93 protein-coding genes, 1 tRNA gene and 2 pseudogenes (2 of these 96 only partly in view) are annotated in these 113,081 nt (G+C 72.2%); 40 read left to right on the forward strand and 56 right to left on the reverse strand.

The features are described 5' to 3' along the window. A pseudogene (locus WMF17_RS03405) lies at window positions 1–1,887 on the forward strand (AAA family ATPase) (it extends 3,356 nt beyond the left edge of the window). Window positions 1,888–1,991: 104 nt separating this feature from the next. Further along, window positions 1,992–2,207, forward strand: a pseudogene (locus tag WMF17_RS03410) (hypothetical protein); the annotation flags it as partial. Window positions 2,208–2,238: 31 nt separating this feature from the next. On the opposite strand, the gene WMF17_RS03415 reads toward WMF17_RS03410, so the two are convergent. After that, window positions 2,239–3,333, reverse strand: coding sequence for a hypothetical protein (locus WMF17_RS03415; protein ID WP_437648073.1), 1,095 nt, complete (start codon window positions 3,331–3,333; stop codon window positions 2,239–2,241). Continuing rightward, the gene (locus WMF17_RS03420; protein WP_437648074.1) at window positions 3,330–5,603 is read right to left on the reverse strand and encodes a DEAD/DEAH box helicase; all 2,274 of its coding nucleotides are present in this window, start codon (window positions 5,601–5,603) and stop codon (window positions 3,330–3,332) included. Before WMF17_RS03420 ends, WMF17_RS03415 begins: the two co-directional genes overlap by 4 nt. 180 nt (window positions 5,604–5,783) lie before the next feature. Between WMF17_RS03420 and WMF17_RS03425 the strand changes: the two genes are divergently transcribed. After that, a complete protein-coding gene (locus WMF17_RS03425) occupies window positions 5,784–6,374 on the forward strand; it encodes a Uma2 family endonuclease (protein ID WP_437648076.1) in 591 nt (196 codons plus the stop codon). A 77-nt stretch (window positions 6,375–6,451) separates the two neighbouring features. Here WMF17_RS03425 and WMF17_RS03430 read toward each other — a convergent pair whose 3' ends face one another. From WMF17_RS03430 to WMF17_RS03450, 5 genes are all read right to left on the reverse strand, one after another. Next, window positions 6,452–6,814: a hypothetical protein gene (locus tag WMF17_RS03430; protein ID WP_437648078.1), complete on the reverse strand. Its 363-nt coding sequence runs from the start codon at window positions 6,812–6,814 to the stop codon at window positions 6,452–6,454. Between the two features lie 536 nt (window positions 6,815–7,350). Further along, window positions 7,351–8,880, reverse strand: coding sequence for an IS1380 family transposase (locus tag WMF17_RS03435; protein WP_437651278.1), 1,530 nt, complete (start codon window positions 8,878–8,880; stop codon window positions 7,351–7,353). Window positions 8,881–9,002: 122 nt separating this feature from the next. Further along, the gene (locus WMF17_RS03440; protein WP_437648080.1) at window positions 9,003–10,106 is read right to left on the reverse strand and encodes an ImmA/IrrE family metallo-endopeptidase; all 1,104 of its coding nucleotides are present in this window, start codon (window positions 10,104–10,106) and stop codon (window positions 9,003–9,005) included. Further along, complete coding sequence (locus WMF17_RS03445) at window positions 10,069–10,767, reverse strand: hypothetical protein (RefSeq protein ID WP_437648081.1); 699 nt, start codon at window positions 10,765–10,767, stop codon at window positions 10,069–10,071. The genes WMF17_RS03440 and WMF17_RS03445 overlap by 38 nt, the downstream gene beginning before the upstream one ends. A gap of 109 nt (window positions 10,768–10,876) precedes the next feature. Continuing rightward, complete coding sequence (locus WMF17_RS03450) at window positions 10,877–11,017, reverse strand: hypothetical protein (RefSeq protein WP_437648083.1); 141 nt, start codon at window positions 11,015–11,017, stop codon at window positions 10,877–10,879. An 83-nt stretch (window positions 11,018–11,100) separates the two neighbouring features. Between WMF17_RS03450 and WMF17_RS03455 the strand changes: the two genes are divergently transcribed. Both WMF17_RS03455 and WMF17_RS03460 read left to right on the forward strand, forming a co-directional pair. Beyond that, window positions 11,101–11,637: a hypothetical protein gene (locus WMF17_RS03455; protein WP_437648085.1), complete on the forward strand. Its 537-nt coding sequence runs from the start codon at window positions 11,101–11,103 to the stop codon at window positions 11,635–11,637. 8 nt (window positions 11,638–11,645) lie between these two features. Then, window positions 11,646–11,957 (forward strand): hypothetical protein, encoded by a 312-nt coding sequence (locus WMF17_RS03460; protein WP_437648087.1) that lies wholly within the window; start codon window positions 11,646–11,648, stop codon window positions 11,955–11,957. A gap of 428 nt (window positions 11,958–12,385) precedes the next feature. Here WMF17_RS03460 and WMF17_RS03465 read toward each other — a convergent pair whose 3' ends face one another. Further along, window positions 12,386–12,835: a hypothetical protein gene (locus WMF17_RS03465; RefSeq protein ID WP_437648088.1), complete on the reverse strand. Its 450-nt coding sequence runs from the start codon at window positions 12,833–12,835 to the stop codon at window positions 12,386–12,388. 118 nt (window positions 12,836–12,953) lie between these two features. Next, entirely contained in the window at window positions 12,954–13,355 is a 402-nt protein-coding gene (locus WMF17_RS03470) for a hypothetical protein (RefSeq protein WP_437648089.1), read from the reverse strand. Between the two features lie 21 nt (window positions 13,356–13,376). Between WMF17_RS03470 and WMF17_RS03475 the strand changes: the two genes are divergently transcribed. Then, a complete protein-coding gene (locus WMF17_RS03475) occupies window positions 13,377–13,694 on the forward strand; it encodes a hypothetical protein (protein ID WP_437648091.1) in 318 nt (105 codons plus the stop codon). Between the two features lie 214 nt (window positions 13,695–13,908). On the opposite strand, the gene WMF17_RS03480 is transcribed toward WMF17_RS03475, so the two are convergent. From WMF17_RS03480 to WMF17_RS03500, 5 genes are all read right to left on the reverse strand, one after another. After that, window positions 13,909–14,157 carry a hypothetical protein gene (locus WMF17_RS03480; RefSeq protein ID WP_437648092.1) on the reverse strand — a complete coding sequence of 83 codons (249 nt, stop codon included), beginning with the start codon at window positions 14,155–14,157 and terminating at the stop codon, window positions 13,909–13,911. After that, window positions 14,154–14,720 carry an RNA polymerase sigma factor gene (locus WMF17_RS03485; RefSeq protein ID WP_437648094.1) on the reverse strand — a complete coding sequence of 189 codons (567 nt, stop codon included), beginning with the start codon at window positions 14,718–14,720 and terminating at the stop codon, window positions 14,154–14,156. Before WMF17_RS03485 ends, WMF17_RS03480 begins: the two co-directional genes overlap by 4 nt. Next, entirely contained in the window at window positions 14,717–14,875 is a 159-nt protein-coding gene (locus WMF17_RS03490) for a hypothetical protein (RefSeq protein WP_437648096.1), read from the reverse strand. Before WMF17_RS03490 ends, WMF17_RS03485 begins: the two co-directional genes overlap by 4 nt. 298 nt (window positions 14,876–15,173) lie before the next feature. Beyond that, window positions 15,174–15,404: a hypothetical protein gene (locus WMF17_RS03495; protein WP_437648097.1), complete on the reverse strand. Its 231-nt coding sequence runs from the start codon at window positions 15,402–15,404 to the stop codon at window positions 15,174–15,176. Window positions 15,405–15,588: 184 nt separating this feature from the next. Beyond that, entirely contained in the window at window positions 15,589–16,767 is a 1,179-nt protein-coding gene (locus tag WMF17_RS03500) for a sigma-70 family RNA polymerase sigma factor (protein WP_437648099.1), read from the reverse strand. 320 nt (window positions 16,768–17,087) lie between these two features. Between WMF17_RS03500 and WMF17_RS03505 the strand changes: the two genes are divergently transcribed. The 3 genes from WMF17_RS03505 to WMF17_RS03515 are packed head-to-tail and all read left to right on the forward strand — an operon-like array spanning window position 17,088 to window position 20,355. Further along, window positions 17,088–18,179, forward strand: a complete 1,092-nt coding sequence (locus WMF17_RS03505; RefSeq protein WP_437648101.1) for a hypothetical protein — start codon at window positions 17,088–17,090, stop codon at window positions 18,177–18,179. A gap of 26 nt (window positions 18,180–18,205) precedes the next feature. After that, window positions 18,206–19,297, forward strand: a complete 1,092-nt coding sequence (locus tag WMF17_RS03510) for a hypothetical protein (protein ID WP_437648103.1) — start codon at window positions 18,206–18,208, stop codon at window positions 19,295–19,297. Beyond that, on the forward strand, window positions 19,294–20,355 hold the full coding sequence (locus WMF17_RS03515; protein ID WP_437648105.1) for a hypothetical protein: 1,062 nt from the start codon (window positions 19,294–19,296) through the stop codon (window positions 20,353–20,355). The genes WMF17_RS03510 and WMF17_RS03515 overlap by 4 nt, the downstream gene beginning before the upstream one ends. Window positions 20,356–20,434: 79 nt before the next feature. On the opposite strand, the gene WMF17_RS03520 is transcribed toward WMF17_RS03515, so the two are convergent. From WMF17_RS03520 to WMF17_RS03545, 6 genes are all read right to left on the reverse strand, one after another. Next, window positions 20,435–21,445 (reverse strand): hypothetical protein, encoded by a 1,011-nt coding sequence (locus WMF17_RS03520; protein ID WP_437648106.1) that lies wholly within the window; start codon window positions 21,443–21,445, stop codon window positions 20,435–20,437. Between the two features lie 351 nt (window positions 21,446–21,796). Continuing rightward, on the reverse strand, window positions 21,797–22,336 hold the full coding sequence (locus tag WMF17_RS03525) for a hypothetical protein (protein WP_437648108.1): 540 nt from the start codon (window positions 22,334–22,336) through the stop codon (window positions 21,797–21,799). Further along, on the reverse strand, window positions 22,333–22,662 hold the full coding sequence (locus WMF17_RS03530) for a hypothetical protein (protein ID WP_437648109.1): 330 nt from the start codon (window positions 22,660–22,662) through the stop codon (window positions 22,333–22,335). Before WMF17_RS03530 ends, WMF17_RS03525 begins: the two co-directional genes overlap by 4 nt. Window positions 22,663–22,945: 283 nt before the next feature. Continuing rightward, a complete protein-coding gene (locus tag WMF17_RS03535; RefSeq protein ID WP_437648111.1) occupies window positions 22,946–23,191 on the reverse strand; it encodes a 3'-5' exonuclease in 246 nt (81 codons plus the stop codon). Between the two features lie 442 nt (window positions 23,192–23,633). Further along, complete coding sequence (locus tag WMF17_RS03540) at window positions 23,634–24,338, reverse strand: DUF6968 family protein (RefSeq protein WP_437648113.1); 705 nt, start codon at window positions 24,336–24,338, stop codon at window positions 23,634–23,636. 260 nt (window positions 24,339–24,598) lie between these two features. Continuing rightward, window positions 24,599–24,835, reverse strand: coding sequence for a hypothetical protein (locus tag WMF17_RS03545; protein WP_437648115.1), 237 nt, complete (start codon window positions 24,833–24,835; stop codon window positions 24,599–24,601). A 654-nt stretch (window positions 24,836–25,489) separates the two neighbouring features. Between WMF17_RS03545 and WMF17_RS03550 the strand changes: the two genes are divergently transcribed. The 3 genes from WMF17_RS03550 (at window position 25,490) to WMF17_RS03560 (ending at window position 27,536) form a co-directional block, all read left to right on the forward strand. Next, complete coding sequence (locus WMF17_RS03550) at window positions 25,490–26,083, forward strand: hypothetical protein (RefSeq protein ID WP_437648117.1); 594 nt, start codon at window positions 25,490–25,492, stop codon at window positions 26,081–26,083. 235 nt (window positions 26,084–26,318) lie between these two features. After that, window positions 26,319–26,732, forward strand: a complete 414-nt coding sequence (locus WMF17_RS03555; RefSeq protein ID WP_437648119.1) for a hypothetical protein — start codon at window positions 26,319–26,321, stop codon at window positions 26,730–26,732. Between the two features lie 174 nt (window positions 26,733–26,906). Further along, window positions 26,907–27,536 (forward strand): LysE family translocator, encoded by a 630-nt coding sequence (locus tag WMF17_RS03560; protein ID WP_437648121.1) that lies wholly within the window; start codon window positions 26,907–26,909, stop codon window positions 27,534–27,536. Window positions 27,537–27,600: 64 nt separating this feature from the next. Here WMF17_RS03560 and WMF17_RS03565 read toward each other — a convergent pair whose 3' ends face one another. After that, the gene (locus WMF17_RS03565) at window positions 27,601–28,212 is read right to left on the reverse strand and encodes a hypothetical protein (RefSeq protein WP_437648122.1); all 612 of its coding nucleotides are present in this window, start codon (window positions 28,210–28,212) and stop codon (window positions 27,601–27,603) included. Window positions 28,213–28,746: 534 nt separating this feature from the next. On the opposite strand from WMF17_RS03565, the gene WMF17_RS03570 reads away from it, so the two are divergent. Next, the gene (locus WMF17_RS03570; RefSeq protein ID WP_437648124.1) at window positions 28,747–29,157 is read left to right on the forward strand and encodes a hypothetical protein; all 411 of its coding nucleotides are present in this window, start codon (window positions 28,747–28,749) and stop codon (window positions 29,155–29,157) included. Window positions 29,158–29,184: 27 nt separating this feature from the next. On the opposite strand, the gene WMF17_RS03575 is transcribed toward WMF17_RS03570, so the two are convergent. The 8 genes from WMF17_RS03575 to WMF17_RS03610 all read right to left on the reverse strand — a co-directional run bounded on the left by WMF17_RS03575 (window position 29,185) and on the right by WMF17_RS03610 (window position 40,837). Beyond that, the gene (locus tag WMF17_RS03575; RefSeq protein WP_437600557.1) at window positions 29,185–32,475 is read right to left on the reverse strand and encodes an FAD-binding and (Fe-S)-binding domain-containing protein; all 3,291 of its coding nucleotides are present in this window, start codon (window positions 32,473–32,475) and stop codon (window positions 29,185–29,187) included. Between the two features lie 10 nt (window positions 32,476–32,485). After that, window positions 32,486–33,592 carry an enolase C-terminal domain-like protein gene (locus WMF17_RS03580; RefSeq protein ID WP_437648126.1) on the reverse strand — a complete coding sequence of 369 codons (1,107 nt, stop codon included), beginning with the start codon at window positions 33,590–33,592 and terminating at the stop codon, window positions 32,486–32,488. A 2-nt stretch (window positions 33,593–33,594) separates the two neighbouring features. After that, window positions 33,595–35,382, reverse strand: coding sequence for a thiamine pyrophosphate-requiring protein (locus WMF17_RS03585; RefSeq protein ID WP_437648127.1), 1,788 nt, complete (start codon window positions 35,380–35,382; stop codon window positions 33,595–33,597). Between the two features lie 154 nt (window positions 35,383–35,536). After that, window positions 35,537–36,928: a DUF1552 domain-containing protein gene (locus WMF17_RS03590; protein WP_437600560.1), complete on the reverse strand. Its 1,392-nt coding sequence runs from the start codon at window positions 36,926–36,928 to the stop codon at window positions 35,537–35,539. Further along, entirely contained in the window at window positions 36,925–38,652 is a 1,728-nt protein-coding gene (locus tag WMF17_RS03595) for a DUF1592 domain-containing protein (RefSeq protein WP_437648129.1), read from the reverse strand. The genes WMF17_RS03590 and WMF17_RS03595 overlap by 4 nt, the downstream gene beginning before the upstream one ends. Before the next feature lie 174 nt (window positions 38,653–38,826). Then, window positions 38,827–39,534: a hypothetical protein gene (locus tag WMF17_RS03600; protein WP_437600562.1), complete on the reverse strand. Its 708-nt coding sequence runs from the start codon at window positions 39,532–39,534 to the stop codon at window positions 38,827–38,829. Further along, window positions 39,531–40,295: a tetratricopeptide repeat protein gene (locus WMF17_RS03605; RefSeq protein ID WP_437648130.1), complete on the reverse strand. Its 765-nt coding sequence runs from the start codon at window positions 40,293–40,295 to the stop codon at window positions 39,531–39,533. The genes WMF17_RS03600 and WMF17_RS03605 overlap by 4 nt, the downstream gene beginning before the upstream one ends. Beyond that, the gene (locus tag WMF17_RS03610; protein WP_437578103.1) at window positions 40,292–40,837 is read right to left on the reverse strand and encodes an RNA polymerase sigma factor; all 546 of its coding nucleotides are present in this window, start codon (window positions 40,835–40,837) and stop codon (window positions 40,292–40,294) included. Before WMF17_RS03610 ends, WMF17_RS03605 begins: the two co-directional genes overlap by 4 nt. A 285-nt stretch (window positions 40,838–41,122) precedes the next feature. Between WMF17_RS03610 and WMF17_RS03615 the strand changes: the two genes are divergently transcribed. Then, window positions 41,123–42,058: a hypothetical protein gene (locus WMF17_RS03615; RefSeq protein ID WP_437648132.1), complete on the forward strand. Its 936-nt coding sequence runs from the start codon at window positions 41,123–41,125 to the stop codon at window positions 42,056–42,058. Between the two features lie 418 nt (window positions 42,059–42,476). Here the strand turns inward: WMF17_RS03615 and WMF17_RS03620 are convergent, their stop codons facing one another. Next, window positions 42,477–42,740: a hypothetical protein gene (locus WMF17_RS03620; protein WP_437648134.1), complete on the reverse strand. Its 264-nt coding sequence runs from the start codon at window positions 42,738–42,740 to the stop codon at window positions 42,477–42,479. Between the two features lie 279 nt (window positions 42,741–43,019). On the opposite strand from WMF17_RS03620, the gene WMF17_RS03625 reads away from it, so the two are divergent. After that, window positions 43,020–43,352: a hypothetical protein gene (locus tag WMF17_RS03625; protein ID WP_437600566.1), complete on the forward strand. Its 333-nt coding sequence runs from the start codon at window positions 43,020–43,022 to the stop codon at window positions 43,350–43,352. Window positions 43,353–43,490: 138 nt separating this feature from the next. Then, a complete protein-coding gene (locus WMF17_RS03630; RefSeq protein ID WP_437600567.1) occupies window positions 43,491–44,633 on the forward strand; it encodes a D-alanine--D-alanine ligase family protein in 1,143 nt (380 codons plus the stop codon). Window positions 44,634–44,658: 25 nt separating this feature from the next. On the opposite strand, the gene WMF17_RS03635 is transcribed toward WMF17_RS03630, so the two are convergent. Both WMF17_RS03635 and WMF17_RS03640 read right to left on the reverse strand, forming a co-directional pair. Next, complete coding sequence (locus WMF17_RS03635) at window positions 44,659–45,756, reverse strand: GHMP family kinase ATP-binding protein (protein ID WP_437648135.1); 1,098 nt, start codon at window positions 45,754–45,756, stop codon at window positions 44,659–44,661. Between the two features lie 271 nt (window positions 45,757–46,027). Next, complete coding sequence (locus WMF17_RS03640) at window positions 46,028–46,531, reverse strand: hypothetical protein (protein WP_437600569.1); 504 nt, start codon at window positions 46,529–46,531, stop codon at window positions 46,028–46,030. A 300-nt stretch (window positions 46,532–46,831) separates the two neighbouring features. Between WMF17_RS03640 and WMF17_RS03645 the strand changes: the two genes are divergently transcribed. The 4 genes from WMF17_RS03645 (at window position 46,832) to WMF17_RS03660 (ending at window position 54,309) form a co-directional block, all read left to right on the forward strand. Continuing rightward, complete coding sequence (locus WMF17_RS03645) at window positions 46,832–49,153, forward strand: ATP-binding domain-containing protein (protein ID WP_437600570.1); 2,322 nt, start codon at window positions 46,832–46,834, stop codon at window positions 49,151–49,153. Window positions 49,154–49,513: 360 nt separating this feature from the next. Then, window positions 49,514–49,590, forward strand: a tRNA-Met gene (locus tag WMF17_RS03650). Between the two features lie 752 nt (window positions 49,591–50,342). Beyond that, a complete protein-coding gene (locus WMF17_RS03655; RefSeq protein WP_437600571.1) occupies window positions 50,343–52,340 on the forward strand; it encodes a globin family protein in 1,998 nt (665 codons plus the stop codon). Window positions 52,341–52,425: 85 nt separating this feature from the next. Then, entirely contained in the window at window positions 52,426–54,309 is a 1,884-nt protein-coding gene (locus WMF17_RS03660; RefSeq protein WP_437648137.1) for a protein kinase domain-containing protein, read from the forward strand. Between the two features lie 127 nt (window positions 54,310–54,436). On the opposite strand, the gene WMF17_RS03665 is transcribed toward WMF17_RS03660, so the two are convergent. Next, window positions 54,437–55,108: a hypothetical protein gene (locus WMF17_RS03665; RefSeq protein WP_437648139.1), complete on the reverse strand. Its 672-nt coding sequence runs from the start codon at window positions 55,106–55,108 to the stop codon at window positions 54,437–54,439. Window positions 55,109–55,413: 305 nt separating this feature from the next. Then, complete coding sequence (locus tag WMF17_RS03670) at window positions 55,414–55,878, reverse strand: hypothetical protein (protein ID WP_437648141.1); 465 nt, start codon at window positions 55,876–55,878, stop codon at window positions 55,414–55,416. Between the two features lie 87 nt (window positions 55,879–55,965). Here WMF17_RS03670 and WMF17_RS03675 point away from each other — a divergent pair, with 87 nt between their 5' ends. Next, window positions 55,966–56,184: a hypothetical protein gene (locus WMF17_RS03675; RefSeq protein ID WP_437600575.1), complete on the forward strand. Its 219-nt coding sequence runs from the start codon at window positions 55,966–55,968 to the stop codon at window positions 56,182–56,184. Between the two features lie 12 nt (window positions 56,185–56,196). Here WMF17_RS03675 and WMF17_RS03680 read toward each other — a convergent pair whose 3' ends face one another. The 3 genes from WMF17_RS03680 to WMF17_RS03690 all read right to left on the reverse strand — a co-directional run bounded on the left by WMF17_RS03680 (window position 56,197) and on the right by WMF17_RS03690 (window position 60,811). After that, complete coding sequence (locus tag WMF17_RS03680) at window positions 56,197–57,123, reverse strand: glutamate--tRNA ligase family protein (RefSeq protein ID WP_437600576.1); 927 nt, start codon at window positions 57,121–57,123, stop codon at window positions 56,197–56,199. A 61-nt stretch (window positions 57,124–57,184) separates the two neighbouring features. Continuing rightward, entirely contained in the window at window positions 57,185–59,044 is a 1,860-nt protein-coding gene (locus WMF17_RS03685; protein ID WP_437648143.1) for a glutamate--tRNA ligase, read from the reverse strand. A gap of 117 nt (window positions 59,045–59,161) precedes the next feature. Continuing rightward, window positions 59,162–60,811 carry an adenylate/guanylate cyclase domain-containing protein gene (locus WMF17_RS03690; protein ID WP_437648145.1) on the reverse strand — a complete coding sequence of 550 codons (1,650 nt, stop codon included), beginning with the start codon at window positions 60,809–60,811 and terminating at the stop codon, window positions 59,162–59,164. 916 nt (window positions 60,812–61,727) lie between these two features. Between WMF17_RS03690 and WMF17_RS03695 the strand changes: the two genes are divergently transcribed. Further along, complete coding sequence (locus tag WMF17_RS03695) at window positions 61,728–62,084, forward strand: hypothetical protein (protein ID WP_437600579.1); 357 nt, start codon at window positions 61,728–61,730, stop codon at window positions 62,082–62,084. Between the two features lie 44 nt (window positions 62,085–62,128). On the opposite strand, the gene WMF17_RS03700 is transcribed toward WMF17_RS03695, so the two are convergent. The 3 genes from WMF17_RS03700 to WMF17_RS03710 all read right to left on the reverse strand — a co-directional run bounded on the left by WMF17_RS03700 (window position 62,129) and on the right by WMF17_RS03710 (window position 63,281). Continuing rightward, the gene (locus tag WMF17_RS03700) at window positions 62,129–62,353 is read right to left on the reverse strand and encodes a hypothetical protein (RefSeq protein WP_437648147.1); all 225 of its coding nucleotides are present in this window, start codon (window positions 62,351–62,353) and stop codon (window positions 62,129–62,131) included. Then, window positions 62,353–62,733: an Hsp20/alpha crystallin family protein gene (locus WMF17_RS03705; RefSeq protein WP_437600580.1), complete on the reverse strand. Its 381-nt coding sequence runs from the start codon at window positions 62,731–62,733 to the stop codon at window positions 62,353–62,355. The genes WMF17_RS03700 and WMF17_RS03705 overlap by 1 nt, the downstream gene beginning before the upstream one ends. Window positions 62,734–62,816: 83 nt before the next feature. Next, a complete protein-coding gene (locus WMF17_RS03710; RefSeq protein ID WP_437600581.1) occupies window positions 62,817–63,281 on the reverse strand; it encodes an Hsp20/alpha crystallin family protein in 465 nt (154 codons plus the stop codon). A 345-nt stretch (window positions 63,282–63,626) separates the two neighbouring features. Between WMF17_RS03710 and WMF17_RS03715 the strand changes: the two genes are divergently transcribed. Next, window positions 63,627–64,208 (forward strand): YtfJ family protein, encoded by a 582-nt coding sequence (locus WMF17_RS03715; RefSeq protein WP_437600582.1) that lies wholly within the window; start codon window positions 63,627–63,629, stop codon window positions 64,206–64,208. Window positions 64,209–64,244: 36 nt separating this feature from the next. On the opposite strand, the gene WMF17_RS03720 is transcribed toward WMF17_RS03715, so the two are convergent. Next, on the reverse strand, window positions 64,245–65,294 hold the full coding sequence (locus tag WMF17_RS03720; protein ID WP_437651280.1) for a MerR family transcriptional regulator: 1,050 nt from the start codon (window positions 65,292–65,294) through the stop codon (window positions 64,245–64,247). A 13-nt stretch (window positions 65,295–65,307) separates the two neighbouring features. Here WMF17_RS03720 and crtI point away from each other — a divergent pair, with 13 nt between their 5' ends. The 3 genes from crtI to WMF17_RS03735 are packed head-to-tail and all read left to right on the forward strand — an operon-like array spanning window position 65,308 to window position 69,321. After that, window positions 65,308–66,906 carry a phytoene desaturase family protein gene (crtI, locus tag WMF17_RS03725; RefSeq protein WP_437600583.1) on the forward strand — a complete coding sequence of 533 codons (1,599 nt, stop codon included), beginning with the start codon at window positions 65,308–65,310 and terminating at the stop codon, window positions 66,904–66,906. After that, the gene (locus WMF17_RS03730) at window positions 66,887–67,843 is read left to right on the forward strand and encodes a phytoene/squalene synthase family protein (protein WP_437648148.1); all 957 of its coding nucleotides are present in this window, start codon (window positions 66,887–66,889) and stop codon (window positions 67,841–67,843) included. Before crtI ends, WMF17_RS03730 begins: the two co-directional genes overlap by 20 nt. Then, window positions 67,840–69,321 (forward strand): lycopene cyclase, encoded by a 1,482-nt coding sequence (locus WMF17_RS03735; protein WP_437600585.1) that lies wholly within the window; start codon window positions 67,840–67,842, stop codon window positions 69,319–69,321. The genes WMF17_RS03730 and WMF17_RS03735 overlap by 4 nt, the downstream gene beginning before the upstream one ends. Here the strand turns inward: WMF17_RS03735 and WMF17_RS03740 are convergent. From WMF17_RS03740 to crtD, 3 genes are read right to left on the reverse strand one after another with little or no spacing between them, the layout of a single operon-like run. Next, on the reverse strand, window positions 69,306–69,860 hold the full coding sequence (locus WMF17_RS03740; protein WP_437648150.1) for a beta-carotene hydroxylase: 555 nt from the start codon (window positions 69,858–69,860) through the stop codon (window positions 69,306–69,308). The two genes, WMF17_RS03735 and WMF17_RS03740, sit on opposite strands and share 16 nt — an antisense overlap. Continuing rightward, window positions 69,857–70,750, reverse strand: coding sequence for a carotenoid 1,2-hydratase (locus WMF17_RS03745; protein ID WP_437600587.1), 894 nt, complete (start codon window positions 70,748–70,750; stop codon window positions 69,857–69,859). Before WMF17_RS03745 ends, WMF17_RS03740 begins: the two co-directional genes overlap by 4 nt. Next, window positions 70,747–72,321, reverse strand: coding sequence for a 1-hydroxycarotenoid 3,4-desaturase CrtD (gene crtD / locus WMF17_RS03750; protein WP_437648151.1), 1,575 nt, complete (start codon window positions 72,319–72,321; stop codon window positions 70,747–70,749). The genes WMF17_RS03745 and crtD overlap by 4 nt, the downstream gene beginning before the upstream one ends. Before the next feature lie 100 nt (window positions 72,322–72,421). On the opposite strand from crtD, the gene WMF17_RS03755 reads away from it, so the two are divergent. From WMF17_RS03755 to WMF17_RS03775, 5 genes are all read left to right on the forward strand, one after another. After that, complete coding sequence (locus tag WMF17_RS03755) at window positions 72,422–73,333, forward strand: polyprenyl synthetase family protein (RefSeq protein WP_437600589.1); 912 nt, start codon at window positions 72,422–72,424, stop codon at window positions 73,331–73,333. 410 nt (window positions 73,334–73,743) lie between these two features. Then, the gene (locus tag WMF17_RS03760; RefSeq protein ID WP_437600590.1) at window positions 73,744–75,444 is read left to right on the forward strand and encodes an acyl-CoA dehydrogenase family protein; all 1,701 of its coding nucleotides are present in this window, start codon (window positions 73,744–73,746) and stop codon (window positions 75,442–75,444) included. A gap of 116 nt (window positions 75,445–75,560) precedes the next feature. Next, entirely contained in the window at window positions 75,561–76,649 is a 1,089-nt protein-coding gene (locus WMF17_RS03765) for a MaoC family dehydratase (protein WP_437600591.1), read from the forward strand. Between the two features lie 107 nt (window positions 76,650–76,756). After that, a complete protein-coding gene (locus tag WMF17_RS03770; protein ID WP_437600592.1) occupies window positions 76,757–78,874 on the forward strand; it encodes an ATP-binding protein in 2,118 nt (705 codons plus the stop codon). A 142-nt stretch (window positions 78,875–79,016) separates the two neighbouring features. Beyond that, the gene (locus WMF17_RS03775; protein WP_437600593.1) at window positions 79,017–79,586 is read left to right on the forward strand and encodes a hypothetical protein; all 570 of its coding nucleotides are present in this window, start codon (window positions 79,017–79,019) and stop codon (window positions 79,584–79,586) included. A 21-nt stretch (window positions 79,587–79,607) separates the two neighbouring features. Here WMF17_RS03775 and WMF17_RS03780 read toward each other — a convergent pair whose 3' ends face one another. Continuing rightward, window positions 79,608–81,065: a cyclic nucleotide-binding domain-containing protein gene (locus tag WMF17_RS03780; protein ID WP_437600594.1), complete on the reverse strand. Its 1,458-nt coding sequence runs from the start codon at window positions 81,063–81,065 to the stop codon at window positions 79,608–79,610. A gap of 193 nt (window positions 81,066–81,258) precedes the next feature. Next, window positions 81,259–82,305, reverse strand: coding sequence for a retropepsin-like aspartic protease (locus tag WMF17_RS03785; protein WP_437600595.1), 1,047 nt, complete (start codon window positions 82,303–82,305; stop codon window positions 81,259–81,261). A 218-nt stretch (window positions 82,306–82,523) separates the two neighbouring features. Here WMF17_RS03785 and WMF17_RS03790 point away from each other — a divergent pair, with 218 nt between their 5' ends. Then, window positions 82,524–83,057, forward strand: coding sequence for a DUF2505 family protein (locus tag WMF17_RS03790; RefSeq protein WP_437648153.1), 534 nt, complete (start codon window positions 82,524–82,526; stop codon window positions 83,055–83,057). 40 nt (window positions 83,058–83,097) lie between these two features. Here the strand turns inward: WMF17_RS03790 and WMF17_RS03795 are convergent, their stop codons facing one another. The 3 genes from WMF17_RS03795 to WMF17_RS03805 all read right to left on the reverse strand — a co-directional run bounded on the left by WMF17_RS03795 (window position 83,098) and on the right by WMF17_RS03805 (window position 88,038). Then, window positions 83,098–83,943 (reverse strand): ribokinase, encoded by an 846-nt coding sequence (locus tag WMF17_RS03795; protein WP_437600597.1) that lies wholly within the window; start codon window positions 83,941–83,943, stop codon window positions 83,098–83,100. A gap of 78 nt (window positions 83,944–84,021) precedes the next feature. Next, window positions 84,022–85,683: a hypothetical protein gene (locus WMF17_RS03800; RefSeq protein ID WP_437648155.1), complete on the reverse strand. Its 1,662-nt coding sequence runs from the start codon at window positions 85,681–85,683 to the stop codon at window positions 84,022–84,024. Between the two features lie 486 nt (window positions 85,684–86,169). Then, on the reverse strand, window positions 86,170–88,038 hold the full coding sequence (locus tag WMF17_RS03805; protein WP_437648156.1) for a vWA domain-containing protein: 1,869 nt from the start codon (window positions 88,036–88,038) through the stop codon (window positions 86,170–86,172). Window positions 88,039–88,521: 483 nt separating this feature from the next. On the opposite strand from WMF17_RS03805, the gene WMF17_RS03810 reads away from it, so the two are divergent. The 3 genes from WMF17_RS03810 (at window position 88,522) to WMF17_RS03820 (ending at window position 91,024) form a co-directional block, all read left to right on the forward strand. Beyond that, entirely contained in the window at window positions 88,522–89,340 is an 819-nt protein-coding gene (locus WMF17_RS03810; protein ID WP_437600600.1) for an SIR2 family NAD-dependent protein deacylase, read from the forward strand. A gap of 244 nt (window positions 89,341–89,584) precedes the next feature. Beyond that, window positions 89,585–89,827: a DUF378 domain-containing protein gene (locus tag WMF17_RS03815; RefSeq protein WP_437600601.1), complete on the forward strand. Its 243-nt coding sequence runs from the start codon at window positions 89,585–89,587 to the stop codon at window positions 89,825–89,827. Window positions 89,828–90,154: 327 nt separating this feature from the next. Continuing rightward, window positions 90,155–91,024, forward strand: coding sequence for an isocitrate lyase/PEP mutase family protein (locus WMF17_RS03820; protein ID WP_437600602.1), 870 nt, complete (start codon window positions 90,155–90,157; stop codon window positions 91,022–91,024). A gap of 93 nt (window positions 91,025–91,117) precedes the next feature. On the opposite strand, the gene WMF17_RS03825 is transcribed toward WMF17_RS03820, so the two are convergent. The 5 genes from WMF17_RS03825 to WMF17_RS03845 all read right to left on the reverse strand — a co-directional run bounded on the left by WMF17_RS03825 (window position 91,118) and on the right by WMF17_RS03845 (window position 95,260). Beyond that, window positions 91,118–91,738 (reverse strand): glutathione S-transferase family protein, encoded by a 621-nt coding sequence (locus WMF17_RS03825; protein ID WP_437600603.1) that lies wholly within the window; start codon window positions 91,736–91,738, stop codon window positions 91,118–91,120. 25 nt (window positions 91,739–91,763) lie between these two features. Next, on the reverse strand, window positions 91,764–92,438 hold the full coding sequence (locus tag WMF17_RS03830; RefSeq protein ID WP_437648158.1) for a glutathione S-transferase family protein: 675 nt from the start codon (window positions 92,436–92,438) through the stop codon (window positions 91,764–91,766). Between the two features lie 64 nt (window positions 92,439–92,502). Then, window positions 92,503–93,516, reverse strand: a complete 1,014-nt coding sequence (locus tag WMF17_RS03835; protein ID WP_437600605.1) for an ABC transporter substrate-binding protein — start codon at window positions 93,514–93,516, stop codon at window positions 92,503–92,505. Window positions 93,517–93,528: 12 nt separating this feature from the next. Next, window positions 93,529–94,392 carry an ABC transporter ATP-binding protein gene (locus WMF17_RS03840; RefSeq protein ID WP_437648160.1) on the reverse strand — a complete coding sequence of 288 codons (864 nt, stop codon included), beginning with the start codon at window positions 94,390–94,392 and terminating at the stop codon, window positions 93,529–93,531. A 40-nt stretch (window positions 94,393–94,432) separates the two neighbouring features. Continuing rightward, window positions 94,433–95,260: an ABC transporter permease gene (locus tag WMF17_RS03845; RefSeq protein ID WP_437600607.1), complete on the reverse strand. Its 828-nt coding sequence runs from the start codon at window positions 95,258–95,260 to the stop codon at window positions 94,433–94,435. An 859-nt stretch (window positions 95,261–96,119) separates the two neighbouring features. Between WMF17_RS03845 and WMF17_RS03850 the strand changes: the two genes are divergently transcribed. Then, window positions 96,120–96,698 carry a GNAT family N-acetyltransferase gene (locus WMF17_RS03850; protein ID WP_437600608.1) on the forward strand — a complete coding sequence of 193 codons (579 nt, stop codon included), beginning with the start codon at window positions 96,120–96,122 and terminating at the stop codon, window positions 96,696–96,698. A 26-nt stretch (window positions 96,699–96,724) separates the two neighbouring features. Here the strand turns inward: WMF17_RS03850 and WMF17_RS03855 are convergent, their stop codons facing one another. Together WMF17_RS03855 and WMF17_RS03860 are read right to left on the reverse strand one after the other, a co-directional pair. Then, on the reverse strand, window positions 96,725–97,213 hold the full coding sequence (locus WMF17_RS03855; RefSeq protein WP_437648162.1) for an N-acetyltransferase family protein: 489 nt from the start codon (window positions 97,211–97,213) through the stop codon (window positions 96,725–96,727). Between the two features lie 78 nt (window positions 97,214–97,291). Continuing rightward, window positions 97,292–101,455, reverse strand: coding sequence for a tetratricopeptide repeat protein (locus tag WMF17_RS03860; protein WP_437648164.1), 4,164 nt, complete (start codon window positions 101,453–101,455; stop codon window positions 97,292–97,294). 347 nt (window positions 101,456–101,802) lie between these two features. Here WMF17_RS03860 and WMF17_RS03865 point away from each other — a divergent pair, with 347 nt between their 5' ends. From WMF17_RS03865 to WMF17_RS03880, 4 genes are all read left to right on the forward strand, one after another. Next, window positions 101,803–102,408, forward strand: a complete 606-nt coding sequence (locus tag WMF17_RS03865) for a peptidyl-prolyl cis-trans isomerase (RefSeq protein ID WP_437648166.1) — start codon at window positions 101,803–101,805, stop codon at window positions 102,406–102,408. Between the two features lie 54 nt (window positions 102,409–102,462). Continuing rightward, entirely contained in the window at window positions 102,463–102,759 is a 297-nt protein-coding gene (locus WMF17_RS03870; protein WP_437600612.1) for a polyhydroxyalkanoic acid system family protein, read from the forward strand. A gap of 252 nt (window positions 102,760–103,011) precedes the next feature. Beyond that, the gene (locus WMF17_RS03875; protein ID WP_437648168.1) at window positions 103,012–107,751 is read left to right on the forward strand and encodes a hypothetical protein; all 4,740 of its coding nucleotides are present in this window, start codon (window positions 103,012–103,014) and stop codon (window positions 107,749–107,751) included. Further along, a protein-coding gene (locus WMF17_RS03880; protein ID WP_437600614.1) for a hypothetical protein crosses the window boundary here: on the forward strand, window positions 107,748–113,081 show its 5' portion. The gene runs 435 nt beyond the window's last position; only the first 5,334 of its 5,769 coding nucleotides appear in the window; the start codon lies at window positions 107,748–107,750; its stop codon lies beyond the right edge, outside the window. Before WMF17_RS03875 ends, WMF17_RS03880 begins: the two co-directional genes overlap by 4 nt.

Consider the following 113,081-nt stretch of genomic DNA (forward strand, 5'->3'; position numbering starts at 1 on the left):
ACGAGCGCGTGCTGCTCGACGACGCCGCCGCCCGGCACCCCTTCATGGAGGACGAGTATTTCCGGCGCAAGCGACCGAGATCGGTGCTGTGCCTCCCGATCGTGCGGCAGGCCCGGCAGATCGGCCTGCTCTACCTGGAGAACAACCTCGTCACCGGGGCGTTCACCCCCGGGCGGCTCAGCGTCGTAGAGCTGCTCGCCTCGCAGTCGGCGATCTCGCTGGAGAACGCGATGCTCTATGCCGAGGTGGAGCAGGAGAACGCCGAGCGCCGGCGGGCGGAGCAGGCGCTCGAGGCCAACCAGGAGATGCTCCAGGCCATCGTCGACAACTCGGCGGCGAGCGTCTACGTCAAGGATCACGAGGGCCGGTTCCTGCTGGCCAACCGGCACGTAGCCGCCCTCCTGGGCGTGCCGAGCGAGCAGCTCCTCGGGAGGACCGATGCCGACATCTTCCCTGCTCCCATCGCCGAGATGGTCCGCGAGCACGAGCGGAAGGTGCTCGAGGCGGGGGCGCCGATGGAGTGGGAGGAGACGGTGCCGCTGGGAGACGGGCTGCACACGTTCCTGTCGATCAAATTCCCTCTCGGCGAGGGCGTCATGCCCGGCGTGCTCTGCGGCATCTCCACCGACATCACCGAGCGCAAGCGGGTCGAGCAGGCCGAGCGGTTCCTGGCCGAGGCGAGCCGCAAGCTGATGACGCTGGGGTACAGCGCGACCTTCGAGAGCGTGGCGCAGCTCCCGGTGCCAGAGCTCTCGGATCAGTGCGTCATCGAGGTGCTCTCGGAGGACAGGACACCGGGCCCGACGGCCGTCGCGGGGGTGCCCGGCGAGCAGCTGGAAGCGCTGAAGGACGCGCTGCGCGCGCTGGCAGAGGCGTCGCCGGCCGGAGCCGAGGGGGAAGATGGCCGCGCCACGCCGCTGGTGCAGCAGGTGCGTTCGCTCGACCCGCGGGTCAGGCCACCCTGGGAGCGGCTCGGCGTCCACGCGTTCCTGCGGGTTCCGCTGCTCGCGCGCGACCGGTACTTCGGCGTCATGACCCTGCTGGCGACCGCGCCCGAGCGCCGTTGTGGCCCCGCCGAGCTGCGACTGGCGGAGGAGCTGGGGCGCCGCGCGGCGCTCGTGCTCGACAATGCCCGCCTGTACGTCGAGGCCCAGGAGGCGATCCAGCGGCGGGACGAGTTCCTCGTCGTCGCCTCTCACGAGCTCAAGACCCCGCTGACCTCGCTGCAGATGCAGGGTCCAGACGGTCGAGCGCCTGCTGCGCCGCCGTTCGCTCGCGGACGTCCCCGCGGAGCGGATCGAGGGGATGCTCCAGATCCTCTGCCGCCAGACGTTGCGGCTCGGGCGCTTGGTAGACGAGCTGCTCGACGTCACGAGGATGAACGCCAAGCGGCTGGTGCTCGCGCGCGCGCCGGTCGATCTGGCGGCGCTGGCGTGCGACGTTGTCGAGCGGATGCGGCCGCAGCTCGCGGCGTCCCACTGCCGGACGCAGCTCGATCTGGACGAGCCCGTGGTCGGGTGCTGGGATCCCGCTCGCCTGGAGCAGGTCGTCATCAACCTCCTGTCGAACGCAATGAAGTACGGCGCAGGTAAACCGATCTTCGTCGGCGTGCGGCGGCAGGCCGATCGCGCGCTGCTGGTCGTCCGGGATGAGGGGATCGGGATCGCGGAGGCCGATCAGGGCAGGATCTTCGAGCGCTTCGAGCGCGCGGTGTCGGTGCGCAACTTCGGCGGCCTCGGCCTCGGGCTGTACATCGCATGCTCCATCGTGGCGTCGCACGGCGGCTCCATCCGGGTGGAGAGCAAGCTGGGCGCCGGCGCGACGTTCGTGGTGGAGCTCCCGCTGAGCCCACCGGAGGCGGACGAACGCGGCGTCGCGCCGGCCTAGCCCTACTTTCCGAATGTCAGCGCAATAAGCGCTCAGCGCCCCAGACTCGGGGGGCCCCCGGGGGTCCGAGGCGAAAAGGGCGCCAGACCGGGGGGCCCCCGGGGATCCGAGGCGAAAAGGGCGCCAGACCGGGGGGGCCCCCGGGGGTCCGAGGCGAAAAGGGCAACCGCGAGGCGGTTCGGGGCAGCCGTGATGCGGTTCGGGGCAGCCGTGAGGCGGTTCGGGGCAGCCGCGAAGCGGTTCGGGGCAGCCGTGAGGCGGTTCGGGGCAACCGTGAGGCGGTTCGGGGCAGCCGTGAGGCGGTTCGGGGCAACCGTGAGGCGGTTCCGGGGCCCGGCGGCCGACTGGCCCTCACCGCCGCTTCGCGCACGCCGGGCACGCGATCCTGCCCTGCGCGTTCGGCGCGCACGCCTCGCAGAGCAGGTGCATCCGATCGTCGCAGGCCGCCGGTCTCGACGTCGCCATGCCGCACGCCTCGCACGTGAGCCTGTCCAGGCTCGACGCGCCCGCCGGGAGCCGCGCGACGAGCTCCCGCGACTCCTTGCGACGCCGGAGACGCAGGCTCACGAGCGCCGCCGGGACCTCGGCGATCACCAGCGCCGCGACCGAGCACGTCACCTTCGCCGCGAACCGCGCGGGCAGGGCCTCCAGCTTCGCGTTCCGCTCCGCCACGAGGTGCGCGACCTTGGCCTCGACCGCCTTCGGATCCGCGCGCCGCCGCGGCGCCCGCGCCTCCGCGATCAGGTCCGCGAAATACGACACGATCCGATCGTGATCCCGCGCGTGCCGGCGCTCGACCTCGTCGAGCAGCGGCTGCACCGCCGCCCGCACCGCCCGCTCCGCGCGGAGCGCGATCCAGTCCGCCGCGCGGCCGTCCGCCGCGAGCGGCGCGGCGCTCGGCTGCACGAGCGCGCTCGGCCAGGCGAGGTCCAGGTGCGCGCCCACCGCGGCGTCCGGCTCGCCGCCGTCGTGCGCGTTCACCACCACCCGGACGAGCCCCTCGCGCCGGTCGTCGGCCTCGACGACATGAGCGACGCTGGCCGCGACGTAGACAGCCGTACCCGTGGAGATCTGCCCGGGCTCGCAGAGCCCGTTGCGCAGCGCGAAGCGGTCCGCGGCGGCCCTCACATGAGCAGGCCGCGGTGGATCCGCGGCGAGACGCGCCGACGTGGACACCGGCCGCCCGCGCGCCCTCGCGATCAGCCGCTCGAGCAGCGTCGAGCCGAGGCCGCACGCGACGTCCCCGTCCCGATCGGGGTAGAGCGCGAGGGCGCACTCCTCCGGGACCTCGATCTCGGCCGCGAGCCGCGGCGGCAACAGCGCCACCGCCCGCGCACCCTCCCGCTCGGCGAGCGCTCCGGCCTCCGCGAGCGCCTCGATAACGAAATCGAGCGGAGCGGGCAGCGCGCCCCCCGCAGGCGAGGCCGTCCCCGGCGACGCGGTCATGCCTCGTAGTCCTTCCCGAAGAGCCTGGCGTCGAGGCGCTTCACCTGCTCGTAACGCCCGCGCGCCGCGGCGAGCTCCTCGGCGATGGCGTCGAAGCCGCTCGCGAGCTCCTCCTCCGAGCGCGACGTTGCGTAGAGCGCGACGATCCGCTCCTCCAGGTCGCGCTCGTCGGCCAGGTTGCCGAGGACCATGTCCATCTCCCCCACGACCAGCTCGAACAGGTGCAGGCGGCGATCCAGCAGATCGAGGACGCGCTCCTCGGCGGTGCCGCGCGCGCAGAGGTTGTAGACGCGCACCTCCTCCCGCTGGCCCATCCGGTGCAGCCGCCCGATCCGCTGCTCGATGAGCATGGGATTGTAGGGGAGATCGAAGTTCACGAGGACATGGCAGTGATGGAGGTTGTGCCCCTCGCCGCCGGCGTCGGTGGAGACGAGCACGCGCGCGCGGCCCTCGCGAAACGCCGAGAGGGCAGCGCGCTTGTCCGCGGCGGAGAGGCCGCCGTGGAACGCCGCGGGCTCGACGCCGGCGTCGCGGAGCACGGCCTCGATGTACGACAGCGTGTCGCGGAACCGGGTGAAGACGAGGAGCTGCTCGTCGTGCGCGCGCGCGAGCTCGACCAGCGCGCCGCCCTTCCGGGACGCGCGGACCGAGGCCGCCTGCTGCGCGAGGGCGGCCAGCGCGGCGCGCAGCGCGGGCGCGCGCCTGTCGCTCGCGCTCATGCGCTCGAGGCTCCCGCGCACCGCGGCCGGGCTCGAGCCGGCGCCGAGCAGGAGCGTCGACGTGACGAGCCGGGTGCCGGCGTCGGCCCCGTGCGCGCGCACGAGCCCGAGGACGCGCTCGTAGAGCGCGCGCTCCTCCGGCAGCGGCTCGACCATCGTCGTGCTCACGTAACGGGGCGGCAGCGCGAGGCCGCTGTCGGCGCGGGTGTTGCGGACCATCACCTCGGCGAGCAGGGCGCGCAGCCGCTCCCGGTTCTTGGGCGACAGCGGGTCCTTCGGGTCGACGAACTGGGCGCGGAAGGCGGCCGGGGTCGCGAACTGGCCGGGCTTGAGCAGCGTCACGAGGTTGTAGAGCTCCTCGAGGTCGGTCTCGATCGGCGTCGCCGTGAGCATCAGGAGGAAGCGGCTGTGCAGGCCATCGACCAGCCTGAAGCCGGCGGTCGTGCGGCTCTTGACGTGGTGGGCCTCGTCGACGATCACGAGATCCCACGAGGCGGCCTGGACGAGCGGCGCGTGCCTCGCGCTCCTCGCGAGGGCGAGCGACGCGACGACCACGCCCTCGTCGCGCCAGAAGGCCTCGGGGTCGGCCGTGCGCGCGGCGTCGTCGGTTGTGCGCGCCGCGATCCCGGCCTTCTCCGCGAGCTCGCCCGTCCACTGGCCGACGAGCGCCGGGGGGACGAGGATGAGCGCCCGCCGGACCATCCCGCGGAGCTGGTACTCGCGCAGGATCATGAGCGCCTCGACGGTCTTGCCGAGCCCGACCTCGTCGGCGAGCAGCGCGCGCCCGCGGAACCCGCGGAGGACGCGGCGCGCGGTCTCGATCTGGTAGCGGTGCGGCTCGACGCCGGTGAGGGCGGCGAGCGCGAGCAGCTCCTCGAACTGCTCGGCCGAGGCGAGCAGATGGGCGCGCAGCGCGTGGCTCACCGCCGCGAGCGAGGCCGGCGGCCCCTGGAGCCGCTGGAGCAGCTCGGACCGGTCGAGGCCGGCCATCAGGAGCGGCGCCGGCTTCCTGGGCGGCGGGGCCGGCACAGGCGGAGCGGGCTCGGGCGGGCGCTCCGGGGGCGGGGCGGTGGGGGGTCGTCGAGGCGGCGCAGCGGGCGCCTCGGTCCTCCGAGCCGGCGCGGCAGGCCGGGCCCGACGGGGGGCGGCAGGGCGTGCGGGGGGCGGCTGCCGCTCGGCGCGAAGCGCGTGGATGAGCTGCTGGACGTCGCGCCGATCAACGAGCTGGACGAGCCGGCGCGATAGACCGACGTTGCGGTCGAGGCAGAACGTGCTCGCGTTGTAGGCCAGGAACGCCGGATCCGCGCTCGTCGATTCGCGCATTCGCTCGATGAGCCCGCCCCCCGCGAGCGCCAGCGGGAGGCCGTTCGCCAACAGCAGTTCATGCGCCTCATCGAGCGTCAGCGGCAGCTGGTGCGACCGGCCCGAGAGCGCGAATGCCAAGGTGAAGAGATCAGCGCCGGAGAGCAGCCCGCCGCCGGCGCCCGCGGCGAGCAGCCCCCTCACGTCGCTCGCGGTGATGGACGTGATGGGCGTCGTGGAGACCTGCATGCCTTCGCCGCCTTATCTTGCCGGCACCGGGCTGTCGAGGTGCCATGAGCAGGCGGGCGGCGGAGAATGAGATGATTATTTTTGGAAATATTGCCTGTTTGATCGTAATGCATCGTTCTCCGCGTCGCGCTCGAGCGCGCTGGTCTTGCCTTGCCGCGTGCGGCCGGGCAGGCTTCGTCCATGGGCCAGCCTGCCGAGAAGACCTGCCGCGCCACCTACGCCGACCTCGAGGCCGTCCCGCCGAACAAGGTGGCGCAGCTCATCGGAGGCGTGCTGCACGTCATGCCCCGGCCGGCGCCGCGACATGCGAACGCGAGCTCGGTCCTGGGTATCGAGATCGGCGGCCCGTTCCAGCGTGGCCGGGGCGGACCGGGCGGCTGGTGGATCCTCGACGAGCCCGAGTTGCGCTTCCCTGACCCGGCCGCGCCGGGTGAGGTGGATGCGGTCGTGCCGGACATTGCCGGCTGGCGGCGCGAGAGGATGCCCGAGCTGCCGCAGACGGCCTACTTTCCCCTCGCCCCGGATTGGATCTGCGAGGTCTTGAGCCCGTCGACGGAGCGGGTCGATCGTGAGGAGAAGATGCCCGTGTACGCGCGCGAAGGCGTGCGGCACGTCTGGCTCGTCGATCCTGTCGAGCGCACGCTCGAGGCCTTCTCGCTGGTTCCAGGTCGGGGGTGGGAGCGCGGTCCGGTCCACCGCGACGCCGCGCGCGTCCGTCTCGTGCCCTTCGAAGCCATCGAGCTCGACCTCTCCGTGCTCTGGGCGACGTAGCCCGTCGATCGCGGTGGCCTCCACAGCTCCAGCGCGCGCCCGGACCGCGCTCGGAAGCCTACGCGCGGAATGGTGGGTCAACGCGCCGGGGAGCAGTGCAAGGTCCTGATCTCATCGGAGGACGTGGAGTCCTCTGAGCTCGCGCCGGGAGACCTGGTGAGCTTCTGCTGCGTGACGCCAGGGAGCTCCCCGCGTCCCTCGGCGCGGAGCTGTGCGCAGAGGTCGGCCGCGAGGCGTGCGGGGTCCACGATCGGCCCGGCGACGTCGCGCGCCCAGAACATCATGATCGAGCCCGCGAGCGTGTCGCGGCCCTCGGCGCGGAGCTTGGTGACGAGCGCACAGGCCAGGACGTCCGCGGGGTACTCGTCGATTCGCGCATCCGCTCGATGAGCTCGCTCCCCGGAGCGCCTGCGGAAGGCTGTTCGCCAAGAGCAGGTCATGCGCCTCATCAAGAGTCAGCGGCTGCTGGTACGACCGGTCCGAGAGCGCGAACGCCAAGGTGAAGAGATCAGCGCCGGAGAGCAGCCCGCCACCCGCTGCCGCAGCTAGCAGCCAGCTCACGTCACTCGCGGAGATGGCCGTAATGGGCGTCGGGGAGGCCTGCATGCCTCGGCCGCGTGTATCCTGCCGGCTCGGGGATGTCGAGGTGCCATGAGCGCGCGATCGGCGGAAAAGGAGACGATTGTTTTTGGAAATCTGACTTCGCTGATCGCAATGTGTCGCCACCGGCTGGCGTCCTGGTCGACAAACTGTGGCAGAACTTCAGGCGGGCGAAACTAGGCCTCAAACAAGCGCTTGGCGACCCTCGAAATGGGCCGAACCGCCGTCTCGAATCGCCGAGCGGATCCGTCCTGCCGGAGAGCCGGGATTCGGTGATCGTCGCTGCGGCTGGTCAAGGATCCCTCGTTTCGTGGTTCGAGGTTGTGGGTTCGCGGTCGGGCTGCCCGTGCCTCAGTGCGTCGGGCAGCCCCGGCCGTCAGAGCGCATCAAGGAAGCGGAAGAAGATGGGCAGCTCGGGACGCCAGGCAAGGAGCCGATAGACGAGAGTTCGACCGGTATGGAGGATCTGCGCCGGAACGAGAATGAAACGCTGCACGAAGGAGCGGAATTCCATGCGCAGAACGCGCTCTCGATCGGCTTGGTGTGCTTCGTGCCATCGCGGCGCCGTGGGCATGAGCAAAGAGAACCAAGCCTTGAGCGACCACGCGAGCGACGCGATCACCATATAGGCCCAGTTCGACTCGAGCGTGTTCAGCGGGGCGCGCAACGCCGGGACGCCGCTCTTCAATTGCGCGAGCAGATTTTCCTGGTTGCAGCGGCAGTTGGCCTCGCGGACGACCTGCTCGCACGTCATCTCGCGATCGTTGGTCACGTAGAAAAAGTAGCGGAAGGTCTGTCCCAGGTACCGCTGGCCCCTTTCCTCAACGATCGTCTTGCGAAGCACGACGAAGCGGTACGATCGCGCCGCCTTGGTGGGTCGATGCTCGAATTCCGCCAACTCCTCACGCTCGAGGCGCATATTACGATACTCGCGCTCACGGACGATCTGCTCCTTGATGCGTGGTTGCTTCGCGCGCCGCTTGCTCTCCTCGAAGAGGGTGTCGGCCTTGCGAACGAGCTCTTGATAATCGCTCACATCGTCACCTTCAGCGCGTGCCACCATCGGCTTGTAGGCATCGTACCCGAACACGAAGCGTACGCCGTCGTCGTGCCAACGGTCGAAGTACGCGGCCTGCGAGAAGGCCGTGTCGCCGCGCAGCAGGATGTCCGTCCAGCCGGCGCGACGGCAGAGCGTGATCGCGCGCGCGAAGAGTTCGGGCGCTCTCTCTTCGGAAGGTCGGTTCCCGCTGCGGTTGACGACGAACAGCGGCTCCCCGGTGTTCGCCAGCGAGACCACAAGCGGGTGGTAGCCCCATATTCCGTTGTACGCGATGTCCATGCCCTGCTTGCACTCACCGCTGGTGGCGACGAGCGAGCCGTCCGCGTCGATTCGCGCCGTCTGCTCGAAGAACGCCTGCGACTGCCTCTGCCAGACGCCGACGCGCACGTCGTTCACGACGTCCATCAGGCCCTGGATCTGCTCGGCCCCGAAGCGCCTGCAGAAGTCGCCCGCAGTGGTGGGATCCGGGATCGTACGCGCACCGAGCGCATCGAGGAACGCCCTGTCGTTGCGGCGCACCTCGATGTCATCGAGCACCGCTCCGCCGCACAGGAAATTATAGGCAATGTTGAGAACATGGTCGGCCTCGCTGTACGGGCGCCGGCGCTTCAAGATCGGCAGCCTCGTGTCGAGCGCGGTCACCAGCCCGACCTTCCAGGCCAGTTGATGAATGGCCCCGAGCCCGCCACAGGGGATGGCGTGAACCCGGTCGGACGCCTCGTAACGAATCGTGCGTGCAGCGAACTCGGGACCCGTTCCACGCGGCTCGCGTCCGCCCTCGACGGGCTTCAGTCGGCGCGCGATCTTTCTCGCTTCACTTTCGGCCCAATTTCGTCGATCCTTCACCTGAAAAGCCTCCGGGTGTTTTGTGTCAAGCTTCAGCAACTCGACGAACACCCGGGCTTTTCATTTTGATCCCGCTACGAAGCGATTTCGACGCGCTTGATCGAGGATTAGTCCACCGACCCCTATTCCACCAGTTTCAGGTGTGCGCCCGGTATAGGATTGAACGTGGCCAAATCGTCGGCGAACCTGTCAGTGATCTGCGCGAAATTGTCCGCCGAATAGCCAAGCTCCTCCATGTGAACTTCAATCAGCGATCTCAGCGTCGATGGGGTTTCTCGTGGAATGTCCAACTCCGGAGGCTCGCGCTTCCTGTATCCAGCCTTGGAGATCTGGATCCACATGTACCGCGCCGCGCCGTCGGATATAGCTTGTACGTCTTGTGCTCGCTTGAGAAGGAACTGCATTGACACCTTCCAAAACGGCTTCATCCCGGCCAACGTCTTAAGCGTAGCGCTGCGAAGAAATGGCTTTATTTCATCGGCTGGCGCAAGAAACTCGGCGGCGAAGCGGTTTGCTTCGTCCTCCATTTCCGGGGTCACTTCTTGGTGCATGACGAGGTGGCCGAGTTCGTGCGCCAAATTCATGCGCATGCGGTCTCCTGGCGCATTGGCGTTCAGAAAGATCATCGGCGGCCGCCTCGGGATCCACCAACTCACCGCGTCAACCAAGTCGGTACCAAAGTCTAGATGAACGACCACTCCGCCGGCGTCTTCAATCACCTCGGTCAGGTCTCGAATAGGTCCTTTTGGAACCTGCAACTCCGATCTGACTGCGCGCGCAACCTCTGCCGGGCTATTGTCAAAGTCCTCTATCGAGTGCTGGCGAATGCGAATTTCAGGATATTCAGCAGAGCGCAAAAGACGCTCGATGAACATGATTTGCATATTGATGTTGGCGTGAATTTGCGCCAACACACGAACCGGAACCGTGCTTCGCTTGCGATGGTAGAACTCGCTCGCGCTCGGACCGTAGATACGATCCCGCAGAGTGAAAAACGACTCCGGGAAGTGCAGTACCTTGGCGATATCTCGTACGGTGTCCGTGCCAGGCTCTCGGAGCCCCGCCTCAATCTTGGAGAGAAGTCCTTGTGACGCACCAATCGCGTGCGCCAGATCGCCCTGTGACATCCCGCGCGCTTCGCGCGCCAACACGATCATTGCGGGGTTGATGTCGTGCGCGCGCGGACCGCTAGCTCTTGTCTCCCGCTGCCGCATCGCTTCGACCATCCTTCTCCTGAGAAGCGTTCTTCTTGATTCGAATGCCAGCGCGGCGCTTCTGCGGCGCGGCCTCTTGATCGTTGGCGGGGACGGACGATTGGTGCTCGTCCGCGAAGTTCGTGATCTCCCACGTCCACGCGTTCTTCTCGCCGTTCGGCATTGTGATGTAGACTCGTGAGTCTGTAAGTGTGCCGACGCTGGCCTTCGGTGGCATGTAACCGATCACCAGATTCCACATCTCCATCCCAGGCAGTTGCAACTGCCCCTTGAACTCAAGCACCGCCTGAGTCGGAATGTTCTGGCTGAAGAACTTTCCGGTGAGCTTTTTCATTCTCACGCGGTACTTCGAGCGTATGACGAGCTCGTGTGTGTTCTTCACCTTCTTGACGGCAACCTCGTCATCGTCTCCGAACTCGCTGGTGAATTGCTTCACGATGAGGTCGTGGATGATTGAGGACTGCGTGCGCGGCGTGAGGTAGTGGCGATGCTCGTTGTGATTCGACAGAAACTCCTCGATCGCGGCTCGCATGGCCCGGTCCATGCGCCAGGCGAGGTGGGCCAGGTCGGCCTCAACCTTGGCGGACGTGGGTAAATGTGTCTTCAGGTGCGAGTCAGGATCTAAAAGCATCGGCGTGCTGATGAGATTGACTGGAGCAACGTACAAACGCAAGACAAATTATTCCAAAATTTTGCATCTGCGTGTTATTGCTGTTATTTTTGTTCGATCGCTCTGGGTTGCTGACGCCCCCATCTTGTCGGGTCTGATGGGGGGCGGCGCCCTACTCGCCGTCCGCCATCAGCGCCATCGCTGCGATCTCGCGCAGGACGGCGCTCGGGGCGCGCCCTTCGTTCTTGGCGATGGTCGCGATGGCCTCGGCCAACGGGACGAGCTCGACGACGTCACCCTGCCCTGAGCTCACGCGCGCGCTGGTTCATGCGGCCCTGGCATGCCGCTGGCAACAAAGTCCCGCGCGCGACGGAATGTGTCGCGTGGAGGTGGTACATGCACACCAGGATCGGCCTGACCCTGGTCGCGCTCATCGGAGCGCCGGCCTGTGGAACAGCAGACGAACCGAACGCGACGGGAGAGGAGGGCGGCGCGGAGGGGGCCGGCCTTCCGCCGCACCACTTCGAGCTGAGCATCAACCCGGAGGAGCCCGCGATCCCGCAGATCCTCGATGCCGGACGTCCCGAGCTCGCCGCGGCGTGCGCCGACCGCCCCGGCGCGGCGATCCGCATCTTCGACCCGCTCGACCCGGGCGCCTTCGCGGATGTGCCGTGCGCGGCGATGGTCAGCTACGACGCCGCGGCCCAGGAGGGGAGCGCCGTGCCCGTCTCTGAGGGCGACGAGCCGATCGGGGCGGCCCAGCAGCGGTGGAGCCCCCTCGGGCTTGGCTGTTCCATCTTCGTGTTCGCGGCGGCGACCGTTGCGGGCTCCGCGATCTGCCCGCGTGCCGCGGATCCACGGGACGCGAAGCGGTGCGGTCACTACACCAACGTCTCCTTCGGCGTCCTCGGGGCGGCGTGCGCCTTCTTGTGAGGGTGCCCATGGACCGAACCCTGCGCACCATCGGAATCCTCGCCTCGGGCGTCGCACTCGTCGCGGCGGCGGTGTTCGACGCCCCCGAGCCACGTGCAGCCCTCTCGCCGATGGGCTGGCTGCACTTCGGGCTCCCGATCTACTTGTACGTGTTCTCGCAATGCTGGATAGACGAGGGCCGAGCCCGTGAGCGGAGCGCGCGCAGGCTCAGAGGCGACGACCTGCCGCGCCCTCCGAGTCACGACGCGGCGAGCTCGCCGGCCCACGAGGCGCCGGACGGCGCGCGCACGGGGGATCGCCCGCACACCCCAGAGCCGTAGGCGGCAGCGCTGCGGCCGGACGAGCCGCAGCGCCACGATGTCGAGCAGCCGACCCGTCACCCGCACCTCGACGGCGACCTCCTCGCGGACCGGCAGGCGAGCGCCGGCGAGCCGAAGGCGGGGCCGGCGAGCCGAAGGCGTGGCCGGTGCCGGATCGGCGCCGAGGCGATGAGCCCCCGCCCGCGCCGGGGCCGCGCAGAATGGTGCAGCTCTCGCTGTTTGAATAGGCGCTGGCCGTTCGCTTTGCGACTTGACGCCGTCCCCGACTCTGTCACCACAAGGGGGTGGACGGCGTCCGATCCACGCCGCCCGAGGGACCCAAGCCGGCCGCCGCATGCGCCGGGCTGCGCAAGATGGCGCAGCTATCTCTGTTCGCGGATGAGGATTGAATAATGAAAACTGATGATGTGCCGCCCGTTAAACTAGGCTCACTTGTTGGCGCCATCCTTCGGATCGGCGACGTCGTTGTCGCCAGAGCCGCCGCGGATGAGTCTGAGTACTGGCGTCGTCTTCCCAGCAACGGAGAAGATACCAATGCGGTGCATACTCAGGAACCAGATGTTCCCGCATGCTGAGCATTCGAAAACGGCGCACGGCATGACTCCTGGATTGGTCTGCACGGGGCCACCGAACCCGCCTTTTATCTCCACTGGCGGTCCACCTGGTGTGGGCGCTGTAGCAAACTCATGTAGCGGGCTTCCGGCCGGGGTGCTGAGCCTGTAGGCAAAGTCGTCATCCACGTTCATCCAGTGGACGCCTACGAGATTGCGTTGAGCTCGTCCACCGCAAAACGAGCATGGCGGAAGCGTTGTCGAATCAAACCTGGCTTTGATGATTTCCAGCAGCTGCGAGTGCGCGATCTTGAAGTCAACATCCATGACCAACCTCGGACCCGCCCATGCGCTACAGGTCGCGCATGGGCTTGCTAAAGAACAAACAATGATTCCGGACGCTACGCGGTTCGACGCCGTTCGAGCCGGCCGGCTGGGGATCGCGCTACGTGGGAAGCCGCGCCGCTGCCGCCGTCAGTTCGATTACGTCCGCGTGCTTGAGTACCTCTTCCCGTGGTCCAGCCGGGAGACTGCTAGCGGCGGCGCGCAGTTCGGCCAAGATAGGCGCAAATGGGCGCGGCGACTGCTGTTCCAGTGCGCTCTCCGCCTTGGCGATACCGAGCGGCGAAAGCTCTAGTGTGCTCTCGGCTATATCGTCGATATCATGCTGCTTCGCCAGGTACTCGCGAGCATCTTGAGCTTCATCCTCAGGGATGCCGAGCTCTTCGGCGAGCTCATAAAAACGGCGTGCCGATATCTCGGTCTCGGCAGTGCTTTCGTATTCTCTGTATAGAGAGAGAAGCAGACGAGAGGCATTCGATTTCACTGTCACAAGCTTCGTACCCATAACGAATCTCCGAGGTGCTGTGTGGACAATCAAGATGTTCTGACCGTTGCACGTGGCGAATTTCTGACCTCTCGTTGCGCGCTTGCGATGTCGCTGCCACGCGGCAGGGATGCGACCATCGCCCAGGCGACGGCCGAAGTGGCGAGCGCGAGGCAAGTGCTGGCAAACAAGCTCTGTCGACTGCGATACCTGCTGGGGATGGATGATCTGGCTTCGGACAAGGATTCTACCGCCAGTGAGGGGCCGTGCGAGAGCCGCCCCTTGACAGCGGGATCGCAATCAGGCACGGTTTACGAAGTGCGCGAAAGCGTTCCGCCGATCGAGGGGTCGGCGACCTGAGAGGCCCGAGCGTCGCGAGTGGGCCTCTCACTTATGTGTGTAGGACAGCGTCGCGTGGGCGATGCGTCAAGCAAGATTCTGCTCGTCCGTTCAGAATTGACAGGCCGCGATCGTGGAAATTCTGGAGTGTGTGGCGAGTGAGCCGCGGCGCCTCGGCCTCTCACCCACGCCGGCGGAGCTTGCGAGCGAGGCGGCCCGCGCGAGCCGCAGGCGACTACCGGTCGTGCCGCACGAAGAGCCGGTCGATGCTGTCTAGCGTCTGAATGGCGCCGAGTGCCTGCTGTGCCGCGGCGCGCTCGGACTTGGTTCTAGCCTCGATGAGGGCGTCGAGCACGGCGGCCCAGAGGCGGCTGCGGTTCCATGGGCGCACGCCGGGGAAGTCGAGCAGCGCAGGGACCTCGCTGGCGATGAGGGAGAGGTCCTCATCGGTCAGGACGCGCTTCTTGAAGTCGGGGCTGCTCATCGGCGCCACCGCCGGATCTTGAGTGCCAGCGCTTCCCGGGCGATGCGCAAGCGGCTGGCCGCCGTGCCCGGGCTCATCCCGCGCCGCTTGGCGTACGCCACGAGCGACTCCGGGTCATCCACGGAGAGGAGCGCCTCGACCTGCCAGGGCGGCAGGCTAGCGAGCGCTTCCAGCACCTCGCGCGCCTGGAGCTGCGCCTCCAGGCTCACGCCGACGGGCTCGCGGAGCCTGCCGAGGGGTTGCGCATGAAGAACCGCGCGCCGCACCCATGCGCTGTTGATGTAGTGCCCGGCCTTGCGCCAGCTGATGCCATAGAGCCACCGGCGCAGCGCCGTTCGCGGTTCGACCGCGGGGTCCGGACGGTACATGCCGCGACGCACGGAGTTCCACGCGCCCATGAGCACCTGCTGCTCGACGTCGGCTCGATCGCGCGACGGGACGCCGCTGGCGATGAGCACGGCGAGGATGACGCCGCGCTCTGCAAGGATCGCCGTCATCGTCGGGCGCTGGCTTCGATGTCGTGCGGCAGGCGGGCTCTGCGCCCCCTTCCGCGGGCGCTTCACCCGGATCTCCCGCCGTTTGGGCAGCGGTCAGCCGCGACGAGCCCGCCGAGGAGCTGCTCAACGGTGACGCCCGCGGCTTTCGCCGCACGCTGCGCGGTCCCGGGCGAGCCGCTGTCGCGGCCGTACGCGATGCCTTTGAGGCTGGCGACCGCCATGCCCATGACCTCGGCAAGGCATGCCCACGTTCCGTACGCCTTGCGAAGGTTGCGCAGCGCGGCACGCAGCCGCTTGCGCTGGGTTGGGGTGAGGGAGAGACACGGGCGGGGACGGTTGCGCTTTGACGCACCGCTCCCTTGCCCACCGTCAGGGGGGATCAAGTACAGTTGCACTGTCGGGACCTCGCGCTGTGAGGTTTCGGCCACGACCCCCGGAGCGTTGGCGCGCTCGCGGGGGTCACTTGCGCCGAACTTAGCCCGTCACGCGAGGGCCGGAGTCAAACGAGGCCAGTCTTCTTCAAGGAAGGCCACCACCCATCCACGCAGCCAGGATCACTGCTTGCACCACATCCTCACGGTCGCGGGGCGATACGCCGCCGGCGCGCACGAGCGCGGCGATCCAGCGGCGCTCGGCGACGATGCGCTCCACGGGAATGCGGATCGCCGGGTGCTTCGCGGCCGATGGAAGGCGGCGCCGGGGCGCGCCGCGCTCGTGGACAGCGGTTGTCGTGCGGCGTCGAGTCTGCATACCGGACCTCGGCAAGAGGTGTCTGTCGAGAAGCCCTCAACACCATCGCGCGCCCGTGACGGCCGCGCGCCGGCCGCGCGCGCAGGCCGACATCGCAGCTCGCCGGCCGAGCCGGCCCACGTCGAGCACCTCGGGCGCCGATGCTCGTGATTCCTCGTCGTGGAGGCGCTTTTCTTCGGCGAATTCAGCGAACGCGCGTCGCGGGCGTCGAGAGAGCCAGGGACCCATTGCGGCCGGGCGCGGGCGCGGCGCCCGGCAGGTCGCGGCGCTGCTCCAGCAGCGCACGTGCCAGCGCTTCCTTCCCGATGGCGCGCGCGGCGGCGGCCATCCTCAGGCGCTCCTGCTCATCGCCCTGCGCGATGGGCCAGCGCTGCGCCGGGCGGGACATGCCTCGAGGACGAAGAGCCGCGCTGCCCTGGTCGTGCGAGGCCACCGTCGCTCCTGGTGAAGGATGTTTGTTGCTCGCGGCTGAGTACGAGAGCTCGCTCGCTCCCCCCGCCGGCGCCGCGGTCGACGAGGCGCGAGCACGCGCCGTGAGAGAAGCGCCCGGCGGCGCCGCGCCTCCGGGAACGAGAAGGCCGCTGTGCCCGGCCAGCATGAGCCCTGCTGTCAGGACGACGCCCAAGGCGCTCACCGCGAGCGAGGCGCCGCCGTGAGCGGCTGTTCGCAGGCGCGGTGCCCTTGCGCCGGACACCGCCTCACGGAGCGCGCGCCGCACGCGGTGAGCCAGGCGCTGCCACGATACGGAGAGGCGGGGACGCTCCCCCGCGCCACCGGCCGCGCGGATCGGCAGCAGGGCGGCGAGGCGGCGGCGATGGCGCGCCTGCCAGCGGCGGGCCGCCGCCTTGAGCTCCTCGCGCCCGTGGCGGACTCGGCTCTTCGCGGTGGTGGGGGGGATCGAGAGCAGCTCCGCGACATGCCCGATGCCCGCCTCGCCGAGCTCGTGGGCAATCAGCGCCTCGCGCCGCTCCGGCGGCAGCTCGAGGAGCAGCGTCGACAGGAGCTGCCGCCGCTCGTGCTCCATCTGGCGCTCCTCGGAGCTCGGCGCCTCGTCGGCGACCTCCAGCGGCTCGTCCGGCCACGGCGCCTCGCGCCGGCGGTAGGCGCGGCGCCGGTAGTTGGATGCATGGTTGTGGACAATGGCCTTCAGCCAGGCGCGCAGCTCGCCCCGGGCCGGATCGAAGGTGGCCAGGGCCCGCGAGATGCTGTGCAGCACCTCCTGCAGCACATCCTCCCTGTCGGCCTCCGGGATCCTCGCCGATGCCACGCAGCCGCGCAGGTAGCGGAGGTGCTCGCGGACGACGGTCTCCCAGGTGGGCGGCGGCGCTCCCGCGGACGCGCCGCGCGGATCCTTTGCATCCATGCCCGATCCATTATCCGCCGGTTACCCGATGGCGCTCGAAATCGTTCCCGGTCCCTCTCCCGAGCTGCCGGTATTGCGCTCTTGGCGGATCCGGATCCCCGGCAGGCGCTGAACCGGCGTGGCGAGGGGTGAGCGCGCGCCGGGGCCGTGATGCTTTACGCGGACGTCTTCTGATTCGCCATCCTATCTCTCGCTCGTTCGGCGCCTCGACGCGTGCTTGCGGGCGATCTTCGGGCCGACTAGCGTCGCCGCCCATGCGCTTGACGAGGTGCTTGGCGCTTGCGCTGCTGTTGTGCGCTTCAGGCTGGAGCCGCGGTGCGATGGCCGAGGCGCCGCAATCGCCCGGTACGAGGGCGGGCGGAACGGGGGCGGGGGGCTCGCCCTCGGCGGTCTCGCCGTCAGGAGCCTCGCGATCGGCGGCTTCGCCCCCGGGCGTCTCGCCCCCGGACGCCTCGCCCGCAGCGATTGCGGCGACGCTCCGCCGCGCGGAGCAGGAGCGGCGCGCCGGGCGGTGGGAGGAGGCCGCGGCGGCGTATCGAACGGCGTGGGAGTCGACCGGCGACCCTCGCTGGGCCGGGGAGCTCGGGCTGGCGGAGCTCTCGCTGCGCCGCTTCCGGGACGCCGCGGAGCACCTGCGCCGGGCGCTCGAGGCGGGGGATGCGCTCGCGCCGGGCGTCAGGGCAAAGCTCCAGCGAGGGCTCCAGCGGGCCGCGCAGGAGGTCGCCGCGGTCGCGATCGTGGTGGGCGAGCCCGAGGCCGAGGTGTTCATGGACGGCCGGCGCGTCGGCCAGGGGCTCGCCACGTACGTGGTCTATGTCGAGCCCGGCAGCCACGAGGCGCGGGCGACGCTCGGAGGCCACGAGGACGGCGTGGGGCGCTTCGAGGCGCAGCGCGGGGACACGCCGGCGATCGGCCTGGCCCTCAAGGAGAAGCCGCCGGCGCCGCGGCCGGCGGCGGCCCCGCGCGCCGCGGCGGTCGCGCCGGGGCCGGCGGCGCTGCGGCCCGCGGCCGCGGAGGTGGCGATCGGCCCGGCGATCCGGGTCGGGGGGCTCGCGCTCGCGTCGGCGGGCATCGTGGTCGGCGCGGGGTTCGCGCTCGCGTCGGCGGTCAAGGACGGCGAGGCCAGCGCGCTGCGCGACGAGCTGCGCAGCGCGCTCGACGACCGGGCGGATACGGCGTGCAGCCCCAGGCGGCCGGACCTGGATGCGGGGTGCCTCCAGCTCGGGGATGCGGTCGATTCCCGCGACGCCCTGGGCCTGATCGCGCTCGCGAGCTTCGTGGCGAGCGGCGTGGTCGGCGCGGCGGCGCTCTCGTCGTTCTTGTGGGCGCCCTCGCCGGACCACGGCGGTGTCCGCGTGGTCCCGCAGGCGGCGGCGCGCGGCGGCGGCGTCCGGATCGAGGGGGCGTGGTGATGGCCCGGCGTCGAGGAGATGCGGCGATGAGGTGGTGGACGGCGGGGCGGATCCTGGCGGCGCTGGTCGGCCTGGGGGCTGCGGCGGTCGTGATGGCGAGCGGCTGCGGGGCCGTCGACGGCTACGACTGCCACGAGTTCCTGACGTGCGACATCATCAACGAGAACGGCACCAACAACGGCGCCTGCTATGGGACCTGCGTCGAGGTCAATTCCTCTGATTTCGAGGAGCAGCCTTTCATCGTCTGGATGGGCCCCGCTCCGGAGCAGCCGTCCTGCGAGGGGGTCATGCTGGCGGACGGCGGCAGCGCGGGCCTGAGGGAGTACGAGCGGCTCGTCGCCGAGCCGGATCGTGCTGTCCGCTGCGGTCCGTGCGCGTGCACCGAGCCCGCGTGCGTGTTGCCGGTCGGCCTCACCGTGACCACCGGCTGGATGTGCGACGACGGTCCCGGCGAGACGGTGACCCCGTTCCGCGCGCCGCCCGCCTGGGACGGGGCGTGCGTCGCGCCCGGCGCGGTGGCTCCCGAGGCGTTCGGCTCGTTCGAGATCGCTCCGGTCACCACGCGACCCTGCGACGTCGCGCCGGCCCCGGTGCCGCGCGCCGGCGATCTGCCGGGCGGAGGGCAGAGCGCTGTCGTGTGCAGCGGGGGCAGCGAGCCGACGCTGTGCCCGGGCAAAAACACCTTTTGCATGCCCGCCGCGTCGCAGCTCCCGCCGGGATCCCGCCGCTGCGTCGTCTCGAAGATGGAGGGCGACTACGCGATGTGCCCCTCCGACGGCGGCGCCCCCAGCCGTGCGTTCTCGGAGCGGTTCACCTTCTGGAAGGTGAGCGAGGACGAGCGCCGTTGCACGCCGTGTGCGTGCACCGAGATCGCGCCGAGCACGTGCGAGGCGATCGTGTCGACGTTCGAGGACGACGCGTGCGCCCACCTGGTCGCCACTGCCGCGGTCGCCGAGAACGGCGTCTGCCACGCCGCCGAGCCCGGGTCGGCGCTCGGGAGCATGCGGGCGGAATGGCGGGTCAACGTGCCCGGGAGCTGCGTGCCGAGCGGCGGGGAGCTCGCGGGCGAGCTGGCCATTGAGAGGAGGACGCTGTGCTGCATGCCGGAGGAACAATGATGCACGCGAGAGGGAGGACGAGGGCGATAGCGATGGCGGCGGCGCTCCTCTCGCTCGGCGCGGGCGCGGCGCTCGCCGGGGCGTCGTGCATCCGTCTCGACTCGGGCTGCCGCGGGGAGGAGTGCCGGATCACCAATGACCACACGTGCCCCTGGAACTGCTCGCCGGCTGTCTGGGACAGCGCCCTCTTCCCCGACTTCAATACCTTCCTCCCGTACTTCGTCTGGACAGGGAACCCACGTGATGCGCCGGACTGCACGTCGGCCAACGCCTACCATGAGGGAGACTTCTATCGAGATCCGAAGTCCATCGACCGCTGTCTACGCTGCGTCGCCGAGCCGGTGAGGGAAAGCAGGTATCATAGCGTCGAGCTCAGGAAAGGTGCCCAGTGTGTCTCGGGCGAGGACATCGGCGGGACGGTCATCCGCGCGTTCATGGTTCCGGTCGAGTGGGACGGGAGCTGCATCTCCGAGGTGGTGGCCCTGGATCCCGCCGCGCAGGACGCCGACGTCGGCGTAGGACGGAGCTGGGGCAACGGGGGGCCCTCCTGCGTGGCCTCGCTCTCGCGGGCGGACGTGGAGGCCACCTGGGGAAGCCTCGTCCGGGTGTGTCAGCGCTACTGGGAGTATGACGAGGTTTGCTGGAATCTTGCCAGCCAGTGTGTGCCGGATCTGGCGCCGGAGTTCCGTCACTGTCTCAAGTACGACGGTGACGAAGAGCTCCCGGAGTGCCCCCCCTCTCATCCCGAGCTGGTGCAGGCCTACACCGGCGTGAAGGGGTGCTCCGCGTGCGGGGCCGAGGACCCGTTGGACGACGGGAAATGGCGGGAGACGACGGCGACACTCACCTTCTACGCAGACGAGCAGTGTACGCAGCCCCTTCCCACCACAAACATCTACGATAAATGCTTTAACGTGCCACCCGGCTCTCTTCCGCGGAGCGTCACCGCGACGCTGACCGTCGAGAGGGTATCCGCCTGCGAGGCCGTCGGCGGTGAGCAGGAGGGCGAGCTCGCGCCGGAAGGCCTGGTGAGCTTCTGCTGCAAGGCGCCGCGGTGACACGAGCCCCGGGCGCCTGGCGGCGGTTCACCCCCGCGGGTGCGCGAACGATAACGATGCGCCGGTCAGACGGGACAGCTCATCGGCTCGCGCTCAGCAAGGCCTGGATCCCGTCCGCGAGCTCTCCTTGCCGCTGTCTGCGGAGCACCGCGACCAGCGCGGCCGCGAGCGGTCCTGGGGCCACGATCGGCCTGGCGAGCTCGTCGAGCCAGGCCGCCAGGATCTCGCCCGGATCGCGGCCGATGGCGGCGCCGCGGAGCAGCGACGCGAGGGTGTCGGCGAGCTCCCCGCGTCCCTCGGCGCGGAGCTGTGTGCAGAGGTCGGCCGCGAGGCGTGCGGGGTCCACGATCGGCCCGGCGACGTCGCGCGCCCAGAACATCATGATCGACCCCGCGAGCGTGTCGCGGCCCTCGGCGCGGAGCCTGGTGACGAGCGCGCAGGCCAGGACGTCCGCGGGGTAGCTGCCCCCCAGCGTGTCGGCCAGGGCCCGGAGCGCGGCGCCATCGGGCGGGGGCTCGTGCTTTCTGGCGGCCGCTGGCGGCTGGGCCGGTGACGGCGTCTCTGCCTCGCGGCGCTCCCGTTCTTCGTGGGCGTGGATTGCCCTCGCGATGGCATCGGCGAGCTCGTGGTGACCGTCGGCGCAGAGCCGCTCTCGCAACGCCATCCGGAGGTCGAGCGACAGGGAGTTCTCGACAAGGCTCGCGAGCTCGTGACGCCCGTGGGCGCGAAGCGTCGCGGCCTCGTGGCGCCTCGTGGCGATCTTCCCCTGGACCTCGTCGAGCCAGAGCATCGGGTCGGCGTCGACAGGGCCGCCGCCCAGCAACGACACGATCGCGTCCGCGAGCTCTGCTTGTCCGTCGACGCGCAGCTTCCCGACCAGCGCCGTGGCGAAGCGTCCGGCGTCGCAGATCGGCCCGCTGGCCTCGTGGCGCTCGCTCTGCCGGACGAGCCCGGACAACGCTTCGCGCCTGTCGAGGGAGAGCCTCCCCTGCAGCGCCTGGCTCAGGACGTGCGCTGCGTGACTGCGGGCGAGCTCGTCTCCGAGCGCGACGAGCGCCGCGCGCTCGCTGGGTTCAGCGGGCCTTGCCATGAGCTCCTACTTCCAGGCCGCGCCGAGCGCGGGCGCTGCTGTCAAGTGCATCCAGGTGATGGGAAGATCAAATCTCCGATCTTTATTAAAAATGCAATGAAATGAGTGGAAGGCGCGAGCGTCCGGGGCGGGCATCGACGCGATGCTTACGGCGCACCTCGACGAATCATTTCGCGTCTTACGTGGCGAGCTTTCCGAGCCGCTGGAGGCGCTGCCCCGAGGGGCCATCCTCCACGACCCAGGGGGCCGCAGGGTCGTACGCTGTAACACCCCACACCGCCAGCGGCGCTCCTTGAGCGATACCGGTCAGTCCATGCCGCATGATTTTACGGCCTGTACCCGACAGCTTGTCTACTGGATGCGCAACCGTTCGAAGTCGTTGAAGGCCCGCTCGACGAGGTTCATCACCGACCGACCGCCTGGCCGCCGCAACATGGTGAGGTTCGGAAAATCAAAGGTGCACGGAATCAGGATTGTTTCGTCGCGCTCCCACGGGTACTCGGCGTTCTCAGGTGACGCCAATCGATCGGTAGCCGGCGCGAGCTTCTCGATCTCCCGAGCGAGGGCTGTCGCATTCCGCTGGAGAGTCTGTAGAACTGCATCTTGCCCTCGATATTCGTCGCGAATCATCTCGCAGCGAAAAAACTGATTGATGAACTCGACGAACCCGGTGTGATGCCTCACCAGCTCATCCACGTCAGCGGCGGTGTCGCGGATGCGATACGCCTTGGCGATCTTCTCGGTCGCCATTTGAAGGTAGTGCAGCGTGTGACATTGCGGAAAGCTGGGTTTCGTGAGCGCCGAGAGATGCTTGTAGACGTCCCAATCCGACCGCCCTTGAGCCGCGAACGCGACGGCAAAGGCTTGACGCCTCGCCCCGGCGTCCATCACGCTGCCAGCCCGTCGCGCGTAAACCGCTGCGCGCGGTCGAGCCTCCAACCCTTCGGGAGCTTCGAATCGCCCGCCTGAATCGCCTCGAATTCCGTGGGCGTCACTTCGGCGATGACCGTTGGGAACGGAACGTCTTGGGTCGGCGCGAACTCGAACGGCGTGACGCCTCCGGTGGCCACGGTCGCGGCGTTGACCTCCAGCAGCTTGATAGGCTCTGTCGCGCTGGCTTCGTTCTCGGCGACGATGCGATAGACAGCTTGAAGATGCGGCTCGAGCTCAAAGTGTTCCGCGATGAGCTCCCGCGCTACCTGATCCTTCGAGGTCATGCTCGATCATACCCCCCAAGGGTTGTCCCGACAACCGCGACGTGGTCGCGCGGGCGGGCGCGGAGCAAGTGTGCGCCCGAGGCCTCGTCCCTCTCCCAGCGGTGCGCCCCGCTCGGAGTCCGGCCGCAGGCGACCGCGTCCCACGTCACGCGACCGAGCATGTCGTCACGCGACCGAGCATGTCGCCGCACCGGCCGGCCGCTCGTCCAATCTCATGATCGACCCCGCGAGCCGCCCGAGCGCGCGCGTCGACCATACCGCCTGGCCGACGCGAGGCAGCCGACTACCCGCCCGGCGCGACCACCCACCGGCTCGGCGTCCCCGCGTACGTCACCACCAGCCGCTCCCGCGCCCGCGTGCACGCCACGTAGAGCAAGTGCCTCTCTTGCTCCAGAAACGCCTCGCGGTCCGCCTCGTCGACAAGCTCCTTCTGCAGGTACGTGGACGGAACCAGATCGGCGTCGCACCCGACGACGACAACCACCTTGAACTCGAGCCCCTTGGCCCGGTGGATCGTGCCCACCGACATGTCCCCGCCGACGGGGGCAGGATCCGATCCGAGAACCTGCGGATCTGGTCGGTCGTACGGTAGTTGATCCACAGCCGCGTGGAGCCGGCTCGCACGCCGGTGTCCGCAGACGACCAGGCGACCGCCGCCCTGTAGCTCCGCTGGCCCGCGTCGCTGCAGGGGGAAGGTGTGCACCACGGGACGGAGCAGCGGCCGGCCATCCCGGCGCGACGCGGCCCCGAGGGCGAGCCACGCTACGATCTCCCCCTCGGCACCGGCCGGCCGACGCGTCGGCCCGCCCTGGCCCTCGCGTGGCCTCGGGCTGCGCCGAGCTCCGCGCCATGCCAGTCGGCCCGAGCCGGCGAGGCATGGCAAGGCGGCTTTCGCCCGGGCACATCCCCGCACACCGACGCGGTCGCGCTGCCAGATCGGGCGCCGCCGTCGCCATCGGTGGAGCTGTGCTTCATTTCGTTGCTGTGCCCGGTCGTTCCTCGATCAGGATCCGCGGGAACCAATGTCCCGCCGCGCCTTCCCGTGTAGAAAAGTCCCCACCTTCTGCGAGGCTGTCCAGGAGAATCGGGATGAGATAGAGCAGGTGTGTCAGCGCTTGGATCGGGTCTTCTCCCGATCCAGAGCGACGCTGTATCGCGTCTCCTGGACCGATGATCTCGCACGGCGCGCGCCAATGGCCACTGGCCATGGTTGGATGTCCGAGGCGTACGATCACGTTCTCCTCGTTGCCACCCTTCCCCTTCAGCGTCAGCTCTCGCTCGCCGAGGACGTCCACTTTTGCGAGCATCGGCCCGTTGCCGATGCTGGAGTCGTCTTCTGACGCGATTCGCGGCACGAAGCGCCACGCATCCGGCTTCTCTGTGGGCTCTTGCTCCACGGGTTCGTTGCTTCCGGATAGCTCGATGGATCCACGCGCTGCCATGTCCTCGAGCTGAGCATCGAGGAGCAGGAATGCGTGCAAGATAGCCTGAGCCTGGTCCATGCCGAGGGCCCGGTCTGTCGTGCCGGATTTCCCTGTTTCTTCCACCTGGACGTCAACGCACCAAATGCCGTCGTTTCCTGGTTCTGGATGGCCGAATCGCGCGACTACCGTCTGAGGCGGTGAGCCGTCGGATGGCTTGAACACCAGCTTCCGCTCTCCGAGAATTCTGTTCATGCGTCGTCCGATACACGCTCTCGGCGCCCGTTCAAGCGGGAGATGCGTCCGCTCGGACTCAGGCGAGGTTCTCTACCTCATCCGATCGTGACCGAACCCACGCGCCGTGCTCGGTCGCACGCGCGACGAAACGCCATGCGTGTATCCTTCAGGTCCTGGCGCCGCGTTCGCTGGCAGCGGAGCGTGCACCCATCGATCCTCCGGAGGAACCGGACGATTCTCTCAGCAGCGCCGAGACGATTCGCCGATCGGGGAACGCTTTAGCGAAGCGGAGCATGAGGCGCGACGGGGCCGCCGGCGCGGACCAGCGGATGGCCGACGTCGAAGTACCCCTCCATCCAGAGGTGACCGAGGTTGCCGCCAGCCTCGTACATCGCGAGGGCCCGGGCCATGTCCGCCACGCGGCGCGCCTGTGTGTAGCCGTGCTCGTCGCGGTAGAGCACGCGGAGCTCCTCGGGTTTGAGGTCGGACACGAAGAACGGCGAGTGCGAGGTCACGAGGAGCGGGTCCTCTCCGAGGCGTTGCGACACTTCCCCGCCGGGTCGAGCTGCGCTCGGGGCTCCCACGTGGGGGGGGCCCGGGATGCCCCGGGGGGCCCCCGGGGTGCGAGGCGGTTCGGGGCAGCGGCGAGGCGGTTCGGGGCAACCGAGGGGCGGTTCGGGGCAGCGGCGAGGCGGTTCGGGGCAACCGAGGGGCGGTTCGGGGCAGCGGCGAGGCGGTTCGGGGCAACCGAGGGGCGGTTCGGGGCAGCGGCGAGGCGGTTCGGGGCAACCGAGGGGCGGTTCAGGGCGACCGAGGCGCGGTTCAGGGCGACCGAGGCGCGGTTCAGGGCGACCGAGGCGCGGTCAGCATGCTCGTCTCGGAGCGCTCAACCTCCATCCGGGCGCTCTCGGCGCGTGGGCGAGCGCGGGCAGACTCTGCGACACCCGAGGCGCCTCCGGAGGCCGAGCGTACCGTCGAAGCTGGAGAGATGCAGTGGCTCTGCTCCTTCTGCGGTCGAGCTACGGCTGCGGTCACGGCTGCCGTCAACGAGGCCGCCTCTGCGTTCCTCCTGGCGTGGAATTCGTGCTCTGGCAGGCAGGCATGCTTGCGAGACCGGGCACGCCATCTTACGGTACCCGCTTGCAACTGAAGCACGGGAGGAGAAAGCAATGGATTCGAAGAAGAATTCGAATTGGACCACGTGGGAAGACATGCCGATCGACGAGTTCCGGGCGCGCGCCGCGAAGGCCAAGGCGCTGGCCGCCGAGCTCGAGGAGAAGCTCGACAGCCTATTCCCGGGGCTCGTGACGCTGACGAAGGAGCAGCGGCAGACGGCGCCGCGGCTGCGGGACGGCGAGCACGTGATGCTGAACAAGGTGCTCGACGTGGTGGACATGAAGCCCGCCCTGTTCGAGTCGCTGGCGGATCAGGACGAAGGGATGGACCCGAACCGCTTCGAGACCGCGCTGCTCCGGGACCGCATCGAGAAGCACGTGCTCTTCAGCGAGGTCGCGGAGAGCCTCGCGCCGATCGGGGGAGAGCTCGGCGACTCGACGTTCTATGCGGCCATCAAGTTCCGCGAGACGCTCTATGCAGCCTACCGGATCGCCAAGACGCACGCGCAGACCGATCGCAAGGTGATGGACGTCCTGGCGCCGGTCATCGACTTCATGCGGAGGAACGTCGCCCCCGGGACCGCGGCGAAGAAGAGCCGCAAGCCGGCGCCGGCGACGAATACGCTGCCCGGCGCAGACGAAGGGTAAGCCTCGGAGGCGAGGGCGGGGGATCCCGCCGCGCGTTCCTCGCCTCCTCCACGGTCGAGGAGCATGGACCGAGCGGCGCTCCGTACGAAGCAGGAGACGCGGGACATCGCCCCCGCGCCCCGCGCCCCGCGCCCCGCGCCCCGCGCCCCGCGCCCCGCGCCCCGGCGCCCCCGCCCCCCCCGGACGAGCGGCGCGAGCCGCTTCTCGACGGCCGCGCGCGCATTAAGCTTCCTTCATGAGGCTCGGGGCACGGCTCACCACGCACGCATTCTCGGCTGGCGCCGCCGGCATCAGCTTCATCGTCCAGCCGATCCCGGGTTCGGACCAGCTGTTCGTCATCCCGATCCAGTACCTGCTCACGGCGTCGCTCGCGAAGGAGCGAGGCGCGCACCTCTCGAAGGCGGCGTGGTCCCAGATCCACCAGATCATCTGGGGCGGCGGCGCCATTCGGCTCATGCTCGACCTGACCCTGGGGCTGATCCCGCTGGCCGGCGCGGTCACGAACGCGATCACGGCGTTCGCCATGACCGAGTATATCGGGCACTACGTGGATAGAGCCCTCGACAACCCGGACAAGGCACCTCCTGACCTGTCGATCCAGGACATCCTGGACACCATCAGCTCCCTGTTCACCACGCGAGCGCGGTAGGCAAGCCGTACCTCGGGTCGAGCTCACCCTGCGGCTGCTGGAGCGGAAGGACGAGCTTCTCGGGAGCGACGCGGCGTCACCACCCGATCAGGCTTCGCCGGCTCGACCCGCCGGCCCCGAGCTCGCGCGGCGAGCCCTGGCCGGCCGAGCGTCGAGCGGGTACACAGGCTCGTCATGAGCTCGACCCTCCTTGCCTTTGGCGGCGCCGCGCTGGTGCTGGCGATGATCCCGGGGCCGAGCACCGCCGTCATCGTGCGGCAGGCCCTGCGCGGCGGGCGCCGCGCCGCGCTCGCGACCATCGCCGCGAACGAGCTGGGCCTCCTCTTCTGGGCCCTCGTCGCGGCGCTCGGGGCCACGGCGCTCGTCAAGGCCTCCGAGGTCGCCTACGACGCGCTCCGCCTCGCCGGCGCGGCCGTCCTCGTCGTGCTCGGCGTTCAGTCCATCCTGGGGCGGCGTCGGGCCGGCGCCGGCGGCGCGGGGCCGGGAGCCCGGGAACCCGCTGCCGGCGCGTGGAGCGCCTTCCGCATCGGCCTCCTCACCATCCTGGCGAACCCCAAGGCGGCCGTGTTCGCCGCGTCCTTCCTGCCGCAGTTCGTGCCGACCGGCGCGCCGACGCTGCCGGCGCTGCTCCTCCTCTCGCTGGTGTGGGTCGCCGTGGACACCGCCTGGTACCTGGCGCTCGTCCTGCTCCTCGGCCGGCTCCAGGCGGCCATGACCGGCGGTCGCGTACGCCGGACGCTCGAGGCGGTCTCCGGCGTGGTCCTCGTGGCGCTCGGCGTGCGCATGGTCCTGGAACGTCCCTGAGGAGCGCGGCCGCTCCATCGACGCCGCCGCGCGTCCGTGGGGTGGGGTGAGGTATCGCCTTGGCTCAGCGGCGGAGCGCGGCGGCTGCGCGCCCCGAGACGGCGGTCCCGCTCACGACGACGGCCGACCCCAGCGCGAGGAGGGCGACCAGCGTGAGCACCATGGGATAGATGCCGACCAGCGCGAGGATGCCGAGCACCACCGCGCCGGCGCCGATGAGCGACTGCAGGCCGGCCGCGGCCATCGACGCCTGACGAGCGACGTGGGCGAGGTGCGGCTCCGCGCCGCGCGTGTCGAGCCCGCCGAGGTCCGCCGTTGCGCCGCCGCCGAGCAGGGTCGCTCCACCGAAGACGATCACCGCGATCGAGGTCAACGTCGCGGGGGAGAGGCCGAGGAGCGCGAGGACGCCGAGCACGACGCCGGCCACGCCGCCGACGAGCTCCGCGCCCAGCCCGCCGCCGAGCTCGGCGCGCGTGTCCCACTCGAGGGGCGGCGTGGCGCGGGTCAGCGCGCCGAGGCGCGAGGCGATCGCGCCGCCGTGCGCGATCAGCGCGGCGCCGAAGACGATCGTGGCAATCGAGGTGAGCTCCCCTGGCATGGTCCCCGTCAGCCCGAGGATGGTGAGGACGATCGCCGCCGCGCCGCAGACCACCTCGGCGAGCGAGCCGCCGAGCACGATCTTCGGTGCCTTCTCCTCCTCTGATCTGTATCGCGCGCCTGACAGCGGCGGATTAGGGTTCTCCTGCTGTGCAAAATGTTCACGTTCTTCAGGCTTCAGTGTCGGCATGATTCCCCCGTCCTGTGATGAGCTCTGTCGCGCTCACGCTCCCTCCGGCCTGCACGTGCTGCGCCGGGCTCCCCATCTCGCGCGACGCCCACGCCGGCGCGGCCTGCTGGGACGGGTTCCGCAATGGCGATGGTCATGATCGCGTCCGAACGCGGGCGCAATGACGTTGGGGTTGTCCGGTGAACGCTGAGCCTGCCGACCTGCCGGACACGCCTCGTCGAGCGGGCAGCCGTCGCGGTCGCGGCGCTCGCCGGCCTCGGTATGAGGCTTGCTCGAGCGACGACGGCGCAGCGGGCGGCGGGTGAGTACCGGCCAGCCCGGACTTGATGCCCGAGATGGGCAGTGGGTCCGTCGTGACGCCAGAAAGGCGATCGAGGGGGCGATATGAAGTACGGTGATACGGGGCGACGGGTCGGCCGCCGGATGGGGCTCGCGCTCGGTCTTCTCGCGAGCATGGCGCTCGCTGGCTGTGGCGGCCCGAGCGCGCGAACCGTCCACGGTACGCAGCTCGCGCCCGGTGCCGATGCGCAACTCACTGCCGACATCGACGCCGACGCCGCGACCACGCGGCTGGCGGTGGACGTCGTTCACCTCGCGCCGCCCGAGCGGATCGCGGCCGGCAGCAAGCACTTCGTCGCCTGGCAGCGCCCGAACTCCGAGACCCCGTGGCGGCGGCTCGGAGTGCTCGACTACAATCCTGGCAGCCGAAACGGCAAGCTGGCCGAGACGACCGTGCCGTATGCCAACTTCGAGCTGCTCATCACCGCCGAGGAGCAGAGCAGCCCTCATTCCCCATCGTCTGCCGCCGTCATCGGGCCGACGTCTGTCGGGTAGCGTCGCGCCCGGCGGACGTGGCGTCGCTCAAGGCAAGCGCCGTCGCCGCCGCCCGAGCAACCCCACCGCCGCGAGCGCCACGGCGGCCACGCCCGCCGCCTGGAGCCACCGGCCGCGCCGCGCCCGCCGCCGCTCGGCCGCGAGCCGCCGGCCGCCCGCCCAGAGGAGCGCCACGCCGGCCGGCGTCGCGGCGAGCGCGGCCGCCTTCGCGCGCGGTAGCACGTAGACCTCCTCGGGCCCGGGCAGGTAGGCGCGCTCGGGGTAGTCGCCGGCCGGCCCCGCGGGGCCGTGCAGCGCCGCCATGCGCACGACCTGGGCCAGGTGCAGCGCCTGCCGGTCGGTCGTCTGCTGGATTTGCTCGCGGCAGCTGAAGCCGTCGGCCACGACGAGCGCGTCCTTCGGCGCCGACCGGACCGCGGGCAGGAGCACGCGCTCGCCGCACCGGATCGAGACGTCGTACTTGTCGCCCTCCTCGAAGCCGAACGCGCCCGCCATCCCGCAGCAGCCCGAGTCCAGGAGCTCGATGTCGAGGCCCATGCCGCGGAGCACGTCGCGCTCGCCGTCCATCCCGAGGATGGCCTTGTGGTGGCAGTGACCGTGCACCACCGCGCGCCGGTCGAGCCGCGGCAGCTCGATCCCGCGCGCGCCGGGCGAACGCGGGCCGGGATCGCCGTCCGGCGCCCCCTTCAGGAAATCGCCGAACAGGTGCGTCTGCTCCCGGAGCTTCGACGCGACCGGGTCGTCCGGGAAGAGCCCGCGCAGCTCGTCGCGGAAGACCGAGACGCAGCTCGGCTCGAGGCCGACGATCGGCACGCCGCGCTCGATCGGATCGCGCAGCGCGCTCATCACGTCGCGCAGCATGCGCTTGGCCGTCTTCAGGAAGCCGAAATCGTAGAGCGGCCGGCCGCAGCAGAGCTGTGCCTCCGGGACGATCACCTCGTAGCCCGCCGACTCGAGCACCTCGGTCGCGGCGATCGCGGTGTCCGGGAAGAAGTGATCGTTGAACGTGTCCGGCCAGAGCAGCACCTCGGGCCCGCCGGCGTTGCGCCGCGGCCGGCCGTGGAACCACTGCCGGAACGATGTCCGCGCGAACGGCGGGATGGTCCGCTCGGGCGCGATGCCGGCGAGCTTCTTGGCGATCGCGGCGAGGGCCGGCGTCTGCGTCACGAGGTTCGCGAGCCCGGGCACGCGCTGCCCGAGGCGCGCCCACCAGTGGATGAGCCCCATCGAATAAGCGGCGCGCGGCCGGAGCCGACCCGCGTAGTAGTGCGACAGGAACTCGGCCTTGTAGGTGGCCATATCGACGTGGACCGGGCACTCGTCCTTGCACGCCTTGCAGGCGAGGCACAGGTCGAGCGACTCGCGCACCTCGTGGTCGCGGAAGCCGCGGAGCTCGTCGCCCTCCAGCATCTCGAAGAGCAGGCGCGCCCGCCCGCGCGTTGAGTGCTCCTCCTCGTGCGTCACCCTGTAGCTCGGGCACATCGTGCCGCCGTCGTGGCGCCGGCACCTGCCGACGCCCACGCAGCGCAGGGTCGCGCGCGTGAAGTCGCCGTCGTCGTCCGGGAAGCGGAAGTGCGTCTCCACCGCGGCGGAGCGGAAGCCGGCCCCGAGGCGGAGGTTCTCGTCGACGCGGTACGGGTCGACGACCTTGCCGGGGTTCATGGAGAACGAAGGGTCCCAGGCGGCCTTGAAGCGGCGGAACGCCTCGATGAGCTCCTCGCCGTACATCTTCGGCAAGAACTGCGCGCGCGCCTGGCCGTCGCCGTGCTCGCCGGAGAACGAGCCGCCGTAGCGGACCACGAGGTCGGTCGCCTCGTCGAGGAAGCGCTTCCAGTTGCGGATGCCCTCGGCCGTCACCACGTCGAAGTCCACGCGGCAGTGCACGCACGCCTGCCCGAAGTGGCCGTAGAGCGCGGGCTGATAGCCGTGGCGATCGAAGAGCGCGCGCAGGTCGCGGAGGTAGCCGCCCAGGTTGTCCGGGTGCACGGCGGAGTCCTCCCAGCCGGGCCACGTGTCGGGCTCCCCCGGGACGCGCGTGGTCGCGCCGAGCCCGGATCTGCGCACGTCCCAGAGCGCGCGCTCCTGGTCGGGGTCGTCGTACAGCTTCATCGTCGGCGGGTTCGGCCCGCGCGCGAGGGCGCGCATGGCGTCGAGCGCCCCCGCGTCGGACTCCTCCTGGGTGTCGCCCCCGAACTCGACGAGCAAGAAACCGCGGCCCTCCGGGAGGTAACGCAGGTAACGCTCGTGGAGCCCCTTCTTGTGCATGTCCTCGATGAGCCGGTCGTCGATCCCCTCGAGCGCGATCGGCCGGAAGCGCATCACCTCGGGGACGTGATCGCCCGCGGAGAACACGTCCGGGTAGCCGAGCACGAGGAGCGATCGGAACCTGGGCCAGTCGACGAGGCGCAGGGTGGCCTCGAGCACCGTGACGCATGTCCCCTCGGTGCCGACCAGGGCGCGCGCCACATGGAAGCCGTTCTCCGGCAAGAGCTCGTCGAGGTTGTAGCCGGACACGCGGCGCGGGATGCGGGGGTAGCGGGCGCGGATGAGGTCCGCGTACCTGTCGCGGATGGCGCGCAGCTCGGCGTAGATGCGGCCGCGTCGGCCGCCCTCGCGGACGATGGCCTCGAGCTCGTCCTCGCTCGTCGGCCCCACGCGCAGCCGCAGGCCGTCGTAGGTCAGCACCTCGAGCTCGTGCACGTTGTCGACGGTGCGGCCGCCGAGCACCGAGTGCACGCCGCACGAGTTGTTGCCGATCATCCCGCCGAGCGTGCAGTACTCGTGGGTCGAGGGATCCGGCGCGAACGTCAGGTCGAGCTCGTTCGCGGCGTCGCGCAGGGTGTCGAGCACCGTGCCCGGCAGCACCCGCGCGCGCTTGCTCGCGCGCTCGAGCGAGAGGACGCCGCGCATGTACTTCGAGAAATCGAGGACGACGGCGACGTTGCACGTCTGCCCGGCGAGGCTCGTGCCGCCCCCGCGCGCGAGGATGGGCGCGCCGTGGCGGCGGCACGCGGCGACCGCGGCGATCACGTCGTCCTTGTGGCGCGGCACGACGACGCCGATGGGCAGCTGCCGGTAGTTCGACCCGTCGGTCGCGTAGAGCGCGCGGTCGCCCGCGGTGAAGCGGACCTCGCCCTCGACAGCGCGCGAGAGCTCGGTGGCGAGCGCCTCCACCTCGGGGCCGGCCGCGGGCGCGAGCCGCACGCGCCGCTCGCCGGGCAGGCGGATCACGCCGCGATCGATCTCGCGCTGGACGGGCTCGGAGGGCCTGTCCTCCGCCGCCGCGCTCTCCTCCTTCTGCTGCTCGATGTGCTGCATGATTCCCCCCTCACACTGCGAAGCGCTCGGCGTCGGCGCGCCGGAGCGAGAGCCCCATCCCGGGGCGGTCGAGATCCGGCGCGAGCGCGCCTCCCGCGGGCGCCACGGCGCCCTCGAAGAGCATCTGCTCGATGCGGACGTGGTCGTGGAAGAACTCGAGGTGCGCGAGCCGCTGCACCGCGCACGCCGGGTGCAGGTGCAGCGACGGCGCGCAGTGGCCCGACAGGTCGAGCGAGCGCGCCTCGCACAGCGCCGCGGCGGCGAGGAAGCCGGTGATCCCGCAGCGGCTCGCGTCCGCCTGCAGGACGTCGACGGCGCCGGCGTCGAGCATGCGGCGGAAATAGACGAGATCGTAGCCGTACTCGCCCGCCGCGACGTCCATGCCGGCGGGCGCCCGGTCGCGCAGGAGCCGCAGCCCGTCGAGGTCGTCCGAGGTCACGGGCTCCTCGAACCAGCGGACGCCCTCGCCGGCGAACTGCTCGGCGAAGGCGAGCGCCTGCTTGCGCGAGTAGGCCCCGTTGGCGTCGACGAAGAGCGCGGCGTCCGGGCCGATTGCGCGGCGCGCCGCGCGCACGCGCGCGAGGTCCGCCGCCGGGTCGCGCCCCACCTTCATCTTCACGCGCGGGATGCCCGCGGCGACCCAGCCGCCGAGCTGCTCCGCGAGCTCGACCTCGGTATACGAGGTGAACCCGCCGCTGCCGTAGAGGGGCACGCTTTCACGCGCCATGCCGAGCAGCGCCGCGAGCGGCAACGCGAGCAGGCGGGCCTTCAGGTCCCAGAGCGCCGCGTCGACCGCGGCGATCGCCATCTGCGCGATCCCGGGCCGGCCGAGGTTGCGGATGCTGCGCACCATCGCGGCCCACGCGCCGGGGACCGCCAGCGCGTCGCGCCCGCGCACGACGCCGGCGAGCTTGTCGGCCACGAGCCGCGCCGCCGCCACGTCGGCGTACGTGTAGCCGAGCCCTCGCTCGCCCCCGGCGGACGCGTGCACGACGACCAGCGTCGTCTCGCGCCACTCGAGCGTGCCGTCGGACTCCGGCCTGTCGGTCGGGATTGTGTACGCGGCCACCTCGATCTGCTCGACCGGGATCGCCGTGCGCTGCAGCTCGCCGGCCATCGTCAGCCCCGGTGCGGGATCCAGCTCTCGATCATGTCGCGGTACGTCTGGCGGATGATCCCGCGCGCGTCCGGGTCGCCCCGGAGGAGCGCCGACGTGAGCATCCTGGCCTGATTCACCGTGATGTGCGGCGGCAGCGGCGGGACCTCCGGGTCGGTGACCGCCTCCACGACCACCGGCCTGTCGACCCGGAAGGCCTCGTCCCAGGTGCGCGCGACCTGGTCCGGGCGGTCGATCCGCACGCCCGAGAGCCCGAGCGCCTCGGCGTAGGCCGCGTACGGGAAGTCCGGCAGCGTCTGGGATGCCTCGAGCTTGGGATCGCCGCTCATCACGCGCAGCTCCCAGGTGACCTGGTTCAGGTCGCGGTTGTTGAGCACCAGCACCACGAGGCGCGGGTCCTTCCACTCGCGCCAGTACTTCGCCACGGTGACGAGCACGTTGATGCCGTTCATCTGCATCGCGCCGTCGCCGACCATCGCGACGACCGGGCGGTCGGGGAAGGCGAACTTCGCCGCGACCGCGTAGGGCATCGCGGGTCCCATCGTCGCCAGCGTCCCCGAGAGCGAGGCCATCATCCCCTCCCGGATCTTGATGTCGCGCGCGAACCAGTTCGCCGACGAGCCGGAGTCGGCGGTCAGGATGCAGCGGTCGGGCAGCCGCGACGACAGCTCCCAGTAGACCCGCTGCGGGTTGAGCGGATCGGCGTCGTTCATCGCCCGCGCCTCGAGCACCTTCCACCAGTCGGCGACGCTCTCCTCCAGCCGGCGCCGCCACGAGCGGTCGGTCTTGAGCTTGAGGTAGGGGATGAGCGCCCGCAGCGTCTCGGCGCTGTCGCCGATCAGGTTGACCTCCATCGGGTAGCGCAGGCCGAGCATCCGGCCGTCGATGTCGATCTGGACGCCGCGCGCCTGGCCCTCCTCCGGCAGGAACTCCGGGTAGGGGAAGCTCGAGCCGACCACGAAGAGCGTGTCGCAGTTGGCCATCATCTCCCAGCTCGGCTTGGTGCCGAGCAGGCCGATCGAGCCGGTGACCCAGGGCAGATCGTCCGGGAGCGCCGCCTTGCCGAGCAGCGCCTTGGCCACCCCGCACCCGAGGATCTCGGCGACGCGCGCGACCTCCGGCGCGGCCCCGAGAGCGCCCTGGCCGATCAGCATGGCGACGCGCTTGCCGGCGTTGAGCACGCCGGCCGCGCGCCGCAGATCCTCCTCTTTCGGCACCACGCGCGGCGAGCTGTAGCCGAGGCCGGTGTGCACGGTGCCGTGCGTGTGCGGCGGCTCCTCGACGGCGTCCATCTCCTGGACGTCCTTCGGGACGATGACGCACGTGACGGTGCGCTCCGCCCTGGCGATGCGCATCGCGCGGTCGATGAGGTGCCGGATCTGCGCGGGCGAGGACGCCATCTGCACGTACTCGTGCGCGACGTCCTTGAAGAGCGTGACGAGATCGACCTCCTGCTGGTAGTGCCCGCCGAGCGCGGCGCGGTCCTGCTGGCCGACGATGGCCACGACCGGCTGGTGGTCCAGCTTCGCGTCGTAGAGCCCGTTCAGGAGGTGGATCGCGCCGGGCCCCGAGGTCGCCATGCACACGCCCACCTCGCCGGCGAACTTCGCGTGAGCGCACGCCATGAACGCGCCCATCTCCTCGTGCCGCACCTGGATGAACCGGAGGTCCGGAACACGGCGGAACGCGCCCACGATGCCGTTGATGCCGTCGCCTGGGTAGGCGTACACGCGCCGGACACCCCACGCGACGAGGCGCCTCAGCAGGAACTCGCCGACGGTCTGGGCCATGAGTCTTCCCCCCCGCGAGCTCGGAACGTGAGCTCGACCCTGCGGGGTGTGCGACATCCGTGCCGCCTCGCCGCGCTGCGCGCTGCGTGCCGCGGCTGCGCGTGCGGGCGGGGGCGGCGGCCGCCACGTGGCCCGCCGCCCGCGGTTCAGGCCGTCAGACCACGAGGCCCGGCAGCGGCCCGGTGCACACGCCGGGAATGCCAAACGTGGTCACGTCGTCGAGGCCCATGGCGTTGCACACCGACACGAGCAGGTCGTTGTGCGGCAGGTCGGCGTAGTTCATGGCGCGGCCCATCTTGAAGTACCCGCCCGCGCCGCCCGCGAGCACCCAGGGGATGTCCTTGTACGAGTGCGTGTTGCCGGCGCCGAGCTCGTTCCCCCAGAGCAGCAGGGTGCTGTCGAGCATCGAGCTGCCGTCCACTTCCCTGGCGAGCGCCAGCTGATCCAGCACGTACTGCACCTGCTCGCTGTGCCAGCGGTTGATCTTCACGAGCTTCTCGCTGGCGACCGCGTCGTCATCGCCGGCGTGGGAGAGCTCGTGGTGCTCCTCGTTCACGCCGATCCAGGGGTAGTATTGCCAGCTATCGGCGTTGGCCCACATGAACGTGGAGACGCGGGTCATGCCGCAGATGTGCGCGAGCAGCATCAGATCGGTCTGCAGCCGGCCGACCTTCGGATAGCTCTCCATCGCGCGCGTGTCGAACTTCTCCGGCATCGCGAGCGGCGTGCACGAGACCGCCGAGCTCTGCAGCCGCTGCTCGATGTTGCGAATGCCGCCGAGGTGGGCCTCGAGCCGATTCCTGTCCTCGGCGCCGACGCGCGCTTGCAGCCGGCCGATATCGTCCTTGAGGAAGTCGAGCACGCTGCGGCGCTCGGCGATCCGCCGCTGCAGCTCCGTGTCGGAGAGATCCGCGTCGGCGAAGATGCGCGCGTACACCTGGAACGGGTCGTCGACGGCGATGTTCGGCTGGTTCGGGCCGCGGTACGAGATGACGCGCAGCGGCTCCTGCCCCTCGATGCGCACGCCGAACTCGAGCGACGGGAACGGGCTGTCGCCGCCGATGCGCTGGGCGATGGCCTGATCGACCGAGATGCGATCCGCCCAGCCGGCAGGGCCGCCCGCGCCGGTGAAGCTGCCGGCGAGCAGCGAGCCGCCCGTCAGCATCGCGCCGGGGCCCTTCATGTGCGGGCCGCCTGGCTTGTTCGCGCTCGGGACGCCGAGCTCGTCCTCGACGGTCGAGCTCATGTGCACGCCCTTGAGCACAAGCATCCTCTGCTTGTGCTCCTCGAGCGGCGCCAGGATCGGGCCGAGCGAGAGCGGCGCTTCGTGCGCGTCTCCCGGCTGGAAGAACGACGACGGCACCGTGCCGTTCGCCGAGAAGATGCCGATGAAGCGCCTGGCGCCCGGCTGCCTGGCGTCCTGTCCGAACACCGTGGCGCTCCGCCAGATGGGGCTCGTGAGCGCGACGGTCAGGGCGCCGAGCCCGCCGAGCAGCTTGCGGCGGCTGATCTGGGTCCGGAGATCGATCGGGCCTCTTCGCTTCATGGCATCTCCTGCGTGGGCGTGTGCGTGTCGATCGCGCGACGGTAGAGGAAGGCGTCCGTCGCCACGATGGCGCGGGGCAGCGCGTTCAGATCCTGACCGGCGGCCCTGAAGGTCTCGAGCAAGCTCTTCATCGAGCAACCATCCATGTCCTGTTCGAAGCGGGCGATCGCGAAGCGGAACCACTGGCGCGCCACGCACTCTTCCACCTCGGCGCTGCCCGCGAGCATGGCCCCGAGCTCCGCCACGCCCACGAACTCGCCGTTCATGTCGCGGGTGGCGATCACCCTGCCGCTCGCGTCGACCGGCCTGCCGCCGTCGAGCTCGCGGTGGCGGCCGAGCGCGTCGTAGCTCTCGAAGCCGAAGCCGATCGGGTCCATCAGCTGGTGACAGGCGACGCAGCCCGGGTCCACCTCGTGCTGCGAGAGCCGCTCGCGGGTCGAGCTGCTCTGGTCGACCTCGGGCGGCTTGGGGATGTTCGCCGGCGGGGCCGGCAGCTGCTGGCAGAGCAGGGCCTCGCGCACGAACTTCCCCCGGTAGATCGGCGAGCTCTCGGCGGGCTTCGCCTGCACGGCGAGCAGCGCCGGGAGCGTCAGGAGGCCCGACGCGGTGCCGTCGGTGCGCTCGAGCGCCTGGAAGGAGTCGCCGCCAGTGACGCCGTAGTACCCGCCCAGGTCCTTGTTGTAGAAGACGGTCGTCGAGGTGAAGAGCGCGCTCAGCTTGCCGCCCTCGTCGCGGAGCACGTGCTCGAAGAAGGCGTCGGCCTGCCCGCGCAGCGACTCGCGGAACGATCGAGATTGCCACTCGGGGAAGGCGCTCTCGTCCTTCACCACGCCGGTCACGCCGTTCAGGTGGGTCCAGCTGCCGAGGAAGCGATTGACAAGCTTCTTGCCGCGCTCGTCCTCGAGCATCCAGCCGAGCTGCGCCGCGACGCCCTCCTTGCTGGTCAGGCTGCCGCCTTCGATCGCCTCGTCCAGCCGGGCGTCGGGCAGGGTGCCCCACAGCGTGTAGGAGAGGCGAGCGGCCACCTCGTACGGAGAGAGCTTCACGGCCCGATCGCCCACCTTCTCCGCGGTGCCGATCTCGACGCGGTACAGGAAGCGCGGCGATTGCAGCATGCCGCGGAGCAGGAGCTCGATCCCGTGCTCGTAGCTCGTCTCCGCGCCGGCGCTGAAGAGCTGCAGGTGTCGCTCGATGTCCGCCGCGTCCGTGAGCGGCGCGCGGTAGGCGCGGGCGCCGAAGGTCACGACGAGCTGGCGCGCGCACGCGCGCGGCTCGGCGCCGCCCTCGCAAGGCGCCACCTCGCCGAGCGACGTCGGATCGCCGACGATCGCCGCGGCGATGGCGTCCGCCGCAGCCTGGAAATGCTCGAGCTCGACCTGCGTCACGTCCGGCTGCAAGAGACCGAACGCCGACGCCTCGTTCGCGGGACCGAGCGCCGCCTCCAGGCCGGGCACGTCCCCGGCGAGGTCGCGCACGGTGTTCAGGTACTGCTCCCGCGAGAGCAGGCGCATCGGCGAGGGCCCAGGATCGACGACGTTCGCGTCGCACGCCAGCGCCTCGCCGGGGCCCATCGACCCCGAGCCTCCGCTGCTCGAGCTGCCCCCCGCGTCGTCCCCGGGCGACGAGCCGTCGCCGCCGCCGCCCAGGTTGCCGATACACGCCGACAGCGTGAACGCCAGGGCGAGCAGACCCACGCTTCCGTGAGCGGTGGATTGTTCAATCAAGGATGGTTTCATTCATGGCTCCGCTCGGGACTACCGGCACCTCCGGGTAGGTGGCGAGCGAGCACTGGCGCGATCACATTTTATCGCCGACGAACCGCGGAGACGCTTTGATTGGGTACGAAAGGGTGTGTCTCCGGGCGACGAGCTCCGGCTCGGTGGCGGGAGCGGCTCGGCTCATGGCCCTTCGATGTGGCAGCACACCGAGCAATCGTAGGCATCGAGCGCCTCGCGCCCGGCGCACGCGACGGGGCCGCATTCGGTTCCCTTCAAGGCGCCGCAGCTCGGGAGGCATTCACCGCCGATCTCGATCGAGTGCGGCGGATCGCAGGGCGTGTCGTTGCCCGGAGGCTCGTCGCCATCCGGCGTGAAATACAGCCGATCGAGCCCCACGCCGTCGACGGCATCCGCGATGACGAGCTCGTGAGCTCCCGCCGCGAGGGAGAAGCGGAGCGGCTCGCCGTAACGAGTGTCGTCGTGGAGATCGTCCCAGAACCAGATGTCGCCGACGCTGATGCGCCAGAGGGTCCAGGGGCCGCCGTCCACCCGGAACCAGAGGCGGTTGTTGATGGCGTTCGGAGCGTGAATCCGCCCCCAGATCACGTACTCTGCGCCGCTCGGCGCCTCGAAGCGGTAGCGAGCGCGCGCGAGCCCCGGCGCCTCGCCCGAGCTCACCCCGCCGGGGGGTACGATGAAGCGGCCCCCGGAGGCGCGGCTGTCCTCGCCCACGGTGAAGCCTTCGCTCAGCTCTCCGAGCTCCGCCTCGACGTACGACGCGCCGGACACGACCGGCGTGAAGGCGCCGACCGAGGTGATCTCCGCATCGCACCCGGAGGCCGCGAGGCCGCCGAGCGCCGCGATGCACGCGGCCGGCCAGCGCTTCACGGCGGATCCAGGAACCGCTTCAGCTTCGCGCTGTGGGGGCTCCCGGGATATTGCTTGACGAAGGCCTGCGCGCGCCGCTTCGCCTCCTGCGCGTTGCCGCGTGCGGCCAGCACGTCGATGGCCAGCACCTCGCGCTCCTGCCGGAGAACGCCCCTCGGGAACTGCGCGCGCAGGCGCTCGAGGGTCGCCGCAGCCGCCGCCACATCTCCGGAGCGCAGCTCGGCGCGCGCCTCCATGAGCAACGCGCTCTCGGCGCGCAGCAGGTCGGTCGGCTTCGGCCCGCTGTCGGCCGGCTTCGGTCCGCTCGGCCTCCGGCTCGGCTCTCCCGCGGTCGGACCCGCCACCGACGGCTCGGGGAGCGCCCTGGGCTCTGGCGCCGACATCACCGGGGCCTGCGGCACCACCGCCGGCGCCGGCTCCTCGCCCGCCGCGCGGTGCGACGCGGGCGCCTCGACAGGAGTTGAGAGCGCCAAGTAGGCGCCGCCGAGCACCACGCCGCCGCTCACGAGCACCGCCGCTGTCTTGATCGCGAGCGCCGTCGACCCCAGCGAACCGACTCCCGCTCTCGTGGCGGCGGCGGCGCCGGCGCCGGTCGTGACGCCGACGGCCGCCCCCGCGGCCAGCTGGCTCGCGATACCGCGCCACGCGCGCTCCTTGGCGCCCTCGGGCGGACCCACGTGGCGCACGCTCCCCAGGAGCTCGCGCTCGAGCGGGTCCGCTCCGCTCCTGGCGCTCAGCAGTCGTTCCGGATCCCCCGTCACACGGCCTCCTTTCGGTCCGTGCCTTGCGCCAGGGCGAGACGCTTGACCTCGCGCGAGAAGGTCTCGCGCGCCAGGCGAAGGCGTGAGCGCACGGTGCCCACGGAGATACCCAGCAGGTCGGCGATATCCTGACCGGACATCTCCTCGAGCTCGAACAGGACGAACACGAGGCGCTGCGGCTCCGGCAGCTTGTTCAAGAGGACCTCCGCCGCCTGCGCGCGCTGTCGCGACTCCGCGCTCAGCGCAAGATCCTCGGGCGCGGCGCCATAAAGGTCCATCTCCGCGGCGTCGGTCGTGACCTCGCGCCGGAACCGCGCGGAGCGCCGGTAGTCGCTCGCCACCCGATGGCAGATGCCGAAGAGCCAGGTCGTGATGAGCGACCGACCTTCGAACTCGGCGAGCTTCAGGTGCGCGGTCAAGAACACCTTCTGCGCCAGGTCGAGCACGTCCGCCTCGCGCACGCCAAGGCGCCTGAGCGAGCACCAGACGAAGTTGAAATGCGCGTCATAGAGGGCTCGAAACTTCGGGTCCGGTGTGCTCATGCCCGTGGCGTCCGGGGGACCTGCTAGCGAGCGAGATGAACGCAAGCCGCGGGCGCGGGCGCGGGCGCGGGCGCGGGCGCGGGCGCGGGATTTTTCAGGAACGATATCACTCGGCCACCTAGTGGGGAGCTCGGCCCGGGGCGATCACAAAAAAATGCGCGTGCACCGGGCTGCGGCTAGGCTCGCGCCGTCCCCATGCGGAGCAGTCGCGCTCTTCTCGTCGGTTGCTGCGCGGTTCTGGCCACCTCGGGGGCTGCCAGCGCGCACACCGGGCCGTATCTGAGCGTGACGCGCGGTGACGGCGCCGAGAGCTGTCCGGACGCGGCGCGCCTCATCGAGCGCGTCGAGCAGCTGCGCGGTCGACCCGAAACGGGGGCGAGCGGCGCCTACCACGTCGACTTCACCCGCGGCGCCGACGGCTTCGGCGCGGCCATCCGCAGCGGAGGCGGCGCGCGTGTGCTGCGCGATCGCGGTCCCAGCTGCGCCGCGCTCGAGCAGGCGACGGCGGTGACGCTCGCCCTGCTGCTCGACTCCGACGCGCGGGCGTCGTCCCTGCCGGTGCCCGACGCCGGCGCGCGCGACGAGCCTTCGCCTGCCCCCGAAGCGCCGGCGCCTCCGCCCGCGGCTCCGGCCCGGGCGCCGCTCGCGCCGCCCGGGCCCACGGGAGGCGGCGCGCGGGAGGGCGAGGGCGAGGCGCCGCGCTCGGAGCGCGGGGCCACGCGGCTCACGCTGGCGGCCGGCGCCGCCGGCCTGTTCGGCGTGGTGCGCCCCGTGGCGCCCGCGCTCTCCGCGGAGCTCGGCGTCGGCGGCGCGCGATTTCGAACGACGCTTGGCGCCCTATGGCTTGTTCCTCAGACGCTGAAGCACGGACCGGGCGAGCTCCGCGAAACGCTGCTCGGCGGCGCCGTGCGCGCCTGCTTCGCCGCTGCCGGCACGGAGGCGCTGCGCTTCGAGGTGTGCTCCGGCCTTCACGCCGGCCTGCTGAAGGTGGTGGCGAGCGGCTACACGCGAAACGACGTCGCGGAGACGGCGTGGCTGGCGGTGCCGCTCGAGCTGTCGCTGGCGAGGCTGGCAGGTCCGCTCGGATTCGACGTCGGCGCCGCCGCGCTGGTGCCGCTCCGGCGCAACGATTTCTCGGTGGATGGCGTGGGCGTCGCGTACCGCTCGCTGCCGGTCGGAGCGCTTGTGTCGCTCCGCGGCGTCGCCATCTGGCCGCTTTAGAGCGACGGTCACCCGCTTCGGATACGGGCCCACCTCGACGTTTTCGGTGCTCAGCGCACCGGAGTGCGCTTGCGCGCCGAAAACGCCGATCTGGGCCCGTCTCCTGTGCGGGTGACCGCCGCTCTGCTCTGTACGGAGCAGAGGTGGGCGGAAACCGCTGTAGAGCGGCATGTGCCCGATGCGGCCTGGAGCAGCGGACGCGCTTGTGGCAACGCTCCTTCCAGGGGTGGATTCCCGTCTGCTTCTGACGACGGCGCGCGATTTGTATTGTCCAGGCCGCACTTGATAGAGTGTACAATGATCGTAAAGCTCGTCGGGGGCGCCAGCCAGGCCACGTGGTGGCGAGTCGTCGCCGGCCCTCGGTGACGGTGGAGGGGATCTTCGACGGACCTCGATTGGCTCCTCGAGGAGAGCCCCATCACATCGATTCGACCGACTTGAGCATCTCCGGGATGAAGTGGAGTCTCGGCCGGAGCAGCCTGTCGCGGCGCCCGAGCTGCCGGACCTGGAGCATGGCGCCGGACGCGGCGCCGTTCGAGGCATCGAGGAGGTCGTCCGTGAACCTGTAGCTGTAGTTCTCTTGCCTGGTCGGGGTCCTGTCCTGCGCGGCGGCCTCGGGGATCGAGACGCAGAGAACCAGCAGCGCGGCTTTGACCGAAAAGAGCGATCGTGATTTCATCATGCCTCCTCGCCTTCGTCGGACACGAGCGAGGACCGCGCATTGGGACCCTTTTTGCCGGGCTCGATGATGTCGCGCCGCGGAGCACGCCCGCGCGGCCGGGGCGCGCGGAGCTCCCGGCTCCGGGGCGTGCTCCGGCGCCGCGCTCCAGGTGGGGGATGCGCCGCTGTGTTCTGTGCCGACAGGCGCGCTCGATGTCGTCGCGAGGGGCTTCCTGGACGGAGCGCCGGATCCGGCGACATCGCAGGTGACATCGCCGACCTTCCGCGTAGAATCAGCGCGATGCTCATCCGCAGTCGAAGGAGCACGGCTGGCGGCCTCATCGTTGCGGTCGTCGCGGCGCTCGCCGTGGTCGTCCCCGGCGGAGCGGCGGGCGCGGCCGAGGAGGCGCCGGCGAAGGGGGCGAGCGGCATCGCCGTCGGGGTCCAGCTGGAGGCCCTCGCGGACGTCACGGTCGCCCGCGCCGAGGTCGCCCGGGGCTCCAGGGTGAGCGTGGCCCGGCTGATCGAGCGTCAGGGCCGGCTCACCGCCGTCGACGTCGAGCTCGCGGACGGCCACATCGCGCGCGTGGCGATGGCGACGGTCCGCGCGTCGTTCCGCGTCCTCTCCGAGTAACGCGCCCTCTTCCCCGCCGCGCCCCTGCCGGGCCGCGCCTTCTCCCCGCCGCGCCTGCCCGGCAGCGCCTTCTCCCCGCCGCGCCTGCCCGGCAGCGCCTTCTTCGCCCCCGCGCGCGATCGCGGCTAGGGTGCCGCCATGCGGAACCCCGCCAAGGTGCGCGTCGCCGTCCTGTTCGGCGGTCGATCGGCCGAGCACGAGATCTCCCTCCTGTCCGCGCGCTTCGTCGTCGAGGCGCTCGATCGCGACCGCTTCGAGCCGGTGCTCGTCGGCATCGACAAATCCGGCCGCTGGCTGCTCCAGGAAGAGGCGCTGCTGCTCGGCGCGGCGCGCGATCCCCGCCTCGCCCGCCTGAACGAGGCCATGCCCGAGATCTCGCTCGACGCCCACCCGGGCCCTGCCGGCGAGGCGACGCTGACCGTGCCGGGCGGCGCGCGCTCCCCGATCGACGTGGTCTTCCCCGTCCTGCACGGGCCGACAGGCGAGGACGGGTGCATCCAGGGCCTCCTCGAGCTCGCCGGCGTCCCGTACGTCGGCTCCGGTGTCCTCGGCTCCGCCGTGGGCATGGACAAGGACGTGATGAAGCGGCTGCTCCGCGAAGCGGAGCTCCCGATCGTCCCTCACGTCACGCTCCGCCGGGCCGCGTGGGAGCGCGATCGCGGCGCGTGCCTCGAGCAGATCGCCGGCCTGTCCGCCGCCGGGACGGGCCGCTTCGGGCCGATCTTCGTCAAGCCCGCGAACCTCGGATCGTCCGTGGGGGTCCGGCGCGTGGCGGCGCGCTCCGAGCTGGAGGCGGCGGTCGAGCACGCCTTCGAGTTCGACCTGAAGATCGTCTGCGAGCAGGGCATCGAGGGGGTGCGCGAGATCGAGTGCTCCGTGCTCGGCGACGACGATCCCATCGCCTCGGCGCCCGGCGAGATCGTGGTCGGGCACGCCGATGGATTCTACTCCTACGCCGCGAAGTACATCGACGCGGAGGGCGCCACGATCAGGATCCCGGCCGACCTCTCCCCGGCCGAGGCGAACGCCGTGCAGCTGCTCGCGCTCCGCGCGTTCCGCGCGCTGGAGGCGTCGGGGATGGCGCGCGTCGACCTGTTCCTCTCGCCCGATCGCGAGCTGTACGTGAACGAGATCAACACCCTCCCCGGCTTCACGGCGATCTCCATGTACCCGAAGCTCTGGGAGGCGAGCGGCATCCCGCCGCGCGAGCTGGTCGGGCGGCTCATCGCGCTCGCGCTGGAGCGCGGCGCGCGCAAGGCCCGCCTCCGCACGAGCGCCTAGGGCCGCGCCCGCGCTCAGCTCCCTCTCACGCCGGATCGCGCCGCACGCCCGCCGCCCCGATCGCAGGCCGCCGCACGAGGCACGGCCCGAGGGCGTCCAGGAGGCGCGCGTGGCGCTCGGCGGGCGCCCAGACGAGGATGTGCCCTCCGCCGCCCGCGCCGCACATCCGGAGCACCTCGACCCCGAGGCCGTCGAGCCTCCGCTCGAGCGCGCGCGCCATCGCGCTCGCCGCCTCCGAGAGGCGCGCCTTCGCCGCGGCCCCGCGGCGCATCCCCGAGAGCACCAGCGCGAGCGAGCCGATCTCGAAGCCGCGAACGACCTCGCCGGCCGCGGCCACGAGCTCGCCCTTCGCCTCGCTCGCCGCGCCGGGGTCCATCCGATCCAGCACGTCGCCGGACACGCGCCGCACCGCCGTGTCGACGAGCAGCAGCCCGGCCGAGAGCGCGGGCACGAGCTCCGGGCAGCCGATCGCGAGCGGGCGCACCCCGGAGCAGCCGCGCGCGTCGAAGGCGAGATCGAGCAGCCCGCCGAACGCCGCGAACACCTGATCCTGCGCGCCGCACGCGTTGCCCAGGCGCTCGCGCTCGATCGCGACCGCCTCGCGCGCGAGCTCCTCCGCCGCGGCGGCCTCCCCGACCGAGGCGCGCAGCGCGAACAGCGCCGCCACGGCCACCGACGCGCTGCCGCCCAGGCCAGCGCCGGGCGACATCTCGCTCTCGACCCGGAGGGCGACCCCGTCGCCCACGCCCGTCGCGGAGAGCGTCGCCTCGATCAAACGGAACGCGAGGTCGTCGCGCGGAGGCTCCCCGCGGCGCCGCGTGAGGACGCGCGGCGCGCCGGCCCCCGCGCCCCCCGCGCCGGCGCCCTCCGTCGGCCGCTGCCCCTGGCCGCGCGCGGCGAGCTCGATCCGCACCCAGCCCCGATCGAACGGCTCCACGATCACGCGCACGCGCAGATCGATCGCCGCGCCCACGACGCGCCCGCCGTCCTGCCGGGCGACGCCCGGCAGGTCGCTGCCTCCTCCGGCGAAGGAGACGCGCATCGGCGCGCTCGCGGCCGCGTGCCACAGCGGGCTTCGCAGCGTTCGCGGCGCGGAGAGGGAGCCGGCGCAAGGGGTGCTCATGCTGTCCTTCAGTGCAGGCGCGATCCACCTCGAGGCGAGAGGGCCCCAGGGGACCGAGGCGGGGCGCCCCGCGGCGGCACCCTGTGCAGGGAGCGAGCCAGCGATGGAGCGCCCGGCGTGCACGCACGCCCGCGCCCGCGGAGAGATCGAGCCGCGGCCTCCAGCGCCGTCCTCCGGTGATGCCTGCGCGCCGCGCGGTGTTCGTTGGGGTTGGGTCGTGGACGGAGATCACGGGAGCGGCCCGGCGCGTCGCGCCGCCCGCCGGCGGCGCTCAGTTCAGGTCCTTGCTCGCCGGCTCGTCCCGGGGCGCGGGCTGCGCGCGCGCCGCGTCGAGGATCCGGTCGATGACCCTGAGCCCGGCCGCAAACATGTCCCGCTCGGCGCGCTCGCCCCCGGCGTGCACCTCGGCCGCCTTCTCGCGCAGGGTGAGCGCGTCGCGGCGGACGACCGGGAGGCGGGCCGCGGCGGCCGCCTCGGCGATGCACCCGGCGAGATCATAGACGAGGAACGCGTCCTCCTCGCTGACCCGCGGCTCCGCGCGGCGAACGCCTGCGCGCGCGCGCGCAGGCGCTCCGCCTGCGCGACCCCTGTGGACGTACGGCGCGACCTCGCGAGCGTCGTCGTCCCCGAGCGAGCCGGCGGAGACGCGGTCGAGCAGGCACGTCAGCTCGGCCCGGTAGGCGGCGAGGACGAGCGCGCAGAGCGCCCCGCGATCGCGCAGCGAGTAGAGGATCAGCTCGAGGAGCCGGTCGGACCGGGTCGCGCAGTTTTGCATCGCTGCCTTGTACGGTGTTCGCCCCCGCGACCTCAATCCCGAACGCCACCGCCCGCGGCGGATCCACCGGCGGACGCAGGGCGCGTTACGCCGCGAGGGCGCTCGGCCGGCGCGCGCCGCCCGAGCGCCGACGTGCTGCCAGCGCGCGGTCGAGGTGGGGGGCCCCACGCGGCAGTTGCGGAGCTGAGCCGGATCGGTCAATAGGTCCGACCCTCCTGCGTCAACGGGCAGCGACAGATGTCTGCCGTGCTGACGCTGCTGCTCAGCCTGTCACCTGATCCTCATCGCATCGGCATTCCCGTGACCGCGAATCGTTCTACGAGCCCCACGCACACCGAAGAGCAGTCCACCGAGCCGACCTCGGCCACCGTCATGACCTCGCCGACCCAGCCCGCCGACGGCGCGCCCGGCGCCGGGCTGAGCGCGCAGGGCGAGGCGATCGTGAGCGAGGAGGAGGCCCTGCTCGCCCGCGTGACCGCGCACCTCGCCTCCGTGGCGACCAAGCCGTCGCGGCCGCCGCCCATCGAGAACCACGAGGAGCAGCTCCTCTCGCTCCGCGATCAGATCGCGGCGGCGCGGCTGGAGGACATCCCGGCGCTGGTGCAGCAGATGGAGCGCCTGCAAGGGATCGCCGCGCGGCGGAGCGAGAACGTTGTCGAGCCCGTCGATCCGAAGGCGCCCTACTTCGGCCACCTGCGCCTGCGGGAGAAGGGCCGTCCCGAGCGCGACGTGCTCATCGGGCGCACGACGCTCGTCGACGCGAGCGCGGGCGTGCGGATCGTCGACTGGCGCCACGCCCCGGTCAGCCAGATCTACTACCGTTACGAGGAGGGCGCGGACTACGAGGAGACCTTCGGCGAGCGCGAGGTCGAGGGCACTGTGCTCGTGCGGCGCACCGTGACCATCGACGGCGGCGAGCTCTGCCGCATCTCGGCGCCGCAGGGGACGTTCGTGCGGGCCCCCTCGGGCTTCCGCGAGATCGCGACGCGGGCGGCCGAGCTCGCCGGCGGCCAGGGCAGCGCGGTGCGCCCGGAGGACATGCGCGACATCGCGCGCGCGGCGACGGGCGGCGCGCGCGGCGGGCTCGGGACCGGGGCGACGTTCCACGCGCGCGAGGACCGGCACCTGCCGGAGATCGCCGCGCTCCTCGACCCGCGGCAGTTCGAGCTCATCTCGAAGCCGGACGCCGGCATCGTGGTCATCCAGGGCGGCGCCGGCAGCGGCAAGACGACGATCGGCGTCCACCGGCTCGCCTTCCTCGCCTACAACGGCGGCCGCCGCTTCACCGCCGACAAGATGCTCGTCATCGTCGGCAGCCCCGCGCTCCGCGCGTACATCGGCGAGGCGCTCCCCGCGCTCGGCCTGGGCGGCATCGCGGTGGAGACCTTCGCCGAGTGGGCGCGCGCGGCCAGGAAGCGCGCGTTCCCGTGGCTCGAGGCGCCGGTCGAGGAGAACACGCCCTCGGTGGTGACCCGCTACAAGACCCACCCGGCGATGCTCCACCTCCTCGAGCAGCGCGCGTCGGAGCTCAAGGACGACGCGCGGGCGCGGCGCGACTCGCGCGGGACCCTCGCGTTCTGGGCCGACGTGCTCACCGATCTCGACCGGGTGACGGCCGCGTTCGCGGCGGCGAACGACCCCGAGTTCGGCCCCGAGCAGGTGAAGCGCGCGTGGCGCTGGTGCGCGGACCGCTGCCCCGCGGTGCTCGATCTCGACCCCGGCGATCGCGCCGAGCGCAAGGCGGCGATGGCCGACGAGCCCGCGGACGACGGCGACGACGATCGCGGCGCGGACAGGGCCGAGGTCTCGAGCGACGACCGCGCGGTGCTCGATCCGGAGGACGACGCGCTCCTCCTGCGGGCGTACCAGCTCCTCCGGGGCGAGCTCCGCAAGGGGAAGAACGTGCTCGTCTACGAGCACCTCTTCGTGGACGAGGCGCAGGATCTGGCGCCGATCGACCTGGCGGTGCTGCTCGGCGTGGTGGCCGAGCCGCGCAGCGTGACCCTGGCGGGCGACACCGCGCAGCGGCTCTTCATGGACTCCGGCTTCCGCGACTGGCGCGCGACGCTCGACGACCTGGGCCTGTCGCGGGTCGACGTCGAGCCGCTGCGCATCGCGTACCGCTCGACGCGCGAGGTGCTCGCGTTCGCCCGCGCGGTGCTGGGCCCGCTGGCGGATCCGACGCCGCCCCTCGCGCCGCGCAGCGGCGCGCCGGTCGAGCACCACCATTTCCCAAGCGCCGGCGCCGCCGTCGCGTTCCTGGCGGACGCGATCCGCCCGCTGTTCGCCCGCGAGCCCCGCGCCACGCTGGCGATCCTGGCGCGCCACCCCGAGCAGGCGGACGTCTACTACGACGCCCTCAAGATGGCGGAGGTCCCGAACCTCCGGCGCGTGCGCGCCTACGAGTTCGCGTTCCGCCCCGGCGTCGAGGTGACGGAGATCCGGCAGGTGAAGGGCCTGGAGTACGACTACGTGGTGCTGGTCGACGTGAACGCGTCGACCTACTCGGCGGACGCCGAGTCGCGGCACCTGCTCCATATCGGGGCGACGCGCGCGGCGCACCAGCTCTGGGTGATCTCGACGGCGGCGCCGTCGCCGCTCGTGCCGGACTGGCTGGGCTGAGGGACGGGTAGGGGGCCACCGCCACCGGGGCTGCGGCGGCTGCGGCGGCTCCGGAGCGAGCGCCGCGCGCCCGGGCCGGCGACTCCGCTGCTGCGCGCGGAAGCGGCGCGCGCGGAAGCGGCGCGCGCGGAAGCGGCGCGCGCGGAAGCGGCGCGCGCGGAAGCGGCGCGCGCGGAAGCGGCGCGCGCGGAAGCGGCGCGCGCGGAAGCGGCGCGCGCGGAACCCATGCCGCCTCGGCTCGCTCGTCTGATCGGGTGGGCTCAGCCGCGGTTGCTTCCCCCGGTACGCGCGGTGGACACAATCGACATGGTGCCGAGAGAGAATCCTTGACCAGGGCGGGTCTGTGAGTAGATTCCACCTCGCGCGGTGGAGCAGCCTGGTAGCTCGTCGGGCTCATAACCCGAAGGTCGTGGGTTCAAATCCCGCCCGCGCAACCACGACCCAAGAAGCATCAAAGCAGCAAGAGAACGCGAGGATTGGCCAGAACAGGCCACCTCGCGTTTTTCGTTTTCTGGGTCGACATCGCAGCACCAGGAACGCCGGCGGAGCGGCGATCTGAGGGACCCCGACGGGCCGCCTTTCCGGTGAGCCCTGTCGTTCTGCGCGTCGCCTGCTCGTCCGGTGCGACCCTCGTGCAAGGTGTCCTGGGTTGCCCGGCCGCGACTCGCGCCCTGGCTCCCCGCCACTCCACCCGCACCGGAGCGCGTCCGACACGGCGCGGCCAGGGACGGTAACAGGTCGCTTCTTCCACGGAGCCCCGAGCGTCCGTGGCGCGAACTCACTCGCTTCTGTCGTTGTCCTCGCGCAATGCCGTGCCGAAGGCGGCCTCGCGTCCTGCTGCGAGCCCCGGCAGAGCGGCGCGAAACGCAGGAGCGCCCGGCCCGCTCTCCACAGCGCCGCGCCCCCGGGCCCGCTCTCCACGGCGCCGCGCCCCCCGGGCCCGCTCTCCACGGCGCCGCGCCCCCGGCCTGCTCCCCGCCCGCGGGTGAGCGGCCCTCCCGCGGGGGCGTCCGTGCCGGCGGTGCAGCCGTCTCGCTGTGCCCTGGGCAGGCCCTCTTGCCGCGCCGTAGGCAGGCGCCGGGTCCGTGATGTAGGATGGCGATAGCGGCGGCTCCTGTGCTCTGAACGCGCGCGCCGCGGCGCGCAACTCACCGATGCAATCCCGGTAACCTCCAGCGGACAACCCACGATGGCCAAACCGAACGATCCCTTCGCACCCCCGACCAACACGCGCGGCTCGGCGACGCCGGGGGATGCCGCCAAGCCGCAACGAAGCATCAGCGTGCCTGCTCCCGCGGCGCGCCCGCTGCCCGCGGCGGCATCGGCCGGACCCGCCACCCAGCGCGGGCCGGGAGCCTACGGCGCGCCCGATTTCCTGAACAAGGCCGCGCGCACGACGCCTCCGGCCGAGCTCCTGAGCCAGCGCACCATCGAGCTCGTGCAGTGGTCCTGGGCGAAGGTGATGCCCATCTCGGACGCCGCGGCGGCGCTGTTCTATGAGCGGCTGTTCACGCTGGATCCGTCCGTACGGCCGCTCTTCAAGAACGATATGGCCGAGCAGAAAAAGAAGCTCATGCAGACGCTCGCGGTGGCCGTCGATGGGCTGAACAACCTGCCCAAGCTCGTGCCCGTGCTCCAGGGGCTCGGCGTCCGGCACCAGGGCTATATGGTGGCCGAGCGCCATTACGACCTGGTGGGCGAGGCGCTGCTCTGGACGCTGCGCGAGGGGCTCGGCGACGCCTTCTCGAGCGACGTCGAGTCGGCGTGGAAAGAGGTCTACGGCGTCGTCTCGGACGTGATGAAGAAGGCCGCCGTCGCGCACGTGGCGGTGGGCACCACGCAGGTGCTCCCGCCGACGCCGGCGCCGGGCGGGAAGGAGGGCTCCCGGGTGAACGCCCCGCCGCCGGCGCCGGGCCCCGCGGGGCGCCCGGCGGATGCGGCGCAGCGGCCGAACTCGGTGCCGCCGCCCTCGTCGGCCAAGATGGCCGCGCGGACCCTCGTCGGGGTCGTCCCCCCCTGGCAGCAGGGCGAGCCGCCGGCTGCCGGGACCGCGGCGGCCGGCGCGAGCCCGGTCGCGTCGATCAGCCCGCGCACCATCGAGCTCGTGCAGCGCTCGTGGGCGAAGGTGATGCCCATCTCGGACGCCGCGGCGGCGCTCTTCTACGACCGTCTCTTCGAGCTCGATCCGTCGGTGCGGCCGTTCTTCAAGAACGACATCGCCGAGCAGAAGAAGAAGCTCATGCAGACGCTCGCGGTGGCCGTCGATGGGCTGAACAACCTGCCCAAGCTCGTACCCGTGCTCAAGTCGCTCGGCGCCCGGCACCACGGCTACATGGTCGTCGATCGCCACTACGACCTGGTGGGCGAGGCGCTGCTCTGGACGCTGCGCGAGGGGCTGGGCGACGGCTTGACGAGCGACGCCGAGTCGGCGTGGAAAGAGGTCTATGGCCTCATCGCCGACGTGATGAAGAAGGCGGCCGCCGAGCACGCCGGCGGCGGGGCTCCGGGCAAGGCCGACGCGGCGCCGGCGCCGCGCGAGCGCCCGCAGCGGCCGCCCCTGTCGGAGCCGCGGGAGCCGGCCGCGCAGAGCGTCACGGAGGTGATGCCGCGGAAGAGGCGCCCGGGCCCCCTCGACGAGGACGCCGACACGCTGCACTACCAGACGAACCCGGCCCACGAGGCCCTGGCGGCCAGCGGCCTCGATCGCGAGGAGCGACGGGCCCCGACGCCCGCCGCCGGCGCGAAGGCGAGCCCGGCGAATCCGCAAGGAATCGTCCTCCCGTGGTCGGGGCAGGAGATGGTCCTCAACGTCCACGTCAAGCTGGACGGCCCGCTCGTGACGGTCCCCGCCGCGGCGCCGGTGGCCCCCGTTGGGCCGGCCCTGGCGGCGCCGGTCGTGCTGGAGCCGACCGGGCCGAGCGGCCTCGTCGCCGGGCTCGCGATCGCCCTGCTCTCGATCTCCGCCTCGATGGCCACGGCCATCCTGCTCACGGTGGGCGGGCCCGACAAGGCTGTGGCCGTGGCGGGCGCCGCGGCGGACAGGGCGTCGCCCAGCATCGCGTCCCTCGCGACCTACGCCGTGCCGATCATCGTCACGGTCCTCGTCCTCTCGGCGTTCACCATGGGCCACGTCCTGGGCCGGGGCCGGGTGCGGAGCGACGCGGGGCAGGGCGCCGGGCGGCTGTGAGCGGCGCGCGCGGGTTGTGACCTCGGGCCGACGCATGCGCTGGGCGAGCGCGGGGGGTTGATGTCAACATGGGAGCAAGCTTCCAATGATCGCGGATCCTGCGATGACGCTGACCCACCTGGTAGGACAATGGCTGGGACCCTTCCAGCTGATCCAGCTGCTCGGCATCGGCGCGATGGGCGCCGTGTACCTGGCCAGGGACAGCGTCCTCCAGCGCGATGTGGCGGTGAAGCTCATCGCGAAGGGGAGCGCGGACACGGACCCCGACCGGCGCGACCGCTTCCTGCGCGAGGCGCGCGCGGCGGCGCGCCTCCTCCACCCGAACGTTGTGCAGATCTTCCAGGTCGGCGAGGACGAAGACGTCCGCTACATCGCGATGGAGTACGTCCACGGCCTGACCATGGCGCAGGCGGCGAAGCAGCACGGCGGCCGCCTGCCGGAGCAGTTCGGGATCGAGAAGATGCGCGAGGCTGCGGCGGCGCTCGAGCTCGCGGCGTCGTTCGGCATCTCCCACCGCGACATCAAGCCCGCGAACCTCCTGCTCACCGCGTCGGGGACGCTCAAGATCGCCGACTTCGGCCTGGCGTCCCACCCGGAGAGCGGCCCGCTCGGCAGCACCGGCACCTCCCGCACGCTGGAGGGCACGCCGTTCTACATGAGCCCGGAGCAGTGGACCGGGCAGGAGATCGCGCCCCCGTCCGATATCTACAGCCTCGGCTGCACCTTCTACCACCTGCTCGTCGGCCGGACGCCGTACTCGGCGCGGGACCTCGCCGGCTGCTTCCAGGCGCACTGCCACACGCCCGTCCCGGATCCGAAGCTGTCGATGCCGGACATCGATCCGCTCCTCGCGGAGCTCCTGCGCCGCTGCATGTCGAAGCGGGCCCAGGAGCGGCCGTCCGCCGGGCACATCGTGGCGTTCCTCGAGGACATGCTGATGCTCCGGCGCAGCAGCGTGCGGCCGCGGGAGCTGCCGGAGCCGAAGGGCTCCGCGCTGGGCTCCGGGGTGGATCTCGCCGATACGCGGATAAGCCAGCTCCCGCTGCCGACGAGGGGCACGCTCGCGACGCCGACGGGCACGATCCTGGTGAACAGCGCGAGCACGAGCGGGCATTTCACCGGCCAGTACAGCTACCGTGACCATTTCGGGCTGACCGGGTATCCGTTCAGCGACATCCGACAGCCGAGCTCCTTCTGGGATGCGGGCCCGTATGCGTGGATCTTGAGGACCCTGGCGTCGCAGATCGTCGCCGGGCAGCGCCCGGCGATCCTCGTGGGCGAGCCGGGGAGCGGCCGGACGTTCGTGTGCGAGATGATCAAGAACAAGGTCCCTCGCATCCAGGTCTTCTCGATCGAGCCGCAGCTGCTCTTCGGGACGCGGCCTCTCGTGTCGCTGTGCAGGCAGGTGGGGGCGTCGGCCGTCTCACCCACCCTGAGCCAGCAGTTCCTCGTCGACGCGTTCCTCGGGCAGGCGCTCCTCCGCGCCGGGTCGGACGCGATCGCGGTCCTGGTCGTCGACGGCGTCGATCCGGAGGATCACGACCTCCTGATGGAGCTCCACGACATCCTCCGCTGCGCCCCCCAGGGCAGGCTGTCGATGATCCTGGTGGGCGCCCCCGATCTGCCCCCGACCCTCGCGTCGAACGGCGTGCCGCGCGAGCTCTACTCCGGCGCCCAATCGCTCCTGCTCCCTGGCATGACGCAGCAGGAGATGATCGAGTACATCGATTTCAGGATGCGGTCGGTCGGAGGGAGCGGGCGGGGGCTCAACCTGGACCTCGCGTCACAGCAGCTGCTGCACGCGAGGAGCGGCGGCAGCCCGAAGCTCATCAACATCTACTGCCACAACGCGCTGACGCTCGCGGCGATCCAGGGCGAGCTCGAGGTGAGCCTGTCGTCCATCCGCCTCGGCATGAAGAGCAAGAGCTACCTCACCGCCGAGGCGGCCATGGCCCTGCTCCGCGGCTGAGCCGCGCGCCCCGCTGCCATCGCCTCAGCCGGTCTGGCCGTGGGCTCATTCTCGTCCTCCGCGGGGCGCGGAGGACTCTGGAGCAACCCGGCTTCCCGAGCCAAAGGGCGTTGAGCCCGACCCTGCGCTAGCTATCGTTTCCGACCGCTGGCGGCGCCGCCTGCGGCGGTGGTTTGGCCTTGCCCCCCGGCATGGAGGCGAGCACCGCCTCGTCCGTCATCGGAGCGCGCCGCACGTTCTGCGCGCGTCCCATACGTGCTCTCGAGTGCTTGTCGTCGGCGATGCACCTGCCGCGCGTGTAGGCGCTGAGCCTGTCGCGCGCGTCCTGTTTGCGGCACGCGCCGAAGGATTTCCTGATCAGCGCGAACCCTGCGCGAAAGCACTTCTCGCGGTCCGAGACGAGGTCGTCATGCGACCACCCCTCCCGCGTCTTGCCGGGGCCGACGCGGATCTGGAGCAGACAGGAGTCGACCCCAGAGCCGCGCGCGAGCTTCCCGAGGCCGAGATCGACGTCGCGACGGTAGCCGCTCTCGAAATAGGCGATCGACAGGAGCAGCGCCATCGTCTCGGCTCGCCCGCGCGGGCCGCCGAAGACCGGCTTCAACTCGGGATCATACGCCACCTTCGCCGCCGCGCGCGCGATCTCGTGGTAGCGCGCGCGGCCGTCCTCGGGCGTCTCGATCGCATCCTTGATGTGGCTCGTCCCGGGCGGAGCCCATGTGATCATGATGCTGACCGCCCACGCGATGATCGACTCCATGACATATGTAAGGTACTGGTCTCCCTCTGCGTCAAGCATTTAGAACAGCCTGGCTGGGATTATCGTCATGCATTGTATGTTCGTGTGCCGCTCAGCGTGCATTATAACGCCCTCGTCGAATTGCCAATCGTGCGGACGGAGGTACGCGGTGCGCAATCGGTTTCGCACCTGCTTCGCACCAGCGTGATTTCGCGACGTTTGTCGCGGGCATGAAGCGTGGATTGAGCGTGGATTGGCTGCCCCGAGCCCCGGGAGAACGACTCGCCCTCATCGAGGCCGCGCGAAGATCGGAGCGACGGCGCCGCGCCTTCCGGGGCGGGCGAGCCACCCCGGCGCGGCGCGCATCACGCCTTCTCGGCGGCGTCTTCTTCGGAGGTCGCGCGCGTGTCCTCGAGCCGGTCCACCGCGCGCAGCTCGGGGAACAGCCATCCCCAGAGCGCCACGACGGCGATCGTCCCGAGGCCGCCGACTATCACGGTCGGGACGGTGCCGATGAGCCGCGCGAGGGTGCCCGACTCGAGCTCTCCGAGCTCGTTCGAGGCGCCGACGAACACCCTATTGACCGCGCTCACGCGGCCGCGCATCTCGGGCGGCGTGGCGAGCTGCTCCAGGGTCATCCGCACGACGACGCTCACCATGTCGGCGGCGCCGATCACGGTGAGCGCGACGAGCGAGAGGAGGAAGCTGCGCGACAGGCCGAACACGACCGTCGCCAGGCCGAACAGCCCCACGCAGAGGAGCATCTTCGTCCCGGCGTGGCGCCCGATGGGCCGGAACGCGAGGAGCACCGCCATCAACCCGGCCCCCATCGAGGCAGCGAGCGTCGCGCGGGTCGCGCTGCGCCGGCGCAGAATGCTGGCGCGCCGACCCGGAGCCATGGTATGCGGCGGCCCGACATGACACCCCTAGGAAACGACGCCTCACCAAGTCGAACGCGCGACCTCGCCGAGCAGGCGCGGCGCGCCTGGACGCTGCTCGGAGGTCACTCCCGCCGCGAGCGTGAGGACGATCGCCGCGACGACGACGACGACGACGACGATCTGCCGCGCCCGAACGCGATCGCCACGCTGCTTCCGTGGCTGGGCCTCGCCGGCTCGTCGCTGCTGCCCGCCTGAGCGGCGCGCCCCTCACGGGCCCGGCGTCGTCACCCGGAGCACCCCGTCGCCGGCGCTCACGACGCGGTCCTCGGTCGCGACGCGCGACCAGCTGAACTCCCGGAGCAGCTCCGCCGGCGCGCACGGCTCGGGGCGATCCCGCAGGCCGACGCAGCAGGCGAGCGCGCCGCAGAGCGCGGGCGCGCTCCGGGCGAGCGCCGCGCCGCGCGCCGCGCCGTGCGTCTTGGCCAGCTTGCCGCCGCGCTCCTCGAGGAGGAGCAGGTGGTGGCGGTAGACAGGCGCCGGCAGCCCGAGCAGCGCCTGGAGCGCCGCCTGCGTCGCGGTGCTCGGCGCGATGTCGCGCCCCCGGACGACGCGCGTGACGCCCGCCGCGCCGTCGTCGACCACCACCGCGAGCTGGTACGAGAACGCGCCGTCGCGCCGGCGCACCACCGGGTCGCCCATCGCCAGCGCGGGCTCCTGCGACAGGTCGAGCCCGCCCTCGTCGACGGGCCGGAAGACCTCGTCCGGCAGCCGCGCCCGGATCGGCTCGACGCTCGCGCGCCACCCGCCGGGCGGCAGCGCGCGGCCGCGTGCGCGGTTGTCGTACGCCCAGCCGCCGTCGGGCGCGCGCCGGCCGATCGCGCGCACCTCCTCGCGGGTCGCGGAGCAGGGATACAGCGCGCCGAGCGCCTCCAGCCGGTCCATCGCCGCCTCGTGGTGCGCCCGCCGGGTGTGCTGCTCGAGGCGCTCGTCGAAATCGAGCCCGAGCCACGCGAGATCTTCCTCGAGGGCGCGCGCGAGCTCGGGCCGGCAGCGGTCGGGATCGAGGTCCTCCAGCCGGAGGAGCAGCCGCGCGCCCCGCGACCGCGCGTCCAGCCAGCAGAGCAGCGCCGCCGCGAGCGTGCCGAGGTGGGCGGGCCCGGTGGTCGACGGGGCGAACCGGCACACCTCGCTCATCGTTCCTCCTATCGCCGCGGGCGCCCGTGCTCCGGGCGCGCGGCCCGTGTCACGGCGCGCCTCAGAGGAAGCGGGCGATGCGCGCCCGCACGCGCGGCTCGCCCAGGACCGCCATCACCTCGGTGAGATCGGGGCTGTTGCGCGTCCCGCAGACGGCGACCCGGAGCAGCATCGAGACGTCGCCGACATGGCCCTTCCACGACTCGGGAGAGGCCTTGTACTGCTTCACCTCGCCGGCGTAGCCCGAGGCCACCGCGATCTGCCGGATCTTCTCGAACCACGCCTCCTTCGAGTCGGCCGGATCGAAGACCTCGAGCATCTGCCGGAGCAGCGGCCTGCGATCCGCCTCCGGGACGTTCTCGGGGAAATCGAACGACTCCAGGCGGCCGTAGAGCTCGTCGTAGAAGAAGAAGAGCTGGGAGCGCAGGTCGGGCCAGGTGACGATGCGCTTGTTCGACTTCTTGCCGCCGCGCTCGATGCCGAGCGCGCGCTTCGTGTACTCCGGATCTCGCTCCATCAGCGCGGCGAGCTCCGTGTCGTACGCCCTCGCCCAGTCGAGGCCCTGGGTGTAGACGTCCTCGGCGCTCATCCGGCTCACGACCGCCTGGCTGACGCTCTTCAGCTTGACCAGGTCGCTCAGGGCGCCGCCGGGGGCGAGCTTGTTCAGCTTGAGGGGGAAGGCGGAATAGGGCTTGTCGGGGTTCGCCTTGCGCCAGTCCTCGAACGCGGAGTTGGCGATGTTGAGCAGGTACTCGATCGTGGCCGTCTCCGGGACGCCGATCTCCCGGTAATACGCGATGTTCGCCTCGGGGTCCTTGCGCTTGCTCAGCTTGCGCCGCGCGTCCGAGACCTTGAGCGCGCCCGTCTCCGGGTCCGCCTCCTCCACGTGGTCGAGCTTCTGGATCGGCGGGACGTGGGCGTACTCGACCGGCCTGAACCCGAGCACGCGGAAGAGCTGCAGGTGGAGCGGCATCGACGAGATCCACTCGTCGCCGCGGATCACGTGCGTCGTCCGCATCAGGTGATCGTCGACGGCGTGGGCGAAGTGGTAGGTGGGGATGCCGTCCGACTTGAGGAGGATGGTGTCGAGATCGTTGACGGGCATCGAGATGACGCCCTTCACGCCGTCCTTCCACTCGACCCGGCCGGAGACGTCGTCCGGGGCGCGCAGCCGGAGCACGAACGGGGTGCCGCTCGCGAGCGCCTCCTTCACCCGGGCGAGCGGCGCGTCGCGCCACTTCGCCCACCGGCCGTGATAACCGGTCTTGATCGCGACGGGCTTCTGGTCCTGGACGCCCTTCTCCTGGAGCGCCTTCTGCTCCTGGACCGCCTTCTTCTGGAGCGTCTCCTGCTCCTGCCGGATGGCGTCGAGCTCCTCGACCGTGCAGAAGCAGGGGTAGGCGAAGCCGCGGCGGATGAGGTCGATCGCGTAATCCCGGTAGATCTCGGCCCGCTCTGTCTGGATATAAGGGCCGTAGTTGCCCTGCTGAACGAGCTCGCCTCGCGACGCTCCTCCCTCCTTGGCCGGCGCGCGGAGCACGCCTTCGTGAGGGGAGAGATCGAAGCGTGCTAGCGAGTCGACGATGGTGTCGATCGCGCCGGGGATGGCGCGCTTCACGTCGGTGTCCTCGAGGCGGAGGAAGAAGACGCCCTCGCTCTGGAGGGAGAGCCGCTTGTTGATGAGCGACACGAAGACGCCGCCGATGTGCATGAACCCGGTGGGGCTCGGCGCGAAGCGGGTGACCATCGCGCCTTTGGGCAGCGCGCGCCGGGGATAGCGCGCCTCGTACTCCTCGGGCCGCCTGGCCGACGCCGCGGCCTCGCCGAACAGGAGGCGCACGAGCTCGTCGCGGTCCTCTCCGGGGCCCGGTTCGCGGACGGTGACGGGAAGCGTCGTCTCGTTCGAGGCCTGCTTGTCCATGAGGGCGCGTCGCTCCTTTTCTGACATCGGGCGGGGAGGGGAGGGGGCAGCCTTTGCACGCCCGCCAGGCCTTGTCAATCGTGGCCTTGGCGCGGGCCGCGTGGGCGCCGCGCGGCGCTACTGCGGTGTCGTCTCGCCGACGAGCCAATACGTCTTCATCGCGCCCTTGCCCTTGATCGTCACGAGGCCCCGCTCCTCGAGGAGGAAGTCCCCCACGAGCCGGGCATAGCTCGCCTCGCTCACCTGGATTCTCCCGGGCTCTCCGCTCGACTCCATGCGGCTCGCCACGTTCACCGCGTCGCCCCAGAGGTCGTAGCTGAACTTCTTCTTGCCGATCACCCCGGCGATGACAGGCCCGGTGTTGATGCCGATCCTCAGCCGGAACGGCTCGCCGTCGTCGGCCAGGAACTGGTCCATGGCGCGGGTCATCGCGAGGGCCATCCGCGCTATCGCCCTCGCGTGATCGGGGCGCTGCGACGGCAGCCCGCCGACGACCATGTAGGCGTCTCCTATGGTCTTGATCTTCTCCAGGCCGTGCTGCTCGGCGAGCTGATCGAACGACGAGAACATCCGGTTGAGCAGGCCGACGAGCTCCGCCGGGCTCTGCCGCGCGGCGAGGGAGGTGAAGCCGGCGATGTCCGCGAAGAGGATGGTCACCTCCTCGAAGTGCTCGGCGATGAGCCGCTCGTGCTCCTTCAGCTGCTCGGCGATGGAGCTCGGCAGGATGTTGAGGAGGAGCCGGTCCGAGCGCTCGTGGGCCCGCTCCGCCGCCGCCTTCGCCTGCTCGAGGGCGGCCTTCTGCTGGCTCTGCCGCCGGGCGTTCGTCTCGAGGGCCGAGAGCATGCCGTTGATCGACCCGGTGAGGCGCGACAGCTCGTCGGTGCCCGGCATCTCGATCCGCGCCGAGAGGTCGCCGACGCCGCCGATCTCGGTGACCTCCCTGCTGAGCCGGGCGAGCCGGTAGAGGACGAGCTTCTCCAGGAGCAGCAGGGTGACGCCCCCGAAGACCAGCCCGACGAGCACCGTCACGAGCACGAGGTAGCGCAGCGTGTCGTGGCCCATCCTGAGGATCGCCCGGTCGTTGTCGACGCGCAGGAGCAGCGCCGGCCGGCCGTCGAGGTCATCGAGGACGGTGTACCCGGCGATCCGGTCCTCGCCGAGCGGGTGGACGAGGATCGCCTCGCGGCCCGTCATGGCGGCGCGCGCCTCGAGGAAGTCGCTGGGCAGGTCGGGGTCGTCGAGCCGGCGCACGGCGAGCGAGAGGCCGGCGGGCTCGGTGAGGCGCTTGATCTCGGCGTCGGTCAAGAAGCGCCCGAACGTGACGGAGCCGGCGACCGGCCCGCGGCCCGAGCTGCCGACGCTCGGCTGGGAGCAGACGAGCATCGGCCCGTCCGGCAGGAGGACGATGCCGCCCCGGACCGCGCTGGCCGGCGCGTCCTGCCCGAACAGGAGATCGCCGACGCGGAGCCGCTCGGCAATGCCTCGCGGGAGCGGGGCCCAGCGCTTCGTGGCGTGATCGTAGCCGGTGCTGTACACGGGGATTCCGTCCGCGTCGGCGAAGACGGCGAGATCGATCCGGGTGATGTCGAAGAGCTCGGCGACGAGGTTCGAGCGGACGAACTCTTGATTGCCGTCCTGCACGAACGCGTGCGCGTCGTCCCACTGGCTCCAGTCGGTCCAGCGCGCGTTGAAGTCGCGGATGGCCTGGTTGAACAGGTTGAGGGCCACCTGGGCGGTGCGGCGCGTATCCTGCGCCTCGGCGGCCATGGAGTTGGCGAGGAGCGCCCTCGACGAGACGCCGTACAGGGCAAAGCTGAGCCCGAGCAGCGTGGCGGCGATCGCCAGCAGCGTCTTTGCGCGCAGCGAGAGCAGGGCGTCGAGGGCGGGCTTCAGCGTCAGCGACGGCGAGCCTATCGAAATGCGCGCCGGCGCGGAAGTGCGCCGGCGCGAGGTGCGGCCGGAGCGGAAGCGCGCTGGTGGGGCGGGGACGGTGCGCGGCGCGAGAGGGGGGCGCGGGGTCCGGCGGTCGTCTGGATGGGCCTGCTGGATGGGAGTGGGAGGCGCGATGTCCTCTCATCCGACGCAGCCCGCAAGGCACCGAGTTCCAGACGTGGTTCAAGGACGTTTCCGACGGCCGCCCGTACTGCGCTGCGCCTTCGTGTCCTCCTCGGAAATACAGGTTTATGGTAATGAGAACAACTCGGCAGGTCGTCGGTGTTACGGGGCCATGGTGCGCGTCGTCACGGTATCTCAATTCACCCCGGTGCTTCCTTGGACCGCTCTCGCGAGAGCAGATAGAATGCTCTCGATGCACACGCCCTGCCGGCTGCTCGTCGCTCCTGCGCTCCTCCTCACCCTCGCTGCGTGCGCCAACGGCACCGACGACTTGATGCCCGGGTACTACGAGGAGCAGGCCGGTGGAGGCGGAAGCGGCGGCGGGGGAGGCGAAGGGGGCGCCGGAGGGGCGGATGCGTCTTCGAGCTCGAGGGCGAGCTCTAGCGTGAGCTCCGCCGGGGTCGGCGGCGCCGGGGGCGAGGGCGGGAGCAGCGATGGGGGCGAGGGCGGGAGCAGCGATGGGGGCGGTGGGGGTGAGGAGGCCGAATGCGATTACGCTGCACCGAACACGTGTGCTCGAGCAGAGGATCTCGGGACGGTCCCTGGCGATGACGGCGCCGATTGGGCGATGGAGACAGCGACAGGAACCACGTCGAGGTGGTTCAAGGTCCGTGTCATCGATGAGGCGAACTGGCCCACCTCCGAGCGCTTCAAAGCGACGCTCACCTCTCCGCCGGGGATGAATTTCGATCTGATTGTCTACCAAGGGGAGATCGAGGTGAATGCGCCGGATTGCTTCGTGTCCGGCGTGAGGGGGCAAGGAACGCCTGAGTCATTCACGACAACCTGGAATGACCGTATTGGGCCGGACGACCACCGCTGGTTCATCCTCGAGGTGCGTCATGTGGATGGCACCGCGTGCGGCGAGGAGGCGAAGTGGACGCTGACGGTCGAAGGTAGGGTGCCGCCATCACCGGACCCTTGAGCCTGCACGCGAAGCAATGCAGCACGAGGTGTGGCACCGCTCTGTCACTGGAGAGGCCCCGTGCCAAAGATTCTGGCCCACACGACCTCGCTGCACCCCACGCCGTCGCAGTCCTCCTCGCCCCTCTCGTCGCAGTCCTCCTCGCCCGGCAACACCTGATCCTCGCACGCCCCCCCAGCTCCCATCCGCGACGGCACCGCGCGCCGGCCCGACGCCGCCCCGAGGGGGCCGCCGGTCGCCGGCGACGCGGTGCCTCTGACACACCACATCAGCCCGCGCTGATCGGGATCTGACGGGGCTTGAGCGACGCGCTCTTCGGCAGGTGGATCCGCAGGACGCCCGCCTGGAGCTCCGCGGCGATCTTCTCCGAATCGATGCCCTGCGGGACCACGAAGCTGCGACGGAAGTCCGGCAGGTTGTCCGCGCTCTGCTCGCGCTCGGCCGCCTCGGTGCGCCGGCCCTCGAACGTCAGCTCCCCCTTCTCCAGGCGGATGGCCAGCTTGTCCTGCGTCACACCCGGGAGATCCGCCACGACAAGGAGCTCGTCGGCGTTCTCGTAGATGTCCACCGCGGGGGGCACTGCAGGGCGCTGCTGGATCTTCTCAGGGTTGCTCTCAGCACGGTGGGTCAAGTTGCGATCGGTGCTCATCTTCATCACTCCTTCCTCGGTACATTCCAGATCCGCTGCTCGCCGGATCGTCTCTCTCCTCTCGGTCTGCCTCCGTCTGCCCCTCAGCGCGCCGTCACCGTGATCTGCCGCGGCTGCGCCTCGGCGGCCTTGTTCAGCGTCAGCGTCAGCACGCCGTTCCTGAGGACCGCAGAGGTCTTCTCGGGGTCGACCTTGCTCGGCAGCGTGAAGCTCCGGCTGAAACGCACCCCGCCCCGCTCCCTGCGGTGGACGAGATAGCCCTCCGGCGCGTCCGACTTGCGCTCTCCGCTCACGGTCAGGACGTCCTGGTTGAGCGAGATCTGGACGTCCTTCTCCGCCAGACCCGGAAGATCGGCCTTCACGACAAGCGCGCTGCCCGTGTCGAACAGGTGGATGCGCGGCCCAGGCGTGTACCGCGGCGACTGGTCGAACTCGCCGCGGAGCGACGGGCGAGGCGCGTCGTACTCCTCGAACGCCCGATCCATTCGCCGGCGGAGCTCATCCATCATGGCAAACGTGCGATCGAAATCCGTGTACCGGTTCAGCATGACGACTCCTCCATGACCCCCGCGCGCGGCGCGCGCCGGGGCCTCGCCCGCGGCGCCGTCACCCTGCTCGCGACGGCCCATTTGTTGTAGTGTTACGGGACCTTGGCTCCGAGAGCCGGTCTCCTCGCACCGCCCAATCTTTGCACGGCGCCGGGGGTGTCAAGAGCCGCGCCGACCCTCCCGCTCACCGCGCCGGACCGGGAGGAAGACGAGCTCGACGGGCATCGCCACCCCCCCCCCAGAAGAACCTCCAGGACACCCAAGGACGCCTCCAGCAGCGACAGCCCGGGAGATCGACCAGCGTTGAACAACCCTGGAGTAACGCTCGAGAAAATGCTACAAACCATGGACATGCCGATCCGCCCGCCCGCTCCCCGCCGCCCGCGGCCCGCCCGCCTCCTCTCGGCCGCCTCCGCCGCGGCGCTGGCCGTCGCGCTGGTCTCGGGCGCCGCGCTGGCGCTGCCGCCTGTGGGCGATCGGGCGCCGAACGCCCGCGTCGAGGACGCCGACGGCCGCGAGCTCCAGCTCAAGGCGCTGCGGGGCAAGCCGATCCTCATCGTCTACGAGGACAAGGACTCGACGACGCAGAACCAGGCGCTCAAGGACGCGCTGGCGAAGCTCGCGAAGGGCGACCGTTACAAGCGCTCCATCGCCGTCACGGCCATCGCCGACGTGAGCTCCTACGACTTCTGGCCGGCGAAAGGGTTCGTGAAGGACGCCATCCGCGACGAGTCGCGGAAGGTCGGCGCGACCATCTACTGCGACTGGGACGGCACCTTCCGCGAGGCCTACCGGCTCCGCCGCGGCATCAGCAACGTCATCCTCGTCGGCAAGAACGGCCAGGTGCTCTTCGCGGCCGAGGGCAAGCTCAAGCCCGAGGCGCAGACAAGGGTCCTCGACCTGCTCCGCAAAGAGGTCGACGGCTGACCGCGGCGCGCGCACAGGCCGGCGCGGGGCGCGCGCTCAGCTCGCGTCCTTGCGGCGCCGGCGCGAGAGCAGCGCGGACTCGACCTGCGCGCGGATCTCCGCCATTTCCGGGGCCGCCACGAGGCCGCCGCGCGCCTCGATGAACGGCCGGAGCGCCTCGGAGCCGGCGCCGCCCACGATCCACGGGGCGCCCCGGCAGGCGTCGGCGTAGGCGTCGATGAGCTCGCGCGCGGCCGGAGGCGGCGGCGGGATCGCGACCGTTAGCGCGATGATGTCCGGCGCGAGCGACTCGACCGCGCGCGCGATCGCGGCAGGCGGCGTCCTCGGGCCGAGCACGATGGAGCGGAAACCCCACGCGCAGAAGCGCAGGCCGACGCCGAACAGCCCGAGCACGTGATCCTCGTCGGCAAAGGCGGCGAGCAGCACGCGCCGCCCGCTCTCGCCCGGCTGCGCCAGCCGCAGGAGGTGCATCAACGTCGCGCCGAGGACCTGCGAGGCGAGGTGCTCCTGCGCGACCGTGATCTTCCCCTCGTGCCAGAGGTCGCCGATGCGCTCGAGCGCCGGGCCGAGCGCGCGCTCGAAGATCGTCACCGAAGGGCCGAGCGACAGGGCCCGGTTCACCTCGACCTCGAGGCCGTCCGGGTCGAACCGGATCGCTGCGTCGACGATGCGATCGCTCGCGCCCGCGAACGCGTCGCCGCCGTTCATGTGCGCCGGCGCGCGGGGCACCTCCGTCTCGCGCACCATGCGCGCCGCCTCGGCCGCGGCCATCCCGCCGTTCACGTAGTCGCGCATCTTCTTGATCACCGCGACATCGTCATCGCTGTACAGGCGATACGCCGACGCCGTGCGCGCAGGGGACGGCACGCCGTAACGACGCTCCCACGCGCGCAGCGTCGCCGACGTCACGCCACACATCTTGGAGACGGCATGGATTCTGTAACGGCTCAAGTGAACAACCCTGGTGGACCCGCCGAGCCGCGGCCGCCAGCGCCGGCTCGAAGCACCGAGCCGACGGGCGGCGCAACCCCAGGAAGGCCAGCTTGCGCAGATGTTTTCGCCTTTGTCAAAGGCTAGTACAAACATTATCCTCGGCACCATGCGAAACACCAGCGCTTCTTCGGCGCATGAAGAGCGGCCCGGCCCCTCGCCGGGCGACGACGGGGCCGCCCCGCGGCAGGCGTCGCGCGCCACGGGTGCCCGCGGGGCGCCGCGCGCGCCGCGGGCCGTCGTGATCGGCAGCGGGTTCGGGGGCCTCGCGGCGGCCGTGCGGCTCGGGGTGCGGGGCTACGACGTCACCGTCGTCGAGAAGCTCGACGAGCCGGGCGGGCGCGCGTACGTGCACCGCCAGGACGGCTTCACCTTCGACGCGGGGCCGACCGTGATCACGGCGCCGTTCCTCTTCGAGGAGCTCTGGCAGCTCTGCGGCCGGAACCTGGCCGACGACGTCGATCTGCGGCCAGTGACGCCGTTCTACCGGATCCGCTTCCACGACGGCGTGACCTTCGACTACACGGGCGGCGCCGCCGCGATGCGCGCCGAGGTCGCGCGCCTGTCACCCGGCGACGTCGCGGGCTACGAGCGCTTCGTCAAGACGAGCGAGGCGATCTTCCGCGTCGGGTTCGAGGAGCTCGCCCACGTGCCGTTCGGGTCGTGGACGGACATGGCGCGAATCGTGCCCGACATGATGCGGCTGGAGAGCTACCGCACGGTGTACGGGCTCGTCGCGAAGCACGTGAAGGACGACCGCCTGCGCCAGGTGCTGAGCTTCCACCCGCTGCTCGTCGGCGGGAACCCGTTCTCGACCACCTCGATCTACAGCCTGATCGCGTTCCTCGAGCGCAACTGGGGCGTGCACTTCCCGATCGGCGGCACGGGCGCGCTGGTGCGCGGGCTCGTGTCGCTCATCGAGGGGCTCGGCGGATCGGTGCGGTGCGGCGCCGAGGTGCGGCGCATCGCCGTGGAGGGCGGCCGCGCCCGGGGCGTCGAGCTCGCGTCGGGGGAGCGGCTCTCGGCCGACGTCGTCGTCTCGAACGCGGACTCGGCGTGGACCTACAGGCACCTCGTGGCGCCCGAGGCGCGGAAGCGCTGGACCGACAGGCGCATCGAGCGGCAGCGCTACTCGATGAGCCTCTTCGTGTGGTACTTCGGCACGCGCCGGCAGTACCCGGACGTCGCGCACCACACGATCCTCCTCGGGCCGCGGTACAGGCCGCTGCTCGAGGACATCTTCGAGAAGCACGTGCTCGCAGACGACTTCAGCCTCTATCTGCACCGGCCGACCGCCACGGACCCGGCCCTCGCGCCGCCCGGCTGCGACGCGTTCTACGTGCTGTCGCCGGTGCCGAACCTGCTCAGCGGCACGGACTGGCCCGCGACCCAGGAGCGCTACAGGCGCTCCATCGCGGCGCTGCTCGAGGCGACCGTCCTGCCAGGGCTCGGGGGCGCGCTCGCGAGCTCGCGGCTCCTCACGCCGCAGGACTTCCAGGACCGGCTGCTGTCGTTCCGCGGCGCGGCGTTCGGCCCGGAGCCGGTGCTCACGCAGAGCGCCTTCTTCCGGCCCCACAACGCGAGCGAGGACATCGAGCATCTCTATCTCGTCGGGGCAGGGACGCACCCAGGGGCCGGTCTTCCCGGGGTGCTCTCGTCGGCGCGCGTGCTGGATCGGGTGGTGCCGGATGCATCGAAGTTCCGTTGAGGCGTCGGCGGCGGACTTCGCCGCGTGCAGGGCGCTGCTCCGCAAGGGGTCGAAGAGCTTCGCCGCCGCGGCGCTGCTGCTGCCGCCGCGCGTGAGGGAGCCGGCGGCGGCGTTCTACGCGTTCTGCCGGGTCGCCGACGACGCGGTCGACGAGCTCGGGGAGCACGCCCCGCCGTCGGCGGCCGCGGCGGCGGTCGCGGCGCTGCGCGAGCGGCTGGCGCGCGCCGCGGCGGGCGCGCCGGACGACAGCCCCGTCGATCGGGCGCTCGCCCACGTGATGGCGGAGCACGGGCTGCCGCGCGCGTTCATCGAGGCGCTGCTCGAGGGGCTCGCGTGGGACGCGGAGGGGCGCCGCTACGAGACGCTCTCGGAGCTGAACGCCTACGCGGCGCGCGTGGCGGGCACCGTGGGCGCGACGATGTCGACGCTCATGGGGGCGCGGGGGCCCGACGCGCTCGCGCGGGCGTGCGACCTGGGCGTCGCCATGCAGCTCACGAACATCGCGCGCGACATCGGGGAGGACGCCCAGCGCGGGCGGATCTACCTGCCGCTCGCGTGGCTGCGAGAGGCGGGGATCGAGCCGGACGCCTGGCTCGCGCGGCCCGCGTTCGACGACCGGCTGGGGCGCGTCGTGGCGCGGCTGCTCGCCGAGGCGGAGGTGCTTTACCGCCGCGCGGGCGCCGGCATCCCGATGCTGCCGCGCGACTGCCGCGCCGCGATCCAGGCGGCGCGGCTCATCTACGCCGACATCGGGCGCGTCATCGCGCGCCGCGGCTTCGACTCGGTGTCGGCGCGCGCCGTTGTGTCGCCCGGCCGCAAGATGTGGCTCGTGCTGCAGGCGCTCCTCCGCAGCCCGGTCGCGCCGGAGGAGGAGCGCGCGCACGGCGCGGCGCCGCCGCTCGACGAGGTCCGCTTCCTCCTGGAGGCGGCGCGATGAGGGCCGGGGCAGGCGGCCCGACGGGCGCGGCGGCGCGGGAGCTCGACGCGGCGCGCGGGCGCGTGCGCGAGGCGGGCGGCGAGGCGCTGCTCGCGCGCCTGGAGCACCTCGACGCGGCGCGGGTCGCGCCGGCGCCGCAGACGGGCCTCGGGCGCGCGCCGCGGCCGCCGGACCGGGGCGCGGCGGCCGACTACGACGTGGTGATCGCCGGCGGCGGGCTGTCGCTCCTGCTCGCGCCGATGCTCGCGTCGGCCGGGCTGCGGGTCGCGGTGCTCGACAGGGCGCGGATCGGCGCGGCGCACCGCGAGTGGAACGCCGGGACGGCCGAGGTGGCCGCGCTGTCGGCGTCGGGGATCTTCGCGCAGGGCGAGGTGGAGCGGCTCGTTGTCGCCCGCTACGTCGAGGGGCTGTGCCGCTGGCACGGCGGCGGGACGTACCCGGTGCGCGGCGTGCTCGACCACGCGATCGACGCCGGGGGGCTGCTCGCCGCGGCGCGGGCCCGGGCCGAGGCGCTCGGGGTGGCGCTGCTCGACGGGCACGCGCTCCTCGGGCACGCGGAGGGGCCGGACGCCGTCGCGCTCGCCGTGGCCGAGGCGCGGGCGGGCGCCGCGCCGCGCGACCTGTCGGCGCGGCTCCTCGTCGACGCGCGCGGCGCCGCGAGCCCCCACGCGACCGCGGACCTTGTCTGCCCGACCGTGGGCGGCGTGCTCGCGGGGCTCGCGGAGGGCGACGGGGAGCGCCGGATCCGGCCGGATGTCGGCGAGATCCTCGCCACGACGGAGGACGTCGAGGAGGGCAGGCAGCACCTCTGGGAGGCGTTCCCGGGGCGGCCGGGCGAGACGACCGTCTACCTCTTCTATTACGCGCGCTCCGGGGACGTCGGGCCGGGCGCGCTGCTGTCGCTCTACGCGCGGTTCTTCCGGCTCCTCGCGCGGTACAAGGAGGGCGACGCGCGGCTCGTCCGGCCGACGTTCGGGTTCATCCCCGGCTGGTCGCGGCTGTCGGCCGCGCCGCGCGCGCCGGGGCGGCGGGTGCGGCTCGTGGGGGACGCGGCGGCGCGGCACTCGCCGCTGACGTTCTGCGGCTTCGGCGCGAACGTGCGCGAGCTCGCGGCGACGGCCGCCGACCTGGCGCGCGCGGCGCTGGATCCGGGCGCGCCCAGCGCGGCGCGCGACGCGCCGGTGCACTCGGGCACGGGCGCGCTCGCGGCCCTGATGGCGAGGCCGGCCGGCGGGGCGAGGGCAGGGGAGATGAACGCGCTCCTCAACACGGCGTTCGCGGTGCTCCACGCGATGGGCAACGACGCGTACGCGGCGCTGCTGCGCGATGAGATGCAACCTGGCGATTTTGTTAGATTTTTGCGCGAGACAGCGGCGCGGCGGCCCGAGGTGTACCGCGAGGTCGTGAGCGCGCTGCCGCTCCGGGCCCTCGGCCGCTGGGGGGCGGGGCTCGCGCGGGAGCTCTACCGCGCCCGCTGAGGGGCGCGCTCGCCGAGGGGGGCTCCGGCGGAGGGGCCCCCGGGCGCGGCGCCCGTCGAGGGGCGTCCGGGCGCGGCGCCCGCCGCTGCCCGGCGCGCGAGGACGAGGGGCCCGAGGAACAGGCCGTACGGCGGGCCCCCGGTGCTGTGGTGGACGCGGTGCGCGTCGCGGACGCGCGCGAGGTAGGGGATGCGCGCGAGGCCCGAGACCGGGAGCCGCCGGTGGACGAGGCCGTCGTGGACGAGGAGGTAGGCGAGGCCGAAGGCGGTCATGCCGAGGCCAAAGCCGAACGCGGCCTCGCGCAGCGGTCCCGGCGCGCCCTCGCAGCCGTAGATGATGAGCCCGGCGGCGATCGGGGCGTGGAGGAACGCGAGCGCGTCGTTCTGCTCGAAGGCGCCGCGCCGCTTCGTGTGGTGGGAGCGGTGGATGCTCCAGAGGGCGTGGTGCCAGACCCTGCCGTGGAGGAGCGCGGCCCACACCTCCATCGTCGCGAAGGCGGTGAGCGCCGTGGCGATCCAGATCGCGAGCGAGAGCGTCATCGCGCCCTCCGCATGCGGAACGGCAGGAGGAGCTGCACCCAGGGGCTGGCGAAGCGGTCGAGCGAGAGGGCCTCGTGGACGACCATCGCCGGCTTGCCGCCGAACGTCGCGGCCGCGAGGGAACGCGCGTAGAACGGCGTGTCCTCGTAGGTGCGGAGGAGCCGCGGCGCGGAGCCCGGGTCGGCGGCGATCTCCCGCGCCATGCCCCAGCGCGTGTCGCCGAGCGGCCGCGGGGTGAGCGGCGGGAGGTCGCGCGCGCCGCCCCCCGCGTCGAACGCGGGCGAGAGGAGCATGCGCGTGCCGTCGCGGCGCCGGACATCGTAGGTGAGGGCGATGCCGTCCGCCCCGAGCGCGCGCGACCAGGTCCAGCGCTCGAAGGCGCGCTCGAGCGGCTCGTCGCCGGCGTTCGTGTCGAGGTAGGCGCTGCCGGAGAAGCGCAGCGACGGGTGCGTGAGCTCGACGTCGGCGCGCGCGATCGGCGCGATCGGCGACCAGCGATGGCGCCCCCGGCCGTCCAGCGCGACCCCGGGCTGCGCGCCGCTCGCGCCCGGCGTCGCGGGCTCGGGCGCCGACGGGCGGAGGCGCACCGTCCCGGAGAGCCGCGAAGGCACCGGCGCCGTGATCTCGTCGAAGGTGACGCGGAGCTCGCCCCCGGACCACTCCATCAGGCTCGGGCCGATGGCGAGCGACCGCGGCGACCTGGAGACGGCGCCCCGCGGCCGCTCGGTCAGCGCCCAGCGATCGGCGCGCGGGCCGTACAGCGCGACGTTCATCGCGCAGTGCATGAGCGGGTCCGCGGCGCCGCGCGCGCGGGCCCTGGCGTAGTACGGCGAGAAGACGCTCCCGAGCATCGCGATGATCGTGATCGCGCTCCGGCCGTCGTCGCTCACCGCGTCCAGGTACCACCAGGCGTAGCCGCCGCTCGGGATCTCGAGGTCGAAGCGAGGTCCTCCATCACGCTCCGCGCCGCGAGCTGGCCGCTCAGCGCCGCCATCGGCACGCCCGCCCCCGGGTGCGCGCTCCCGCCGGCGAAGTACAGGCCCGGGAGCTTCGAGCGCGAGGCCGGGCGCGCGAAGGTGGAGCTCCACCCGTGGGACACCGGCCCGTACAGCGCGCCCCCCGTCGCCGGGAACATGCGCTCGAAGTCCGCCGGCGTCGTCACCACCGGGGAGGGGCCCGCGCTCTTCAGCGAGAGGCCGGACCTCTGCAGTCGATGGAACACACGCTGCTCGCATTCTTGGATCTCCGTGGATGAGGGGGTGTGCATATCACCTGTCGCGGGGGCGTTGAGGATGAAGAACAGACGCTCTCCGGCGTGCGCCTCCGGGGGCGCGCCGGCCGCGGCCCCGCCGGGCCCCGGCGACGGCTCGTCCCAGCGGTCCTCGGCGCCGACATAGACCGTGGCGTCGCGCGGGACCGTGGCGCGCTCGAAGAGGTCGCGGAACTCGGCCTCGTAGTCCCCGGAGAAGAAGACGTTGTGCCGGAGGAGGGGAATGCCGCTCACCTCGGCCACGAGCGCCCAGGTGACCGCCGAGAGCGACCGCGGCGCGCTCGCCGGCGCCTTGCCGGCGACGCGCTGGCCGAACAGGCCGCTCCGCAGCGCCGCCGGGTCGGCGTTCATCACGATCGCGTCGGCCTCGATGCGCTCGCCGCCCTCGAGCACGACGCCCCGCGCGCGGCCGCGGCCTTCCTCGATGGCGGCGACGCGCGCGCCGCAGCGCAGGGTCGCCCCGGCGCGGGTCGCGGCCGCGGCGAGCGCCTCGGCCACCCGGTACATCCCGCCCTCGGGGAGCCAGAGGCCCTCGCGCTCCACGTGCGCGATCACGCTCAGCGTCGCCGGCGCGAGGTACGGCGACGAGCCGCAGTAGGTGGCGTAGCGCCCGAACAGCTGCAAGAGGCGCCGGTCCGCGAAGAAGTCGCCGAGCGCGCGGTGGAGGGTGCGGTGCCCGTCGATCTTCATCATCCCGCCGAGGCCCAGGCTGCCCGCCGTGCTCAGGATCGTCTTGAGCGTGGGCCGCTCCGCGCGCAGGAACGGCGCCTCCACCACGTCGAAGATCTCGCGCGCGTACCGGCAGAACCGGCGGTACCCGTCCGCCTCCCGCGCCCCCGCGAGCGCGCCGATCGCGTCCGCGGTGCGCTCGACGTCGGCGAAGAGATCGAGCGTCGACCCGTCCGGCCAGACGTGGCGCGCGAGCGTCCCGGCAGGGCGGAGCGGCACCTGGTCCCCGAAGCAGAGCCCGAGCGACGCGAAGATCTCGTCGAAGACCCACCGCATCGTGAGCGCCGTCGGGCCGGCGCCGAGGCGGCGACCCCCGAGGTCCACCTCGCGTATCTTTCCGCCGACGCGCGCCGCCCGCTCGAGTAGCACGACGTCGAGCCCGTTCGATGCCAGGAGCGCGGCCGCGGTCAGCCCGCCGATGCCCCCGCCGATCACCACGACGCGATCTCCCTTGTCCGCCATGGATCCGTAGTTTACCCGTCGCGGACGGTTTGTCTATGCTTTGTGTAAGCGTTGTTCAAACCATTGACAATAACCTGAACCTCGTCAAAAGTCGCCTGTTATGGATTTCGATCGCCGGATCGAGCGCGTCCTCCGCGTCGCCATCGAGTCGCTCTCCTCGCCCGCGTCGCCGCCCGGTCTGCTGGCGGCGACGCACCACGCCGTCTTCCCCGGGGGCGCCCGCTTCCGGCCACGGCTGTGCCTGGCCGTGGCCTCGGCTTATGGCGATCCTGCGCCGGAGGTCGCCGACGCGGCGGCGGCGGCGGTCGAGCTCATCCATTGCGCGTCGCTGGTCCACGACGATCTCCCCTGCTTCGACGACGCGCCGATCCGGCGCGGCCAGCCCTCGGTCCACCGGGCCTTCGGCGTGCCGATCGCGGTGCTCGCCGGCGATCAGCTGATCGTGCTCGCCTTCGAGGCGCTCGCGCGCGGCGCCTTCCACGCGGTGGCGAGCGGCGTGTCCGACGCGCGGAGGGCGGTCCGGTTCTTCGAGGTGCTCGCGGGCGGCGTCGGGATGCCCCAGGGGATCATCGCCGGGCAGGCGTGGGAGTCGGAGGCGAAGGTCCCGCTGTCGGCCTACCGGCGCGCGAAGACGGGGGCGCTGTTCGAGGCGGCGGCGGCCCTGGGCGCGCTCTCGGCGGGCCAGGACGGGGCCGCCTGGGGCGACCTCGGGCAGCGCATCGGCGAGGCGTACCAGGTCGCGGACGACGTGCTCGACCTGATCGGCCAGCCGGAGGACATGGGCAAGCCGGCGGGGCGGGACGGGGCGCTCGGACGGCCGAACACGGCGCTGGAGCTCGGGCTCTCCGGTACGACCCGGCTGCTGCAGCGGCTCATCCAGGACGCTGTCGAGTCGGTGCCGCAGTGCCCGCGGGCCGACGCCGCGCGGTCGTGGGTGGTCGAGCTGGGCGACAGGCTCCTCCGGGCCTGCAAGATCCGGGACGCGGCGCTCCCGAGCGTGAGCTCCATGTAGCGGCCTCTGCCCGGGGCGCCCGGCCCCGTGGCGGGGGTGTTCGCGCGGGGCCTACGGTCGTTCGAGGGGCGCCGTCCGAGACTTAGGATCTGCGGAGGAACAGGCGTGGTTGCGCGTCGCCGGACGGAAGAGGAAAAGGGGCTTCGGGAAGGGCCTTAGCGCTGTCGAATCGAGACAGAGAGCGTGCGGGCCGGCTCGACGAACACTGGTTGAGATGCCATTCTCGGCGAGCCTCTCCGCGCCTGTCGCGGTGGGTAGGACCGTGGAGCGGCGCAGAGGTGGTCGCCCTGCGTCTTGTGAAATAAGGGGTGGGTCGTAGTCCGCGATCGGGGGGATTGGGGATGAGGGCGATTCGGGAGCAACACGCCACCATCGTTTCTCGCAAACTCGAGGCCGATAGCCCGGGGGGAATGCGCGAGGCGATCACCTCCGTCGAGCAGCTCGCGCGCGTCGCGCGCGGGCGGCTCCGGGACCGGGTGGTGGACGTCGGGAGCCCGACGAACGCCGGCCTGCGGGGCGCGCCAAGGAGCGCGAGCTTCGTCCGCGCCGGCAGCGCCGCCGTGCCGCTGCACGTGTCACGGATGCTGCTCGATCGACACCAGCTCGCCGCTCACGCGCTCGCCCACCTCTCCGCGGAGATCGAGGCCTGCCGGGCGCTCGCCAGCTGGGCCTGCGAGGCGGGCGGCGAGGCCAGGGTCGTCGCCGAGGCCCACGCAGGGACGCTGCTCCTGTCGCTGCGCGGGGGCGTCGATCTGGGGGGCGGAGAGGTCGCGCCGCTCGGCGAGCTCGAGCTCCGCGATGACGAGGTCGCCAAGGCGATCGGACACCCCGCGGTCGCCGCGTGGGCGCGCGACGCCGGCTCGGGCGCCGCCGTGGCGTCGCTCGTGCGCACGGCCGCCGAGCACGGGATCCCCGGCTGCGGCGGCGCAGAGGACGAGCGCGTCGGATGGATACGGCACAACATGCGCGACTTCGTCGAGCGCCTCGTCGAGCCGCTCGCCCCGGAGATCCACCGGCGCAACGGGCTCATCCCGGAGTCGATCGTCCGCCGTATGGGGGAGTTCGGGGTGTTCCGGCTGGCCACCGCGCCCGAGCACGGCGGCGACGGGCTCGGCGCGGCCGCCATGGCCGCCGCCGTCGAGGAGCTCGCGCGCGGCTCGCTCGGCTTCGGCGTGCTCACCATGACAGCCTCCATCGCGATGGATCTCATCGCCCGATCCGGCACCGACCTCCAGCGCAGGACCTGGCTGCCGCGCGTCGCCGGCGGCGAGGCGCGCTGCGCCCTCGCGTTCTCGGAGCCCGCCTACGGGTCGGACCTCGCGCGCGTCGCCACGCGCGCCGAGCGCCAGGCCGACGGCAGCTACCTCATCACCGGCAAGAAGGCATGGGTCACCGGAGCGTCACGCGCCGACCTCGTGCTCACCCTCGCGAGGACCACGACGCCGGGCGGACAGGGACAGCAGCCGCTCGGGCCGAGCCTCTTCGCCGTCGCCAAGCGGCGCGGCGCGCCGGGCGCCGACTTCCCGGACGCAGGGATCGCCGGGGCCGAGGTGCGGGCGCTCGGGCAGCGCGGCATGGGACACTACGAGCTCCGGATCGAGGGGCTCCAGGTCGGCCGCGAGGCCCTGCTCGGCGAGCGCGAAGGCGAGGGGATCGCCCAGATCCAGCGGTCGCTCGTGATCGGCCGCGTCTACGCGGCGGCGTGCGGCGTGGGCGTGGCGCAGGCCGCCCTGGAGCTCGCGCTCGAGCGGGCCAAGACGCGCGTGCAGTTCGGGTCGCAGCTCATCTCCTTCCCGCGCGTGGCGCACCGGCTCGGCGGGCTCATCACCCGCGTCGCGGCCGCGCGCCAGCTCACGCGCGCCGCCGCGCAGGCCGCGGACACGGGACAGCCGTGCGAGCTCACGTCCGCGATGGCCAAGCTGTTCTCGAGCCGCGCAGCCTGGGACGCCGCCGACGCCTGCATGCAGATCCACGGGGCGAACGGCTACGCCGAGGGCTCGGTCCCGGCGCGGCTCCTGCTCGACGCCCGCAGCCTCTCCTTCCACCTGGGCACGCAGGAGGTGCTCGCGCAGGGCATCGCGCGCGCCCTGCTCGAGGGATCGCTGCCCTGAACGGGCCCGCCCCGCCGCGGCGGAGCGCGCCGTGGACGAGGGCGAGCGCGCGCAGGCGTGTGCGCGAGCGGCGCCGTCGTCAGCGGTGCGCGCCTGTGCCATCATCGCGCGGACCGATGGTCCGCGTCCGCTCTCCTCGCTACGGCCGCAAGCTCGACGATTTCACGGTGGGCGCGGTGTACGCCCACCCCTGGGACGTCACCGTGGACGAGGGGATGCTCGCGCTCTTCGCGGCCTCGTTCCAGGACGCGATCCCGACCTACTCGAGCCGGGTCGCGGCCAGATCGGCGGGGCTCAGGGACAGGCCGGTGAGCCCGCTGCTGCTCCTCAACCTCGGGATCTCCTTCAGCGTTCACGACGTGAGCGAGCAGGCGATCGCCCACCTCGCGTACATCGACGTGCGGTTCCCGGAGGCCTGCTATCCAGGGGACACGCTGCGCGCGAGCTCGATGGTCATCGGCAAGAAGCCGGTCTCGACGGGCGACAAGGGCGTCGTCCACGTCAGGACGCAGGTGGTGAACCAGGACGGGCTGCTCGTCTGCTCGTTCGAGCGCAAGGCGCTCGTGCCCCCCGGCCGCGTCGCGGAGCGCCCCGCCGACGCGCCGCACGCGATCGTGCAGCCGGACGGGACCCCGGCGCGCCTGCCGAAGGAGCTCGACGGCCCGCTGCCGCCGCCGGCGCGCCACGGCGGCTTCGCCTGCTTCTGGGACGACTTCGAGGTGGACGACGTGCTCACCCACGAGGTCGGCCGGACCGTCGGCGACAGCGAGCACATGCAGCTCGCGACCCTCCTGCGCAACTCCCACCCGCTGCACCTCGACGAGCAGTACTGCAGGACGAGCTCCTTCGCGAAGACGCGCGTCGTCCACGGGGGGCTCGTGCTGTCCTGGGTGCTCGCGCTCTCCAGCCGGGACACCGCCGGGTGCGGCGTCTGGGACCTCGGCCTCGACGACGGGGCCCACCCGAGCGGCGTGCTCGCGGGCGACACGCTCTTCGCCGCGTCGAAGGTGATCGCCCGTGAAGAGGCCGGCGCGGGCGCCGGGAGCGTCACCTTCCGGATCGTCGGCGTGAAGAACACGCCGCCGCGCGCGCTGCTCGAGCAAGGGGCCGATCTGTTCACCCCCGAGCTCGGAAAGACCGACGGCAGGGTCAAGGAAAAGGTCGTGGAGATCACGCGTACGCTGCTCGTGCGCCGACGGAGCTAGCCGCGCTCGCGGCATGGGCCGCAGAAGAGGGATCCCCCGCGGGGCGCGCCGCGGCATACAATGCGCGGCATGAGCACCGCGACGTCACGACGAGGAGCAGGACGGCCATGAGCGCGGCTGCGAGCCGTGACCGTGAGCTGGACTCACTCCGCGCGCGCGTCGCCGAGCTGGAGCAGGCGCTGTCCGACGCCCACGCGTCACGCCAGCGCGCCTCCGCCGCGGATCCGAGCAGCGCGCGGGGCCCCGCCTCCATCGGGTGGGAGGCGCGGATCGACGAGGCCGAGCACGCGGCGCAGATGGGCAACTGGCTCTGGGAGCTCGGCTCGAACCACGTCACCTGGTCGCGGCAGCTCTTCCGGATCCTCGGCTACGACCCCGCGACGGACAGGCCGTCGACGGAGACGTTCCTCGCGGCCATCCACCCCGACGACAGGGAGCGGATGCACGCCGGCATGCGGCAGGCGATCGAGACCGGAGAGGGATCGGGCGCGAGCGCGTTCCGCGTGCGCCACCGGGACGGCGCGGTGCGGGAGTGCCTCCTGAGCAGCCTGCCCGTCATCGAGGGGGCGGGCCCGCCCACCCGCTTCTTCGGCGCGATCGTCGACCTCACCGAGCGCCGCCGCGCCGAGCAGGAGCTCCGCCGCAGCGAGCGCATGCTGAAGGAGGCGCAGCGCATCGCCCTCGTGGGCAGCTGGTCCTACGACCTCGCGTCGCGGACCATCCGCTGGTCCGAGGAGCTCTACCAGCTCCTCGGCGTCGACCCGTCCGTGCGCCCGACGTTCGAGCTCTTCGCGGGCCTCATCCACCCGGAGGACCGCCACCGCGTCTTCGGCGGCGCGGAGAGCGCCTCGCCGCTCGGCATCGCGAGCCCCGTCGAGTGCCGCGTCGTGCGCCCGTCGACCGGGGAGCTGCGGCACATGCAGATGGCGGCGCAGCTGCTCACCGACGACACGGGGGCGATCACCGGGCTCGTCGGCACGAGCCTCGACATCACCGAGCGCCGGCGCCTCGAGGAGCAGCTCCTGCACAGCCAGAAGCTCGAGGCGATCGGGCGCCTCGCCGGCGGGGTCGCGCACGACTTCAACAACATGCTCACCGCGATCTTCGGGCACAGGGAGCTCGCGGTGCGCAAGGTGCCGCCGTCGTCGCCCATCCTCGATCACCTCACGCAGATCGGCACCGCCGCGGAGCGCGCCGCGGCGCTCACGCGGCAGCTGCTCACCTTCGCGCGCAAGCAGCTCATCCAGCCGACCGTGGTCGACCCGAACGCGCTCATCCTCGGCGTCGAGCCGCTCCTCCGCCCGCTCGTCGGCGAGGACGTGGAGCTCGCCGTGCTGCCGGGGAGCCAGGTCTGGCCCATCCACATCGATCGGGGCCAGTTCGAGCAGCTGCTCATGAACCTCGTCGTGAACGCGCGCGACGCGATGCCCGCCGGGGGCCGCCTGACCATCGAGACAGCGAACACGACGATCGGCGCGGGCGACGCCGAGCGGACGCCGGAGCTCGAGCCGGGCGACTACGTGGAGCTCACGGTCACGGACACCGGGCAGGGCATCGAGGACGCCATCCGGCAGTACGTGTTCGAGCCGTTCTTCACGACCAAGGAGCCGGGCAAGGGATCGGGGCTCGGGCTCGCGACGTGCCACGGCATCGTGAAGCAGCACGGCGGCCACATCTGGTTCTCGAGCGCCGCCGGCCAGGGGACGCGCTTCACGATCTGCTTCCCGCGCGTGCGCGGCGCGCCTTCCGAGCAGCCCACGAGGACGCCCTCCTCCGTCGCGGGGGGCAGGGAGACGGTGCTCGTCGTGGAGGACGAGGCGCAGGTGCGCGACCTCTGCGTCGCCGCGCTGCGCTCGTTCGGCTACTCGGTCCTCGCGGCGCGGAGCGGCAAGGAGGCGGTCGCGCTCGCGGCCACCCACCCCGGAGCGATCCACCTGCTCGTGAGCGACGTGGTCCTCCCGGACGCGCGCGGCCCCGCGCTCGCGGCGGCGCTCGCCCGCGCGCGCGCCCCGCTGCCCGTCCTCTACGCCTCGGGCTACACGGAGGACGCCCTCCTCCCGGGCGACCTGCTCGACGGGGCCGTCCACTTCCTCGCCAAGCCGTACACGCCGACGCAGCTCGCCAGGGCGGTGCGCGCGGTGCTCGACGCGTCGGCGCAAGCGCGGCGGGCGAAGGGCCCGGGCGACGCTCCGCCGCCGGCCTCGACCGCCGAGCGCCTGCAGTGAGCGCGCCCGTGCGCGACCGGCGGCTCGCGCGCAGAGGCGGCGGTGCCGGAGCGAGCGGCGTGTGCGCGCGTGTGCCCGCGCGCGCGCTCCGCGCTGGCCCGAGCGGCCGGGGAGCCTCTATCCTGGGCAGGCGGCTGTCTCGATGAAGATCCGGGGCTCAGCGCTCATGCACGCGAGGACCTACCTGCAGACGCGGTGGGGGAGCCAGGCCATGTCGGCCCTCGACGCGAAGCTGCCCGCCGCCGCCCGCGCGGTCTTCTCCTCGCCCGACCTCGTCGCGCACAGCTGGTACCCCGTCTCGGTCTGGAACGCCATCGCGGACGAGATCACGAGATGGCCGAACAAGGCCGGTGTCGTCCGCGATCTCGCCGCCTACGTGGCCGAGCAGGACCTGACGCTGGCGCACAAGGTGCTCCTCAAGCTCGGCACGCCCGCGCTCGTCATGCGGCAGGCCGGCGTGATGTGGGGCATGTATTTCAACGGCGGCCGGCTCGCCCCGCTCGCGGAGGGCGAGCGGTTCTTCCGCCTGATCCTCTATCTCGGGGTCGATCCGCAGTCCGACCCGGGGCGCCAGACCTGCAGGGACGCCGTGCCGGCGTGGCAGGAGAACGCGCTCCGGCTCGCGGGCGCGCGAGGCGGGCAGAGCCTCCACACGAAGTGCCGCTTCGAGGGACACCCCACCTGCGAGTACGAGGTGCGCTGGCTCCGCTGAGGCCGCGGCGGCGCGGGCGCGTCAGGTCTTCGTGCAGAACGCGAACAGGTTGACCTGCGCCTCCTCGGCGCGCACCTCGACCGGGGTGGTCCCGAACTTCGAGCGGGAGAACAGCGTCCTGAGATCATCGGAGCTGCGGTGGATCAACTCCCACTCGAGGACGTGGTCCATGAAGGCCTTGCTCGGGTTGTTCACCCCGAAGTTGCCCACGACCGCGATGCCCCCGGGGAGCAGCTTGTCATGCATGCAGTTGAGGAGGCTCACGACGAGGTCGTCGCGGAGATAGTCGGTGAGCCCGATGCTGTAGATCATGTGCTGGGGCTTGAGCACCGTCCTGCCGCGGCCGTGCGCGAGCCGCACCACGTTGTCCTGGGCGAAGCTGAAGCGGTCCATGACGCCGAGATCCTCGGCGATGCCGGCGGCGTAGGCGAGGGCCTGGTTGTCGATATCGATGCATGTCGCCTTGATGTCGGGCGGCTCGCCCCCATCCGCGAAGAGGTCGAACAGCTCGCGCGCGGGCCCGCTCGCCAGGCTGGTCACGAGGACCGGGCCGGACCCGTGCACGTGGAAGGCCTCCCGGAGCGCGCGGCTCAGCACGCCCCGCCTGTTCTTGACGGCGCGGCAGGCCTCGATCGCGAGCCCCCACTGATCGATGAAGCGGCCGAGGCGGCCGTCGCCGGCGGGCTCGTCGTTGTACATCATCTCGATCGTGTAGAAGTCGCCCGCGTAGCCGCGCGGCTTCGTGTAGCACCGGTCGACGGTGCGGCTCAGCATGAAGAGCGAGAAGGTCTCGCGGAAGACGTAGGCGCCGATGCCCTTCTCGAGGTGGCGCTCGCGCTCGATGTGCTCGCGCAGCGCGGACACGATGGTCTGGCACGCGGCGCTCACCTTCTCCTGGATCTCCGCCTCGGGCTGCTTGGCCTCCTTGACCATCCTGTCGGCGATCATCATCTCGAACTTGAACTGTTCGACCGTGTCGATGAGCTTCGGAGGGATGTTGTTGGTGCCGGCCTGGCCCGTCCTCGCCGCGTGAAAGCGGTTGACCTGGGGCACGTCCTCGACGAGGAGCGGGGGGAGCATCGCGGTGTTCTCGCGGAGGCGCTGGGCGAGCATGATCGCGAGCGACTGGTAGAAGCGCGCGGCGAGGCCGGGGACGGAGGCAAGCAGCGAGTGGACATACGGGCCCTCGATCACGTCGAGGGTGCACTCCTCGCGGGCGACGACGGAGGCGCTCGCGGCGGCGCTCTCGAGGAACGACATCTCGCCGAAGATGGCGCCGGGGCCGAGCTGGCGGAGGGCCACGCCGCGCCCGAGGTGGGCGACCTCGACCCCGACCAGGCCGCTGCGCACGATGAAGATGCCCTGCCTGCGCGAGCCCTCCTCGAGGATCTGCTCGCCCGGTCGGTAGGTGACGCAGGTCGACTTCTCCAGCAGCAGCCGCTCGTCATCCTGGGTCAAGAACTCGAAACCTGTCGTCATGATGCCTCCCGACCACCGTAGGCGCCTCGGCGTCGCGGCGAGCCGGATCCCTCCCCGCCGCGGCGACAGGACGTCCACGCGTGCGCCCCTTCTACCACGACGCATCGCGACCTCGCTGGGGCATGGCGCGCCTCTCGAGGCCCGGCCCCGATCCGCGCCCCGGTGCCCAGCGCGATAGCGCGCGCGCCGCCGCTCACGGCGGGGCGCAGGCCGCGAGGCCGCCGTCCTCGGCGAGCACCAGCACACAGGTGCGGAGCACATCCATTCCGGCAAATCCGTCCGACGGGCAGGCCCCCCTCCGCTGGCCGGGCAAGAGATCGAGTTCCGCGGCGGCGTCGAACCCCGCCAGGTGGAGGCGAGCGCCTGACAGCACCGGAACGGTGTGCTTGCCAGAGGCGGCGTAGGCGCTCCTGCCGCCCGCCGCCCGGCGCGACAGCCGCTTCCCCGCCGGCGCGGCGGCGAAGAGCGAGCTCTGTGACGCGCCCGAGTCGACCTTCAGCGTGACGGCGATCCCCTCGACGGTCGCCTCGACGGTGAGCTCGCGGCCCTGGTTCGGGCCGCCGCAGTGGCCGAGCTCCGCGATCGCGGCCTCGCCGAACCGCGCCCGGAGCGCGCGGGCGGCCTCGTCGCGCGGCGCTTCGGTCATCCGGCCCTCGCGCAGGTCGAGCACGACCGCGCGGCCCGGCGCGGCCAGCGCCTGCGGCGCGAGGACGCCGCCGATCCCGAGGCGCTGCAGCGCGTCGGGGACGGGGATGACGAGCAGCGCGGGGGCGTCCACCGCGCCCCACCCGGCGAGCGCGATGGTCGCGCGCTCGATCCGGGAGACAGGCACGGGCCGGCCCGCGTGGTCGACCGCGACGTCGCCGGCGGTCGAGAGCGGCAGCGCGAGCTCGTCGGCGAGCCAGCGGGCGATCACGTGGTGGGAGGCGCCGGTGTCGACGATCAGCGCGGTCGGCTGGCCGGCGACGACGGCATCGATGAGCGGCGAGGGGAACGGGCGGTCGTTCAGCTCGAACTGGAGGCTCGCCCGGCGCCCCCCGGCGCTCGCCGGCCCCGCGCTCGCCGGCTCCGCGGGCGAAGGTCCGCGGGCGGCGTCGACGGCGGGCGCCGCGCCGTGCGGCGAGGCCGGCGCCGCGCGGACCGCGGCGGGCTCGGCGCAGCCGGCCACCGCGAGCGCGCCGGCTGCGAGGGGGATCGAGAGCGCGAGGGCCGCCCTCCCACGAGCGCGCTGCACCCGCATCACCCGCGCTCGGCCTGCCGCGGTGAGGGACGGCCCCGGCGCCGGGGCTCGCCGCGCTCGCCTCTCCCCGGCGAGGTGGAGAGTCTCTCTCGCATCGTCATCGAGCCATCCTTGGCCGGCGCTCGACCTCGGTCAAGCGGGCTCTGCCGGCGACCCCGGCGCGCCGGTTGTCAGCCGGCTCGTCCGGCTCCAAGGTTTGCGCAGGAGAAGGCAAACGCATGATCCACATCGAGGCGAGGCACGTGATTCACTGCGACGAGGACACCTTCTGGGAGCTGTTCTTCAGCGGTGAGGTCAACGAACGGATGTACCGCGACGTCCTCAAGTTCCCCTCGTTCGAGGTGCTGGAGCAGCGGGAGGACGAGCGCACGAGGGCGCGCAAGGCGACCGGGCAGCCCCGTATCCACGCGCTCCCCGCGGCCCTTCAATCGATGCTCGGGCCGAACTTTCGTTACATCGAGGAGAGCGTCTTCGACAAGGCCGCGCGGACATGGAGCTGGACGATGGCGCCGAGCCTGCTCCACGATCGGCTGCGCAATTCGGGCACCCTGCGGGTCGATCCGTCGGGCCACGGCCAGGTGACGCGCGTGGCGAGGGCGACCATCGAGGCGAAGATCTTCGGCCTGGGCAGGGTGCTCGAGGGCATCATGGAAAACGAGATGCGCGGCGGCTGGGACGACAGCGCGGCGTTCCTGAATCGCTGGATCGCGGAGCGCCCCGCCCGGGCGGCGGCGAGCGTTCAGCCGGCGTGAAGGGAGCGTGTTTTGCGCGGCCGCCCGGGCCGAGAGGCCATCACGGATCCAGGGAGGCGCCGAGGCGGCGCTCCACCTCGGCGCGGGTCGGATAGGAGGGCTGGCACCCCTCGCGCTCGACCGAGATGCCCGCCGCCGCGATCGCGCGTCGCAGCGCGGCCTCGATCGTCATCCCGGAGGCGAGCCCGCCGGCGAGCACGCCCGCGAGCGCGTCCCCCGCGCCGGTCGTGTCGACGGCGCGGGCGGGCAGGGCCGGGAGCTCGTCGCCCGAGGGCAGCAGCACCGCGCCGCGGGCGCCGCGCGTGAGCACCACGCGCTCCGGCAGGTGACCGCGCAGCGCCTCGTGTTCGAGCTCGTTGACCACGGCGAGATCGAACCGGCCGACGAGCGCAGGGTCGATGGCGTTGACGGGCGATGGATTGCAGATCGACAGCGCGCCGTCGGCGCGCGCGGCCGACAGCACGCCGTCGATCGCCTCGGCCGGGATCTCGCCCTGACAGAGCCAGACCGAGGCCCCGCACGGCGAGGGCGGCGCGACGAGCGCGTTGGCGCCGGGGATCGCGAGGATCTGGTTCTCCCCGGCGTCGTCGACGCAGATCAGGGCCACGCCCGTCGTCGCGCCGCGGTGGACTGCCACGGTGGACTGGTCCACGCCGCCTTCGGCGAGCGCGGCGGCGCAGAGCTCGCCGTGGGCGTCGTCGCCGCGCGCGCCCGCGAGCCGCACGCGGGCGCCGGAGCGCGCCGCCGCGACCGCCTGGTTCGCCCCCTTGCCGCCCGGCGCCACGAGGAAGCGGCGGCCCAGCACCGACTCGCCCGGGCGCGGCAGCCGCGGGCCGTAACCGAAGAGATCGGCGGTGATCGAGCCGCAGATCGCGAGCAACCCCATGTCCGCCGCATACCACGAACGCGGCGGCGCCGAGCCGCTGGACGGCGCCAATGAGCCGATGAGGCGGCTGCTCCAGGCTCAGCCGCCGAGCGCGCCGTCCAGGTGGCGGGACGCCAGCGTGGAAAGGAGGACGAGCAGCGTCGTGCGACCGAACAGCCATGCGAGCGCGCGCAGCGGCCATCTCTCCTGGCGCGCCGCCTCGCTCCGCGTCCCCTCGGCCAGCTCGTGCTCCCCTTTGCCGGCCCGCGAGAGCCTGTGTCTCCGCGCCCTGTCCATCCTCTTCTGCGCCGACTCGCTGGCGACCTGGGCCGGCGAGCGCGTCGCCGGCCGCGGGCAGATCTCGGCGTCGAAGAGCAGTGCGCCGTCCGGGGCGTAGCGCCGCGCTCCCGAGCTGTTCTCGAAGAGCCAGACGCCGTCGTCGACGGCGAGGAGCACGGAGTCGCGCCACGCGCGGCCGGCCGGGCCTTCGAGGCAGGGGCGGAGCTCCTGGTCCTCCGGTCGGGCCACCCAGAGGCGACGATGGTTGAGCACGCCGACGAGCCCGCTCGGGCTGACCGAGAAAGCGAGCCTATCGAGCGAGCCGTCCTTCGGATTGACAAGGAACGTCCTGAGCGCGCCGCGCGGATCGACGACATCGAGCCTCACCCCGCGGTGGCGGGAGAGGACGCCGAGTCCGCCGCCGGGCAGGCGCCGGACGACCTTCACGCCGCGTCGGCCGAGGACCGCTCCGGGGAGCGCGGCGGCATCGCCTTGCGCCACGGCGATGCGTCCCCTGTCGACCCGCAGATGAAGGCCGAGCGCGCGCGCCTCCCGCCCGTGGAGCGACGCGAGCATCGAATCGCTGGTCGCCTGTTTCCCGAGGGAGGCGCCGGTGGCGCTGTTGAGCACCTCGTGTCCGTCTCGGGAGTAGAGCAGGATGCGTTCACCGTCCGACGCGAGGCCGAGCGCCTGCTCCCCGAGCTTCCCGGGCATGCGCTCGCGCCGGAGCCACCGCACCCGGAGATCCGGGCCGAGCGCCACGACGACGCGCTCATGCACCTCGTCGTGGCTCCGCCGCGGCTCGGTCCGCTCTCCGGTGGAGAGCGAGAGCAGGACGAACCCACCGTCGTCGAGCGGCGCGACCCTGGGCGCCTCTCTCCAGTCGAAGAGCCCCTCTTGCACCGGGGCGGCGCGCCCGCTGACGGGGGCGAACCGCCCCGACACGATGAGCCATGTCATCGGGGCGCGGTCACGGACGCGTTGCGAGGAGGTTTCGGGAACGTGCGGGACCGCGGTGCAGCGCTCGCAGCCTGCTCCGGGGGCGCTCGAGTCGCCCGCAGCGCTGCAAAGGGCGCAAGAAGAAGAGGGCTCGACGCCCGCGGTGCGGGGGCGCTCGGCCGCGGCGCTGATCTCGGCCTCCTCTCCAAGGAGGATCGCCTCGGGATCGAGGCCGGCGATCGGGATGGCCGCCGGCCAGCGGCGTCGCGCGTGCTGCGTCCCGCAGCTCGAGCACGAGAGGGGTGTGAGCGCGCTCGAATCGAGGGAGAGCGGCGCCCGGCAAGCGCGACACGCAGGCTTCGACCGAGAAAATTCGAGTGACAGTGACATTTCCTGCACGCGCTGCACCTCGCCCGGCAGCAGGCGCGGAGCGCGATAGAGCGGTTCGCGTAGCATGCGATGCCACACGCGGTTTGCGATCTCGGTGAACGTGCCGCACACGGAGCAGAAGATCTTCGTGTCGACCCGGTTGATGGGCAGCATCGCCTGGCAATACTGGCACCGCCCCCGCATCGTTACGCACAGCGCATCCACGGCAGCGTCCTCGCTTCTCGGCCTTCGTCTCGCGCGCCACGCCCGACGACGGTGAATGATAAAAGCGACATCGCAGACGAGATGTCAAGTCACAGTTCCGCGGACCTGAGTTGATCGGAGCTGCAATGGAAGCTGCGCCGCGCTGGAATCCAGTCTGCCGGTTGCTCTCGTCGGTGGGTTGCCGTCGTCGATGGCGCCCTTGCGCATCCACGCGGAGCGGGTGCGCGATACTGCGGTTGCGGGACCGCGAGGGTGGCCGTTGAGGAGAGCCGGCGCGGTGATCCATCGTGAGTGTCTGTGCAACAGAGTGGGCTTCGGAGTTGCGGCCGGGCTCCGGCGTGTCGTCTCCTGCCCCTGCTCGATGTGCCGGCGCGCATGTCTGGGCCGGCTCGAAGGCGGCGTGGCGCTCTACCTACCTGTTTACCTGTCTGCCGGTCAGTCGGCGACCCGCGCGGCCACGGCGTCCGTCTTGCCGGCCGCGAGCGCGCCGGCGCGGCGGACGACGCCGAGGAACTCCTGCTGATCGCCCTTGCTGGACGCCGCTGCCCTCGCGATCTTCTCGACGTCGGAGAGCCTCCAGGAGCGCGCATGCGGGCTGTGGCGCAGGATCTCGGAGAAGCCGGCCACCGCGGACGCGAAGCGGAGGTCGGCCGGCGCCGCGTCGAAGGTGGGGGCGATGGCGCCAGGAGCCATCTTGACCAGCGTCTCCTCGGCCACGTCCGAACCGAGAGGCGCCTTGTGGCGGAGGCGCACGACGACTGGCGCCGCCCCCTCGCCCTTCTGCGCCGAGGCCTTGAGCTCGACGTCGTAGATGGCCGTCACGCTGTGCCCGGCGCCGATCTCGCCCGCGTCCACCTTGTCGTTCCGGAAATCCCGGTCGGCCACGTTGCGGTTCTCGTAGCCGATGAGCCGGTAGCTCTTGACGAAGCGCGGATCGAAGTCGACCTGGATCTTCACGTCGCGCGCAATGACCTGGAGCATCCCGCCGACCTGCTCGGAGAAGACCCGCCGCGCCTGCGCCTCGCTGTCGATATAGGCGTAATTGCCGTCGCCCTGGTTGGCGAGCTGCTCCATCATGAGATCCTTGTAGTTGCCCTGGCCGAAGCCGATGGTGGACAGCGTGATCCCCTTGTCCCGCGCGCGCTTGATCGTCTTCAGGATCTCGTCGTGGGAGGTCGGGCCGACGTTCGCGTCGCCGTCGGAGAGCACGACGACGCGGTTGATGTGCCCCTTCACGAGCGTCCGCTCCGCCAGCCTGTAGGCGAGGTCGATCCCGCTCGCCATGGCGGTGGAGCCGCCGGCGCTGAGGTCCGCGATGGCAGCGAGGATCTTCCCCTTGCTCTCGATGCCGGTCGGCGCCAGCACCTCCCGCACGCTGCCCGCATAGGTGCAGAGCGCGACCGTATCCCCCGGCTTGAGCGACTCCGTGAGCATCTTCAGGCTCTTCTTCGCGAGCTCGATCCGGTCCGGCGCGTGCATCGATCCGCTTGTGTCGACGAGATACACGAGGTGCACCGGCGTCCGCTCCTTGACCGGCACGCGCCTGCCCTGGACCGCCACGCGCACGAGGTGGTGGCCCACCGTGAACGGCGAGGGCGCGGCCGCGAGGTGCACCGCGAACGGGCCCGTCGTGGGCGACGCATAGCCGTAATCGAAGTAGTTGAGGAACTCCTCGGCGCGCACGGCCTGATAAGGGGGCAGCGCGCCGTCCAGGATCTTGCGGCGCGCGATCGCGTAAGAGGCCGTGTCCACGTCGATCGCGAACGTCGAGAGCCGGTCCTTCGCGGGGTCCTCGACCGGGTTGACGCCATAGTCGCGGTACGACTCGCTGCCCTGGGGCTCGGGCGCCGTGATGGCGACCGCCGCGGGCGGGGCGGCCTGCGCCGGGGCGGAGACCTTCTTGGGCGCGGGCGCGGCGCCGGTCGCGCGGCCGCGCGCCTCCAGCCTGGCGGCCGACGTCGCGGTGGCCGACTGGGCCACCCGCGCCGGCGAGGGGGAGGCCGGCGAGCGCGGGGCAGGAGCAGCCGTCACGGGCGGGGCAGGCGGGGGCGGGGCTGCCACCGCGGGCGCGGCCCCGGGGGCGGCCACCTCGGCCTTCTCGTCCCGAGCAGCGGACGCGCGGTCCTCTTCTTGTTCTTGCGGGGCGTCGTACTCCGGCTGCATCGACTGCCCGGCGGCGGTGCCCGTCGGCACGGCCGGCGATGCAGGTGACGCCGGCTCCAGGGCTGGCGCAGCGCTGCCGCAGCCGACGAGCAGCGCAGCGAGGAGAGCGGGGGCGACGAGATCGAGGGGCCGAGTGCGCATGAGGTGTCCTCCTTGAAGGGGATCGCGAGCGCGGATCCCCGCAGTACGTTCTCGTGGGGCGGTCATCTCCGACCCCGACACAGGTCCTTGCGAGGGCCGCACGCGCGGTCCCCGTTGCCTCGTCCGGGGGCGAGACGGATCCCCCCGCCGCTCTCGCTGCGCGAAAGCCGCGTGTCGCCGGTCGTCCGGCGAGCCGACGGAGGGACCCTCGCGGCCGGGGCTCGCGGTGGCGGGCCCCCGGCGCGTCCGGGTGTCAGGGAAACGCGGTCGCCTCCGCCGGCTTACACCCGAAAGCGAGGGCGCGCCGGCCGTGCGTCCTCCGTGCCCGGGACCGGGTGGCGCGGCGACGGTGTGACAGGCGCCGAGGGTGCGGCAGGCGCCGCCGCGCGCTAGATTGCGCTGGAGCGCGGGAAGCAGGGGGCAGCGACAACCGTTCTCCTGTCTCCCCGTCTCCCTGCTCGATTCTCCTCAGGAGGTCCCGCGATGAGCGCAACGAGCCGCGAGCGCTTCAAGTCCAGCCTGCGCCGCGCCAGGAAGATCGCCGTCCTGACCGGCGCCGGCGTCTCGGCGGAGTCGGGCATCCCCACGTTCCGCGGCGCCGGCGGGCTGTGGCGGCGCTACCAGGCGACGAGCCTCGCCTCGCCCGAGGCGTGGCAGCGCGATCCGGGCCTCGTGTGGGAGTTCTACAACCACCGCCGCGAGCGCGCGCTCGGCTGCACCCCGAACCCGGGCCACCACGCGCTGGCGCGGCTGGAGGCGCGCTTTCAGGAGGCCGGCGGCGTCTTCACCCTGATCACCCAGAACGTCGACGGCCTGCACGAGCAGGCGGGCTCGCGGGACCTGGTGCGGCTCCACGGCTCGCTCTGGCAGGTGCGCTGTCTCTCGTGCGGGGGCGTGACCGAGAACCGCGACGTGCCCATCACGCCCGCCTTCGCGGGCAGCGGCTCCCCCGATCCGGAGACCCGCGCCCGCCGCTTCACCGCCGCGGAGCTGCCTCACTGCAGCTGCGGCGGCGTGCAGCGCCCGCACGTCGTCTGGTTCGGCGAGGCCCTGGAGGAGAGCGATCTCGCCGCGGCGGCCGCCGGCGTCGACGGCTGCGATCTCCTGCTCGTGGTCGGCACCTCGGCCGTGGTCTATCCGGCTGCAGGCTTCGTCCCCCTCGCCAAGCGCCACGGCGCCCTCATCGCCGAGATCAACGTCGAGCCCAGCGCGGTCACCAGCCTCTGCGATTTCGTGTTCACCGGCGGCGCGGGAGAGAGCCTGCCCTCGCTGCTCGACCTCGCACCGGCGTCCGCGCCGTGACGATCGCGGTCTGACGGGCGCGCAGCCGACGCGATGATCTCGACTTCTCTCCGGCGACGCGATCGTCCCCGCGCGCCCGCGCCGGACCAGACGGGCGGACTCCTCGGCGGCAAGCTGATGGCGTCAGCGCGACAGCGGCGAAGCGTGACGACGACGAGCGGGCGATATCAGCGGATTGCGCAGCACGTCGCAGCGCGCGCGCGGTGCACGTCGCGCGCGGCGCGGCTCGTGCTTCTCCCGGGGTATGGAACAGGTCAACCGTGGGATTTCAGGGCTAACGTGGGCTGCGATCGTTCTCGTCGTGATCGGCGCCGTCAACTGGGGGCTTGTTGGGCTGTTCGAGTTCGACCTGGTCGCCGCGATCTTCGGCAGGCTCAGCGCGATCAGCCGCATCGTCTACGTGCTCGTCGGGCTCGCTGGCCTCTACCTCCTCTACTACGCCTCAACCCAGCTCGGTAAGCGCACGAGCGTCACCACGACGCCCTGAGCGGCATCGCTCGACCGGGCGCACCGGCGCCAAGCAGGCGCGCCATGAACCGGATCCGGAGTACCCCGAGGCGGAGGCGTACTCGACAGGGATGTGAGCGCCGGGATCAGGCGCTCTGGCGAGGGGAGGGTCGCGCCGCCCCGCCCGCGGGCCGCCGGCGCTCGGGCGCCCGCGCCGGTCTGGCCGCCCTCTCCGCGGGGGGCTGGCAACAGAGAGCCCCTCGCGCCCCCGGCTGCGGCAAGCGCTCGTCCAGCGCTCCCGCCGCGCGGCGCGTCTCGGGCTTTCGCGCTTGCCCGGAGGGCCGCCGGTCGAGGTATCGTCCCGGCCGTGTCCTCCGCTCACAAGCTCCGCGAGCTCCTCGCGACGCCCGGCCTCCTCGTCATGCCTTGCTGCTTCGATGCGCTGTCGGCGCGCCTGATCGAGCAGGCCGGCTTCTCGCTGACCTTCATGAGCGGCTTCGCGGTCTCGGCCGCGCGCCTCGGCGCTCCGGACACGGGGCTCATCTCGTATGGCGAGATGGTCGACCAGGCGCGGGCGATCTGCGCTGCGGTGTCGATCCCGGTGCTCGGCGACGGCGACACGGGCTACGGCAATGCGATGAACGTGAAGCGCACGGTGCGCGGCTATGCGCAGGCCGGGCTCGCGTGCGTCATGATCGAGGACCAGGTGGCTCCGAAGCGCTGCGGCCACACGCGCGGCAAGCAGGTCGTGCCCCGCGACGAGGCGTTCACCCGCGTCCAGGCCGCCGTGGACGCGCGCGACGAGGGCGCCGGCGTGCTCATCATGGCGCGCACCGACGCCCGGCAGACGCACGGCTTCGACGAGGCGCTGGCCCGGGCCAGGGCGTTCGCCGATCTCGGGGCCGACATCGTGTTCCTGGAGGCGCCCGAGAGCGTGGAGGAGATGCGCACGTTCTGCCGGGAAGTGCGCGCGCCGGCCATGGCGAACATGGTGGATCACGGCAGGACTCCGGTGCTGCCGCCGGCCGAGCTCGCGGCGATCGGCTACAAGATCGCGGCCTATCCGCTCACCCTCCTCTCGGTCGCCGCCGCCGCCATGCGCGAGGCCCTCGCGGCCCTGCGCGCCGGCGGGCACCCGGACCCCCGGACGAGCTTCGGTACGCTCCAGGAAATCGTCGGCTTCCCTGAGTACTATGCTGAAGAGGAGCGCTATGCGCTGCCTCCCAGGAAGGGTTGAGTCGGGAGCCATGTCCTCCGCTCCGCGAGAGGAGAGGCGGAGACGAGAGGGCGAAGCCGGCGAGCCGTCATGCGCCCGCGGGGGGCGCGCGCCTCACGTGAGCGGGAGGTCCACCCAGCGCTCGAAGCCCGGCCGGCGCTTGATGCGTTCGTACCACGCGTCGACGTGCTGGAGCGCCGGCCGGTCGATCGGCAGGTTGTACCACCGCTGCGCCGCCACCCCGAGGGGGATATCGGCGATGGTGAAGTACTCTCCTGCGACCCACGGGTGCCGTGACAGCTGCCTGTCGAGGATCCCCAGGGCGGCGAGGGCCGCCTTGCGCGCACCGTCGATCGCGCCCCGATCGCGGCGCTCCTCCGGCGTGCGCAGGAGCTGGACCAGGAGCGTCCGGACGGGGGGCCACAGGGTCCCGAACTGCCAGTCCGTCCAGGCGTCGGCGCGCGCCCTCTCCGCGAGATCGCCCGGCTGGAGCGGCGGCGAGCCGTAGCGCGCGAACAGATACCGCACGATCGCGTGCGACTCCCAGAGCGTCAGGGACCCGTCCTCGAGCGTCGGGACCAGCCCGTTGGGGTTGAGGGTGAGATAGTCGGCGTCCTTCACGCGGCCGAAGGGCCCGCCGGCGTCGACGCGCTCGAAATCCAGCCTGAGCTCGTCGAGCGCCCAGAGGACCTTCTGCACGTTCGAAGAGTTCTTGTGACCCCAGAGTCTCAGCATGATGTCTCCTGTCCCTCGGTCCCGCTCAGGCGGCCGTCGCCGCCGCCGGTTTCACGAACTTCGCGTAACGCTCCACGTAGAAATCGACCGGATTCGAGGTGGCGCGGACCGCGTCGCGCGCCTGCACCGCCTCGATCCACGCCCGGAGCCGCGTGAGCCCTGCCGGGATGGTGAACCCGCGGAGGCGATCGACCGCGGGCAGCCGCTCGAACCACGGATAGAACGAGAGATCGACGAGGCTGACGTCGGCGCCGAGCCAGTAGGGCCCGCCGCCCGACGACCCCGCCAGCGCCTCTCGCTCGATGAACGCGAGCACCTCGCCGAGCGCCTTGCGCCCCTCCGCTTCGCGCTCCGGCGTCTCGGCCCTGAGCAGCTGGGTGAACGCCGGCACGAGGCGCGTGTTCGCGTAGTCTATCCAGATCCGCGCCAGGGCGCGCTTGCCCGGATCCCTCGGCAGGAGCGCCGGATCGGGGAAGACCTCCTCGAGGTACTCGCCGATGATCGCCGACTCCCAGATGCGGCGCCCCTCGTGCTCGATCGCCGGGACCTTGCCGTAGAGCGAGGCGTCGACGAACGCCCGCGGCTTGTTCTGCAGATCGACCTCGATCAGCTCGGCGTCGATCGCCTTCTCCTGAAGCACGAGCCGGGTACGGTGGGCGAAGGGGCACGCCTTCGCGCTGAAAAGTCGCAGCTTCGTCATCCTGTTCTCCTTCGTGGCGTCCGCCACGCGAAAAGCTCTCCTGCAGTCCACGCAATGGGCGCGCTCATCGGGGCGAGACGCGACCGTTGAATCGCTCGTCGAACACCCGCGAGACCTCGATCTTCTGCGGCAACAAGCCCTCCTGGAAGAAGGTGTCCGCCATCTTCTGTTGCGCTTCCTCGATGTCGTCGTCGAGCGGGACGTATCTCGGCTCGTAGTGCGCGAACATGTCCTGAGCGACCTCGAGCGGCAGCTTGGTGACCTCGGCGAATTTGCGCGCCCACACGTCCTTGTGGTCGTTCGACCACTCCTGGGTCCTGTGCGAGCGGGCCAGGTAGTCCGCGATCGCGGCGGCCTTGCCCGGATCGGCGAGGGCCTTCTCGCTGCTCACCTGGAACGCGAGCGCGTCGGTGAGCCCGTTGCCGTCGAGGAGCTTCACCGCCCCTTGGCGCACGTTGTTGGCCACATGGGGCTCCCAGACCGCCCAGGCGTCGACGTCTCCGTTGGCGAACGCCGGCTGGGCGTCGTTCGGATTCATGTACACGGGCACGATGTCCGCCATGCCGAGGCCGTCCCGGCGGAGCGCCGCCAGCAAGAGGTAATGGGCGGAGGAGCCCTTGGCCACCGCCACCTTCTTGCCCTTGAGCTCGCGGAAGGCCTTGATGCTCGACCCCTGGGGGAGCAGGATCGCCTTGTATTCGGGGCGGTTCCGGGTGACCGCGACGATCCGGATCGGGGCCCCGGCGGCCTGCGCGAAGATCGGGGGCGTATCCCCGACGGCGCCGATGTCCACCGCGTCGGCGTTGATGGCCTCGAGCAGCGGAGGGCCGGCGGTGAACGTCGCCCACTCGATCTTGTACGGGATCCCGTCGAGCTGGCCCGCAGCCTCCAGCCCGCTCTTCACGATGCCCGTCTGCTCGCCGATCCGGAGCATCACCGTCCCGAGGTCGACCGCGGGCCGCTCGCCGGCCCCGGGCGAGTCCCCGGTCTTCGAGCAGGCGGCGATGGACAGGGCGAGCAGCGCTGCCGCGGCGTTGCGGAGCGGGGCGAGCGCATCGAGGAGAGCGGCGATGGACATGGTCTTTCCCCTTCAGGAGACGACAGCCGGCAGGGTTCGCCTTTCGGCGGGAGCGAGGGTGGGTGAGGCCGCTCCTTCGGCGCGACAGGCGGCGCGGAGGGCGGCGCAAGGGGCCGACCCGATGACCGGAGCGTCGTCCGGCTCGTCGCCCTCGACGCCGAGGTGGGCCAGGAGCCCGCCGCGCAGCGCCGCGAACCGGCGGTCGCTGCGCCGCCGCGGCGCCGGAAGATCGATGGCGACGTCCGCGGTGATCACGCTCCCGGCCTCGGGCGACGGCCCGGCGAGGACCAGCGCGCGATCGGCCAGGAGGAGCGCCTCGTCGACGTCGTGCGTGACGAGCAGCACGGCGGGGCGGTGCCGGGCGCAGAGCTCGGCCAGCAAGCCGTGCATGCGGATCCGAGTGAGCGCGTCGAGCGCGCCGAACGGCTCGTCGAGGAGCAGGACCTCCGGTTCGCGCACGAGCGAGCGGGCCAGCGCCGCGCGCTGGGCTTCTCCGCCCGAGAGCGTGAGCGGCCAGGCGTTCGCGTGATCCGAGAGCCCCACCTCCGCGAGCGCGAGGAGCGCGCGCCGCCTCGCCTCGTCCGGCGGGCTGGGGAGCCCCAGCGCGACGTTCCGCCATACCCTCTTCCACGGGAAGAGCCGCGGCTCCTGGAAGACGACGGCGCGCCTCTCCGGGACCAGGACGTCGCCGCTCGCGTGCACGTCGAGCCCCGCGAGCACCCGCAGCAGCGTGCTCTTTCCGGAGCCGCTCGCGCCGAGCAGCGCGACGAACTCGCCGGAGCGGACGGTGAGGTCGACGCCGCCGAGCACCGGGCGGGCACCGAACGCCCGCCGGACGTCGCGGAGCCGCACGGCGGGACCAGGAATCGTGCTCATCACATCGGCCTCCACGCTGTGCTCACGGGCGTCACCCCTCTCACCGGCCGGCGAACGCCGCGCGCCAGCCGAGGACATTGCGCTCGAGCCACCGGACGAACAGATCGGTGCTGAGCCCGAGCAGGGCGTAGATCACGAGACCGAGAACGATGATGTCGGTCCGCAAGAACTCGCGTGCGTTCGTCATGAGGTAGCCAATGCCGGCCGTCGCGTTGATCTGCTCGCTGATGACCAGCACGAGCCAGGCGATCCCCATGGAGTGGCGCAGCCCGATGAGGACGTTGGGGAGCGCGCCGGGGAGCACCACATGCGCGACGAGGCCGAGGCGGCCGAGCCCGAGCGTGGTCGCGGCCTCGACGAGCCTGTTGTCGACGCTGCGGATGCCCGCGTACGTGTTCAGGTAGACGGGGAAGAACGTGCCGAGCGAGACCAGCGCGATCTTCGGCGTCTCGCCGATGCCGAACCAGAGGATGAAGAGCGGCACGAGCGCCAGGACGGGGAGGGTCCTGAGCATCTGGATGGGAGCGTCGAGCACGTCCTCACCGAGCCGGAACAGCCCCGCGACGAGCGCCAGCGTCACGCCGGCGCCCACGCCGATGGCGAGCCCCCGGCTGACCCTGCCGAGCGACACCCAGAGGTGACTCGGCAGCTCCCCGCTGGCGAGGAGCGTGAGCCCTGTGTGCGCCACGGCGGTCGGCGACGCGAGCACGCGCGGCGACACGAGGCCGAGCGACGCCACGGCCTGCCACGCGAAGAGCAGGAACAGGAGGACGAGGATCCGGACCCATCGGATACCCCTCCAGGTGCGTCGCGCGGCTCCACGCTCGGTGCGCGCGTCGGCCACGATCGTCGGTTGCGTTCGCGTCATCTCACGAGCTGTCATCTGACGAACTATCGATAAAGCAGGTAGCGTGCCAGAGCGCTGTCGCAGGAACGGATCGCAATCCATCATGCTGGACATGGACTTGCTGCGACAGGAGCAGGGATTGCTGGTGATGTGTTGCTGCGGCAGCAATGCATCCGGCGTGCGGCGGTGACCGAGTCGACCGGCGTCCTGTGATGCCGTGCGGGCTCGCTGGACCGCCTGTCGCGGCGCACGTTCGAGGTGCTCGGGGCCAGCTTGCTCGACCGGTGCTCCGCTGGAGCGTCGAGCGCTGGGATGGGGCGCTGCCGATGGGAGGGTCGAACGACGTCAAACGCCCGGGAGGCGTCGCGCCTCTCGGGAGGGCGCATGTTCAGATCTTCATCCTTCCTCCTCGTGTCTTGTTTGTCGCGTATGCGACAGAAAGAGGCGCAGTCGGCGCCGCTCCATGGGGTGGCGCCCCTGCTCGAGCGGGTCATCCACGCGCAGGCATGGACACCGAGCCCCTCTCAACGCACCGGGAGGGAGAGCTGCTGTTTTCCGCCTTACTCTTTCGCGACGGATGTTAGTCCGTTATAGCGGAAATGTCAAGCCGCTCCGGGAGGGCGTTGGCGTTTGGCGTTCCTGGTCGGCGGCGCTGTAACGGGTCTGCGGCGGGGATGGCGCTGTCGGGGAGGGGACTGGGCCGGAGATGCGGGGATGTACCAGGGAGGTCTTCATTGTAAGCTTCGCTGTATGACGACGGTTCGTCTCCATGCTGGAGCGCTCTGCGGCTCGGGACATGGCCCTCGCGCGGTCCGCGGCGCTCGACGGGGCAGCGTCTTCGTCGTCAGGTGCACGATCGCGGCAGGCGCGGAGCGGCGCGATGGCGGGTGAGCGCCCGCCGTCTCGTATCCTGACCGCTCGGCTGGCGCTGCGAGCGTGGCGGCCCGAGGATGCTCCTTTGATCAGGGAGGCGATCGACGTAAGCCTCGAGCACCTGCGGCCCTGGATGCCGTGGGCCGTACACGAGCCTTCATCCATGGACGCCACCACTGTGCTCCTGGAGAGGTTCCGGGACGATTTCGCGGCAGGACGCGACTTCCATTACGGCATCTTCACGCGCGATGAGCGCGAGGTGCTCGGGGGGACGGGGCTGCACCCGCGGATCGGTCCGGACGCGATCGAGATCGGGTACTGGCTCCGGGAGACGGCGACGCGCCGCGGTTACGCGAGCGAGGCCGTGGCGCGCTTGACCCGGGTCGCGCTCGAGGAGCTCGGGGTGAGCCGCGTCGAGATCCGTTGCGACCCGCGGAACACGGCGAGCGCCGCCGTGCCTCGACGGCTCGGATATCGACACGTGACGACGCTCGAGGCCGATGCCCTGACGCCCGCGGGCGAGCCGCGCGACACGATGGTGTGGGCGCAGACGGGCGCGGAGCTCGCGGGGCCAAGGCGGGAGTAAGCCACCTCGGTGCGCGCTGGCAGCGATCAGGGATCGAGCGTCATCTCGATCATCGTGCGACGGAAGCCGAACCGCTCGAACAGGCGCTGCGCAGCGGTGTTCTGCGTCGCGGTGTGGAGCACGACGCGTGGCGCACCCAGGGCGCGGAGCCGTGCGAGCATGGCCTCCAGCAGGATGGCGCCCGCGCCGAGCCGGCGCACGGGTTCGGCGACATAGAGGTCGTGGACCACGCCGCAGGCGTCGAGGAGGCTGTTCCAGTCGCGCGGCTCCCGGCGGCCGTAGGCGTAGCCGGCCAGCACCGGCTCGGCGCCGCCTCGCTCGGCGACGACGATCGCGGCGTCAGGGCTTCCGAGCTCGCTGGTGAGCCATCGCTCGTAGCCAGGCTCGATCGGCTCCAGGCACAGGAAGCGGTGAGGATCCAGGGCATGGTGGAGGCGGACGAGCTGCGCCGCGAAGCGCGCCACCTCGGGCATGTCCGCGCGCACCGCCGCGCGGACCGTGATGGAGGAGGTCATCTATCAGGATAGCTGAGCGACGACTGAGCGACGACTGAGCGACGACTGAGCGACGACCGCTCGCCCGGCGCTCGGCGCTCAGCGCTCCTTGCCCGCCCCCAGGCTCGCCAGCGCCTGCTGCGCGTCGCGCCGGTAGGCGTTGTCGGTCGGCGCCGTCTCCAGGAAGCGCTGGTAGTGGCGGATGGCCTTCTCGCGGTTGTTCGTCGCGCGGAGCGCCTCGGCCAGGAGGAAGTGCGCGTCGAACAGCCACGGCGGGGCCGAGCGCTCCGGCGACTCGCCCAGGGCGACCGCCTGCGCCATCTCGGTCGCGGCCCCGGCCCGGTTGCCGCGCGACGCGTAGATCTTGCCGAGGCGGTAGTGCCAGTCGGGGACCTTGTCGTTGGACGCGATCGCCTTGCGCCAGGCCTCCTCCGCTGCCGGCCAGTTGCCCTGATCCTGGTAGCAGAGCGCCATCGTGGCGTACGCCTCGTAGCGGGACGGCCGCTTCTCGAGCGCGATCTGCAGATCCGCCAGCGCGTCGCGGCTCGCCCCCTGCTTCTGCAGCAGGACGCCGCGCTGCCAGTACGCGTCGCCGAGCTCCGCGTCGAGCTCCAGCGCCCGCCTCAGCGCCATCTCGGCGCGCGCGGTCTGGCCCGTCTCGTTGGCGCCCCAGCCGACGTAAAGGTGGTACTCGGCGCGGTTCGGGTCGATCTCCGAGGCGCGCTCCAGGAAGCGCAGCGCCTCGGCTATGTTCGTGCCGCGCGCCAGGAGCGCGCGGCCGAGGAAGTGGTTCGCCTCGGCGGAGTTCGCCTTGTCCTTGAGCACCTCGCGCAGGATGGGCTCGGCCTGGCTCGCGTGCCCCGCCATCACCTGGGTCGAGCCGACGCGCAGCTTCAGATCGACGTCGTTCGGCGCCTTGCGGAGCGCGTCGGCGTACATCTCCAGCGCGCGCTCGCTCTGCCCGGTCTCCTCGAACAGGAGCCCTCGCTCCAGCGCCAGGCCGGGGTAGTCCTTGTCCGCCGCCATGACCTTGTCGAAGACCCGCGCCGCGTCCTCGAAGCGGCGCAGGCGGCGGTAAGCCTCCCCCAGCTTGAACTCGCTGCCGAGGTCCTCCTCCTTGGCGAGCGCGAGCTCGAGCTCCAGCCGGGCCTCCTCGTACTTCCCGGTCTGGAGCGCGACCTCGGCCTTGGCCTTGTGGAGGGCCGGCAGCTCCGGGAACTTCGCCGTCGCCTCCGACAGCTTCGCCGCCGCCGCCTCGTTGCGGCCCAGGCTCGACAGCAGCGAGGACAGCGCCACGTAGGCGTCGACGACCTCCGGGCGGTTCTCGCTCGACTTCACCGCGTCGAGGTACGCCTGCTCCGCTTCCTTCTTGTTGCCGAGCGCGAGCTCGGTGCGCCCGATCCAGTAGGCGACCTGCGGATCCGCCGCGTGGGTCTTCTGCAGCCCCTTCAGGAGGTCCTTCGCCTCCTTCATGCGCTCCTGCGCGAGCCAGGTCTTCGCCTTGCCGATGTGCGCGGCGAGGTTCTGCGCGTCGGCGCGGGCCGCGGCCTCGAAGCGCGCCTGCGCCTCGGAGTAGCGGCCGGACCGGTAGAGGACCTCGCCGTTGCCGATCAGCGCGCGCACCGCTTGCGGATCGATCTTCGCCGCGGCGGCGAAGGCCTGCTCGGCCGCGCTCATGCGGGACTTCGTGAGGTGGATGGTGCCGAGCAGCGTGTACGACTCGACGATCTCGGGGTCGCTCGCGGCGGCGCGGACCGGACCGTCGCCGGTGACCTTGCCGAGCAGGTCGAGCGCCTCCTGCTCGCGGCCCGGCGTCTGCCAGAGGAGCGACGCGATCAGGGTGCGGGCCCCGACGTGGTCCGGCGAGGCCTCGAGCGCGCTCCTGGCGCTCGCCTCGGCGCCGGGCGCGTCGCCGGCGAGCCGCTGCGCCCGGGCCAGGCCGAACAGCGTGCGCGCGCTCTTCTGGAGCTCGGTCGCGCGCTGCCAGGCCGCGATCGCCTTGGGAGCGTCCTTGGCGAGGAGCTCGATCTCGGCGGCGAGGACGGCGACGTCGATGTCGTCCTTGAGCTGGGCGCCGAGCGCCTGCGCGGCCTGGCGCGCGCGCGGGAGCTGGCCCGTGGTCGCGTCCTGCGCCGCGACGGCCAGGGTGAGCAGGTCGCCCGGATGGGAGCTCGCGAGCGTGACCATCTCCTTCCCGAAGGCGTCGTCGATGGTCCGGTGCCCGAAGCGGATGCTGCGCGCGAAGGCGACGTACGCGGCGTAAGCCATCGTCGGCCGGTGGCGGGGCGCGCTCGTGCGTGTGGCCTTCGCGTCGTTCAGCGCGCCGCTCGCGGCCGAGGCGGTGTCCAGGGCGAGGGCCGTCTGGGTCCGCTGCCGGAGATCGGCGAGCGCGGCCTCGTACGCGAAGACGTTGAGCCGGTCGCTGATGAGGTTCACGCCGAAGGCGCCGACGTCCGGAACGAGCGCGAGCGCGCCGCCGCCGACGGCGGCGACGGCGAGCACCGCGACGACGTAGCGCTTGATCTTCGACTTCTGCGCCGGGGCTTCCTGGGCAGGCGCGGGCTTCTCGACCTGCGCCTCCGGCCCGGCGCTCAGGTCGCCGATCTCGGTGCCCGCGCCGGTGAGATCGACCTCGTCGCCGACGCTGGGGTTCGGCTCGCTGAGCTCGATGCCCCGATCGTCGTCGTCCGCCAGCGTCTGCGTGAAGTTCGCGGAGCGGTCGGACGGATCGTACACGGTGGGCGCGGCGCTGGCGGCGAGGTGCGTCACGCTCTCGCCGAGCGCGATCTCATCGCCGAAGTCGGCCGGCGGCATCGCGCCGCCGAAGTCGGCCGGCGGCATCGCGCCGCCGAGGTCGGCCGGCGGCATCGCGCCGCTGCTCGGGGGCTCGGGCGCCGCGTGCGGGATCGGGCGCGGCCCGGGCGCCTGGAACGCGGCGCCGACGCGCGAGTCGTCGTAGTCCGGCGGGGCCTCGTCGAACAGCTCGGCGCCGACGATGGTGCCCGGTCCGGCGGGCAAGCCGGTGCCGGTGGCCTTCGTGGGAAGGGCGGTGCCGGTGGCCTTCGTGGGAAGGGCGGTGCCGGTGGCCTTCGTGGGAAAGCCGGCGGACGCCGCGGCAGGGTAGCCGGCGGACGCCGCGGCTGGGAGCCCGGCGCGCACCGGCGAGGGGAGCGGTGCGGAGACCGGCGCGGGCAGGCCCGCGTTCGAGAACGGGGCGGGCATGCCGATCACGCCCGGGACCGAGTTCGGCAGATCGCTGGCGATGATGGGCAGGTCGCCCGAGGGTGAGGGCAGCTCGGCGTCACCGTCGCCCTCGAGCGGCAGCTCGAGCTCGCCGAAGCCGAACGACATGGACCCGCTGCTGGAACGCGCCGGCGGAGCCGGGGGCGCGTCGTCGTCCAGGTCTCCGAAGTCGTATTCCGGGGCCACGCGGGGCGGAGCGACGTCCCCCATCCCGCGGGTGCGCCCGCGGCTGAGCGGCTGCGAGGCGGCCCCGGAATCGCGCGCGCCGAACCCCGAGGAGGCGCTCGGCCGCGAGTCCCGTATGCCGAACCCGAGGGTGCGCCGGCTGCTGGGAGGATGCGGATCGGACGGCGCCGGCAGGTCGGACTCGGCGAACGCGGTGGGCGTCGCCGGAGCGGTGCGGGACTCCGCGCGCGAGCGCGCCGGAAACGGGGCCGGCGCGGCGGGCATATTGCCGTAGACGACCGGCAGGTCGTCGGGATCGAGCCCCTGCACCTCGGCGTCCGTCGGGCTCGGGAGCTCGACCATGAGATCGATCTCGCCGAAGCCGCGCCGCTGCGGCACGGTCTTGGCGTTGCGCCGATCGGACGGGGCCGGGCGATCGGGGACGTCGGGCAGGCCGATCTCGCCGAAGACCTCGGGGCCCGACGGCTCAGGGGGCGGCGCGGGCGCTGCGGGGGCCGTGGGCGCCGCGCGGCGCGGCGGCGTCGCAACGGGCGCCGGTCCCGGACGACGAGGAGGCGCGACCGCGGGGAACGCGACGTCCTCCGAGGCCGCCACGGGCAGATCGGCGTCGTCGTGCATCGCCGGCGCGCTCCGCTCCGAGAGCTGTAAGCCTCCCACAGCCCGCGGCGCAGGCGTGGGCGCGGGCGTCGGCGCAGGTGCTGCACCCGCGCCCCCCTTGGTCACCAGCAGGCTCGTACCGCACTTCGGACAGCGCATCCTGAGCCCCGCAGGGGGAACGCGCTTCTCGTCGACCTGGTACGGCGATTTGCATCCGTCGCACTCGACCTTGATCATGCTCCCCGACCCGATGCCGGCGCTGCGAGCGCCTCCGCAGGCGCCTCCACGCTCGTTCGACCTGCAAAAGGCCGGGATGCACCGACATCCGCTCTCCTTACTAGCAGGGCTTGTGGTCCTTGGATCGCCTCTTCTACGGGCCGTCCTCAAATTGGCGAGTTCCCCGGGCATGTCGCGTGCTTGTCTCCGGCGTGGAGCCGGAGCAGCGCCGGAGTGAAGCCGGAACAAACGCGGCCGGCGACCGAGCGACGCGCGGCGGGCGCGGGTTCGAGACGTCCGGCCGGCGGAGCGCGCCGCCATCACGGCCTCGCCAAGCGTCCTCCACTTGTGCTAACGCGCTGCCGCCCATGCAGCGCTCGACGGCGGTCATCTACACGCTCTTCTTTGCGGGCGCGCTGGCGTTCGTCATCGTGAACGGCGGCCCGAAGGGGAGCGGCGCGGCCAGCGCGCCCGCCGATGCGGGCGCCGACGCCGACGCCGACGCCGACGCCGGCTCGCCTGCGGCGACGGCGGCGGACGACGGCGACGCGGGGAGCGACGCCGGCGGTGCCGGCCTCCTCCAGGAGAGCGGCCCGGAGCAAGCGGCGCGATCCGACGCGGGCATCACGCTCCTCTCGGGCGAGGCGCCGCCCGGGCTGCCGGCCGAGGCGCCGAAGAAGGTGCGCTTCGGCGTGGTGCTCATCCAGTACCGTGGAGCGCAGGGCGCGACGCCGAACGCGCGCTCCAAGGACGCCGCGCTCGCGCTCGCCAGGGAGCTCGCCGAGGTCGCCAAGACGGACTTCAAGGCCGCCATCGGCAAGGGGGACAAGGGATCGACCGACGATCTCGGCTACATCCCGCGCGGCGTGCTCGAGCCCGCGCCGGAGTATGAGCTCTTCAGCCTCCCCAAGGGGGGCGTGAGCGGCCCGGTCGACACGCCGCGCGGCTTTTGGATCGCGCGCCGGATCGAGTAAGGATGGCCTACCGCGCGGCGCGTCGCCGCGCGCGCGAACGAGTGGAGATACCGTATGGCGACGATCGACATCCGCCGGCAGCACGCGCTCACCAAGGAGGATGCCAGGCAGCGCGCGGAGGAGCTCGCGCGGGGCATGGAGGACAAGCTCGGTATCCGCTGGCGGTGGGAAGGCGATCTCATCCGGTTCGAGGCCCCGGGCGGCGCAGCGAAGGGGACGAAGGGCCTCGTGCGCGTCGAGGCGTCCGCCGTCCAGGTGGAGATCGATCTCCCGTTCCTGCTGAAGGCGATGAAGGGCACGATCGAGTCGAAGGTCAACGAGAAGCTCGAGGCCGTGCTCTCCAAGGCCTAGCCGCGGCGGCCGGATTCAAGGAAGCGCCGCGCAGACCTGCGCGCGGTAGCGCCGCAGCTCCGCGCTTTCCAGGGCTGCGCGCCTCCACGCGCGCGGCGCTGATCGGGCCCGCCCCCTGCCCGGCGCGCTTTACTCCGCGACGCTCGGTTCGCTACTCTCCGCCATCGTCATGCGTTGCGCAGAGATGAGACCCCCTTCGGAGGCGTCGCTAGCGAGATGACGGTTCAGGCACCCGAAGGGCAGGTGGAGAGCATGACGGCCCTGATCGCGCGGCTTCGCGCGGAGCAAGGCGACCAACCGGAGCGACAGCTCCAGGCGCTGCTGCTGCACGAGCTCGGCGCGCTCGAGGAGGCGCTCGGCGAGGAGCCCACGGCCGCGCGCGACTACCTCGCCGCGTTCAACGCCGATCCCCAGTTCCGCGAGCCGCTCGAGGCGCTGGTCCGCATCCTCACCCGGCGCAAGTCGATCAAGAACCTCGGCAAGCTGCTCGACGCGCTCACGCGCGCCGCCGCCACGCCCGAGGAGCGAGCGCGCGCGTTCTGGGAGCGCGCGGCGTACCTCCAGGACCACGAGCAGAACCTCTCGGCGGCCAAGGAGGCGCTCGAGGAGGCGGCGCTCAGCAACCCGGAGGACGCGACCCCGTGGCTCGAGCTCGAGCTCATCGCGGCCAAGGAAGGGGACATCGCCGGCCGCATGCGCGCGATCGAGGCCCGCGCCGAGCTCGCGACCGACGCGACGTGGAAGGGGCTGCTCTTCATCGAGCTCGCCGACCTCGCGGCGGCGACCGAGAACGTGGAGCGCGCCTACGAGCTGCTCGACGCGGCCGCCGCGCTGGAGGGGCGGGCGCGCTTCCGGTCGCAGCTCGCGCTCGAGGCCATCGCGCGGCGCGAGGAGGACCTCGGCGCGCTCGCGCGCGCCCTCGAGGGGCAGGCCGAGCTCATCGCCGACGCGCTCGACGACGAGGCGAGCGGCGAGGCCAACGGCGTCCCGCGGTACATGCGCAAGCCGGAGTACGCGGCCGACGCGTGGCTCCGCGCCGCCGAGCTGACGCAGCGCGCGGGGACGGGCGGCTTCGCGTCGCTCCTGGAGCGGGCCGCGGAGCGGCTGCCCCAGTCGGCGCTGCTCGGGCGGGCGCGCATCACCGCCCTCGAGGCCGCCGGCGAGGCCGAGGCCGCCGCCGGCCTGGCCAAGCAGGAGATCGCGCGCGGCGCGAGCGGGCCCGGCGCCGCGGCGCTGTGGCTCCGCATCGCCGAGGCGGCGGCGCTGGCGAGCGACCGCGACGCGGCGCTCGCGGCGCTCCGGAGCGCGCTCACGACCGACCCGCAGTGCATCCCGGCGCGCGCGCTCGAGATCGATCTGCTCGGCGACGGCCAGGACCCGTCCGCGTTCGCGGCCTCGCTCGAGACAACGGCGGCGTCGTACGGCAGCGACGAGGCGAGGGGACGCGCGCTGCTCCTCGCGGCCTACGTCTGGGCGGTGCGGACGGACGACGTCGGCGCGGCGAAGGCGGCCCTGTCGCAGGCCGGCATGGCCGGCGTGCATCCGGGCGTGCTCGCGCGCTTCGGGCGGTCGTTCGCGGCGCTCCGCGGCGACGCGGCCTGGTACGAGGAGTCGACGAAGCGGCTGCTCTCGACCGGCGTCGACCCGGCCGAGAAGGCGAGCCTCTGGTTCGAGATCGGCAGGAGCCGTCTGCTCCGTGGCGACGCGGGCGGCGCCGAGGGGGCCTTCGCCGAGCTCGCCGCCGCTGGCGCCGACGACGACGGCCCCGCGCCGAACGCGTGGCTCGGGAGGGCGCTCGGCGCCTTCGCGGTCGATCTCGTTCGCAGCCGGCGCGAGCGCGGCGACGAGCCCGGCGCCCCCGGCCCGCGGCGCTCGCCGATGGTGATCGAGGCGCTCGCGGAGGTCGAGGGCCCGGAGACCGCGCGCGGGCTGTGGCTCGTCGCGGCCCTGCGCAGCGCGCGCAGCGGCGAGCTCGATCGCGCGCGGAGCCGGCTCCGCGCGCTCTTCGAGCAATCCGCGGACGACGAGGTCATCGCGGTGTTCCTGGCCGAGCTGGAGCGGCGCGCCGGGAGCCCCACCTCCGCGGCCGCCACGCTCTCGACCTGCGCCGCGGCGATCGACGACGCCGATCTCTCGGCGGCGCTGCACATCGAGGCGGCCATCCTGCTCTGGCGCGCCGGCGAGCGCGGGCGCGCCGTCGAGGAGCTCGAGGCGGCGCGCGGCAAGGCGCCGCGGGCGGGGGCGACGGCCCTCACCTGGGCGCTCCGCGGCCACGAGGCCAGCGACCTCGACAGCCGGCGCCGCGCCCTCGATGTGGCGGGCGAGGCGGGCGAGGACCCGGCGGCGCTCGCGCTGTCGCGGTTCGGCCTCGAGATCGGCGCGGCCGAGGGAGGCGACGCCGACGAGGCGCTCGCGACGCTCGAGGCGCTGGAGTCGCAGGCGAGCGACGATCTCGCCCTGGCCGCCGCGCTCGGGCGGCTCCTCTGGCAGCCGGCGCTCGAGCAGCGGAGCGCCGTCGAGCGCGCGCTCGACTACGTCGAGGAGCGGGGCGACGGCGCCGCGTCCATCGCCCACGCCGAGCGCTTCCGCCTCGCGCGCACCCTGGATCACGACCGCGCGCGCACCGCGGCGCGCGCCGAGGCGTGGGCCGCGGCCGACCCGAGCCCGCACGCCGAGCTCGAGTGGCTCGGCGCGGCGCTCGGCGCCGAGGACCGCGACGCCGAGGTCGCCGCCCGGAGCGCGCTCGCGCGCCACATGGACGGCGAGGCCCGCGCGGCGATGGAGGCCTCGGCCGCGATCGTCGGCGCGCTCGACCAGCCGAACCTCCCGCGCCCGTTCCTGACGGGCGAGCACGCGCCTGCGCAGCTCGCCAACCTGGAGCTCGCGCTCCCCGGCTGCGATCCGCGGCGCCGCGCCGCGGCGCTGCACGGGCTCGGCGACGCGCTCGGCGAGGACGCGCAGCTCATCGCGCTCGGCCTCGCGGGCTGGTCGGACTTCGCGGCCGGCGATCACGAGCGGGCGCTCGCCGCGTTCCGCACGGTCGTCGAGCGGAGGCCCGACGACGTCGCCGCCTGGGAGGGCGTCCGCGCGACGTCCGAGGCGCTGCGCGACCCGGTCTCGACGGCGCTCGCCTCGGCGCAGCTCGGGGCGCTCTGCAAGGACGACGCGCGCGGCGCGGGGTTCTGGGAGAGCGCGGGGCTCCTGCTCCTCCAGCACACCGAGGCCCACGAGGACGCGGAGATCGCCTTCGACCGCGCCTTCTCGCGCAACCCGCGGCGCGGCGTCGCCTTCGACCGGCTGTTCCGCCGGGTGCGCGCGCGCAACGAGGACGATCGGCTGCTCGACATCATCGAGCGGCGGCTCGGCGTGGCCGACAACGACCTCGAGATCTGCAAGCTGTTCTGGGAGCGCGCGCGCGTGCTCCGCAAGAAGGGCAAGCTCGACGATGCGCTCGCCGCGCTCGAGAACGTGACGCTGCTCGAGCCGGACCACATCGGCGCGCTGGCGCTCTCGGCCGACATCTCGAAGGCGCAGGGCGACCTCGGCCAGGCGGCGGCCTTCTACGGCGAGCTCTCGCGCGTCGCGAAGGCGCCCGGGGAGCAGCGCCTCATGTCGGGGATCACCGCGGTCGACGCGTACGAGAAGCTGGGCGAGCACGACAAGGCGCTCGAGGTGCTGGTCAGCCTGCACCGGGCCGGGCTGTCGACGCTCCCCGTCCGCGAGCGCCTCGTCCGGGTCGCCGCGCGCGTCGGCTCCTGGGACGAGGCCACGCGCCTGCTCGAGGAGCTCATGGTCGAGCGCGACACCCCCGCGGGGCGGATCGAGGCGGCGCGGCTCGCGATGGCCATCTACCGGGACCAGCTCGGCGCGCCTCGCCGCGCCGAGCGGGCGGCGGCGAAGCTCCTCGACGAGGCCCCGGACGACGGGGAGGCGATCGATCTCGTCCTCACGACGGACTACGACCCGGCGTTCCGCACCCGCGTGCTCGGCCGCGCCAAGGCGACGCTGATCCAGGCGCTCGCGTCGGACCCGATCGACGCGGACCGCGTCGCGCTCCTCGCGAAGATCGCCGGCGCCGGGCAGGACGCGGCGCTCCGGCAGGCCACGCTCGGCGCGCTCGTCGCGCTCGGCCGGAGCGACGACGGCATCTCCGCGGAGCTCAGGAAGATCGACGCCCGCGTCCCCGCGCGGCCGCAGATCGCCCTCGACGCCAAGGCCATGGCCGAGATCGCCGATCCGCTCGACAGCGGGCCGGTCGGCGAGCTCTTCGCGAAGATGGCCGAGACCCTCTCCGTGACGCTCGGCCCCTCGCTCGTGTCGCTCGGCGTCGGCAAGAAGGACCGCATCGACTCGCGCGGCGGCCACCCGCTGCGCGTCGCGGTCGCCGAGTGGATGGGCGCGCTCAGCTTCGAGACGGACTTCGAGCTCTACGTCGGCGGCCCCAGCCCGCACGGCGCCACGGGCGTCTACGGCCAGCTGCCGGCGCTCGTGCTCGGCCCCGAGATCACGACGCCGCTCGACGCCGCCTCCCGCTCGGCGATCGCGCGCGAGGCGTTCGCCCTGCGCCGGGGCATCACGTCGCTCCGGACCCGGGACGACAACACCGTCGCCTCGCTCGTCGCGGCGGCGTGCATCGAGGCGGGCTTCGCGGTGCCGCAGCCGCCCTACGCCGTCTTCGGCGAGGTCTCGCGCGCCATCCACAAGGAGATGTCGCGCGCCACCCGGAAGGCCATCGCCGACGTGTGCCAGCGCATCGTCTCGAGCCAGCAGGACCCGCACCACTGGGCGCAGGCCGCGCGCAGGAGCATCGACCGCATGGCCGTCGTCGCCGCCGGCGACGTCTCGTTGGTCCTCTCGGACATCCTCAGTACCCCGCGCGAGCAGCTCGGCGGTGTCGTCGCCGAGAGCGAGCGGGCGCGCCAGCTGGTCGCGTTCGTCCTTTCGCAGAGCTACCTCGAGCTTCGGAAGAAGCTCGGGATGGGGGTCCGGTGAGCAGCAAGAATCCGCAATCCAAGAGCTCCTCTGGCGGCGGCGACGAGGGCACCCCGTCGCAGGAGAAGATCACGGTCCCGCCGCCGGCGATGTACGGCGCGGCGGTCTCGGACGACGACGTCGAGGAGGCCACGCTCCTCGCCAAGATCCCCGACGAGCTCATCCAGTCGATCCGCGCCGAGGAGGGGGAGCGCGCCGGAGAGGGCGGCCTGAAGCAGCTGTTCTCGCGCGAGCCGGTGCCCGTGCCCGCGAGGCCGGCGCAGAGCGCCGGAGAGAGCGACGCGCTGCTCGACATGCTCTTCGAGGACCCGCGCGCCGACGACCCCGACGACGGGGTCGTGACCTCGGCGCCCGCGCTGACCGGGCCGCGTCGGGCGACGCCCCCCGTGCCGCCACCGCCGCGGCCCCCGTCGCTGCCCCGCCCCGCGGCCACGCCCCGCTCGGGCAGGCCGGGCGACGCGAAGGCCTCGCTCGGCGCCGAGCTCGCGCACAGCGATCGGACGCCGAAGATCCCGGCGCGGGCCGCGTCCGCGAGGTCTCCGGTGCTGCGCCCGCCGCCGGCCGCCGCCCCGCCCCCGCTGCCGCCGCAGACCAGGCGCCCGGACGAGGTGCAGGACGAGGACACCGCCGAGCCGGGCGACCGCGCGACGCCCATCCCCGACGGCGGCGACTCCCCGTTCGAGTTCGCGCCGCCCAGCGTCGTCAACAGCAGCCGGCTCGCGAAGGCGCCGGGCTTCGACGACGCCGACACGACGGGCTTCGACGACGAGGAGACGAACGCCCTCGACGAGCCCGGGCCCACGACCCGACCGTACGCCGGCGTGCCGTCCGCCCCCCCGAGCCACTGGGATCAGCCCACGATCGAGAGCGATCCCGGCGAGCTCGTGGACGAGTCCAGCCTGCTCGACGGGTCGGCCGACATGGAGGACGATCTCGCCCAGACGCGCGTCGCGAGCCGGAGGCCGGAGGTCGGCCGGACGTTCGCTCCGCCGCGCTCGTCCGCGCCTGTCAGCGCGCCCGAGAGCCTCCCGCCGCTGCCGTCGATCCCGCCGCCCGCGTCCGTGTTCGACGGCGAGCAGGACGCGAGCGCGATCCTCGTCCAGTCGCAGCAGCGCGACGTCTGGGCGGCGCGCGCTGCCTGGCTCCGCGCCGAGGCGGAGCTCATCGAGGACCCGGCGGCCCGGGCGCGCGCGCTGCTCCCCGTCGCCGAGCTCTTCGTGATGGCCGGAGAGGACGCCACCGCCGGCGCCGTCGCGGCCGAGGCGCGCGAGCTCTCTCCGGGCCTCATCTTCGCGCACCGGCAGCTCCGCGGGCTCCTGATGCGCGAGGGGGATCTGCCCGCCGCGCTCGATGCGCTGGAGAGCGAGACCCGCATCCTCGGGACGCCCGCCGCGCGCTGCCACAACCTGGCGCTCGGCGCCGAGCTCTCGCGCATCTCGCTCGCGGACCCCGAGGGCGCGCACAAGCGCCTGGAGCTCGCGGCCCGGATGCACCCGGCCGATCCGCGCGCGCACGTCCAGCGCTTCTGCGACGCGCTCGCCGCGCCCGACACCGACGCGGCGGCCTCCGCCACGATCGCGAAGCTCCGCCTCCCCGACGCGCCCGAGCTCGCGCCGCTCGCCGCGGCGTGCGCGCAGGTCGCCGCGCACCGCGGCGCCTCGCGCCGCGGCCGCGCCGCGCCGGCCACGCCGTACGAGGCGCTGCTCCGCGCCCGCGCCCTGCTCCGCGCCGGCGACCTGGCCGAGGGCCTTGCGAGCCTCGAGCCCCTGCGCAGCACCTCGCTCGCGCCCGGGGTCGCGTGGCTCACCGCCGCCCTGAGCGCCGCGCGCAAGGAGACCCGCCCGGCGGCGCTCGGCGCGCTCCGCACCGTCGCCTCCGGCTCGCACGGCGGCCAGGCGCGCCGCGCCCTCGCGGCGCAGGCGATCGAGCTCGGCGACGCCGCGGCCGCGCGCGAGGCCACGCTCGACGACGGCGACGCGTTCTCGCCGGCCGATCGCATCGTCCTCTCGGCGCTCGCCGGCGGCTCCGCGGGCGAGATCGAGCCGTGGCTCACCGCCCTCGCCGACGATCCGGAGTTCGCGCCGCTCTGCGCCGCAACGAGCGCCGCCCTCAGCGACGCCGGCGGCGACAGCGCGGCGGCGGACGGGGCGCCCGCGCCGCGGGGCGTGCGCGCCCTCGGCGGCCCCGGCGCCCGCGCCGCCGCGGTCCTCGGCCGCGCGCTCTCCCGCGAGGCTGTCCCGGCCGAGGGCGGCATCGACGCGAGCGACGCCTTCTCCCGCGCGGTGGCCACCTACGGCGACAGCGCGCCCGAGAGCCCGCTCTTCCGGGCCCTCTCGCTCGAGCTCGATCTCGACGGCGATCGCGGCGCCCGCGTCGCCAGGGCCGTCGCGGCGCTCCGCGAGGTCGCGTCCGAGCGCGACAGCGCGCTCGCCGCCGCCGTGATCGCGGAGGTCGCGGGGGATCAGCGGGCGGCCATGAGCGACCTCGATCGCGCCCGCGCCGCGGATCCGCAGCACGAGGGCGCCGCGCGCGCCCGCGCCGCGCAGGAGAGCGGCGTCGGCGCGGCCCGCATCCTCGCGGAGCACGCGCTCACGCTCGAGGAGGGGCCGCGCGCCGCGGTGCTCGTCACCGAGGCGGCGATCCGCCTGCTCGACGGCGGCGACAACGACGACGGCGAGCGCCTGCTCTCCCGCGCCGCGCAGATCGATCCGAAGCTCCCCGTCGCGCTCCACCTCGGCGAGCGCAGCGCGCGCGCCCGCGTGGATCGCGACGGCCTCCTCGAGTGGCTCAGGACCCGCCGCGAGAGCGCGACCGACCCGCTGGAGCGGGCCCACGACCTCGTCCGCGAGGCGCTCCTCGTCGCCGAGGCCGATCCCGCGTCGGCCGCGTCGCTCCTCGAGACGGCGCACCGCTCGCGCCCGCAGGACATCGGCCTGCGCGAGCTCTTCGAGCGGCTCGCGCCGGAGCCTCCGGCCGACCGCGCCGCCTGGCGCGCCGAGCGCGCCACCGAGCTGATGCGCGCCCTCCACCCGGGCGACGACGGCCGCGCCTCGGGCGACGCCGACGCCCGCGGCGACGACCGCGCTGCGACGGGCATCGAGGCCGCGCGCCTCGCGCTCGAGGCCGCCCTCGAGTACGAGCGCGCCGGCGATCTCGCGCAGGTCGCCGCGTGCGCCAGCCAGGCCATCGCCGCGGGCGACGAGGCGCTCGCGCCGATCGCCCTCTACCGCGCCGCCGTCGCCGGCCACGGCGCCGGCGAGCTCGTCGACGCCCTGATCCCGCGCGCCCGCGAGGCGGAGGACGCGACCGAGCGCCTCGAGATCTACGAGCGCCTCGCGGAGCTCGACGAGCTCGGGCGCAGCGACGCCGGCAGCGCCCTGCTCTGGCGCCGCTCCGTCCTGGAGGAGACGCCGCACCACCTGCCCACGCTCCGCCGCGTCGCCTCCTTCCTCATCGGCGAGGGGCGCGACGAGGAGCTCGAGCCGATCGCCCTCGAGATCGCGCGCGTCCTCGACGGCCCCGAGGCGATCGCGCACGCGCTCCTGTCGGCGCGCCTGCGCCTGCGCGTGTTCCCGTGGGAGGAGACGTTCGAGCCGGTCCAGATCGCGTACAGGAACGAGCCCCGGGGCATCTGGTCGCTGCGCCAGATGGCCGCCCACGCCCGCGCGAAGGCCGAGCACGCCCTCGCGATCGAGGCGGATCGCCAGCTCATCGAGCGCACCGATCGCCCGTCCGAGGCCGCTGCCCTCTCGGTGCGCGCCGCCAAGGACGCCCTCCTCGCCGGCTCGATAGAGGACGCCGTCGCCTTCTTCCGGCACGCGATCACGCTCGTCCCGCACTACCTCGTCGCGCACCTCGACCTCGCCGATGCGCTCGAGCGCGGCGGCGAGGCGGCCGCCGCCGCGGCGGCGCTCGAGTCCGCGGCGGGCGCCAGCGTCGGCTCCGAGGGGCGCGCGCACTCGCTCTATGCCGCCGCGGTGCTCTGGCAGGACAAGGTCCAGAACGCCGCGCGGGCCCGCGACGTCCTCGAGGCGGTCGCCACGGTCGACCCCTCGTACGCCGACGTCTTCTCGCGGCTCAAGGCGATCTACATCGCCGAGGGCGCGCGCGCCGAGCTGGCCGCCCTCCTCGAGCGCCGCCTCGACGCGGTGACGGATCCGGCGGAGCGGGTCGAGATGGAGGTCCTCCGCGGCCGGGCGCTGGCCGACGTCGGCGACGCCGCGGCCGCGAAGCGGGCGCTCGCCGCCGCGCTCGACGCGAACCCCGACCACGTCGAGGCCCTGTCCGCGTTCGCGGACGTCTGCGCAGGCGAGGGCGACTGGGCCGGCGCCGAGCAGGCCTGGATTCGCCTCGCGCGCCTCGTGCCGGATCCCGCGAAGCAGGTCGCGATCTACCTCCGCCTCGGCGAGCTCTACGACGAGCACCTCCCGAACGCGGAGCGCGCCGAGCTCGCCTACCAGGAGATCCTGAAGCGCGCGCCGGGCGACGTGAGCGCGCGCGAGCGCCTCGTCGCGCTCTACAAGCGCGAAGGCGACGGCGTCCATGCGCTGGAGCAGCAGAACCTCCTCATCAACGCCGCGGAGGTGCCCGAGCAGAAGTGCCGCCGCACCGCGGAGCTCGCCGAGATCTACGAGTCGATGGGGGACCTGAAGAAGGCCGAGGCCACGCTGCTCACGGCCCGCAAGACGTGGCCCAAGGACGACTTCGCGCTCGGCGCGCTGGCGGGCTACTACCAGCGCACCGAGCAGGTCTCTGCGGCCAACGTCCTGCTCGATCGCGCCCTCGCCGACGCCCGCCGCGCGCTCACCACCGGCCGCTTCGAGCCGTACCTGTTCGCGACGGTCGCGACGGTCGCGGAGCTCCGCGGCCGCGCCGGCGCCTCGAGGATCGCGCGCGCCACGGTCGCCGCGCTCGACGGCCGCGAGGCGGCGATGGGCGGCGCCGGCAACGCCGCCGGCGCGGCCCGCCTCGACGTCCACCTCGCCCCGGACCTCATGACCGCGGCGTTCCGCGAGCTCCTGCTCAAGACGGGCCCGCTGCTCGACGCCGCGGTGCCGTTCGATCTCGACTCGATCCGCGCGACGCCGCTGCCGCCGCAGCACGCCGACATCACCGACCTGGCCCGCGGCATCGGGGCGGCGTACGGCCTCCCCAACCTGCAGGTCTACGTGACGGGCGCGCTCGGCGCCGTCTGCGTCCCGGCCTCCTCGAGCCCGCCGAAGATCGTCCTCGGGCAGTCCCTGGTCGCCTCGCCGCGCGAGGACGTCCGGCTCTTCCTCATCCACCGCGCCGTCAAGATCCTCCAGACCAACGGCTCGGCCTTCTCGCGG

The sequence above is a fragment of the Sorangium sp. So ce362 genome, from assembly GCF_051519845.1.
GTDB lineage: Bacteria > Myxococcota_A > Polyangia > Polyangiales > Polyangiaceae > Sorangium.

What these genes read in the sequence shown, in the direction of transcription:
- WMF17_RS03415 (WP_437648073.1), bottom strand. Translation starts at nt 3,333, where the DNA reads ATGACCGCGTCGCCGGGGACGGCCTCGCCTGCGGGGGGCGCGCTGCCC.
- WMF17_RS03420 (WP_437648074.1), bottom strand. Translation starts at nt 5,603, where the DNA reads ATGCAGGTCTCCACGACGCCCATCACGTCCATCACCGCGAGCGACGTG.
- WMF17_RS03425 (WP_437648076.1), top strand. Translation starts at nt 5,784, where the DNA reads ATGGGCCAGCCTGCCGAGAAGACCTGCCGCGCCACCTACGCCGACCTC.
- WMF17_RS03430 (WP_437648078.1), bottom strand. Translation starts at nt 6,814, where the DNA reads ATGACCTGCTCTTGGCGAACAGCCTTCCGCAGGCGCTCCGGGGAGCGA.
- WMF17_RS03440 (WP_437648080.1), bottom strand. Translation starts at nt 10,106, where the DNA reads ATGGTCGAAGCGATGCGGCAGCGGGAGACAAGAGCTAGCGGTCCGCGC.
- WMF17_RS03455 (WP_437648085.1), top strand. Translation starts at nt 11,101, where the DNA reads ATGCACACCAGGATCGGCCTGACCCTGGTCGCGCTCATCGGAGCGCCG.
- WMF17_RS03460 (WP_437648087.1), top strand. Translation starts at nt 11,646, where the DNA reads ATGGACCGAACCCTGCGCACCATCGGAATCCTCGCCTCGGGCGTCGCA.
- WMF17_RS03465 (WP_437648088.1), bottom strand. Translation starts at nt 12,835, where the DNA reads ATGGATGTTGACTTCAAGATCGCGCACTCGCAGCTGCTGGAAATCATC.
- WMF17_RS03470 (WP_437648089.1), bottom strand. Translation starts at nt 13,355, where the DNA reads ATGGGTACGAAGCTTGTGACAGTGAAATCGAATGCCTCTCGTCTGCTT.
- WMF17_RS03480 (WP_437648092.1), bottom strand. Translation starts at nt 14,157, where the DNA reads ATGAGCAGCCCCGACTTCAAGAAGCGCGTCCTGACCGATGAGGACCTC.
- WMF17_RS03490 (WP_437648096.1), bottom strand. Translation starts at nt 14,875, where the DNA reads ATGGCGGTCGCCAGCCTCAAAGGCATCGCGTACGGCCGCGACAGCGGC.
- WMF17_RS03495 (WP_437648097.1), bottom strand. Translation starts at nt 15,404, where the DNA reads ATGCAGACTCGACGCCGCACGACAACCGCTGTCCACGAGCGCGGCGCG.
- WMF17_RS03500 (WP_437648099.1), bottom strand. Translation starts at nt 16,767, where the DNA reads ATGGATGCAAAGGATCCGCGCGGCGCGTCCGCGGGAGCGCCGCCGCCC.
- WMF17_RS03505 (WP_437648101.1), top strand. Translation starts at nt 17,088, where the DNA reads ATGGCCGAGGCGCCGCAATCGCCCGGTACGAGGGCGGGCGGAACGGGG.
- WMF17_RS03510 (WP_437648103.1), top strand. Translation starts at nt 18,206, where the DNA reads ATGAGGTGGTGGACGGCGGGGCGGATCCTGGCGGCGCTGGTCGGCCTG.
- WMF17_RS03515 (WP_437648105.1), top strand. Translation starts at nt 19,294, where the DNA reads ATGATGCACGCGAGAGGGAGGACGAGGGCGATAGCGATGGCGGCGGCG.
- WMF17_RS03520 (WP_437648106.1), bottom strand. Translation starts at nt 21,445, where the DNA reads ATGGCAAGGCCCGCTGAACCCAGCGAGCGCGCGGCGCTCGTCGCGCTC.
- WMF17_RS03530 (WP_437648109.1), bottom strand. Translation starts at nt 22,662, where the DNA reads ATGACCTCGAAGGATCAGGTAGCGCGGGAGCTCATCGCGGAACACTTT.
- WMF17_RS03535 (WP_437648111.1), bottom strand. Translation starts at nt 23,191, where the DNA reads ATGTCGGTGGGCACGATCCACCGGGCCAAGGGGCTCGAGTTCAAGGTG.
- WMF17_RS03540 (WP_437648113.1), bottom strand. Translation starts at nt 24,338, where the DNA reads ATGAACAGAATTCTCGGAGAGCGGAAGCTGGTGTTCAAGCCATCCGAC.
- WMF17_RS03550 (WP_437648117.1), top strand. Translation starts at nt 25,490, where the DNA reads ATGGATTCGAAGAAGAATTCGAATTGGACCACGTGGGAAGACATGCCG.
- WMF17_RS03555 (WP_437648119.1), top strand. Translation starts at nt 26,319, where the DNA reads ATGAGGCTCGGGGCACGGCTCACCACGCACGCATTCTCGGCTGGCGCC.
- WMF17_RS03560 (WP_437648121.1), top strand. Translation starts at nt 26,907, where the DNA reads ATGAGCTCGACCCTCCTTGCCTTTGGCGGCGCCGCGCTGGTGCTGGCG.
- WMF17_RS03570 (WP_437648124.1), top strand. Translation starts at nt 28,747, where the DNA reads ATGGGGCTCGCGCTCGGTCTTCTCGCGAGCATGGCGCTCGCTGGCTGT.
- WMF17_RS03575 (WP_437600557.1), bottom strand. Translation starts at nt 32,475, where the DNA reads ATGCAGCACATCGAGCAGCAGAAGGAGGAGAGCGCGGCGGCGGAGGAC.
- WMF17_RS03580 (WP_437648126.1), bottom strand. Translation starts at nt 33,592, where the DNA reads ATGGCCGGCGAGCTGCAGCGCACGGCGATCCCGGTCGAGCAGATCGAG.
- WMF17_RS03585 (WP_437648127.1), bottom strand. Translation starts at nt 35,382, where the DNA reads ATGGCCCAGACCGTCGGCGAGTTCCTGCTGAGGCGCCTCGTCGCGTGG.
- WMF17_RS03590 (WP_437600560.1), bottom strand. Translation starts at nt 36,928, where the DNA reads ATGAAGCGAAGAGGCCCGATCGATCTCCGGACCCAGATCAGCCGCCGC.
- WMF17_RS03610 (WP_437578103.1), bottom strand. Translation starts at nt 40,837, where the DNA reads ATGAGCACACCGGACCCGAAGTTTCGAGCCCTCTATGACGCGCATTTC.
- WMF17_RS03620 (WP_437648134.1), bottom strand. Translation starts at nt 42,740, where the DNA reads ATGATGAAATCACGATCGCTCTTTTCGGTCAAAGCCGCGCTGCTGGTT.
- WMF17_RS03625 (WP_437600566.1), top strand. Translation starts at nt 43,020, where the DNA reads ATGCTCATCCGCAGTCGAAGGAGCACGGCTGGCGGCCTCATCGTTGCG.
- WMF17_RS03630 (WP_437600567.1), top strand. Translation starts at nt 43,491, where the DNA reads ATGCGGAACCCCGCCAAGGTGCGCGTCGCCGTCCTGTTCGGCGGTCGA.
- WMF17_RS03635 (WP_437648135.1), bottom strand. Translation starts at nt 45,756, where the DNA reads ATGAGCACCCCTTGCGCCGGCTCCCTCTCCGCGCCGCGAACGCTGCGA.
- WMF17_RS03640 (WP_437600569.1), bottom strand. Translation starts at nt 46,531, where the DNA reads ATGCAAAACTGCGCGACCCGGTCCGACCGGCTCCTCGAGCTGATCCTC.
- WMF17_RS03655 (WP_437600571.1), top strand. Translation starts at nt 50,343, where the DNA reads ATGGCCAAACCGAACGATCCCTTCGCACCCCCGACCAACACGCGCGGC.
- WMF17_RS03660 (WP_437648137.1), top strand. Translation starts at nt 52,426, where the DNA reads ATGATCGCGGATCCTGCGATGACGCTGACCCACCTGGTAGGACAATGG.
- WMF17_RS03665 (WP_437648139.1), bottom strand. Translation starts at nt 55,108, where the DNA reads ATGCTTGACGCAGAGGGAGACCAGTACCTTACATATGTCATGGAGTCG.
- WMF17_RS03670 (WP_437648141.1), bottom strand. Translation starts at nt 55,878, where the DNA reads ATGGGGGCCGGGTTGATGGCGGTGCTCCTCGCGTTCCGGCCCATCGGG.
- WMF17_RS03675 (WP_437600575.1), top strand. Translation starts at nt 55,966, where the DNA reads ATGACACCCCTAGGAAACGACGCCTCACCAAGTCGAACGCGCGACCTC.
- WMF17_RS03680 (WP_437600576.1), bottom strand. Translation starts at nt 57,123, where the DNA reads ATGAGCGAGGTGTGCCGGTTCGCCCCGTCGACCACCGGGCCCGCCCAC.
- WMF17_RS03685 (WP_437648143.1), bottom strand. Translation starts at nt 59,044, where the DNA reads ATGGACAAGCAGGCCTCGAACGAGACGACGCTTCCCGTCACCGTCCGC.
- WMF17_RS03690 (WP_437648145.1), bottom strand. Translation starts at nt 60,811, where the DNA reads ATGGCCGCCGAGGCGCAGGATACGCGCCGCACCGCCCAGGTGGCCCTC.
- WMF17_RS03695 (WP_437600579.1), top strand. Translation starts at nt 61,728, where the DNA reads ATGGAGACAGCGACAGGAACCACGTCGAGGTGGTTCAAGGTCCGTGTC.
- WMF17_RS03700 (WP_437648147.1), bottom strand. Translation starts at nt 62,353, where the DNA reads ATGTGGTGTGTCAGAGGCACCGCGTCGCCGGCGACCGGCGGCCCCCTC.
- WMF17_RS03705 (WP_437600580.1), bottom strand. Translation starts at nt 62,733, where the DNA reads ATGAGCACCGATCGCAACTTGACCCACCGTGCTGAGAGCAACCCTGAG.
- WMF17_RS03710 (WP_437600581.1), bottom strand. Translation starts at nt 63,281, where the DNA reads ATGCTGAACCGGTACACGGATTTCGATCGCACGTTTGCCATGATGGAT.
- WMF17_RS03715 (WP_437600582.1), top strand. Translation starts at nt 63,627, where the DNA reads ATGGACATGCCGATCCGCCCGCCCGCTCCCCGCCGCCCGCGGCCCGCC.
- WMF17_RS03720 (WP_437651280.1), bottom strand. Translation starts at nt 65,294, where the DNA reads ATGTTTGTACTAGCCTTTGACAAAGGCGAAAACATCTGCGCAAGCTGG.
- crtI (WP_437600583.1), top strand. Translation starts at nt 65,308, where the DNA reads ATGCGAAACACCAGCGCTTCTTCGGCGCATGAAGAGCGGCCCGGCCCC.
- WMF17_RS03730 (WP_437648148.1), top strand. Translation starts at nt 66,887, where the DNA reads ATGCATCGAAGTTCCGTTGAGGCGTCGGCGGCGGACTTCGCCGCGTGC.
- WMF17_RS03735 (WP_437600585.1), top strand. Translation starts at nt 67,840, where the DNA reads ATGAGGGCCGGGGCAGGCGGCCCGACGGGCGCGGCGGCGCGGGAGCTC.
- WMF17_RS03740 (WP_437648150.1), bottom strand. Translation starts at nt 69,860, where the DNA reads ATGACGCTCTCGCTCGCGATCTGGATCGCCACGGCGCTCACCGCCTTC.
- crtD (WP_437648151.1), bottom strand. Translation starts at nt 72,321, where the DNA reads ATGGCGGACAAGGGAGATCGCGTCGTGGTGATCGGCGGGGGCATCGGC.
- WMF17_RS03755 (WP_437600589.1), top strand. Translation starts at nt 72,422, where the DNA reads ATGGATTTCGATCGCCGGATCGAGCGCGTCCTCCGCGTCGCCATCGAG.
- WMF17_RS03760 (WP_437600590.1), top strand. Translation starts at nt 73,744, where the DNA reads ATGCGCGAGGCGATCACCTCCGTCGAGCAGCTCGCGCGCGTCGCGCGC.
- WMF17_RS03765 (WP_437600591.1), top strand. Translation starts at nt 75,561, where the DNA reads ATGGTCCGCGTCCGCTCTCCTCGCTACGGCCGCAAGCTCGACGATTTC.
- WMF17_RS03770 (WP_437600592.1), top strand. Translation starts at nt 76,757, where the DNA reads ATGAGCGCGGCTGCGAGCCGTGACCGTGAGCTGGACTCACTCCGCGCG.
- WMF17_RS03775 (WP_437600593.1), top strand. Translation starts at nt 79,017, where the DNA reads ATGAAGATCCGGGGCTCAGCGCTCATGCACGCGAGGACCTACCTGCAG.
- WMF17_RS03780 (WP_437600594.1), bottom strand. Translation starts at nt 81,065, where the DNA reads ATGACGACAGGTTTCGAGTTCTTGACCCAGGATGACGAGCGGCTGCTG.
- WMF17_RS03785 (WP_437600595.1), bottom strand. Translation starts at nt 82,305, where the DNA reads ATGCGGGTGCAGCGCGCTCGTGGGAGGGCGGCCCTCGCGCTCTCGATC.
- WMF17_RS03790 (WP_437648153.1), top strand. Translation starts at nt 82,524, where the DNA reads ATGATCCACATCGAGGCGAGGCACGTGATTCACTGCGACGAGGACACC.
- WMF17_RS03795 (WP_437600597.1), bottom strand. Translation starts at nt 83,943, where the DNA reads ATGGGGTTGCTCGCGATCTGCGGCTCGATCACCGCCGATCTCTTCGGT.
- WMF17_RS03800 (WP_437648155.1), bottom strand. Translation starts at nt 85,683, where the DNA reads ATGCTGCCCATCAACCGGGTCGACACGAAGATCTTCTGCTCCGTGTGC.
- WMF17_RS03805 (WP_437648156.1), bottom strand. Translation starts at nt 88,038, where the DNA reads ATGCGCACTCGGCCCCTCGATCTCGTCGCCCCCGCTCTCCTCGCTGCG.
- WMF17_RS03810 (WP_437600600.1), top strand. Translation starts at nt 88,522, where the DNA reads ATGAGCGCAACGAGCCGCGAGCGCTTCAAGTCCAGCCTGCGCCGCGCC.
- WMF17_RS03815 (WP_437600601.1), top strand. Translation starts at nt 89,585, where the DNA reads ATGGAACAGGTCAACCGTGGGATTTCAGGGCTAACGTGGGCTGCGATC.
- WMF17_RS03825 (WP_437600603.1), bottom strand. Translation starts at nt 91,738, where the DNA reads ATGCTGAGACTCTGGGGTCACAAGAACTCTTCGAACGTGCAGAAGGTC.
- WMF17_RS03830 (WP_437648158.1), bottom strand. Translation starts at nt 92,438, where the DNA reads ATGACGAAGCTGCGACTTTTCAGCGCGAAGGCGTGCCCCTTCGCCCAC.
- WMF17_RS03835 (WP_437600605.1), bottom strand. Translation starts at nt 93,516, where the DNA reads ATGTCCATCGCCGCTCTCCTCGATGCGCTCGCCCCGCTCCGCAACGCC.
- WMF17_RS03840 (WP_437648160.1), bottom strand. Translation starts at nt 94,392, where the DNA reads ATGAGCACGATTCCTGGTCCCGCCGTGCGGCTCCGCGACGTCCGGCGG.
- WMF17_RS03845 (WP_437600607.1), bottom strand. Translation starts at nt 95,260, where the DNA reads ATGACGCGAACGCAACCGACGATCGTGGCCGACGCGCGCACCGAGCGT.
- WMF17_RS03850 (WP_437600608.1), top strand. Translation starts at nt 96,120, where the DNA reads ATGGCGGGTGAGCGCCCGCCGTCTCGTATCCTGACCGCTCGGCTGGCG.
- WMF17_RS03855 (WP_437648162.1), bottom strand. Translation starts at nt 97,213, where the DNA reads ATGACCTCCTCCATCACGGTCCGCGCGGCGGTGCGCGCGGACATGCCC.
- WMF17_RS03860 (WP_437648164.1), bottom strand. Translation starts at nt 101,455, where the DNA reads ATGATCAAGGTCGAGTGCGACGGATGCAAATCGCCGTACCAGGTCGAC.
- WMF17_RS03865 (WP_437648166.1), top strand. Translation starts at nt 101,803, where the DNA reads ATGCAGCGCTCGACGGCGGTCATCTACACGCTCTTCTTTGCGGGCGCG.
- WMF17_RS03870 (WP_437600612.1), top strand. Translation starts at nt 102,463, where the DNA reads ATGGCGACGATCGACATCCGCCGGCAGCACGCGCTCACCAAGGAGGAT.
- WMF17_RS03875 (WP_437648168.1), top strand. Translation starts at nt 103,012, where the DNA reads ATGACGGCCCTGATCGCGCGGCTTCGCGCGGAGCAAGGCGACCAACCG.